This is a genomic window from Martinezella tropici (genome assembly GCF_003287875.1).
GTDB classification, from domain to species: Bacteria; Pseudomonadota; Alphaproteobacteria; order Rhizobiales; family Rhizobiaceae; genus Rhizobium; species Rhizobium tropici_C.
In genome coordinates this window covers 1-110,517 of sequence record NZ_QMKK01000019.1, presented here as the reverse complement: position 1 = coordinate 110,517, position 110,517 = coordinate 1, and the positions used below count along the sequence as shown (strand labels likewise).

The window sequence follows — 110,517 nt, the reverse complement described above, 5'->3', positions numbered from 1 at the left end:
GCAGCATGCCGGCTCGAAACATCGGGTTGCGCCCGCGTCAGGATGAACCGGGCGAAGGCGACAGTGGCGAGGAAACCGACGAGGCCCAGCGAAATGGCAATATCGATGTAAAGCGTGAAGCCGGTCTTGATGGCGATGACGGCAATGAAGCCGATGGCGATCGCCACCAGCATATCGAGCGCCAGAACCCGATCCGGCAATGTCGGACCGGCAACCACGCGATACACGGTGAACAGGAAGGCGATGCTCAGTATGCCCAGCGCCACCATTGCTGCAGCCGAAACGATAGATGCGACCATCATCGGAAAGCCTCCATGATGCGGCGCTCGAAGCCGTCGGCGATGCCGCGCCTGATGGCTTCCGGATCGGAGCAATCGAGCGCATGGACATAAAGCATCCTGCGGTCATCCGAGACGTCGACCGATAGCGTGCCCGGCGTCAGCGTGATGAGGTTGGCAAGCAGCGTGATTTCAAAATCGCGGTCGACCGTCAGGGGAAAGGCGAAAATCCCGGGCTTCACATCGATCCTGGGGCTCATGACGGCCACGGCAACAGCCCAGACGGACTTTGCGAGCTCGCATATGAACAGTACCACGAGCGCGAGGATGCGGCGAGCACGCCCGAGATAGAGTACGCCTCCGTAGGATGATCGCACGATCGCGAGCGCAATCGCCGCAAGGACGAAGCCGAAGACCAGATTGATGAAGGAAGCACTGCCGGTTACGGCAACCCAGACGATGGCAAGCAGCAGATTGAAGATGAAGAGAATCATCGAGCGCCTCCTGCCGCGGGAAAGACGGAGTGCAGATAGGCCGATGGCTGCTCGAGGCCGGCGGCCGCCGCCTGGGTCAGGTGCAGGAGCCGTTCCGGAAACAGGCCGAAGCCGATGACAAGCAGCGAAAGAGCAAGAAGCGGCAAAGCGGCCTGCCACCTGATCGGCTCCGCCGCGACGCTATCGCCCGCCGCGGGTCGCCAATAAGCGAGCAGGAACACCCGCCCGAAAACGATCGTTGTCAGGAAACCGGCCAGCAAGATTGTTGCGGCGAGCCACCAGGCGCCCGTTGCGAGCGCGGCCTTCACCAGTACGACCTTTGGCCAGAAGCCCGAAAAGGGCGGCAGACCGCTGACGGCGAAGAAGAGCACCAGCGAAAGACCGGCAAACCAGCCGCTCTGCCGATAGAGCCCGCCGAGAGCCGTGAGTGAAAAGCTGCCGCCGAGCCGAGCCGCCTGCCCTGCAAGCAGATAGAGCGCGGTCATCAGCACCATCGAATGCAGCGCATAGAAGATCGCGCCGCTGAGGCCATCGGCATTGCCGAGGGCAACGCCAGCCAGCATCGTACCGATGCCCGATATGACGATATAGCCGAGCATGCGCCTGACATCGTTTGCCCCGAGCGCACCCATAACCCCGACGAGCATGGTCGCGATGGCGATGACCGTGACCAGCGGACCGAGCCCTGCCCGCTCGACAGGCAGCAGCATAACCAAAACCCGGATGAGGGCATAGATGCCGACCTTGGTCAGCAAGCCGGCGAAGAGCGCCGAAACGGTGATGCGGGGGGTGTGATAGGAAGCCGGGAGCCAGAAATTGACCGGGAAGGCTGCCGCCTTCATGCCGAAGGCCAACAGGAACAGGCCTGCCAGGGTCGTCAGCGGCGCATTGCTCTCACCCGCCCTCGCCTTCATGGCGATATCGGCCATGTTGAGCGTACCGAAGACGGCGTAGAGATAGCCGACGGAGACGAGGAACAGCGTGGTGGCGATGAGATTGAGGACGGCGTATTTCAATGCGCCATCGATCTGCTCGCGCTCCGAGCCGAGGATCAGCAGGCCGAAAGACGAGATCAGCAGCACCTCGAACCAGACATAGAGATTGAAGACGTCGCCCGTCAGGAAGGCGCCGCTGACGCCAGCCAGCAACAGCATCAGAAAAGGGAAAAAACCATATCGCCGCCCGCTCACGGTGATTTCGCCGAGCGAGTAGAAGCTCGCCAACAGGGCGACAATGGCTGCCGTCAGGGCCATGAGCGCGCCGAAAATATCGACGCTGAAGGCGATGCCGAAAGGCGGCAGCCATCGTCCCATGACCATCGTGACGGCGCCCTCGTCGACGACCTTATAGAGCAAGGCAGCGTCGATCAGCACCAGCAGTACGAGACCGGGAATAGCGATCGCGGCATGCCATTCGGTACGGTTGCGCAACATCAGCAGAATCGCCCCGAGCCCGATGCACAAGGCGACCGGCAGGATGACAAGCCAATGGCCCACAGGCACGGGTGCGGCAACCAGCGCGGCGAAGAGATCGACGGGAATATCGGGTAGGCCGGCCATCGCGTCAGTATCCCAGGGGCGGCAACGGCCGCTCGTCCGGTTCGGCCACGAGCATCTCGCCCGTATTGTCGGTCCTTAAGTCCTGATAGGCGCGGTAGGTCAGGACAAGCAGAAAGGCAAGGAATGAAAAGGAGATGACGATCGCCGTCAGGATCAAGGCTTGCGGCAGCGGATTGGCGGCTGCGTTGTCGAGCGTGCTCGCCCCTTTCCGGATGATGGGAGGCACTTCGGGCGTGACCCGGCCGGCGGTAAAAAGCAGAAGATTGACGGCATTGCCGAGAATGGCGATGCCGAGCATGATGCGGATCGAGAATTTCGACAGCATCAGATAGATCGCGGCGGCGAAGAAGAGGCCGACGACGAGGGCAAAGACGACCTCCATCAATCCGCCTCCCGCTCTTCGAGCGCCAGCGCGATCGAAGTAATGGCTCCAACGACGACCAGATAGACACCGATATCGAAGAGCATGACGGTCGAAAGCGGCACCTCGACGCCGAAGAGATGCGGATAGATCCAAAGGCCGGTCATGAACGGCACGCCGGAAAAGACGGACACAAAACCGGCGAGGGTTGCCGCCAGCAGACCGAAACCGGCAATCGCCAGCGGATGAAAAATAATGGCTTGCCGGACCGCCGTGACGCCACAGGCAATACCATAGATCGCCAGGGCCGACGCTGCGATGAGGCCGCCGATAAAGCCGCCGCCGGGTTCGTTATGGCCGCGCAGCAGCACGAAAACGGAAAAAAGCAGCATCAGGGCGGTCAGAAACGGCGCGGCGGTGCGGAAGATCAGCGTGTTCACGAGCGCTCGGCCTCCATCCTTTCGCCGAGACCGGCCTTTTCCTCAAGATCTGGGTCGTTGGTTGCAAGCTTACGCTCGCCGCCGGCACGGATGCGGATCAGCGCCAGGATCGCAAGGCCGGTCACGGCGACGACGGCAATCTCGCCGAGCGTGTCCGTGCCGCGGAAATCGACGATGATGACATTCACCACATTATCGCCATGCGCGATCAGCTTCGAATATTGATTGAAGAAGGCCGTCAGCGTCAGGTCGAACGGTGCCTGGGTCGCCTTCAGCAGCAGAAGCGCAAAGCCGATGCCGCAGGCGATCGCCAATACGGCATGAGCGACCCTGGCGAGCGGCGGCCGGTGATCCGAAGGCGAGAGGCGCAGGCGCGTCATCACCAGGGCCAGGATCACGACCGAAAGGGTCTCGACCATGAACTGCGTGAAGGACAGATCCGGTGCCCCGAACAAGAGAAAGATGACGGCGACGGCAAATCCCTGAATGCCGAGCGAAACAATGGCCGTCAGCCGGTCCCGCGCGAAGACGACTGCGGCAACACCGATGATGGCGATCAGGAAGATCGCCGCCTCGTGCCACTGCAGGTCCGGCCAGGCAGGCACATGAGGCAATTCGCCGTGGATCACGAGGGGGATCAGCAGCATCGCCGCAAGGCAGAGGAAGGTGACGGCGACATAGATTTCCAGCCGCCCGGGCTGCAGGAAACGCGAGACGACGTGTGAGAGCCGCACCAGGCCGGAGATGAACCCGTCGAAACCGCGATCCGGGCCCGGTCCCAGCATTCGCAGGACCACAGACATGAAAAAACGGGCGCGATCGAGCTGCCAATAGACAAGGATGCCGATCAGCACGGTCACGATGGAGAGTGCCAGAGGCAGGCCGATATGCGGAGTCAGCGAAACTGCGATCTGTAAACCTTTGCCGCTGACAGCGCTTGCCATCGGTGAGGAGATGTAAACGTGCCATAAGGGTGCGAACAAGGCCGAAGCAATGCCGAGCAAGGCAAGTGTCACCGGCCCGAGCCAAAGCAAGGGCGGCGCTTCATGCGGATGGCGTGGCGTCTCGGTCAGCGGCCCCAGGAAAGGCTTCAGCGCGACGGCGAAGGCGATGGCGAACATCAGCGCGTTGCCGGCCACGGCGATGATCGTCAGGATGATCGCGGCGGGCGATGCCTGTGCCAGCGCGGCATAGATCTCTTCCTTGGCGAGGAAACCGAAAGCCGGCGGCAGCCCCCCCATCGAGACCGCTGCAACCAGAGCGGCGGCAAAGGTCAGCGGCATGGCCGAGCGCAAGCCGCCCAGCCGGGTGATGTCGCGTGTTCCCGTCTCATGATCGACGATGCCGGCGACCATGAAAAGCGCGCCCTTGAACAGCGAATGCGCCACCAGATAGAGGACAGCTGCTTCGATGGCATAATCCGTGCCGAAGCCAGTGAGCATGACCAGCAGGCCGAGCGAGGAAACCGTCGTATAGGCGAGCTTCAGCTTCAGATCGGTCTGGCGGATGGCAAGCAAGGTTCCGACGAGCAGCGTGGCGGCACCAAAAAGCGGAAGGATGGCCTGCCAGGCCGTCGTACCGCCGAGGACGGGATTGAGCCGCATCACAAGATAGACGCCCGCCTTCACCATGGTTGCCGAGTGAAGGTAGGCCGAAACGGGAGTCGGCGCTTCCATGGCATTCGGCAGCCAGAAATGGAACGGAAACTGCGCCGATTTGGTGAGGGCGCCGCCAAGCACCAGGATCAGGGCTGCAAGGTAGAGCGGACTCGCACGCACGAGATCGCCGGCTTTCAACAGGTCGGACATCGCGGCGATGCCGGTTATCTGCCAGAGCAGCAGCAGGCCTGCCAACAGCAGCAGCCCTCCGCCGCCGGTCACGACCAGCGCCTGCAGCGCCGCCCGGCGCGAGGCTTCCCGCTGATGATCAAAACCGATCAGCAGGAAGGAGGTGATCGAGGTCAGCTCCCAGAAGACGAAGAGCGTCAAGAAGCCATCCGAGACGACGAGGCCGAGCATCGAGCCCATGAAGAGGAAGATGAAGGAGAAGAAGCGGCCGAGATCGACATGCCCCTTCAGATAGCCGCCGGCATAGAGGACGATCAGCGTGCCGATGCCAGTGATGAGCAGCGCGAAGGTCAGCGACAGGCCGTCAATCAGCCAGGAAAACCGCAGATTGAGGCTTGGCACCCAATCGAAGCCGCCCAATTCAGCCTGCCCGGCCGCGATTGCAGGAAGAAAGCCGACGAAATGAATGAAGGAAAGCGCTGGAAGCAACGCCAAGAGCCAGGCCGCATTATGACCTAGCCGCCGAACAGCGATGGGCGCGATCAATGCACCGAGAAAGGGCAGGCATAGTGCCAGGAATGTCAGGCCCGCGGTGGCGGCGGCCATGTCCCCCCCTTTGTTGAATGATCATCGAATCCGTCAATGCCGGAGCTGACTTGAAGGGATAGGCGAAAGGGCACATCGCCTCAAGCCCTGGAAAGGGAAAACCGGACGTAAACCACTGAAATCGGCTTTTTAAACGGTGGCCTGCAGACGTTGCAAACGGCTGGACCCGTGACTGCTTCGTAAACTGCGGGCAGCGGGGCCAGACAAACCGCCAATTACGCATAGCTCGCAATGAAGCTGTAACGAATTTGCGCTAATTTGTGCCAGCATCTTCAATCGCTATGGAATTTCCGCCGAAAAATGCGTTATTCTTGACCGGTTTGCAGATCCCGCCTCCCAGGAACCGCAATGCTCGCCCGTCTGATCGCACTCCTGCTTCTTTCCCCCGCCTCGGCCTTTGCCGCGGATTGGCGGTCCTATGACAATGCCGGTCTCGGCTATGCGATCGAGCTGCCGCCGGAATTCCATCTCGCAACTCCTTCCGGGGATACCGATCGGCTCGCGCTGTCACCGGCGGACCGCTCGGCGACGCTGCTGGTTTTCAGCACGATGATCGCCAATGGCGATTTTGCCTCGGAAGCGAATGGGCGCATGGCACTGGCAAGGGAGGACGGCTGGAAGATTTCCTATTCCAAATCGAACTCGCGCGGCATCAGCTTCTCAGGCACCAGGCAGGGGCGCATCGTATATGTCCGCGGCGTCGCCCTTTGCAATGGGGCGGCGGCCTTCTTCCAGATGGACTATTCGAAAACGGATATGCAGCGCTACGATGCCATCGTCATGCGCCTGGTGCGCAGCCTGCGCTCGACCAGGAAGTGCACGCCGACGGCAGAGATCGTCAAAAGCTTTCCGGTGACAGGCTGAAGCAGGTCAGCACCGCCGAATAATGCACGGCGGCCGCGGCGACGACAAAGCCGTGCCAGATGGCATTCTGGAAACGCAACTTTTCCCAGACGTGAAAGATTACGCCAAGCGAATAGATCACGCCGCCGATGATGATGAGCAGCATCGAGGCGAAGGGGATATGCATGGAAACCGACTTGGCGACCAAAATACCGCTCCAGCCCATGGCCAGGTAGAGCAGGATCGCCAATCGGTCGTAGCGCCCTGGAAACAGGCATTTCAGGATGATGCCGAAGGCGGCGAAGACCCAGACGGCGATCAGCACGCCGAGCAACAGCGGGTCGCCGGTCCCCCGCTCGAGAAAGGGCGTGTAGGTGGCGGCGATCAGGACATAGATGAAGGAGTGGTCGAAACGGCGCAGAAACCATTTCGTCCTGGATACCGGCCAGAGATTATAGGTGAAGGACATTCCGAGCGTCAGCACCAGGCCGATCCCATAGATCCAGGCCGCTGCAATCTCTCCGTGAGAGCTCCAAACCGTCGCATAGAAGATCAATACGGTCGCGCCGATCAATGCAAAGACGACCCCGACACCATTGACGATGCTGTCGGCGATAATCTCATAGCGATCATAGGCCCAACGGATGCCCCTATACTCGGTCATTGAACTCCGTCCGCTTCCGTCCGAACTCGATCTTCGCACCGGGGCGAAGAGGAAGCAACTGCGCCAAACGCGCGCATCGATCAATCTTCGTAAACGAGGCCCACCCACCGCATGCGTCAATGGAAAGCGAACGCTCAATCCGCAATTTATGGGCTTCTGTGAACAATCGAAATCCGCCATATCAACTGCAAGTACGGCGGGCAGAGGATATCCAAAGAGGCAATCAATCGGCAAACTCCCCCGCCCCTGGCGGCCCATAGCCGCCGACGCCGGTTGCCTTTTTAAAGTATCGAGGCTGGAACTGATCCTATGACCGAAACTGCCCCTTCCTATGCTCTGACCCGTCCCGCCTATGTCGGCCAGTCGCACCTCGTCGTCACCGACCTTGCGCAGGTGTCGCGTTTCTATCAGGACATGCTCGGCCTGAAGGTGATCGAGAAGACAGCAAGCGGCGAGGTCTTGGGCGTTGCCGGCCATCCCTTGCTGACACTGACGACGGATCGGGCTGCGATGCGCGCGCCGAAGACCGCCGCAGGCCTCTTCCACACCGCCTTTCTGATGCCGAGCCGCGTCGAGCTGGCGCGCTGGCTTCGCCATGCCGCCCAAAACAATGTCGTACTGGAAGGCGCATCGGATCATATCGTCAGCGAAGCCATCTATCTCTCCGATCCGGAAGGTAACGGTATCGAGATCTATGCCGACCGGCCGCACGATGAGTGGACCTTCCATAACGACGGCACGGTCGAGATGGCCACGCTTCGGCTCGATCTGCAGAAGCTCTACGAAAGCGCCCCGCAGGACCGCTGGGAGGGCATGGCCGAGGGATCGGCCATCGGCCATATCCATCTGCAGGTAGGCGATGTGGCGGAAGCCAATGCCTTCTATCGCGACGTGCTCGGCATGAAGGTAATGGCCGCGCGCTATCCCGGCGCGACCTTCCTTGCGACGGGCGGCTACCACCATCATCTCGGCGCCAATACATGGAACAGCCGCGGCGCCGGTCTGCGCTCCGAACATATGACCGGTCTTTCCGACTATACGCTGCGGTTCAACGACAAGGCCGCGCTCGATAGCGCCGTCTCCGCCCTGGAGCAGCATGAGATCAAAACCGAGAAACGCGACGGCGGCGTTTCGCTGCGCGACCCCTGGGGTATCGGACTGAACCTGATCGCCTGATCTGCCCAAATCGCTATCACGTAAGCCCGTTGCGGAACCGGAACGGGCTTTTCGCGTTGGAGTAGCGAGGCGATTGTGCCTCTGGGAACGTGCAGGGCATGGAAGTCGATAAAGTCGTTACCACGCGATCGGAAACAACGGTTACATGCGAAGGCAGGACCGACGCAGAACGCAACACATCTCAAGATGAGCGCGACGACGACAATATTTTCGACATTTCCCACGGATCGATGCGTGGCAGGCTCGACATCGCCGCATCCTGGGCGACCATAGGAATCTTCCTTATCCTGGCCTTGGCCGGCGTCTACATGATGTCACTGATCCTCATCCCGGTAACGCTCGCGGTCGTCGTCGGCATGATCCTCGGGCTGGCGGCGGAAAAGCTCAGCAAGCTCGGCGTGCCCCGCGTCCTGAACGCCATGCTCCTGTCTTCGGCCGTGGCGTTGGTCATCTTCCTCGTCATCAACGCGCTTGCCGGACCGGTCGGCAAACTCGCCCAGGAAGCGCCTGACTTCTTTCAGCGCACCTCCGACCGACTGATGCCCTACCTCGATAGGTTCAGATGGCTGCATGTGTCGTCCGAAAGCCTTCAGGGCGGTCCGATGTCGATCAGCACCCTTTTGGAAAACAGCGGCAATGTCCTGCATGTCGTGTCGACCAGCCTGACACCGGCCATCGTGCAAATCCTGATTTTCTTCGCTGCATTGCTGCTGTTTCTTGCCGGCAGGGTGAGCCTGCGCAAGACGATCATTCTGGCCTTCTCCACCCACGCGTCGCGGCTGACCACGATCCGGATCCTGAATGCGGTGGAACAGGTGCTCGGCTTCTATTTTGCGACAGCCTCGCTGATCTATGCGGGAATAGGCGTTGCCATGACTGTTATCGCCTATGTCGGCGGCTTAAGCGTGCCGGTGCTATGGGGCGCCTTCGCTTTCGTTTCGAGCTTCATTCCGTTCCTCGGCATCACGACGATGACGATTGCATTGGCGATTGCCGGTATCGTCACGCATTCCGACATCATCTTCGGCCTCGCGCCCGCCATCGCGTTTTTCGCCGTGCATCTGGCGGTCGAAAACCTCGTTTTCCCCGCAATCATGGGCCGGCAATGGGAGATCAATCCCTTCGTCGTCTTTCTTGCCATCCTCTTCTGGACATGGATGTGGGGTGCCGTCGGCGCCATGCTGGCCCTGCCGCTGTCGCTGATCGTCATGACCGTCGTCGAAGAGCTATTCATCGAGGAAAAGGTCCAGCCGCAATTGCCGGGTTAAGCCCTTTAACTCCTCAATTCGTCGTCCCGTCGTCACCCTTTTCGGAGATATCCTGCAGGCGAACGAACTCCACGCCCTTCGCCTTCAGCGCAAGAATACTGGCCGCGACCCCCTCACCCGCCGCATGCGTCGGCTGGTTGATGTGGGAGATAATGACATCGCCGTCCTTGGCGGAGGCATATTGCTTCTCCACCATCTTGGCCGGCAGCAGCGAGCCGCTGTCGCCGTTCACCGAATAGCCGGCAACTCGATAGCCCATGCCGCGGATCTGCGCGATGGCGGAAGGGCTGTATTTCGCGGTCGCGCCGCGGAACCAACGCGGCTGCGGAATTCCGGCCGCGATCATCGCCTCGGCGCCGCCCTTGACTTCCTGCGCGACAGCCTGAGGCGAGCCGGCGGCGGGGATGCCATAAACCTTGGTCGGAATGTCGACGGCCGGGATATGGTTCTGCCCGTGATTTTCCAGTTCGAAGAGATCGGGGTTGGCCAGGAAGACCTTCAATGCGTCGGGGTTGGTGCGCAGCCAACGCGCGGTGACGAAGATCGTCGCCGGGATGCGCTGATCGACAAGGGTGCTGAGAATGCGTGGATCGGTCTTGCCCATGCAGGCGTCGAAGGTGAGCGCGATGCGGGGCGCGCCCTTGCCCGCCCGATCGACGTGCAGATGCGGCTCGACAAGCCTGGTGTTCGACGGCGGCGCCTTAGGCGGCAGTTGCGGCCAGCCGGCAGGCGGCTGCTCGGTCTGCGCGGCAAGGACGGCTCGCGCGGCAAGCAGAAGCATGAATGTCGGCAACAGGCGTTTCATCGAGGCGACCACCGGGTGGATCAAACAAACGAAATCGGGCGGCCGAATGATGATCATGTCAGCTGCAACGCCGCCATCATCCGGCAACACGCCGGAAATATGGCAAACCGGCGTCGCTCGGCTCATTTCACAGCACAAATGCGCCGGACATGAAAGCCTCCAAGTGCGGACTTCAACCAGGTGTCGTCTGTGCTACGATTGATATGAGGTTGCCGTAGCACTATCTGCATATTTTTCCCTGCTCCCAAAGAGAGACATGCATGAGTCGCGATCCCTATGAAGTTCTGGGCGTGAAGCGGGACGCTCCGCAAAAGGATATTCAAAGCGCCTACCGCAAGCTTGCCAAGAAGCTGCATCCCGATCTCAACCCCGGCGACAAGCAGGCCGAGGACAAGTTCAAGGAGGCCTCGGCAGCCTATGGCATTCTTGGCGACGAGGAGAAGCGTGCGCGGTTCGACCGCGGCGAGATCGACAGCAGCGGCGCCGAGCAGGCACCGCGCAACTATTACCGTGATTATGCAGCGAATGAAGGCCAGCGTGGCCGCTATCAGAATGCCGGCGGCTTTGCCGATTTCGGCGATGCCGACGACATATTTTCCAGTTTCTTCTCGCGGCGCAGCCGGGGCCAAACGAAAATGCAGGGTCAAGACCGTCACTATACGATGGAGGTCGATTTCCTTGACGCCATCAACGGCGTGAAGAAACAGATCAGCCTGCCCGACGGGCCGGCGCTCGACGTCCAGATCCCGCCCGGCACGCGCGACGGCCAGACGCTTCGCCTCAAGGGCAAGGGAGATCCCGGCTTCGGCGGCGGGGCTGCCGGCGATGCGCTGATCGCGGTGCATGTCCGGCCGCATCGCTTCTATACCCGCGATGGCGACGATATCCGGATGGAACTGCCGATCTCGCTGTCGGAAGCAGTGCTCGGCGGCAAGATCCGGGTTCCGACGCCGTCCGGCGCGGTTACCGTTACCCTCGCTCCGAACTCCAATACGGGCAAGGTGCTGCGCCTGAAGGGCAAGGGCGCACCCGTGCGCGGCAAGGAAAACGGCGACGCCTATGTCACCCTGAAGGTCGTCCTGCCGGAGACGCCGGATCCCGAACTGACACGCTTCGTTTCCGAATGGGAGGCGGGCAAGGCACAAGATCCCAGAAAGTCCATGGGAGGATAAGCGATGAACGAGAGCGAGTTTCGACTGCACCTCCAAATCGAGACCTCCGTGCTGGAAGTCTGGATCTCAGAGGGTTGGCTGGTGCCGGAAGAGACGGATCAGGGACGGAATTTTCGCGAGGCCGATATCGCGCGCGGCCGACTGATCCTCGATCTCGACAGAGCAATGGGGCTCAACGAACCCGGCGTCGATGTCGTCATGGATCTGGTGGATCAGCTTCACAGCCTGAGGGCGACGCTGCGCGACCTGACAGATGCCGTCTGCCGTCAGCCGATCGACGTGCAGGAGCATATCCTGTCGGAGCTCACCCGCGTCGAATCCCGGAGACGGCGATAGCGTTCGACGCATCGTGCCGCTGCGACATCAAGATGGAACGTCGTGGCCCCGGCAGTCTTACGGGGCCGAAACGCTCAGTCGTAGAGATAATGTTGCTGCCAGGCCTCGCGCGGCACCTTGTCGCCGATCTGGTAGCTCAGATCCCGAACATGAATATGCTGCGGGCCGGTTACGCATGTGTAGGAGAGGTGGTACCAGTCACCCTTGCTGCGGAAAACCGCGCCGGGCGCATTCATGGCATCCGGCTTCATATCGGGATCGCCGAAAGTATACGCGATCACCTTGTCCGGCTTGAAACCCGTCTTGTCCGTGCCGATACGCTTCATGGCTTCGGCATCGCATGCCTGCTCCATCCGCTCCGAGGGGTCGAGTTTCTCCAACTGCTTCTTGATGGCCGAATCGACGGCGAAGGCGCAGTTAGCGACTGACGCCAATGGAATAAGGATGGCTAAGAGTTTCAGCATGAAGACCGGTCCCTTGCATTGTTTTGGATTTTGAGTGCGCCGGTTTCATCGGGGAAGGTCTTGATCGCCTTCATGTCGACGCACTGTATGCCGACTTCGATAAAGAATGTGGTCTCATCAAGGCAGCGCGCCATTCATGCCAGGAGCCGCCTGTTCGATCGAGATTAATGACGACGGCTTGCATGAAGCTTGAGGAGCGGACTTGCCGCTTGAACCCAAGGTCGCTGCCCTCTATTTCTCTCTTCTCTTCACATTCGACTTTCACACCAGAGAAAGTGCTCTCGTGCCAGTTTTCAAAAATCTTCCCACTCCGCCCGTCGCCGAGAAAAAGCCGTTTACGGATACACGTCACGGCATTGCCCGCACCGACGATTATGCCTGGCTGCGCGCTGATAACTGGCAGGCGATGTTCAAGGATCCGTCGATCCTGGCACCGGAAATCCGGGCGCATCTGGAGGCTGAGAACGCCTACATGAACGCCGCGATGGCGGACACGAAGGAACTGCAGAAGGTTCTCTTCGCCGAGATGAAGGGACGCATCAAGGAGGATGACAGCTCGATCCCGATGAAGGACGGCCCCTACGCCTACGGCACGCTTTTCGTCACCGGAGGCGAGCAGCCCCATTTTTTCCGCGAGCCGCGCAACGGCGGCGACCGCAAGCTGCTATTGAACGGCGACAAGGAGAATGAAGGAAAGTCCTATTTCCGCCTCTCCGGCCTCGATCATTCCTCCGATCACAGCCACGGCATCTGGGGCTATGACGACAAGGGTTCGGAATATTTCACGCTGAAGATCCGCAACTTCGAGACCGGCGAGGACCTTGCCGACGTGATCGAGAATACCGGCGGCGATGCCGTCTGGGCGCCCGATGGCAAGAGCTTCTTCTACACGCTGCAGGACGAAAACCATCGCCCCTCGAAGATCTTCCATCACATCATCGGCACGCCGCAGTCGGACGACCGGCTTGTCTATGAGGAGGAGGATCCAGGTTTCTTCATGGGCGTCGGCGGCTCGCTGCTGGACGACTACATCTTCATCGACATTCACGATCACGAGACCAGCGAATATCGCATCATCCCGACCTCCGACCTGACCGCCGAGCCCAAGATCGTCGCCGAGCGCGAAACGGAGATCGAATATGAGATCACCGAAGGCGGCGACGTCTTCTACATTCTCACCAACGACGGCGACGCCAAGGATTTCAAGATCATGGAGGCGCCGGCGAAGGCGCCGGGTAAGGAGAACTGGCGCGAGATCGTGCCCCACAAGCCGGGCACGCTGATCCTCAGCCACCTCGCCTATGCCCGTCATCTCCTCTGGCTGGAGCGCAAGGATGGCCTGCCGCGCATCATCATCCGCGATCGCCGCACTGGCGAGGAACATGCAATCGCTTTCGAGGAGGAGGCCTATGCGCTCGGCCTGCAGGGTGCGGCGGAATACGACACGGATGTCATCCGGTTCTCCTATTCGTCGATGACGACGCCGAGCCAGCTTTACGACTACAATATGGTGACGCGCGAGCGCACCTTGCTGAAGACGCAGGAAGTGCCCTCTGGCCATAATCCGGCCGACTACGTGACGCGCCGCGTCTTTGCCCCTGCCTGGGATGGCGAGAGAGTGCCGGTGACGCTGCTCTATCGCAAGGATACGCCTCTCGACGGCTCAGCCCCCTGCCTTCTCTATGGCTACGGCGCCTACGGGGTTACCATCCCGGCCGGCTTCAACACCAATTGCCTGTCGCTCGCCGATCGCGGCTTCGTCTATGCCATCGCCCATATCCGCGGCGGCAAGGACAAGGGTTTTGCCTGGTACGAAGACGGCAAGATGGAAAAGAAGACCAATACCTTCAAGGACTTCATCGCCGCAGCCGACTATTTGAATCAGCAGAAGTTCACCTCTTACGCGAAGATCATCGCCGAAGGCGGATCGGCTGGCGGCATGCTGATGGGAGCCGTCGCCAACATGGCGCCGGAAAAATTCGCCGGCATCATCGCCGCCGTGCCCTTCGTCGACGTGCTCAACACCATGCTCGACGACACCTTGCCGCTGACGCCGCCGGAATGGCCGGAATGGGGCAACCCGATCGAAAGCAAGGAAGAGTACGAGCAGATCGCCGCCTACAGCCCCTATGACAATGTCGGCGAGAAGCCCTACCCGCCGATCCTCGCGCTCGGCGGCCTCACCGACCCGCGCGTCACCTATTGGGAACCGGCGAAGTGGGTCGCCAAGCTGCGCGAGAAGACGACGAGCGACGCGCCCATCCTGCTGAAGACCAACATGGATGCCGGCCATGGGGGCGCTTCCGGTCGCTTCCAGCGCCTGGAGGAAGTCGCGTTCGAATACGCCTTCGCCGTCAAGGTTGCCGAGAAGATGTAAGCCGAACTGCGGGAGGAAGCCATGGCCGTGTTCGTCGCCCTGCTGCGTGCCGTCAATGTCGGCGGCACCGGCATGCTGTCCATGGCCGATCTCAAGACGCTCTGCGAAGAGATCGGCTTCAAGGATGTGCGCACCTACATCCAGAGCGGCAATGTGGTCTTCTGCGCCGAGGAGGACGAGGCAACGGTGCAGGCTCGGCTTGAAACGGCGCTGGCGGCCAAGATGGGCAAGTCTCCGGGCGTGATCCTGCGCAACCGTGAAGCGCTGGAAAGGGCAGCGGAACATTCGCCCTTCCCGCACGCCAAGCCGAACTACCTACTGGTGACCTTCCTGCAAGATGAGGCACCGAAGGATGCACTGGACAAGCTCGTCGCGCCCGGCGGCGAAGAAGTGCGCGTCGCCGGCCGCGAAATCTATGTACATTATCCCGATGGCTCGGGCCGCTCGAAGCTGAAGCTGCCGGCGCTGAAGGCGGGAACGTCGAGAAATCTCAATACCGTGCGCAAGCTTGCGGAGATGGCGCGGGAGCTGGAGGAAGACTAGGAGCGCTCCACAAGCGTTGCGTAGTCTCTGCTTCCGAAGAAGATATGGTGATCCAGACCTGTATTTTCGGCGACGGTGTAAAGGATGACGACGCTCTTTTCGAGAACCGCCATACGAATGCCGGTACCTAGGTCGTCTCGAGCAACGCCTCCGAACGGTGCATCACCGATCTTTTCACAACGCGCATAGATACGGCCAATATATCCCTCCGCTGTTCTGATATTCTGACTTAGCTCGAACACGTTAGCTGCGATTTCAAGCAGATTTTCCATGGCCTCCGGGCGATACTCGACCGCATATCGCTCCATGATCTACCGACGCTTGTCAAAAAAAGCATCAAGGCGCTGTTTTACGTCGTGTCCGCTCAGGTTTGGCCGAGGATCATCCAAGGACGCGGCAACCTTTTGCCTGATCCCTGCGATCCGCTGCTGATATTCCTCTTCTTCCCTTAGCCAGACCCGGACTGCCGCCCGTAACACCTCGCTCGTAGAGGCATAGCTACCCGCATCGACGCGCGCCTTGATCGCAGCCACCATTTCACTGGGGAGCGAAATGCTCAGTTTCTCTTTCATCGCAGAATTCTCTTATCCGGTAGGATAAAGTAGGATGATTTCCTACCCGGAGCAGGCGCCTTGCGCTGCCTCACTGTCGCCCCTACCTTAGGGACATGAGCTCTCCTCTTCACGATGATACCGCCCTTCGGGCGCCGACGGTCGCCTTCGACAACAGCTACGCGTGCCTGCCGCCGCAGTTTTTCGCGGATCAGACGCCGACCCCGGTCGCCGCACCGCAGCTGATCAAATTCAACGAGGTGCTGGCACGGGAGCTCGGGCTGGATGTGGAGGCGCTGAAGCAAAATGCGGCGGCGATCTTTTCCGGAAACGAGCTGCTGCCGGGATCGCAGCCGATCGCCATGGCTTATGCCGGCCATCAGTTCGGCAATTTCGTGCCGCAGCTCGGCGACGGACGCGCGATCCTGCTTGGCGAGGTGAAGGATCGGAACGGCAGACGCCGCGACATCCAGCTCAAGGGGTCGGGACCGACGCCGTTTTCCCGCCGCGGCGACGGGCGCGCCGCGCTCGGCCCGGTCCTGCGCGAATATATCGTCAGCGAGGCGATGCACGCGCTCGGCATCCCGACGACGCGAGCGCTTGCCGCCGTGACGACCGGAGAACCTGTCTATCGCGAGGAAGTGCTGCCGGGTGCAGTGTTTACGCGGGTAGCGGCGAGTCATATTCGCGTCGGCACCTTCCAGTTCTTTGCGGCGCGAGGCGATACGGAGAGCGTGCGGGCCTTGGCGGATTACGTCATTGCCCGGCACTATCCCGAGATTCGAGACCGCAAGAATCCCTATCTCGTCCTGCTGGAAGCCGTGGCGGAGCGGCAAGCGTCTCTGATCGCGCGCTGGCTGCATGTCGGTTTCATCCATGGCGTGATGAACACCGACAATATGACGGTCTCGGGCGAGACGATCGATTTCGGTCCCTGCGCCTTTATGGATGCCTATGATCCGGCGACCGTTTTTTCATCCATCGACCGCAATGGCCGCTATGCCTATGCCAACCAGCCGGCGATCGGCCAATGGAATCTCGCGCGCCTCGGCGAGACGCTCATCCCGCTGATCGACCCGTCCGTCGATACGGCGATCGATCTGGCGAACACCATCATCAAGGCCTATGGCGAACGCTTCCAGGCCTATTGGCTTGCCGGCATGCGCGCCAAGATCGGCCTTGCAAGCGAGGAGGACGGCGATCTGGACCTGATCCAGTCGCTGCTGGCGACGATGCAGCAGCAAGGCGCGGATTTCACGCTCGCGTTTCGCCGGCTTGCCGCCCTCGCCGTGGATGAGGACGCCGGCGATTTTGCCGCTACCTTCAGCGATCCGCAATCGACGGCGCCGTGGCTCGAACGCTGGCGTGAGCGCCTTAGCCGCGATCCTCAAACGCCGACGACGCGCGCGGCAACGATGCGCAGGGTCAATCCGGTCTTCATTCCCCGCAATCACCGAATCGAGCAAGCGATCGAAGCCGCCGCCGAAGACGGTGATTTTTCCCTGTTCGAGGCATTGCTGAAGGTGCTTGCGACACCCTATGACGACCAGCCTGCCTTCGCACCCTATGCCGAACCTCCGCTGCCGAGCGAGCGCGTGCTGCAGACCTTCTGCGGCACGTAAGAAAGCCGGAAGCATAAGCCCCGGGCATGCTTGCAGAGTCATCGTCTCCTCAACCCATGGGGAGACATCACGATGAAAGTGCACCACAGCACCCAGAACTATTTCAGTACGCCGATCCGCAGCCAACAGAACAGCGAGAGCGACGACAGCTCGACATTCTCGCTACTGAGTGATGGCGGCGACCAACAGAAGGGTTCGCAGGGACCTTCCATCTCGTCCAGCGGCGTCCCCTCTTCCATTTCCTCCGGCTTCTGGCTCAACCAGCTCAGCCAGGCGTCGTCCTCCACAACGGACGCCGCCGACGATCGGTCGGCTGCGAGCGTTTCCGGCAGCAGCTCGGCCTCGTCGAGCAGGCAATCCGACCAGGACATTCTGGACGAGTTTGCCAAATGGGCGAATATGACGCCGGCGCAGAAGATTCGTGCGCAGTATCTCGAAGCGCACGGCCTGACGGAAGATTCCTTCAAGGCGCTTTCGGCCGATGAGCAGAAGGCGATCAACGATCAGATCGCTGCCGAGATCAAACAGAAACTTGGTGTTGGCAATGCCGACGGCGAGGGAGATGGCGACAAGGAAACGGACAGCGCCGCATCGGCATTGTCCATCGCCTGAAGACATTACGGGACTGCATGAAGGCGATACGAACCTGATTCAGGTGATGGCCGTATCGCCTTGTTTCTTTTGATATGTTTCGTTATTGCCCGACCATCCCGGTAACGATCTTGCTGACCTCGGCAAAGACCGCTTCAATATCCTTCGCCGATGCGGTCGCCTCCGCAACGAAGGTCGTCACGAGGATCGGCCCGCGTTCCGGTGGCCAGATCACCGCGATATCGGCATAGGAGCCGTTGTTACCGGTCCCGGTCTTGTCACCAACCTTCCACTCCTTCGGCAGGCCTGCGCGCAGGCGATTATTGCCCGTGGTGTTGGCGACCAGCCAGTTGACCAGCTGATCCCTCGAAGTTTCCGACAGTGTATTGCCGAGGGTCAGGAGGCCGATACTGTCCAGCATCGCATCCGGCGTCGTCGTATCGCGCGGGTCGTCCTTGACCGCCTGATTGACATCGGGCTCGTTGCGGTCGAGGCGGGTTTCGGTGTCGCCTGTCGTGCGCAACCAGGCGGTCAGGGCGGCAGGGCCGCCAAAGCTTTCAAGCAGCAGATTGCCGGCCGTATTGTCGCTCAGCGTGATCGCCGCACCGCAAAGTTCGGCGACGGTCATGCCATCGGTGCCGGCATGCTTTTCGGTCTCCGGCGAATAGGTGACCACTTTGTCCTTGCCGTAGATGACGCGCCGATCGAGCTTTTCCGTGCCCTGATCGACGCGCGCCAGCACGAAGCCGACGGCGAGCGCCTTGTAGGTGCTGCACAGCGGGAAGCGCTCCTCCTCGCGATGGCCAAGGGAGATATTGGTTTCGGTGTCCAGCACGGAGACGCCAAGGCGGCCGCCGGTCTTCTTTTCAAGATCCGCAAGCTGTTTGTCGACATCGTCGGACAATTGTGCGCCGTCCTGCGATGCTCCGCCTTCCATGCCCTGGTCGCCGGCGTCGGGCGCCGCCGAATTGTCCGTCGTCGGGAGCGTCTGTGATGAGGCGCCGCTCTCCTGGGCGAACAGCGCATCGGGGCCAAGTGTCAGGGCGGGAAGGAGCAGCGCCGAGCCCGCCATGAGGCGGCGGCGGGTAAGCAATGTGGGCATGAGAAAAGCCTCCAGCAGAATCGGGCAGATGTTGGGCTATGCGAGGAATATGGCAAGCCTCTGACCTCACCGATTGCTAGCGGATTTTATGCCGCCTTGTCGACCGTGACTTCAACGGTGACGTGCGACAATTCATGAATAGCGGCAAGCCGTGCCTTGTAGAAAGACGGGTCGCGCGACACGGACGTTGCAACCGCGACGATGGCGGCATGATGTCCGGGGCCGACCTGCCAGACATGTAGGTCGGTGATGCGGTCCTCGCCCGTCTCAATCGCCTCACGGATCTCATCAGGCAGGTCCTCACCCGGCGGAATGAAGTCGAGCAGAACCGCGCCGGAAATGCGCAGCAGGCCCCAGGCCCACTGCAGGATCACCAGGCCACCGACGATACCCATGACAGGATCGAGGAAGGTCCAGCCGAAACGACTGCCGAGCAGCAGGGCAACGATTGCCAGAACCGAGGTCATCGCGTCGGCTATGACATGGACGTAGGCGGAGCGGAGATTGTTGTCCCTACCCCCGTCATGATGATGGTGGTCGCCATCATGCTCGTGATGATGGTCATGATCATGAGCGTGATCATGGCTGTGCCCATGGCCGGAATGGCCATGATGATGGTGGCTGTGATCGTCGCGCAGAAGCCATGCGCTGACGAGATTGACGATGAACCCGACCACAGCGATGGCAATGGCCTCGCGGAAATTGATCGCCACCGGATCGAGCAATCTCAGAGTGCTCTCCCAGCCCATGATCAGCGCAATCAGCGCCAGGACGATAGCGCTGGCGAAGCCTGCGAGATCCCCGAGCTTGCCGGTCCCGAAGGTGAAGCGAGTATTATGCGCATGCCGGCGGGCGTAGAGATAGGCGAGAGCGGAAATCAGCATAGCGCTGGCATGGGTCGACATATGCCAGCCATCGGCCACCAGCGCCATCGAGCCATAGACCGTGCCAGCGCCGATCTCGATCACCATCATGACGGCGGTCAGCGCGATGACGAGCCAGATGCGGCGTTCGTTGCGCTGGTGATCGGAGCCCAGAAAGACGTGGCTGTGGCCCGTATCGGAGGAAATACTCATGACGTCAGTCTCCAGTTAAATCTGCCGCACCATTTGCGAGACACGGCCTGCTCATCGCAGATACGTCTTCAGCACGTCGGCTATCTCATCAACCGCCTGACGGCGGGCCTCCTCCGTTTCGGCATGAAGCACATGCTCATGCAGATGATCTTCCAGGACCTCTCCTGTCAGGCCCGTCAGCGCGCCCCGAATGGAAGCAAGAAGCTGCAGTATCTCCCCGCACGGCCGCTCGGCTTCGAGCGCTCGCTCCACCGCCTCCATCTGTCCTTTGAGGCGACGGATGCGGGACAGGAGCTTGGCTTGCTGACGAATAGTGTGGGACATTGTGGCCTCGATTATAATATAGGGGGGTATACTATTTTTGGCGACCGATTGGAAGCCGCGTCTTGAAGCGGCGCTGCCGGATCAGGCGGCTGTGCAAACACATCCGGACTGGCCTTCGGCACATCCTTGAAAATTCCACTGCCAATCGCATATTTATTTCTATAGAGACTAGAGGTATTGGAGGCCATGCAATGCTGTCGATCGGTGATCTATCCAAGCGTACCGGCGTGAAAGTGCCGACGATCCGCTATTACGAGCAGATGGGGCTGATATCGGAACCTGATCGCAGCGAAGGCAACCAGCGACGCTATTCCAAAACCGATCTGGAGCGCCTCGCCTTCATCCGTCACGGCCGCGACCTCGGCCTGACGATCGATGCCATCAAGGAGCTGATCTCGCTCAGCCAGCATCCGGACCGTCCCTGCGTCGGCGCCGACCGTATCGCCAAGGAGCATCTGGATGACGTTCGCACCAAGATCGCGCGGCTGAAGAAGCTGGAGCATGAGCTGGAGCGCATCGTTTCGCATTGCGACGGCCACAGCATCGAAGACTGCTATGTCATCCGTGCGCTTTCCGATCACGGCCTATGCGAACACGAGCATTGAGCCCCCCAAAACGTGCCCCCATTGACAAACGTGCTGAACCGGATCATTGATGCGGCCATGATCACGCACGCGCTCCATAACTGCTCGTATTTTTGGCTGTACCTGTAACGGGCGGCCAAGACAGATCATATTGTCAACAAGCCGCCGTCAGGCGGCTTTGTTGTATCGGCAGCGTCCTGACGGCTCATTTGAAAAACAAGGACGCCAAATGCCATGCTAGACGATAGCGACATCTCACTTCTCCGCCCGCCGGTGCTCACAATCCGCAATGCTCAGCCGCGCGACCTGCCTGAGCTCAACGACATGATCCGGCTGCTGGCCGCCCATCATGGCGACCCCTCAGGCACCACGCCCGAGCAGCTTGAGCGCGACCTCTTCGGTCCTATGCCGTGGATCACGGCGCTTGTTGCCGAAGGCGAACAGGGGCTGATCGGCTACGCCATCCTCGTGCCGCTCTACAAGGCGCAAGAGGGACAGCGCGGCATGGACCTGCATCATCTCTTCGTGCGTGACGGCCATCGCGGCCACGGCGTCGGGCAGCATCTCGTCGACCGCGCCCGCGATATCGCCCGCAAGGCCGGCTGCAGCTATCTTTCGGTCGGTGCTGCGACGGGCAATTTCCAGGCCCACCGCTTCTACGAAAACATGGATTTCAAGCCGCGTCCGGTCACCGGCATGCGCTACCTCCAGGCACTCGCCTGATGCCGGCCTTTAAGAGGATCGCCATTCGATATTGATTTTTAGAGTGTTTCTGGTTTTGCGCAATTCGGACGGAAAGCCGCTGCGCACTTTTCCTGGAAATGCTTCAGCGATCGATGGCGATCCCGCGGCCTGCAAAGAACTTCTCGAATATCTCCAGCGGCATCTCCGCGTTCTCGCGCGTCGCATCGACATGACCTGAAGGATTGTGAAAGCAGATGCTGTTTCCGTCGACAGATGTCACCAGCACGAGATGGCCGCCCTTGGCCGGCGGCTCGGTCTCCGGCCAACGGATCGAATGATGCACCGACGCGATGAAAAACTCCGACTTCATGAGGATATCGGCGATGTCAGCGACGGAAATCCCGGTTACCACCCGGGCATCCAGATCGAAGCGGTCACGAACGAATGGGACGAACGGCGCGTAGATCAAGCCTTTGATCCGGCCATCCGCCTCTTCGATATAGCCGCCATACTCCCTGCAACCCATGGCCAGATCCATGATCGGGATGGTTTTGCCGGTGCGGGCGGCGAGCACCATCTTCAGGCAGGCCATGCCGCAGAGATTGCCGGCCCAGCGCGCATAATCCTCGACGCTGCTTGCGCCGGATGACGCCCAGAGCGGATCCTTCAGCAAGGCCGATTGCGCACCCTCGGCGACGACCGCCAGTGTCATGTCAGGCGTTTCCCATTGGCTGAAATAAGGAACCTTCCGCGCCACCCTTGCGTCCACGACCACCCTCTCCTGTTGCCGAATCCTTGGCTACAAGCTTGACCGGAAATGCGCTAGAAAAATGGCTGTCGACTTCGATCTGCAACTGGAGATGCGGCTTGGAACAGCGGTTCACATTCGATGGCGTCGCCAGCCTCTACAATACTTCCCGCCCGCTCTATCCCGATGCGCTTTTTGCCGATGTGATCGATTTTGCCGGCCTGCAAGCCAAGGATCAGGTTCTCGAAATCGGCTGCGGCACCGGACAGGCGACAGAGGGCTTTGCTCGCCGCGGCCTTTCCATTCTCGCGCTTGATCCCGGCGCGGAACTGATTGCGGTCGCGCGGGAAAGATTGGCGGAATTTCCGCAGGTGCAATTCCAGCAAACCACTTTCGAAGCATGGCCGGGGCAGCTGGAGAGCTTCAGGCTGATATTCGCGGCACAATCCTTCCATTGGGTTACGCCAGAATTGCGCTGCGCCAAGACGGCAGCCCTCCTCACACCGGGAGGAATGCTCGCCGTCTTCGGCAATGTGCCGATGAAGCCGGAATCGCCATTGTCAGAAAAGTTCGCGGGGATCTACGCTCGCCATGCCCCGCAGCTTACTGGCCCGCCCGCGGAGGCCTGGTACCTGCCCGATGGCCCTTTTGTTCGGGAGCTGCAGCAGTCCGACCACTTCGAAGCTCCAGCACATCACTGCCATCCTTGGAGCCGATCGCACACGGCGCAGAGCTATACTGACCTTTTGCGCACGCTTTCAAGCTACTGGCTTTTGGCCGAAGATCAGCGGGAATCTCTGCTTTCCGAGCTTGCCGATGCCATCAACGCGCATGGCGGCATATTCGAGCTGCGTTACGAGACGCATCTCTATCTCGCCAAGCGCTCGGGCGCGGCCTGAAAAACCAGGCCTATTTCGCCGGAAGCGCCTTCAGGTAGGCCGCGATCGCCTCGCGGTCGGTTGCCGGTAGGTGGGCGATGTTTTTTTGGACCTCGGCCATCGAGCCGCCAGCAGAATCGTAGTCCGGGGTAAAGCCGGTTTCGAGGTAGTTGGCGATATCACCGGCGCTCCAGCTGCCGATGGCCTTCGAGCCGGGCGTGATATCGGGGATCTGACCCTTGCCTTCCGGATTGGGCGCGCCCGCCAGCCATTGGCCGCTCACGAAGCCGCCGAGGCTGTCGCGCGGCGTGTGGCATTCGCCGCAATGTCCCGGCCCTTCCACCAGATATTGCCCGCGCTTGATCTTGTCGTCGGCATTGGCGAGGGCGACACGCGGCTGGTCGTTGAGATAGAGGAACTTCCAGCCGCCCAGCGCCAACCGGATATTGAAGGGAAAGGGTAGCTCATGTGGCGGGGCGACATTGTCGCTTTTCGGCAGCGTCTTCAGGAAGCCCCAGAGATCGTTGATGTCCTTGTCGCTCATGCGGGTATAGGAGCCGTAGGGAAAGGACGGATAGAGATGCTCGCCGTTTTTGCCGCCTCCCCGCTTCATGGCATTGCCGAAATCGGCAAGCGTCCAGGTTCCGAGGCCCGCCTTCTCATCCGGCGAGATATTCGGCACATGGAAAGTGCCGAAGGGACTGGGGAGTGCCAGGCCGCCCGACAGCACCAGCTTGGCGTCACCCTGCGCGCCGGGAGCAGCGTGACAGCTGGTGCAGCCGCCCGCCCAGAACACGATCTCGCCGTTCTTGATGTCGGGATCACCGAGATTGGCCCAATGGCTCGCGGGCAAGGGCGACGGCGCGGTGATGACGTAAAATGTGCCGCTGCCGAGGATGATCACGCCGAAAAGGCAAAGCAACAATCGAATAAACCGCGCCATCACCCCACCCCAAGCCTTAGCTCTAAAACAAAAAGGCTCCGCACCGGCAGAACCGGTGCGGACGCCAAGATCGATTTCTAGACCTACCGCTTAATCCTTCTTGATGCGATAGGCCTGATGACAGGCGCCACAGCTGGCGCCGAGGGTCTTCAGTGTCGCGCCGACGCCAGCCTTGTCGGCAGGGAGCTGAGCGAGCGCCGTCTCGGCATCGGTGGAAAGCTTGGCGGCATGCGCCTTGAAGTCATCGAGATTGTCCCAGATCTTCGGATTGACCTCGGGATCGGTCTTGTCGCTCTGCGGGTTGAACTGATCCGGGAAAGCCTTGGCAGTTTCGGCGATCGTCGTCAGCGACGCCTTGACGATATCGGCGTCATAGGGCTTGTCGCCCTTGGCAATCGCGCCGAGAGCTCCGGTGGCGCCGCCGATCTTCTTCATCAACCCGATGCGGGAGTCATGCGTGCCGTCGGCTGCAACGACCGAACCAAAGGCGATGCCGGCCAGAGCCACTGCCGCCACAATCGCTTTCCACTTCATTTCCTTCTCCTACCTCTCCTGATGATAAAGACCGGCATGCGCGAGCTGCGCATGATTACGGCGACATGTTTGCCGGTTTCCCTTCCGGCAATGAAGTCACAAAGTGGTGAGAGTTGAGTGAAATCGGTGTCATGCGATCGAGACACTCATTCGCCGCATCAGCCTTTATATGATTTTCAAGCCCTCCCAGACCGTGAACACCGAAACAGCGACGAGAAGCAACCCGGCTGCGCGGCCTGCAAAGGCTGTCGCCCTGGGATTGGCCACTAGCAGGTCACGGCTGCGCCCTGCAGTGATGGCAAGTCCGCCATAGACGGCAAATTGCATTGCGATGGTCATGGCTCCCATGATGACGGCCTGTATCCACATCGGCCCGTAATCCGGTTTCAGGAACTGCGGATAGACGGCGAAGATGAAGAGATAGGCCTTGGGATTGATGAGGCAAGTCACGGCTCCCTGCCGGAAGGCTTTCCAGGCAGAGCGGCTGCCGGCCGGCCCCTCGCCTCCCACCGTGATGGAACTGCGCATCAGCGTGTAGCCGATGAAGGCCATATAAGCACCGCCGGCAATCAGCAGCGGGTTGAAGAGAATGGGCACGAAATGCATCAGCAGGCCGATGCCGATGGCGCCGTTCAGCGAATGCACCGCACCGCCCAGCATGATGCCACCCGTGGCGGCAAGACCGCGATTGCTGCCGCCAGTCAGCGAATTGGCGAGCACGAACAGCATGTCCATGCCTGGCACGATGATGATGCCCAAGAGAAGGATGAAGAAGAGCCAGAGATTTTCTGCGTAACCCATGTCAGTTGCCTATCGCCCTTTCCATGGAAACAGGAGAGGAAATGGTTGATTTTCAAGTGAATAGGCGGCTTTATAAATCGAGCCAACTGACGGGGTATTGTCAGTAGCCTTCATCTTGAGGGTAATGAAATGCGCAAGGCATCGCGCCTGTTCGAGATTATCCAGATCCTGCGGCTCGCCAAGCGGCCGGTGACGGGAGCCGATATCGCCGCCCGGCTGGAAGTGACGGTACGCTCCGTCTATCGCGATATCGCAGCACTTCAGGCGATGCGCGTGCCGATCGAGGGCGAGCGCGGCATCGGCTATATATTGCGGCCCGGCTTCGACCTGCCGCCGCTAATGTTCTCGATCGAGGAGATGGAGGCGATCGTGCTGTCGCTGGCCCTGTTGGAACGCACCGGTGATGCCGAGCTGAAGCAGGCGGCCAAGCGCGTCACCTCGAAGATTGCCGGCGCCGTGCCGCCGCCGCTGCGCCAGACGCTCGACGCCAATGCACTGCATGCCTGGGGCTTTGCCGCACCTTCTGCCTCGGCGATCGATCTGGCTTTGGTGCGACGCGCCATTCGTGATGAGGAAAAGCTGGACCTTGCCTACCGCGACGAGCTCGGCCGCGCCACGGAACGCATCATCCGGCCAATTGCCCTCATCTATTATTCGGAGACGGCTAACATCGTGGCCTGGTGCGAGCTGCGCCAGGCTATCCGTAACTTTCGCAGCGATCGTATCGAAGGCTGCGAGGCGACGGGATTGTGGTTCAAGGGCGAAGGTGATGGCTTGCGGCAGATCTGGGTGAATGGCTGGCAGGTAAACACCCCCGCCGCGGCCGGCTGAGGCGCTAAGGCTCTTTGAGGTTACGATCAGAGCCTGGAAAGATCATACCGCCCGAAGAGATGCAACCGAAACGGGGATGGCAGCGGAGTGAAGATGCGCCGGCTTCGCGCGGCGCTACAAAACAACCTCAGTCACCAATAGAATGAAAGCCAGCAATCCCAGGGCGGCGCGGACGGCATGCGACCATTCCCACCGGTCGCGCAGCATGGTCCAATCCGGTTTGACGGCGGTTTCCATTTGATGGCCACCGAATGGATCGTGAGAAAAGAAACCTGCGCCCATTCCTTCCAGCTTCGCATCTTTCAGCCAAAAATTGTTTACCGGTTGGGTCAGCAGCCAAAAGACGGCGTGCATGGCGACCATGGCAGCAAAGGCAGCAGCCAATAGCCAGAATGAGAGCGTATTGGCTGGCGTCAGGAACAGGAGCAGCAGAAGCAGCAGAGCACCGAGCGGCTCACTGGCACCGCCGATCGTAAAGCCCGGATAGTAAATCCGCTGAACCGTCAGGTAATCCTCTTTCGATAGCCGCATCTTGCCCGGCAGCTCCAGCACATGCGCCAGTGCCAGCGCCATGGCGACTGCAACAATCAGGATTGTCAGGATTTGCAGCGTCGGAAACATCAGCTTCGCCTCACAGGCAGCCTCCGTTTCTAAACATTCAGCGATGCGGATCGTTCCCTACAGACATCAAAAGATGCGGAAATCTCATTAAGGCATCTGAAGCGCCAGCGCTCTGCTTTCTTCGCGCCCAAATCCTTCAATATCCAACCGATCCGCGTGAACCGAAACGATCGCGTAAGCGCTGCTGTCTTCGGTATCCACCATGCCCTTGAAGTTGACGAAATAGGTTCCCTCGACAGCGCCGAAGTTGCCGGCGTGATTGTGCCCGTTAAGGTAGGCGACGACATGGTCATGTTCGGCCAGAAGCGCCAGCATGCGGTCGCTGTCCAAAGCGTTGTGGCCATTCTCCGGGAAGACGGGATAATGGTTCAGGATAAAGACCTTCTCGCCCGCCGCCTTTGCCTCCCGCAGCTTCGCGGCAAGCCAGTCATATTGCGCATCACTGATCGCCCCGTTCCAGCGTTGGCCATTCAGCGCGCCGGCTCGATCCAGCGCCTTCATCAGGTTCTTCGCCTCCTGCCGGCGTGGATCGCCTTCCGGCGGAGCGAAGAGGCTGATCTCATTGCCGTCGAGCGCGATGAAGCGGTAGCCGCAATGGCTGAAATCATAATAGGCAGCGGGCATGCCCACGCGGGCCGGGACACTGCCCAGATTCTGGGGTGCCACGGCGAAATCATGATTGCCGAGGAGGAAGTATTTTGGGTGCCGCAAGATCTCGTAGACGGGCAGGATCGCGTCGAAGCTCTTCCATTCGCGGTCGATGATGTCACCGAGCGTCACGACGAAGGCAAGGTCGTGCCGGTTGAATTCCTCTATCGCGTTGCGAAGTTTGTCGAGGCTCTTGGCCGGATAGCGATTGAGGGTCAGATTGGGCTCGAGATCCGCATATTGCGGATCGGCGATAACACCGAAGCGGAAAAGCGGTGCGGACGGCATTCGTCCTCCTTGGACGGCTTCCTTGCGCCGGTAAGGCAGCACGCGGAGGCATCGGTGAGGGCTGGCTGATAAGAAAACACCCGACGTCGAAAAGACGCCGGGTGCGAAAGCCAGCCTATTTGGCAGACCTTACTTCGTCGCAGCTTCGTAGCGCTCCAGGACATAGTCCCAGTTGATCAGGCTATCGATGAAGGCTTCGAGGTACTTCGGACGCAGGTTGCGGTAGTCGATGTAGTAGGAGTGTTCCCAAACGTCGACGCCGAGGATCGGGTTGGCGCCATGAACCAGCGGGTTTTCGCCGTTAGGGGTCTTGGAGATTTCGAGCTTGCCGTTCTTGACGGAAACCCATGCCCAGCCCGAGCCGAACTGTGTTGCGCCGGCGGCGGCGAAATCGGCCTTGAACTTGTCATAGCCGCCGAGATCGGAGGCAAAGGCAGCCTCGAGCTTGCCCGGCAGCTTGTTGCCGCCGCCGCCCTTCTTCATCCACTTCCAGAAATGGATGTGGTTGTAGTGCTGGGCTGCATTGTTGAAGAGGCCGGCATTGGTGCCGAAAGACTTCTTCACGATCTCTTCGAGCGACAGATCGGCAAGACCTGCTTCAGCAGCGAGCTTGTTGCCGTTGTCGACGTAAGCCTTGTGGTGCTTGTCGTGGTGATATTCGAGCGTCTCACGCGACATGAAGGGCGAAAGTGCATCGTAATCATAAGGAAGTTCAGGCAATTCGAAAGCCATGGTCATATCTCCTCTTGGCAAAAAATTGCGTCGGCAGGTGAACCGGAACATAGGAGCGGTCGCCTGGAAGAGCAACCGGCGACATGCCAAAAAAGTTGCGTACGGGAGCAAAAATTGCCCTATTTTTCAATCATGTATAGCATCGACTTAGAAATTTGCGTCATTGCATATGATGACGCGGCAATGCATCCAGGAAGGCGACGGTGAACTGTCGACAAAGCACATGGTCGAGGCTAGGTTCGCGGACCTTCTGCCTTCTACGAGATATCCCGTGACGATCGCCTGCCTGCACACGTCCGAAAGCAACATTGCCGTCTATGAGGCGGCGGCAAAAGCACTCGGATTGCCTGAGGGCACGCTGCGTCATCATGTCCGCGCCGACCTCCTGCTTGCCGCCGAAAAACTGGGACGCCTGACGGATGAGATTTCGGCCGAAACGGCGGCTCTCCTCTGGCATCTGGCCGAGGATGCCGATGCCGTCGTGCTCAACTGTTCGACGCTCGGCCCGGCCGTCTCGAAGGTCGCGGCGGGTGCTGGAGCGCCGATCATCAGGGCGGATGCGGCGCTGGCCGAACAGGCGGTCAAGGCCGGCGGCAAGGTCCTCGTTCTCTGCACCGTCGAAACGACCATCATCCCGACGACAGCCCTCTTCGAGGCTGCTGCAAAGGCAACAGGCGCGGAAATCGAAGTTCGGCTGGTTCCTGGCGCATGGACACATTTCCGGTCAGGCGATCTGCGGGCCTATCTCGCCTCCATCGCCGATGCGGTGAGGGAAGCCCATGGCGAAGGCGCCGTCACGGTCACTTTCGCGCAGGCGTCGATGACGGGTGCCGTCGACCTTCTCTCGGACGGCGTCGAACGACCGATAACCGGCCCGGCGGCCGCTCTCGCAGCGGCAATCGCAAAAATTGCCACGGCTGACCTGTTATAAGTTCCGTCCGAAATAGACATCGATCTCGGCGATGCGGTCGCCGGCAAAATGGATCATCTCGACATTGCGAAAGCTGCCACCGTCCATCTTCTCGGCGCGATAGCTGACGATAACGTCATCGCCATCCGCCACCAGATGTTCGATATGGATGTCGCGGAAGATATTCTCCTTCGGCCAGCAATGCTCGAAATAGCGCTTCCGGTCGATATGATCGTCGCGCGGGCTCGAAAAGGTGAAGTTCCGGGTCAGCATCGGATCGACGACATCAGGCTGTTGCGCCACATAGGCGGCAAACAGGCGTCTGACGATATCGCAACGGACATTTTCGAGAGAGTTCATAATGTGCCTCCTCCTTGCATCGGCGCAATCACGGTGCCTATGGTAATCCGATTGCAAAATGCAATCAGTTTATAACATCAGCCGGGCGAACCAACAAGGCGCTTTGCGGACTTGGCATTGTCGTCCGCGTGGTCCAAACTTCGCAGCACCCCATATCAGCAGGAAGCCATCGTCGTGTCCGAGGCTCATCATCCCATATTGGAAAAGCTGCGCCGCCTGGCGGCAAAGGACAATCGTCCGACTGTCGCGCTGAGCAGCATCGGCAGCTATTCCACGCTTTTCACCTTCGTCACGCGCGAACGCGAGCGCATTGCCGGCTCGGCCTTTTCTCAGGTTTCAATCGTCGCCATCCTCGAAGGTTCCAAGGAAATCGTCAGCATGGGACGGCAGCGGCATTTTGCAGCCGGTACGGTGCTCGTGCTGCCGGCCGGCTGGAGCGGCGATGTCGTCAACGATCCCGATCCGCAGACCGGCTTCTATCGGGCGATCTTCATCACTTTTCCCGAGGAACTGACGCGCCGCGCCGCAAAAGCCTTTCCGCCGGCCCAAACCGCATCGCAGATCGACCTGCCACTCGATCCATTGCTGGCCGCTGCCATCAGCCATGCCGGCGAAGGCATTGCCGGCGGTAACATGCCGATCCCGCTGATCGAACACAGGCTCCTGGAAATACTCATGGTGCTGGGCATGCGCGGCGCCCTGCCCGGGTCGCCGGAGACAACCGCAGAGGCGGTGCGGGCGCTGGTACGCTGGCAGCCGGATCGCCCCTGGACTGCCGACCTCATCGCCGCCGAGCTCGGCACCAGCAACGCGACGCTGCGCCGGCGCCTGACGCGCGAGGGCGCTTCCCTGCGAGAGGTACTGGCAAGCGAACGCGTGGCGCTGGCAACGACCCTTCTCGCCGAGGACGGGCTGTCGTTGCGCGAAGCAGCCCTTGCTACCGGTTATCGCTCGCCACGCCGCTTCGCCGATCGACTTCGCGGTGCATGAGCGTTTTAGGCCGCATTTTGAGCGTTTGTGTGCGCAGCCGCTCAGCACGAATTTGTTAGACCCAGCCCTCGAAGCTCACAAGAGCGAACCGCGAAAGGGCAACATCATGAAAACCATGCTCAACCTTCTGAACGCCACCGTCATCGCAGCAGTTGTCGCCACGCCGGCCCTTTCGGCCGATCTCAAGGTGACGTTCGCAAAGAGCAACGGCCGGATGATGATGCCGGAAAACGCCTCCTGCATTTCGACATCTTCAGACAAGTCGGCACCCGGTCCCAACAAGAGCCTTGCCGTTTCCTGGTCGAACGGGCCGAAGGGCACGCGATCCTATGCGCTGACGATGGTCGACCCTGACGTGCCCGCGGATTTCTCGCTGTTCAACAAGGCGGACAAAACCATTCCGAAGGATTTCAAGCGGATGGAGTTCGTTCACTGGGTGCTGGCCGATATTCCCGTATCGCGCACCAGCCTTGCCGAAGGCGCAGACGGAAACGGCCCTTCAGCCAATGGCCTGCCGCTCGAACGCACGGCCTATGGACGCCGCGGCCAGAATGGTGCGGGCGGCGGCAATTTGAAGGACGGGCCGCATGGCGGTTATATGGGCGCTTGCCCACCCTGGAATGACGCGCGTGTCCACAGCTATCACGTCACCGTCTATGCGCTCGATGTCGACCGACTGAACCTGCCGGATCTCTTCACCCGCGCCGATCTGCTTGCTGCCGCGAAGGGTCATATCCTCGCATCGGGCAGCCAGGAACTGTTTTACACATTGAATGCAAAGGCCGAGAAATGACCGAGACGAGATGGGATGCAGCCGCACCGGCCGAGCCGGAAACCGCGCATTGGATGCGGAACCTGGTTATCTGCCTCGTCGGCTCGTTCACGACGATCGTGGCAATGACGCTGCTGCTCCCCTTCCTGCCGCTCTATGTCGAGGAACTCGGCGTCAGCGACAAGGCCGCGATCGTGCAATGGTCCGGCATCGCCTATGGCGCCACCTTCTTTGCCGCAGCCTTGGTCGCGCCGCTCTGGGGGCGGCTCGGTGATATCTATGGCCGCAAGCTGATGCTGATCCGCGCCAGCCTCGGCATGACGGTCGCCATCTCGCTGATGGGCATGGCCGGCAATGTCTGGCAGCTGGTAGCGCTGCGCCTCTTCACCGGCCTTGCCGGCGGCTATGCCTCGGGATCGATGGTGCTGGTGGCGGCCCAGACGCCGAAGCATCGCTCTGCCTGGGCGTTGGGCACGCTGTCTGCCGGCATCATGGCCGGGAACCTTGTCGGACCGCTGATCGGCGGCGCGCTGCCACCGATCATCGGCATTCGCGGCACCTTCCTGCTGGCCGGCGGCGTGATCTTCTTCACTTTCCTGGCGACAACCTTCCTCATCAAGGAGGAGAAATCCACGGCGCGGAAGAAGGCTGCGAAGGCAAGTGGCAGCTGGGCGTCCATTCCTGACAAGCGCCCCGTCGTCGCCATGCTGTCGCTCGGCCTGCTGCTGATGCTGGCCAATATGTCGATCGAGCCAATCATCACAGTCTATGTCGCGCAGTTCGTCACGGACGCCAAGGTGACGATGGTCTCGGGCGTCGTCATGGCGGCGGCTGCGCTCGGCAGCATCCTGTCGTCCTCACGGCTCGGCAAGCTTGCCGATCGCATCGGCTACTGGAGCGTCATCATGGCGGCGCTTGCTGTTGCGGCGCTGCTCCTGATCCCGCAGGCTTTCGTGACCTCGGCCTGGCAATTGATCGGCTTGCGCTTCCTGATGGGCGTGGCGCTCGGCGGCCTTCTGCCCTGCATCACCGCCGTCATCCGGCACAATGTTCCCGATGCGGCGACGGGCAGCATTCTCGGGCTCTCCATCTCCTCGCAATATGTCGGCCAGGTGGCAGGCCCGGTCCTGGGCGGCTTCGTCGGCGGGCATGTCGGCATGCCTGCAGTCTTCCTCGGAACCTGCGTACTGCTGGCACTCGGAGCCATCTATTGCTGGTGGGTCAGCCCGAAGACAGAATCACACAGGGATCGATGAGTTTGCGCGAGTTTGCTGTCTGGAGATCGATCCGAGCAGCATCAAGCTGCCCCTTATAGCCGGCCGCAGATAAAATCGACGCCAGAACGCGCGATCGCCTCCAGCGTCCCGCGCGTATCGCCTGCACGCGCTCGAACGGCAAGCGAATGCATGACGGCGGATGCGAGCTTTGCGAGCGTTGCAGCATCCGTGTTATCAGGGAGTTCGCCCTGCTCAACCGCAAGCTCCATGCGTTCCTTGATCGCACCGTCGAATTCATTCAGGCTGCGGCGCAACACCTCCCGCACCCGATCATGCTGAATAGCCTCTGCCGTGGCAGTGCCGATCAGGAAGCAGCCACGCGCTGCAGTCTCGCCATGCAGGTATATTTTCAGAGCCTCGGCATAGATGCGCGTGAGATTTTCTCGCAGCGTGAGGGTCGGGTTGAGTGCCTCAGACAATATATCGAGGCTGTCCTCGCGGTAGCCTTCCAAGGTGTCAAGATAGAGATCCTCCTTGTCACCGAACGCGCCGTAGAGGCTCGGCCGGTTCAGTTTCGTCGCGGCGCTCAAATTATCCAATGAGGCGGCCGAGAACCCCCTGTCCCAGAAAACCTCCCGCGCCTGCCCGATGACTGCTTTGGCGTCAAAAGCGCGTGGACGACCCTGTTTTTTCTCGCTTTTCATATTTTATACTACTTCGCACAAAAATCTTGACCGGATGAGTTTTATGCGAAATGGTACAAATATTCAATAGGTGCCGACGCCATACCTCGCGCCTGCATCGAAAAGGAGAGAGAAACCCATGAAACTCTACATGCACGCCGCCGCTTGCTCCCTGTCGCCGCACATCGTTTGTCGGGAGTTGGGGCTGGATGTTGAACTGGTCGAAGTCGATCGGAAGACTCATCGGACGAGTTCGGGCGAGGACTACCTTGCCATCAACGGGAATGGCTACGTGCCGGCATTGATGCTTGATGATGGGAGGGTGCTGACCGAAGGTCCTGCCATCGTGCAATTCCTCGCGGAATGTTCACCGGAGGGGTCGCGCCTCCTGCCGGAGGCCGGAACCTATGCCAGAAGCCAGGTTCAATCCTATCTGAATTTCATCACCGCCGAACTTCACAAGCCAATGGCGATGCTCTTCAACGCCGCTTATGAAGGCGCCCATGCCGGCATTCATGAACTGGTATGCAAGCGACTGGACTGGCTGAACAGCCGGCTTGTCGGCCCCTATCTGACCGGTGACGACTTCACGGTGGCTGACGCCTATCTCTTCGTCTGCTTGAACTGGTCGCCGTGGATCAAGATCGACGTCGCACGCAGGCCGGCGTTACAGGAGTTCATGGCCCGCGTCAGCACAAGACCGAGCGTCCGCCGCGCGCTCCAGGCCGAAGACCTCGAGGCTTTCGAGACTGATGGCGTTTTCTTCGCGCCGCGATCCTACATCGCTTCGGCAGGTCGTGTGGGAACACCCGTGCGGCCATAAACGGCCGCACTCTTCCGCATGTCCTTCTCCTTACGAAAAGGGTTATTCCTCGCTGGCGCTGCGGCCGTGAGCCCAATCCATATAGAGTTCCAGCGCCTTGCGGGCGACCGGTCCTTCCTGGAATTCGCGGTCGTCCAAGCGGTTGACGCTGACGACCTTGGAATAGTTGCCGGTCGTGAAGATTTCGTCGGCGCCCATGAACTGTTCGACGGATAGGGTTTCCTCCCGCACATCGAAGCCCTCCTGGCGTAGCAGACCGATGACGCGGGCGCGCGTGATGCCGGCAAGGAAGGTGCGGTTGGCGACGGGCGTATAGACGATACCGTCCTTGACCATGAAGACGTTGGAGGATGCCGTCTCGACAACGTTGCCGTTGATGTCGCGCACCAGCGCATTATTGAAACCGCGACTTCTCGCCTCCAGGATCATGCGGCCGCTGTTCGGATAGAGCGAGCCGGCCTTGGCGTCGGTCATCGCCGTTTCCGGCGACGGGCGGCGGAAGGGCGAGACTGTGAGCGTGATGCCGCCATTGCCGCCAAGCGGCGCCTCGAACAGGCAGAGGGCGAAGCGCGTCGATTCCGCATCGACGGCAACGACGCTGCCCGGCGAGCCATGCTCGCCCCAATACATCGGCTTGATGTAGATGGGCGTCTTGCCGTCGAATTTTCTGATACCTTCCCAGGCGAGCGCCTCGATCTCCTGCGAGGTCTTGATCGCCTTCAGCCCCATGGCGACGGCCGAACGATTAATGCGCTGGCAATGGAGATCGAGATCGGGCGCGATGCCGTCGAACCAGCGCGCGCCATCGAACACTGTCGAACCGAGCCACATGGCATGCGAAGTCGGCCCGATCAGCGGGGGATTGCCGGAGAGCCATTCTCCCTCGACATGGGTCCAGGTGGTGGTGCGGGGCGACGTATCGACGGACATGGTGCTTCCTCTCCTCAAGCGGTCCAGCTTTTCATGGACTCTGCGAACCGCTCCATCTCTTTGTTTTCATGCAGCTCCAGCCGGAAAATCGCTACGCGCTTTTCCTGGAATTGCTCTGGGTGGCGAAAAGCAAATAACCGCGCAACCCAAGGGTCAAGCAGAAACTATGCGGCAAAATTCATTTGCAACAAAGCGCTCGATACCGCATTCATGGCGCAATTTTCATGCGTCGAAACAACAGCTTGACGAATAGGTCCATCAGGAAAAATGATGAGCCGGCCAAACCGTCAGGGAAGAGCGAGAACTCCCATGAAAGCGATGTATTACGAGACCTTCGAGGCGACGCCCGAAATCCGCGCCCTGCCGGACCCGACACCGGGTGAGGACGGCGTCGTCATCGCCGTCGGCGCGACCGGGCTCTGCCGCAGCGACTGGCATGGCTGGATGGGACATGATCCGGATATCAGGCTGCCGCATGTGCCGGGCCATGAGCTTGCCGGCAAGGTCGTGGCGACAGGGCGCGGCGTCGTCCGTTTCAAGGTCGGCGATCGCGTCACCGTTCCCTTCGTCTCCGGCTGCGGTCATTGCGCCGAATGCCATTCCGGTAACCAGCAGGTCTGCCCCAGTCAGTTCCAGCCTGGCTTCACCCATTGGGGCTCCTTCGCCGAATATGTCGCGATCGACTATGCCGACACCAATCTCGTCCACCTGCCCGAGACGGTCGACGATGCGACGGCGGCAAGCCTCGGCTGCCGTTTCGCCACCTCCTTCCGCGCCGTTGCCGACCAGGCCAAGACCCGTCCAGGCGAGTGGATCGCCGTGCATGGCTGTGGCGGCGTCGGGCTGTCGGCGATCATGATTGCGAGCGCCCTTGGCGCCAATGCCATCGCCATCGACATTTCCGACGAGAAGCTGGCCTTCGCCCGCGAGTGCGGCGCGGTGGCAACCATCAATGCGTCTGAGATCACCGATGTGGCCGAGGCGGTGCGCGAGATCACCAAGGGTGGCGCGCATGTCTCGATCGATGCGCTCGGCCATCCCACGACCTGTTTCAACTCCATCAAGAACCTGCGACGGCGCGGCCGGCATGTGCAGGTCGGCCTCATGCTCAGTGACTACGCAACGCCGCAGATCCCGATGGCGCAGGTCATCGGCCATGAACTCGAGATTTACGGCAGCCACGGCATGCAGGCCTGGCGCTACGATGCCATGCTCGACATGCTCGCCGCCGGCAAGATCGCGCCGCAGAAGCTCATCGGCCGCAGGATCAGCCTGGAAGAAGCCGTTCCGGCGCTGATGACGCTTGATAAGGCCGAGGGCAAGGGCATCAGCGTCATTACACGGTTCTGATATATCCCGGTGCTATGGGCATCGGGGAAACGGCAATCCACGAAGAGGATACGCTTATGGCATGGTCTGCCGGCCAATATGTGAAATTCGAGGATGAACGCACGCGCCCGGCACGGGACCTCTTGGCGCAAGTGCCGCTGGAGCATGTCGAACGAGCGATCGACCTCGGTTGCGGGCCTGGCAATTCGACCGAGCTGATCGTCGAGCGTTACGGCACCGCCGGTGTCTCCGGCCTCGACAGCGACGACAATATGCTGGAGGCCGCTCGCAAGCGCATGCCCGGCACGCACTTTGAAAAGGCCGATCTCGCCACGTGGCGGCCGCAAGAACCCTTGGACCTGCTTTTTGCCAATGCGGTGTTTCAGTGGTTGCCCAATCATCTCGACATCCTCGACCACCTGATGGACGGGCTGAAACCTGGCGGCGTGCTTGCCGTGCAAATGCCCGACAACCTGACCGAGCAGAGCCATCTGATGATGGAAGAGACCGCAAAGAACGGTCCCTGGAGCGATGCCTTCGCCAAGAAGAGCGTACGCCGCAATCCGCTGCCTGCACCGTCGGTCTATTACAACAGGCTGGTCGGCAAATCGGCCCGGGTCGATATCTGGCACACCAACTACAATCACGTGCTGGAGAATGCCGCCGCCATCGTCGAATGGGTGAAGGGCACGGGCCTGCGCCCTTACCTCGACCATGCCGGCGCAGAGCATCGCGATGCCTTCACCGCCGAATATCTGAAGCACATAGAAAAGGCATATCCGCCGCTCGTCGACGGCAAGGTGCTGCTGCGGTTCCCGCGGCTCTTCCTGGTTGCCGTAAAAAACTAGGAACCGATCCGTTCCGAAACAGACTGACGCCGGCGTGCCGATCCCATCGACAACCGGCGCCGGCCCGCGCTAGAACACCTTCAGCCGAGGCTAAAACAGCAATAGCTCCGAGGAGATAGTCGATGCCCCCCAGAAATCCGCTCCATGTTTGTCAGAAGGAGAAGCGCCCATGACCACCCCCGACCTGGCGCCCGCCCCGCCCCTGACCTTCGTGATTTTCGGTGCTGCCGGCGATCTCACCCGGCGCCTGCTGATCCCGACTCTGATCAACATGACCCGCAGCGGGCTCGTCGGAGAGGATTTGCACATTCTCGGTATCGGCATAGAGACCGGCGGCGTCGACATGCTGCTGGATCGCCTGGAATCATTCCTGAAGACCTCCGGCGATATGGACGATCCCGAGCGGCAAACCGCGTGGCAGAGCCTGCGCAAGCGCATCAGCTATATCTCGGGCGACTTCACGCAGAATGGCGTCTACAAGGAGATTTCGGACTATCTCTCGCATGCGGCAAGCGCCAATGCGGCCTTCTATTTTGCCGTGCCGCCACGCTTCTTCGGCGATATCGCCGAGAAACTATCCGAAAACGGGCTGATGAACGAGGCGACCGGCGCCTTCCGCCGCATCGCAATCGAAAAGCCCTTCGGCCACGATCTTGCCTCGGCACAGGCTTTGAACGCGCGGCTGCTGAACCATGTGTCCGAAAGCCAAATCTATCGCATCGACCACTTCCTCGGCAAGGAAACCGTCCAGAACATCATGACGACGCGCTTCGCCAACATGATGATCGAGGCGCTGTGGAACAACAATTATATCGATCACGTCCAGATTACGGCGGCCGAGCTGGTCGATGTGGGCATGCGCGGCAAGTTCTACGATGCGACCGGCGCGCTTCGCGACATGGTGCCGAACCACCTCTTCCAGCTGCTGGCCATGGTGGCGATGGAGCCGCCGAACAGCTTTGATGCGGAATCGATCCGCAATGAAAAGGGCAAGGTGCTGAAAGCCCTGCGTCTCTATTCGCGTGAGGAAGCGGCAAAGAATGGCGTGCGCGGCGCCTATACGGCCGGCCCGCTCGCCGGCCACGATCTGCCCGCCTATACCCAGACCGCAGACGTCGCGCCTGACAGCAATACCGAAACCTTCGTGGCGCTGAAGCTGTTCGTCGATACCTGGCGCTGGGCCGGCGTGCCCTTCTACCTGCGCACGGGCAAGGCGATGAAGGCACGCGATACGGAGGTGGTCATCACCTTCCGGCAGGTGCCTTTTGCACAATTCCCGCGCCACGAATCCCGCCCGGAACTTCCGCCGAACAGGCTCATCATCCAGGTGCAGCCCGACGAGGGGCTGGACATGGAAATCTCCATCAAATCGCCGGGGCTGGTGCTGAAAACGGCGCCGGTCTCGCTCGACTTCCGCTATGCCGACAGTTTCGACATCGGCAAGCAGACTGGCTACGAAAGCCTGTTCTACGAACTCTTCGTCGGTGACCAGACGCTCTTCCAGCGCGCCGACGGCATCGAAGCCGGCTGGGCCGCCGTGCAGCCCTTCCTCGATCTCTGGGCAGAGGGCGGCAAACCCGATCCCTATGCGCCCGGCAGCACTGGTCCTGCCTGCGCCGACGAACTCATCGAACGCGACGGCCGCAAATGGCATGAGATCGACGGAACGCCGAAGGGCAGGAAGTTCTGACCCTGGAGAAGATCAACCGATAGAGGCCGGCTGTCGCTGTCATCCGTCAACGGGGCGCAATATGACGAAGTCGGGGCTGCCTTCTGAACAACAAAAGCCGCCGGGAATTAGCCGGCGGCTCTCGTTATCAAAAGCAATAGCAGCCTCAAATGAACTGGTGCAGGCCCGGGACGGAACTGACAACCTGGTCGACTACCTCGTCGCCGGCATGCTGGCGGGCGGTTGCAATCGTCTCCTTGGCGAGCGAGGTGATTTCGCCCATGCTGAGACCGCTGCTCATCAGCTGCTGGCCGAGCGCCATCAGGCCGCCGCCACCGCCGACGGCGCTGAGCAGGCCACCCAGCAGACCACCGCCGCCCGTTTCCTCGCCGTTATATTGCGCAACGAGATCGCTGGCGCCGGGAATGGATTCGATCATCTTGGTGACAGGACCATCCGGAGCTTCGCGCTGCAGGAAGCCGAGAATCATGCCGACGGCCTTTTCCGCGAGGTCGGGAGCGATGCCGGCTTTGGTCGCGATCTGATCAATAACTTCGTTCATTGTGGCCTCTACCTTTACGACGTTAACGTCAACGTAACTGAATGAAGCGACCGGCACAAGCCGCGCTGGCGGTCCTTACGCTACCAGAAGCATAACCGCGACGCGAACAGTTGTCCGCATTCAAGTCAGTTCTTATAACAGTGTCAGGACAAATCGATGAATGGCCCTGACTGCCCGAAAGGCTGCTGTGCCGCCGCCCTAGTACCGGATGATTCTGGATCGAATCGATGCAGAATCACCCGGTACTAGGATCAAATAGGTAGAGCATGATGTCGTCGGAAAACCGGTGACACTTTTCGGCATCATGTTCTAGAGCATTTCCGCTTTTCTTCGAATCGCGAAAACGCTCTATCTTTTTGTTTTTACGCAGTTCCGGACGCAAAACCGCTTCGCACTTTTGCTGGAAGTGCTTTAAGGGAGACGACACCATGCCGCAGCAGGATGGACAGATTTTCGTCGGCGCGAGCCGCAATCCGGATGACAGCATCAACAAGGACGAGTTCCTGACGCTGAAATTCGGCAACCGCCACGGCCTCGTCACCGGCGCGACCGGCACCGGCAAGACGGTGACACTGCAGGTGCTGGCGGAAGGATTTTCCAAGGCCGGCGTGCCCGTCTTCTGTGCCGACATCAAGGGCGATCTCTCCGGCATCGCCGCCAAGGGCGAGGCCAAGGACTTCCTGCTGAAGCGTGCCGAAGAGATCGGCCTCTCGCCCTATGAATTCGATCAGTTCCCGGTGATCTTCTGGGACCTCTATGGCGAAAAAGGCCATCGCGTGCGCACGACCATCGCCGAGATGGGGCCGCTGCTGCTGGCACGCTTGATGGATGCGTCCGAGGCGCAGGAGGGCGTGCTCAACATCGCCTTCAAGATCGCCGATGAAAACGGCCTGGCACTGCTCGATCTCAAGGACCTGCAGGCGCTGCTGAACTATATGGGTGAGAATGCCAGCGAGCTTTCCAGCAAATACGGCCTGATCTCGAAGTCGTCGGTCGGCTCGATCCAGCGGGCCATGCTCGTGCTGGAACAGCAGGGCGCGGAAAACTTCTTCGGCGAGCCGGCGCTCAAAATCTCCGACATCATGCGCGTCAGTAATGACGGCTACGGCCAGGTTTCGGTGCTCGCAGCCGAGAAGCTGATGATGAACCCGCGCCTCTATGCCACCTTCCTGCTGTGGCTGCTCTCCGAGCTGTTCGAGGAACTGCCCGAAGTGGGCGATCCGGAAAAGCCGAAGCTGGTCTTCTTCTTCGATGAGGCGCACCTGCTCTTCAACGACGCGCCGAAGGTGCTGATCGAACGCGTCGAGCAAGTTGTGCGCCTTATCCGCTCCAAGGGTGTCGGCGTCTATTTCGTCACCCAGAACCCGCTCGACGTCCCGGAAACGGTGCTGGCACAGCTCGGCAACCGCGTGCAGCATGCGCTTCGCGCCTATTCGCCGCGCGAGCAGAAGGCCGTGCAGACGGCGGCCTCGACCTTCCGGCCCAATCCCGCCTTCGATTGCGCCACCGTCATCACCACGCTTGGTACCGGCGAGGCGCTCATCTCGATGCTGGAGGGCAAGGGCGCACCGTCCGTCGTCGAGCGCACGCTGATCCGCCCTCCGTCCGGCCGCATCGGCCCGGTCAGCGACGCCGAGCGGCAGGCGATCATCAATGCAAGCCCGGTCGCCGGTGTCTACGACCAGACGATCGATCGCGAGTCGGCTTATGAAATCCTGGCGGAGCGTGCGAGCAAGGCGGCAGCGCCGCAGAACGAGAGTGCCGGCGATGGCTGGACCCTGCCCGGATTCGGCGGCGACAACAGCAAGCCTGCCGGGCGTCGTTCGGGCTATCAGCGCGAAACGATCATGGAAGCGGCGTTGAAGAGCGTGGCGCGCACGGTCGCCACGCAGGTCGGACGGGCGCTGGTGCGCGGCATTCTCGGCAGCTTGAAGCGGTAAAAAATCACCCTCCTCTTGAGGGGGAGGGTCGGAGCGAAGCTCCGGGGTGGGGTGATCTGCGACGATCTTTACAGATCTGGGCGTCACCCCCACCCGCCGCTTTGCGGCGACCTCCCCCCTCAAGGGGGAGGTACTATTCCCTCAAGAGGAGGGTGAAAACTACCGCACCGGCGCAACCAGCGAAAAGAAGGCGCCCTGCGGGTCGGTGGCCTGGACGATCCAGCTGCCGCCGGGGACTTCCATCGGGCCGTTGGCAATCTTGCCGCCGCCTTCCGTGATGCGGGTGATCGCCGCATCGATCGCCGGGACGTTGATGTAGAAATTCCAGGCGGGCGTGGGCATTTCCGCCGGTTTGGTCATGATGCCGCCGAAGTCCCGATCGCCGATCTTGAAGATCTTGTATTTGCCCATCGGCCCCATGTCGAAATCGGAGCTTAATTCCCAGCCGAACATCTCGCTGTAGAAATCGAAGGCCTTCGGGCCGTCGCCGGCATAGAGCTCATGCCAGCCGAAATAGCCTGGGGTGGCGGGGGCTGGCGGCTGCCAATCCTGGCCCGGCAGCGGCGTGAAGAGGCAGAAGGCGGCGCCGTAGGGATCGGAGACGACGGCAAATCTGCCGACGCTTGGAATGTCGGTCGGCTCGCGATAGATCCTGCCACCCTTGGCGGCGATCGTCTTTGCCGTCTCGTCGACATTGGGAACGCCGATATAGCCGGTCCAGCAGGGCGGGGTGCCCATGGCCTTCGCCTCCTCCGGCAAGATCATCAAGCCTGCAACAGGGCCGGCACCAGCGCTAAACAACGTATAGTCCATGCCGACTTCCGGCATGCCGGCATCCGCCGCATCCCAGCCAACCACCTTGCGGTAAAAAGCTTCGGCCGCCGCCATGTCGGTGGTCATCAGCTCGTACCAGACAAAATATCCTTTCTCAGCCATCGCGTCTCTCCCTGTTGTGATTGTTGCGGTCATCCGTCTTGTCTTGAGCCTGATGTCGGCGCACGCGCATCATGGCCGATGAAAGTGACGGCCGAACGATGGCTCATCGATAACCCGTCGTTTCCCGGCGAGCAGGCTCCAGGTCTTAACTAGGCGCAAGGCATAATAATTCGACCCCTTGCGCCGCATGGCATGAATTTGGCAGTCCCGTCATGCCTCAATGGCAGCAGGAGCCCGCCTTCGCCGCCTCCTGATATTCGTCGTGGCGACGCACGAAATCCATGGTGTGGTCTTCATTCCGGCCCTTCGGCGCATTGTCGAGGATCATCAGCGTACCGATCATTTCCTCGCCGCCGCGGGCATAGCTGGAATAGGTGTGAAAGATATTGCCGGCTTCATCCTTGTAAAAGGCGCTGAGGCCCGGCAACTCGTCATTGCCGTTGGCGGCGTCCATATCGGTGAAGTTATAGAACACCTTTTCACCGGCAAGCTGCTCTTTGGTGAAAGAGACGTGATAGTCGAAATTGAAATCATTGGAGAAAGACGACACCCATGGGAACTTCCAGCCCATGCGTTTCTTGTAGGCCTCTATCTTTTCGATCGGCGCGCGGGCAACGGCGACCAGCGTGACATCGTGGTTGTTGAGATGCGGAAGCGTTCCATCGAAATGATCGGCGAGGAAGGAGCAACCGGTGCAGCCGGCATCCCAATCCGGGCCGAGCATGAAGTGATAGATGATCAGCTGGCTGCGGCCATCGAAGAGATCCGCGAGCGTCTTCTTGCCGGCCGGCGTGTCGAAAACATAGTCTTTCTCGACCTTCACCCAAGGCAAGGCCAGGCGTTCCGCATTGACGCGATCGCGAAGATGCGTTGCCTCCTTCTCCCTGGCGAGCAGCTGGCGGCGGGCTTCGAGCCACACTTCCCTGGAAACGACCTGGTTCATTGTCAGCGCCCTCCTCCGGCGTTTTCATTCCCAAATCTTGACAAATACATTGATATCAATATTAATGAATCATGTCAAACTCAGTTGAAATCCCCTTTGAAACCACGCTGTTAGTACGCGATACCTGCCTCTGCCTGCATGTGCAGCGTGCCGCGCGCGCTCTTGCCCGTCGTTTTGACGAAGCGCTGAGGCCGTTTGGGCTCACCAACGGCCAATTCTCCCTGATGATGTCCCTGAACCGGCCGGCGCCGGCCTCCATGGGATCGGTCACGGCATTGCTCGCAATAGATCAGACGACGCTGACGGCGGCCTTGAAGCCACTGGAGCGGCGCGGATGGATCAATATTGTCCCCAATCCCAAAGACCGAAGAGCCCGCCTTCTCAGCCTCACGCCATCCGGAAAGGCAGCGCTTGCCGCCGCGGTGCCGGTCTGGAAGACAACGCATGCGGCCCTCGAAGAGCGGCTGCCCGACGGCAATGGCGACCGTCTGCGCCGCGATCTTGCTATTCTGCTCTGAATGGTGGCTCCGACAAGCGGGGATCGCGATCGAAATCCTGCCTTTCGAAGCCGATGCGACGCCGGGGGAATTCGCAGAGCGCCTGGACACCAGCGCGAGACAGCCGGATGCGCCATGTCTGGCGCTCCACCGGCTCGCGCGCGGAGAAGGCCCTGGCCGTCAGGAGTGCGATGTTCCTGCCGCCCCGAGAATCCCGAACAGATCGGTAGAGGATCGCTTCGATGCCGCCGGCCCGCGCCGCTTCGGCAAGCGACTGGCATGCTTCGTAGTTGAGCGGATCGGCCCAGTGCTGCCGGTCGCGATCCAAGGGGGATATGGTCAGGTCGATCGCTGCCTTCGTGGCGATCGACGCGGCAAAAGCGGTGTATTCCGCTGCATTGGCCGGCAGCGGCGTGTCGGGCGAATCACGGAAAAAGAGCAGCCGATAGAAGCTCATCTCCGCCAGGGCCGTTTCCACCTGCTCGGAGGCGTAGAAAACGCCAAGCGTGCGGCCAGCGCGACGGAAACGAGAGCCGTGCGGGTAGATCGCACCATAGCGGAAGGGTGTCGCGAGCAGATAGTCGAGACCGGCGCATTCCGGCGGCAGCGCCGGCTTGCTTTCCTCCAATAGACTTTCGAGAAGCATCTGCTCCTCGAGCGTATCCACAAGCTTCAGCGTCGAGACCTGATGCTGCACTTCCACCAGTCGCCAATAACGGCCGGAAATGGCCCTCGCCTCAGATAAGAGCGCGGCGGGCGTCCAGATAGGCAAGGACATCGGTCAAACCAGAAATCGAAATGATCTTGTCGATCGGCGCGGCGCCGAAGGCGAGATTGCCGTTGCGCAGCCATTGGCGGGCCACAGCTTCGTCGCCACCCACGATGGCATCGAGCGAGCGGAAGAGCCGAACGAAAAGCACGGCCAACTCGAACGGCTTGCTGTTGCGCTCCAGCAAATGATCCTGCCGCTTCATACGCGACACCGTTGCTTCCGAGACACCGATGACGGCCGCCAATATGCGGGCGTTCAATCCCAGCCGGTCGGCGGCATTGACCACCGCCTTGGTAATGACGAGTGCTTCGCCAGGCTTTGTCTGGCCTGCTACCTGTGCCATTGCCATAGCCAATCCTTTCCTAAGAAAGAATATAGCATATTTCTTGCAAAAGAAAAGGAGCAGAGGCGAGACCTCTGCTCCCGAAGCTTTCAAGCTATGCCGCAACTCGCCTCAGACGACGGTGAACGGCACTTCGGTCGAAGTGCGCATGGCGTGGCTGTAGGGGCATACGATATGCGCCGCGGCAGCGAGCTTTTCAGCCTCGGCCTTGTCCATGCCGGGGATATGGACCGCCAGAGACACTTCGATGCCGAAGCCGCCGCCATCCGCGCGCGGGCCGATGCCGACAGTCGCAGTCACCTTCGCGTCTTCCGGAATCTTGACCTTCTGCTGGCCTGCGACAAATTTCAGGGCACCCAGGAAGCAAGCGGAATAGCCGGCTGCAAAGAGCTGCTCCGGATTGGTGCCCGTGGCACCGTCGCCGCCGAGTTCCTTCGGCACGGTCAGCGTGACATCGAGGACACCGTTTTCGGAAACTGCATGGCCGGCACGGCCACCGGTGGCGGAAGCTTTGGTGGTATAGAGAATTGGCATGTCATGTCTCCTTTTGTGTTCGGATGGCGATTATATACATCACGATTTAATCGCGCGAAATATGTATTTTTTGCAATTTGATTTTGCAAAGTGAATTTGTGACAATGCCTGCAACAAGAAAAATGGCGGAGCAGCAATGACGGACAAGGCGGATGGGCAGACCATGATACCTGACGAGGAAAAGCGGCTGGAAAGCCAGCTTTGTTTTGCCGTCTACAGCGCTGCGCATGCCTTTAACCGGGCCTACAAGCCGATTCTCGATCGCGTCGGCCTCACCTATCCGCAATATCTCGTCATGCTGGTGCTGTGGGAAAAGGGCCGTCTGTCGGTCAAGACCATCGGCGAGAAGCTGGACCTCGATTCCGGAACGCTGTCGCCATTGCTGAAGCGGCTCGAACAGGCCGGCCTGATCAGCCGGGCGCGAGACCCGAAGGACGAGCGGCAAGTGATCATTTCCCTGACGGAAAAAGGCGCAGGCATGAATTGCCAGGTCGGCACGATCATGAATGCCATCGGCCAGGCGACCGGCTGCGACATGGCCGAAATGGCCAATCTGCGCGATCAGTTGCAAAAGCTGAAGGTCAATCTGGCGGCGGAATGAAGCCTCCGGCACAGGAACCTGCCCCGCCCTCGGAAAGTCGGGAAATCAAAGGGGCGCCGAATAGGCGCCCGTTTCAATGATATTCAATCAGGCCGTCACGAGGATCGGCGCGCGCTCCGGCACACGATCGTATAGATCGATGACATCCTGGTTCAGCAAGCGGACACAGCCGGAGGATACGGCCTTGCCTATGGAGCGCCAGTCGGGATTGCCGTGCAGGCGGTAAAGCGAATCCTGCTTGTCTTCGAAAATGTAAAGCGCACGCGCGCCGAGCGGATTCTTCAGGCCCGGATCCATGCCGCCATTGGCGATGGAATACTTCACAAGCTCCGGCTGACGGGCGACCATTTCGTCCGGCGGGTTCCAGCGCGGCCACTTCTTGCGCCACTGAATGACGCCTCGGCCCTGCCAGGCAAAGCCCTCGCGGCCGACGCCGATGCCATAGCGCATTGCCGTGCCGCCCTGTTCGGTGACGTAAAGCATGCGCTCCGTCGTATTGACGACTACGCTACCCGGCGCTTCCCCGGTCGGATCCACGACGCGCTGACGATAAAATCGCCGGTCGATCTGCTCGTAGGGAACCGCGGGGATATGGAAACCGCCATCATCCATGGCCGCATAGATGACGGCCGGATCGGGCTGCTCGCCATCATAGCTGGAGAACCAGGTGCGGAACGGCCTTGGCGAGCCGGTATATTGCACCGGGCTAACGACCGGGCCGTTATCGATGGTGGAGGCGCAGCCGGCGAGCGTCGAAACGGCGCCGATGCCAGCAAGGGCGAGAAAATTACGTCGGGATAGTGATGAAGGCAGACTCATGTCGACAGCATCGTTCCTATTGAAGGGGAGCCAAGAATCCGCAGCACGCAAGCTGATTCGGCTTCCCGAGAGGTTCGCAGAGACAGGAGCAAAACTAAAGAGCGTAGCCGGAGCCCGCTATCGCACTTATGCAACATCACGAAAATTTGTGGTAAATTATCCCTACAGAACGACGATTTCCGTCTTATCGGGCACCCGGTTGTAGAGATCAATCACGTCCTGATTGAGCATGCGGACACAACCCGAGGACGCTGCCTTGCCGATCGATTGCCAATCCGGCGTGCCGTGAACGCGATAAAGCGTGTCCCGCCCATTCTGATAGATATAAAGCGCCCGCGCGCCGAGCGGGTTGGTCGGCCCGGGATTCATGCCGCCGCGCTCCGCCGCCAGCGACTTCATCTGCGGGTCGCGCGCAACCATCTCGGCCGGCGGCGTCCAGCGTGGCCACTTCTGCTTCCACTGGATCATGCCCCTGCCATGCCAGGCATATCCCGCAGCGCCGAGGCCAACACCATAGCGCATGGCCCTGCCGCCCGGCTCGACGAAATAGAGGAAGTGGTTTCGCGTATCGACGACGATGGTGCCGGGCCGTTCATTGGTCTGGTAGTCGACCTCCTGCCGCAGGAAGCGCGGATCGATGCGCTTGTAGGGCACGGCCGGCAGCATGAAATCATCTTCGTTTCGCTGGGCATACATGGCCTGATGCACCGGATTGAAGGTCGGCAGGCCGTAGGTCTGATGGAACTGGGTGCGGAAGAGATCACGCGCCTGCGGCACGGGCTGCACCGGCAGACGCTGCACCTTCTGCGGGTCGATGCCTTCGGGGCGATAGAAGATCGGCGCGGTTTCCTGTGCGAACCGGTCCGGATCTGTCGCACCGGTATCGGGAATGATGCTGCAGGCGGACAATGCCGCCAGAGCGGCAGAGGCGAGCAGGTGACGGGAGGCGGGCAGCAGATCGGCCATCATCGGAAACCAGTTGGGACATATTGGGTCGGCCGCATGATGACTGTCGCGGCTGGAGCGAAGCTGGCGTCATCGTCGAGATATTGTCCGCGGTGAGATATTGTCCGGATCGGCCAAACTTCTGTTTTCCCTTGCGCCGTCATGGGTTAGACCATTGCAGGACGGAGGATCGCATGAATATCGACAGTCTCGACCCGGCCATTTTCGATCAGACCGACCGCAAGGGTTGGCTGAAGCTGGTGGAACGGGCGCTGAAAGGCCAGGATTTCGAAGAGACGCTGGTGTCGCGGACCGATGACGGCATTGCCATCGAGCCGCTTTATCAGCGGCGGACCGATGGCATGCCGCTTTCCCGCCAGCGGGCCGACATGCCCTGGACGGTGATCCAGCGCATGGATGATCCAGGCACCGAGCGGGCGCTGGCGCAGCTTGATGACGATCTCGCCAATGGCGCAACCGGCATCTGTCTCGTCTCCAAAACATCCGCTTCCGCCTTCGGCACCGGCATCGACGTGCAAGGCCCAGGCCTTTCCCGCTCACCAGCGGCGATATGGGACAAAGCGGCTGTCCTGCGCTTCGACGGTTTCTCCTCCGGCGCACTCGACGCCCTGGTTTCAGCGACTGCAGATCCGGCTGCCAGGACATTGCATCTCGGTTTCGATGCCTTTTCCTACGATGGAGGACGGGCTACCTTTGCGAAGGATATCAAGCGCTTCGCCGAGCGCGGCCTCCGTGGCACGATCGTCAACGCCGACGGTCGCGTGGTGCACAATGCCGGCGGCACCGAAGCACAGGAGCTGGCCGTCATGGCTGCAAGCCTCGTCGGCCATTTGCGACTGCTAGAGGAGGCGGGCCTTTCGCTGGAGGCAGCGCTTGCGGCAATGAGCATCTGCCTTTCCGCCGATCAGAACCAGTTCACGACGATGGCAAAGACACGCGCGGCACGGCTGATCTTCACCCGGATCGCCAAGGCCTGTGGCGTTCCCAATCCGCAGCCGGCGCATCTCTTCGCCGAGACAAGCTATCGCATGCTCACCTATCGCGATCCCGAGACGAATATCCTGCGCAATACGATTGCGGCCTTTTCAGCCGGCGTCGGCGGTGCTGACGAAATCTCCGTCCTGCCGCACAGCCTGACGCACGGCATTCCCGATCCGCTGGCGCGGCGCCTGGCGCGCAACACGCAGACGATCCTCATGGCCGAGAGCCATCTCGATCACGTCGTCGATCCTGCCGTCGGAGCCGGCGGCATCGAGGCATTGACCGATGCACTGGCCGAGCGGGCATGGGATATTTTCACCGATATCGAAAGCAAAGGTGGATTGGCGAAGGTGATCGCCAGCGGCGAGCTTGCGGCGATGATTACCGAGGCGCAAGCCGATCGCATCGTCAAGCCGATCGTGGGAACGACGCTGTTTGCGATGAAAACGGAGCGGCCGGTGATTGTTTTGGGGGCCTTGGGGCCGGTTGCTGGCGGGATGGGGTTGATGCCGGTGCGGCTGGATGAGGGGGTGTCATGATGGCGACTGCTGAATTCACGGAGAATGCCCACCCCCCTCTGTCGCTTCGTGACATCTCCCCCACAAGGGGGGAGATCGTTTCGTGCCAGAATTTGACCCCAGCGGGAATGCCAACCTGCGCTGCCGCAGATGCGGTATCTGTTTGGGGCAGAAAGGCCCCGCAAGTTTCTAATCTCCCCCCTTGTGGGGGAGATGTCGCGAAAGCGACAGAGGGGGGTATCAGACTTTCGACGTCCACGGAGGCTTCGAACCCATGACCAGGATTCCCGACTTCGCCACCATCCCCTGGATCAAACCGCAGGCAACCGCGCCGGCAACCAACGCCCCAGCCTGGGAAACCCCTGAAGGCATCGCCGTCAAACGCGCCTACGGTGAAAGCGACCTCACCGGCCTGAACTTCCTTGAGACCTATCCCGGCGCGGCACCCTTCGTGCGCGGCCCCTACCCGACGATGTATGTCCAGCAGCCCTGGACCATCCGGCAATATGCCGGCTTCTCGACGGCCGAGGAATCCAATGCCTTCTATCGCCGCAATCTCGCCGCCGGCCAGAAGGGCCTCTCCGTCGCCTTCGATCTTGCTACTCATCGCGGCTATGACAGCGATCACCCGAGGGTATCAGGCGATGTCGGCATGGCGGGCGTCGCAATCGATTCCATCCTCGACATGCGCCAGCTCTTCGACGGCATTCCCCTCGATGAAATGAGCGTGTCGATGACCATGAACGGCGCGGTGCTGCCGATCATGGCGCTCTATATCGTCGCGGCCGAGGAACAGGGCGTCTCCGAGGACAAGCTATCAGGCACGATCCAGAACGATATCCTCAAGGAGTTCATGGTCCGCAACACCTATATCTATCCGCCTCAGCCCTCCATGCGGATCGTTTCGGACATCTTCAGCTATACCAGCCAGCGGATGCCGAAGTTCAATTCCATTTCGATCTCCGGCTACCATATGCAGGAGGCAGGCGCGACGGCGGATCTGGAGCTCGCCTACACGATCGCCGACGGCATCGAATATGCGCGAGCCGGCGTCGCAGCCGGGCTCGATATCGACAGTTTCGCCCCTCGCCTCTCCTTCTTCTGGGCCGTCGGCATGAATTTCTTCATGGAAGTCGCCAAGATGCGCGCCGGACGGCTGATCTGGGCGGCGCTGATACAGAAGAATTTTGCGCCGAAGAACCAGAAATCCCTGGCACTCAGGACCCACAGCCAGACCTCCGGCTGGTCGCTGACGGCGCAGGACCCGATGAATAATATCATCCGCACCATGGTCGAGGCGATGGCAGCAACGCAGGGGCATACGCAATCGCTCCATACCAATTCCTTCGACGAGGCGCTGGCCCTGCCGACCGACCATTCCGCCCGCATCGCCCGTAACACGCAGATCCTGCTGCAGAAGGAATCGGGCACGACAGGGATCATCGACCCCTGGGGCGGCTCGGCCTATGTCGAAAGGCTGACCCATGATCTAGCCGCGCGCGCCCTTGCCCATATCGAGGAGGTGGAGGCGCTCGGCGGCATGGCGAAGGCGATCGAGAAGGGCATTCCGAAGCTCAGGATCGAGGAAGCGGCCGCCCGCACGCAGGCACGCATCGACAGCGGTCATCAGACCGTCGTCGGCGTCAATTTTTCCAAGCCGGAGCAGGATATCGAAGTCGATGTCCTGAAGGTCGAGAATTCCGAGGTGCGGGCACGCCAGCTTTCCAAGCTGCAGCAACTGAAGGGCACCCGCGAAACGGCTGCCGTCGAAACAGCCCTGGATGCCTTAACGGATGCCGCGCGAAACGGCACTGGCAATCTGCTCGATTTTGCCGTCAAGGCGGCAAGGGCGAGAGCCACCGTCGGCGAAATCTCGCTGGCGCTTGAAAAAGCCTATGGCCGTCATGTCGCAGAGATCAGGACCATTTCCGGCGTTTACCGCAAGGAGGTCGGCTCCGAAGATCCCGTCTTCAATGCGGCCGTGACCAAAGTCGAGGTGTTCCGTAGGGCGCGGGGCGAGAAGCCGCGCATCCTGATCGCCAAGATGGGCCAGGATGGGCACGATCGCGGCCAGAAGGTCATTGCCACGGCCTTTGCCGATCTCGGCTTCGATGTCGTCGTCGGCGCGATGTTCCAGACTCCGGAGGAAGTGGCCGACGTCGCCGTGCGCGAGGGGGTCGACATCGTCGGCGCATCGTCGCTTGCCGCCGGTCATCTGACGCTGGTGCCGGAATTGAAAACTGCGCTCGCGCGCCGCCATGCGGGCAAGGTGCTGATCGCCGTCGGTGGCGTCATTCCGCCACAGGATTTCGCAGCCCTCGAAGCGGCGGGCGCAGACGCGATCTTTCCGCCCGGAACCGTGATCGCGGAGGCGGCAGCGGCGCTGATAGAGAAACTGATGGCGTCAGCAGCTATTTAGACAGCGACACTCCTGAAGAATTCGATGCTCTGCTCGATTTCGCCCGGCAAAGCCGAATTATGGCTGCCCGGCACCGTTGCCATCTCCATCTTTACGCCGGCGGCCGTCGCCCGCTTCGAAAGCAGCGCCAGACGTGAGTCGAAATGGGCTTCCTCGGTGCCATGGAACAGCTTGATCGGGCTTTTGAAGCTGTGCGCATAGCAGAGCGGCGAGCGCATCTGGAATTCGCGCGGATTCTTGGTATTGAAGCGGATATCCTGCGGATAGCGGCCGAAGAAGGCATAGGCATCCGGGTTGCCTGATATCGGCGCGACCGCGCGAAAGCGCTTTGTCGACATGGCGGTCAGCATGGCCAGCGTGCCGCCGATACTGTGTCCGGCCAGGAACAGGCGATGTGGATCGACGCCCGGCAGGTGCCGCAGCCGGTTGGAGGCCGCCAGCACATCGGCAACTTCGTCGTAAAAGCCCGAGAAATTGCCCCTCTGCCCATTCTCCCCGCGCATGGACGGGATCATGACGACATAGCCGGCATCGATGTACGGCTTCATCAGCTGCCAGTGCCCTTGGCCGATGGCGTTACCGCCATGCAGGAAAAGCACGGCCGGCTTCGGCTTTGCCGAGCGCGTGTAGCGGGAGACCCAGGCGACGAGTTCCAGCTCGTCACCAACGCCGCTGCGATAGAAAAGCCGATCGGCGGTCGATGGCGTGGCCAGCGGCTCGTAGATATCGGGAGCCGGCCCCTTGCTTAGCAGGTCGGTCCGGAACAGATGGCGCTCCTTGGCATAATCGCCGGCGAGCTGCGGCGGCGCATCGGACGCCTTTTCATCGCTCCGGGCAATCTCGCCCTTGGTCTCGGCAGGCTTGCTTCCGGTCGTGCTGTCATCGGCCGCTCTGACGATAGGGGGTGCGAAAAGGGTGGAAGCAATGCCGGCCAGAACCGCACGGCGATTGAGACGGAATAGGTGGTCGTCAGACATGGTCATAGCTCTGTCCAAATATCCCGGCGCAGCCCAAATCTGCACGGGTCGAAAGGCGAGGCCAACTCACATTGTGGTGAGGAATCGCCCTGCCCTATTCATCGACAACAGGAGCCTTGGCGTCAATCATCGCGATCAAAGTTTCCAGCCTGTCCGCCTCGTAGGGCGGCTTGTCGGGCCGTAGCCTTGCAATGCGGGGAAAACGCATGGCGACGCCCGATTTGTGCCGGCTGGAGCGGTTGATGCCTTCAAAGGCCACTTCGAGCACGAAGCCGAAATCGCGATCGGCGCGCACGGCCCGCACCGGGCCGAAACGATCGACAGTATTGTTGCGCACGAACTTATCGAGCACCTCCAGCTCGGCATCGGTGAAGCCGAAATAGGCCTTGCCGACAGGCACGAGCTGCTCGCCCTCCGGCGTCGTCGCCCAGACGCCGAAGGTGAAATCGGAGTAGTAACTGGAGCGCTTGCCATGGCCGCGCTGCGCGTACATCAAAACGGCATCGACATTATAAGGATCCCGCTTCCACTTGAACCAAGGCCCCTTGGCCCGGCCGGCGAGATAGGAACTGTCCTTGCGCTTGATCATTACGCCCTCGATCACCGGATCGGGCGGCGCGGTGCGCAATCGGTCGAGCTCCTCCCAGGAGGAGAAATCGACGAGCGGCGACAGATCGAAACGATCATGCAGTGCCGCGTCGATGATGTCAGTCAGCCGCTCGCGCCGATCGAGGAAGCCGCGGGCGCGCACATCCTCGGCGCCATCGAACAGAAGATCGTAAGCACGGATGAAGGCCGGAAACTCCTCCAGCATCTTTGCGGTGACGGTCTTGCGGTTGAGGCGCTGCTGCAAGTCGGAAAAGCTGCGTGTCGGGCTATTGGAGCGAACGGTGCCGCCGACCAGCAGCTCGCCATCCATGACGCCCTCGAAATTCATGGCGCCCACAACGTCGGGAAAGGCGCCGGATATGTCGTCGCCGGAGCGCGAATAGAGCTTGCTCGTCTCCCCGGAGCGTGAAAGCTGGACGCGGATGCCATCCCATTTCCATTCGGCGGCGAAATCCCGCGGGTCGAGCGCATCGAGATCGCCAGGTTCCACCGGGTTGGCCAGCATGACGGAATGGAAGATCGCCGGCGTCGCCAGGATCGGCTTCTCAGCCTCCCCCGCAAGCCAGCGAAACAGGCTTTCATAGGGCGGCTGCAGGCCGTGCCACAGCGTTTCGATCTCGGTGACGTCCTTGCCGCCGAGCTCGGCGAGCGCCTGCTTGGCGAGGCGTGCCGAAACGCCGATGCGCAGCGCACCGGTCGCGAGCTTCAGGAAGGCGAAACGGCCCGACGTATCCAGCCGGTCCAGCAGATCGCGGACGAAACTGCGCACCTCGGTCCGCCCCAGCGCGTTCATGCTGCGAACGACGTCGCCGAGCTTCGGCTGCTCGCCGGCAGGGCGCTCTATATCGCTCTCCCTGTCCCAGACCAGCGAGATCGTCTCGGCAAGATCGCCGACATAATCGTAGGAATAGCGAAACAGCACCTCGTCCATGCGCTCGAGAACGAGTTCGCGCAGCATTGCGGGCTTGACATTGCGCACTTCGAGCGTGCCGGCGATGGCGGCCAGACCATAGCCGCGGTCCGGATCGGGCGTGTCGCGAAAATAATCGGTCAACAGCTTCAGCTTGCCATTGCGACTCGGCGTCAGCACCAGGCGGTCGAGAAGGTCGGCAAAGGCTTTCATCAATCGCCCTCGTCTTCATAGCCGATGAGATGCAGCGGCTTGGCGGCGATGCCCTGCAGCTCGCACCAGCGCACCAGCGCCTCTTCGCGGCCGTGGGTGACCCAGACCTCGCTCGGCTTCAAGTCGGAGATCGTCTCGGTCAGTTCGGGCCAGTCGCAATGATCGGAGATCACAAGCGGCAGCTCGACGCCGAGCTGCTTGGCGCGCTGGCGCACCATCATCCAGCCGGAGGCGAATGCCGGCAGCGGGTCATGGAACCGCCTCGCCCAGCGATCCTGGAAAGCGGAGGGTGGGCCGACGACGACGGCGCCATGGAAGATCGACTGATCCCGGCTTTCTATGGTGGCCGGTTTGAGTTCGCCGAGTTCGATGCCCTGGCTGTCATAGTAGTCGCACAGCGTTTCGAGCGCACCGTGAATATAGATCGGCTTGTCATAGCCGGCATCGCGCAGCAGACGGATGACGCGCTGTGCCTTGCCGAGCGCATAGGCACCGATCAGATGCGTTCGCTCGGGGAATTGGCGAAGCGAGGCCAGAAACTTCCGCGTCTCGGCCATGGGATCGGGATGGTGGAAGACCGGCAGCCCGAACGTCGCCTCGGTGATGAAGACATCACAGGGAACCGGCACATAGGCTGCACAGGTCGGATCCGGCCGGCGCTTGTAATCCCCCGAAACGACGATGCGCAGCCCATCCTTCTCCACCGCGATCTGCGCGGAGCCGAGCACGTGGCCGGCAGGATGGAACTGCACCTTGACGCCGTTGATCGTCACCTCCTCGCCGAAGCCGATCGCCTGTTCCGAGCCGGCAAAACCGTCGCCATAGCGGATACGCATGATATCGAGCGTCTGCCGAGTGGCGAGCACATGCGCGTGGCCGGAGCGGGCGTGATCCGAATGGCCATGCGTGACGAGTGCGCGACCGACCGGCTGCACGGGATCGATATAGAAGCCGCCAATCGGACAGAACAGGCCCTCTGGCGCCGGATAAAGCAGTTGATCGGGTCTCATGACTATGAGGATAGCGCGATTTGCACGATTAGGTAGCGACGACGGCAGCTTTTTGATCGAATCCGCGTGTCGGTTGCCGATCTGGAAGGTCGAAAACCAGGACATCCTCGCAATAGGGCTTCGCCTTCGCCACGACGACACCGTTCGGATCGACGATGGCGCTGCTGCCATAGCTCACCCAGCCGTCGTCGTTACTGCCGACCACATCCGACGCCATCACCCAGCAGCCCGTATGCCTGGCACATATCTGCAGGCCCGAAATGCCCGGCTTATGCCACAGCTCGGCTTTGTGAGGTCGGAGCATGAGATTGATGGGGTTGCAGATGATCCCCGCTCCCTTTCTGGCCAGTCGCGCCGCGGTATAGGATATCTGAGATCGGCGCAGATATTGATACCAAAGCGCCAATGGTTCTCCTCCCACACGGGGAAATCTTTTCCGGGGGTGCAGCCCTTTTCAAGCGGATGCGCCTTGGCATAGACCCCGATCGTCCGGCCCGACTTGGCGACGATGGCGCTATTGTAGATCGCATCGCCTCTGCTCTCGAAAAGGCCGACAATCGCCGTCGTCCCCCCGGCAGCGAAGCGGGCGACAAGAGCGTTCAGATACGGATCATCCAGAGAAAGCGCGCGGCGTTTGGCAACGGATTTATCATAGCTATGCCCCTGCAGATAACATTCGGGAAAAAGGGCGAGATCGATGCCCTGCTCTTCCGCCCAGGCCAGATCGCGCGCCAAAACCTCGGCCGCCTGCTCGACGGCGTCGAAAAGTGCCAGGCGTTGAAAGGCCGCGATCCGCATGCCGCAGGAGTAACATGCGCGGTGAGTCGTCCCTAGCGCGAATGGATCGGACGCAGGGCATCGTCCGTGCCGGACCGATAAATAAAATAGAAAAACGACGGGGTCCTAGCCGGCCGAAAGCATTTGAAGAGCGGCCTCTGCATCAAAACGACACAGACCGGCCTGGCATGATTTCTGCTTCATCGGCATGATTCCCGGAGCTCACAATGATCCAACGCCGCGCCTTCATCGCTTCCCTCGCCGCTTCGGCAGCGGCTGGCCTGCTTGCGCCCCGCGTTGTTGCCGCGTCGCTGGCCAAGATGACGGGTGCCGAGCTGCGGGGGCCAATCGATGCCATTGCGCTGAAGACGACGCCGGGAACGAGCGACGTCAGGAGCGGCAAGCTGCAGGCGATGATCGACAATGCGGCGCGCAACAACATGCCGCTTTTCCTGCCACCGGGCACCTACAACATCTCCAACCTGACACTCCCTAATAATACGTGCATCAGAGGCGTTCCCGGCGCTTCGCGGCTGGTCTATAGCGGCGACGGCCATTTGATGAATGCGGACAAGGCCAGACGCATCGAGCTTTCCGGCCTTGTGCTCGATGGCGGCAATCGCTGGCTTGCCGATTATGCAGGCGGCCTCCTGCAATTTGCCGGTGTCGACGAGGTGCTGATCGACAATTGCGAAGTTACCGGCAGCCGCAAGCATGCGCTGCAGCTCGAACGCTGCGGCGGCCGGATCGAGCGCAGCCGCATCTCCGGAGCGGCGGAAGCCGGGATCTATTCCGTCCAGTCGGCCGGTTTGACGGTGACAGGCAATCGCGTCGAGGATTGCGGCAATGGCGGCATCCTGATCCATCGCTGGGAAAAAGCCGAGGATGGCAGCAGCGTCACCGGCAACCGCATTGCCCGCATTCGCGCCAATGGCGGCGGCACCGGCCAGAACGGCAACGGCATCAATGTTTTCCGCGCCGATGGCGTGACGGTTTCGGGTAACAATATCGCCGATTGCGCCTTCACCGCCGTCCGCGCCAACTCGGCATCGAATGTGCAGATCTCGAACAATCAGTGCCTGCGCTCAGGCGAGACGGCCATCTACTGCGAATTCGAGTTCATTGGCGCCACGATCGACAACAACCTGATCGATGGCGCCGCCAACGGTATTTCGGTCACCAATTTCGATAGGGGCGGCAGGCTCGCCTCGGTGACGGGCAATGTCATCCGCAACCTCTCGCTCACCGCACCCTACGCGCAAGATGGCGGCTTTGGCATCGGCATCTCGGCCGAAGCCGATACGCTGATTGCGGATAATGTCATTGAGAATGCACCACTCTGGGGCTTGAGGCTTGGCTGGGGTCAATATCTCCGCGACGTCGTCGCGACAGGCAATATCGTCCGACATGCCGGCATCGGCTGCGTGGTCTCGGTCGCCGACGGCGCCGGCTCCGCGGTGATTGCTGGCAATCTCTTTCAGGAGATGCAGCACGCCGCGATCATGGGCTTTCGCTGGGACAAGCCGGCATCGAGCGAGCTGATCAAGGGAAGCATGCAGTTTCCGCAGCTGACCATCGAAAACAACAAACTCGTTTAGGCCGACCGCCAGTTCGGCTGCCGCTTTTCGAAGAAGGCGGTGACGCCCTCCTTCGCCTCCTCGGTCTCCCAGGCATCGGCCAATTGCTCGACGACGTGATCGATCATGCCGTCGGTGATCGGCCTGCCGACGGAGCGAGCCAGGGCCTTGGCGCGGGCGGCCGCCTGTGGCGACGCCGCCAGGAAATGGCGGACCTCCGCTTCCACGGCTTCATCCAGCGCCTCTTCCGCCACGACGCGCGACAAGAGGCCGGCGGCATGCGCCTGCCAGGCATCGATGATCTTGCCGGAGAGGAAGAGCGGACGGGCATTCGTCTCGCCGATCCGGGCGATGACATAAGGGCTGATGGTGGCGGGAATGATGCCAAGGCGCACCTCAGTCAGGCCGAAGCGGGCGGTCGATGCCGATATCACCATGTCGCAGACGCTGAGGATGCCGATGCCGCCACCGAAGGCATTGCCATGGACACGGGCGACCAGTGGCTTGGGCAGCTCGTTCAGCGCCTTGAACAACGTGGCAAGCCGTCGCGCCTCGACCATGCGTCCGGCACGCGTTGTGTCGAATTGGTCGCGCATCCAGCCGAGGTCGCCGCCTGCGCAGAAGCTCGCACCCTCGCCGGTGAGCACGACGACCCTCACCGCCTTGTCACGGGCAAGATCGTGCGTTGCCGCCGTCAAGGCATCGATCATTTCAGCCGACAGGGCGTTGTGCTTTTCGGCGCGCGCCAACGTGAGATGGGCAACACCGCGGTCATCGGTAGTGATGCGGATCGTTTGCGATGTCATGAGGTGCTCCTGAGGCTGCGGGCAAAGGCGGCGGCGCGGGCAAGTTTTTCATCGTCGAGGCCGGTCTCGAAGCCGTGCAGCGCCAGATAGTGGTGAACCGCCACGGTATCGACATTGCCCTTCGCGCCGGGGGCGAAGGGGCAGCCGCCAAGACCGCCGGCGGCAGCGTCGAACACCCGCAGACCCCGGTCGAGAGCGACACCGATATTGTCCAATGCCCGGCCTGACGTATCGTGAAAATGGCCGGCCAGCATGGCGGCGGGGAGTTCGGCAAGAACGGCCTCCAGCATTCTGTCCACGGCCTCCGGTTCGCCTCTGCCGATCGTGTCGCCAAGGCTGATCTCATGGCAGCCGAGCGCCTGCAATTGCCGGGCAACGCTCACGACGTTTTGCGGCGGCACGGCGCCCTCATAGGGGCATTCGGCGACGCAACTGACATAGCCCCGCAACGGAATGCCGCGATCCCTGCTGGCTGCCGCGACCGGCCGGAAGCGTTCGATGCTTTCGGCGATCGAGCAATTGATATTGCGCATGGAGAAGGCTTCGGATGCTGAGGCGAAGATCGCCACCTCATCGGCACCGGCGGCAAGTGCTGCCTCAAAACCCTGCATGTTGGGTGCCAGCGCTGCGTAGCGGACACCGGAATGCCGCTTTATCCCGGCCATGACCGCGGCGGCATCGGCAAGCTGCGGCACCCATTTCGGACTGACGAAGCTGGTGACCTCGATGCGCTCGAAACCGCAATCGGAGAGCAGATCCACCAGCTCGATCTTGCGCGCGGTATCGACCGGCTTTTTCTCATTCTGCAGGCCGTCGCGCGGCGCCATTTCGACGATGGTGACCTGATTGGAAAGCTTCTCGGTCATGCCGCGTCCTCCGGTCGAAGCGAGAGAAGCACGGCGCTTTCGCTGGTCTGATCCCCCTCGCCGACATGCAGGCTTTCGACAATGCCGTCGCGCGCCGCCGAAAGCGTCAGCTCCATCTTCATGGCTTCCATGATGATCAGCGCCTGCCCCTTCGCCACCGCGTCGCCCTCGCGCACGCGGACGATCTTGACGAGACCGGGCATCGGCGCAATGACGCGATCATCGCCGCTAGCAGCCTCCTCCGCGCCGTCAAGCGGATCGAGCCGGTGGAAATGATGGGTGTGCCCGTCGAGGAACAATGTCAGGCCCGCCGATGTTGCGAAGATATCGACATGGGTCTGCCGGCCGTCGATTTCGACACGCCGGGCAACATCATCGTCTTCGAAGAGACGGACGAGAATGGAGCGATCTTCGAAGGCGACACTGAAAAACATCCGACCCTTTGCAGTCACCCGGCAATTCTTATGGCTGCCGGCAAAGTGCAGCGTAACTGGACGGCTTGCTTCGCCCCAAAGCTGCCAGGCGCCGAGCGAATGCCAGGGATCGTTGCCAGCGGTTTCAGCAAAGCCGCCCGCCTCGACAACGGCGGCGATGGCAAGGGCTGCGTCATCGGGCTGCTGCGTCGCGGTCAGCGCTTCCGCGTTTCGGTCGATCAGTCCGGTATCCGGACGGCCGGCGGCGAAATCCGACTGGCGGCTGAGCCGTATGAGAAAATCCAGATTGGTCGTGGTCCCGGCGACCTGCGCCTGCTCCAATCCGCGCGTGAGCTTCGCCAAAGCAGCGGCGCGATCCGGGGCGTGCACCGTCAGCTTTGCGATCAGCGGATCGTAGTGCGGAGTGATGCTGTCGCCCTCGCGCACGCCCGCGTCGATGCGGACATCGCCTTCGGGAAAGCGAAGGCGGGAAAGCGTGCCGGTTGCCGGCAGGAAGCCGCGCGAGGGGTCTTCGGCATAGATACGGGCTTCGACAGCCCAACCGTTTATGGTGAGCTCACCTTGCGTTTTCGGCAGCGGCTCGCCGCTCGCCACGCGCAATTGCCACTCCACCAGATCGACGCCGGCGATCGCCTCGGTGACGGGGTGTTCGACCTGCAGGCGGGTATTCATTTCCATAAAGAAGAAGCGATCCGGCGACAGACCGTCGGAAACATCGGCGATGAATTCGACGGTACCGGCGCCGCGATAATCGATGGCGCGGGCGGCGCGAACCGCCGCTTCGCCCATGGCGCTACGCATCTCCTCTGTCATGCCGGGCGCCGGCGCCTCCTCGATCACCTTCTGGTGCCGGCGCTGCAGCGAACAATCGCGCTCGAAGAGGTGCACGACATTGCCCTGGCTGTCGCCGAACACCTGGATCTCGATATGGCGCGGCTTGACGAGATATTTTTCGATGAGCACGGCATCGTCGCCGAAAGCGGATTTCGCCTCGCGCTTTGCCGCCTGCAGCGAGGCGTCGAAATCCTCCAGCCGGTCGACGCGGCGCATGCCCTTGCCGCCGCCGCCCGCCCGCGCCTTGATGAGAATGGGAAAGCGGATGTTATCAGCTTGCTCGGTAAGAAAGCCGGGATCCTGCCTATCGCCATGATAGCCGGGAACGACGGGCACGCCGGCCCGCTCCATCAGCGCCTTGGCCGCATCCTTGAGCCCCATGGCTCGGATCGAGGCCGGCGACGGACCGATGAAGACGAGACCAGCGGCCTCGACCGCCCCGGCGAAATCGGCATTTTCCGAGAGAAAGCCGTAACCAGGATGGATGGCCTCTGCGCCGGCCCGCTTTGAGGCGGCAATGATCTTCTCTTTCGAAAGATAGCTTTCGCTCGCAGCCGCCGGGCCGATATGAACGCCCTCGTCGGCCAGCGCCACGTGCAGCGCATCCCGATCGGCGTCGGAAAAGACGGCGACCGTGCGGATGCCCAGGCGCCTTGCGGTGTGGATGACCCGACAGGCGATTTCCCCGCGATTGGCGATCAGTATCTTCGAAAACATCGGCTGACCCTATTGCGCGGCAATGACTTCGACTTCAAGCAGCCAGGCCTTGTCGAAAATGCCGGCAATCACGACAGTCATCGCCGGCGCGAGCGAGCCGAGATATTCGCTGCGGATCTCGCGGTTCTCCATCGTGTGATGACGGTCGGCGAGAAAAGTCGTGACCTTGACGATGTCGTCCTTCGTCATGCCGGCCGCCTTCAATTGAGCGTCGATATTGTGCCAGACCTGGCGGGCCTGCGCCTGAAAGCCTTCCGGCAGGGTGTCGTCGACATCGGTCGGAATCTGGCCGCTGATGAAAAGCAATCGCTCGAAATTCTCCAGCTTCACGGCCTGTGCGTAGCCGCCGCGGGGCTGCGGCGCATTCTTGGCATTGATGGCATCGCGTTTCATCTCCATCTCCTCACATCCTGAACAGACCGAAGCGTGTGTCTTCGATCGGCGCGTTAAGTGCTGCTGAAAGCGAAAGAGCCAGCACATCGCGGCTCTTGCGCGGATCGATAATGCCATCGTCCCAGAGGCGGGCCGATGCATAGAGCGGGTGGCTCTGGGTCTCGAACATCCTGAGTGTCGGCGCCTTGAAGGCGGCCTCTTCCTCTTTCGTCCAGGGCTTGCCGGCACGGGCCAGCGCCTCGCCGCGTACGGTGGAGAGCACGCCCGCCGCCTGTTCCCCGCCCATGACCGATATGCGGCTGTTGGGCCAGGTCCAGAGGAAGCGCGGTGAATAGGCGCGACCGGCCATGCCGTAATTGCCAGCACCGAAGGAGCCGCCGATCAGCATGGTGATCTTCGGAACCTTGGTCGTAGCCACGGCCGTCACCAGCTTGGCGCCGTTCTTGGCGATGCCCTCGGTTTCGTATTTGCGGCCGACCATGAACCCGGTGATGTTCTGCAGGAAGACCAGCGGGATCTTGCGCTGCGAGCAAAGCTCGACGAAATGCGCGCCCTTCAGCGCCGACTCCGAGAAGAGAACGCCGTTGTTGGCTATGATGCCGACTGGGATGCCATGGATGTGAGCGAAGCCGCAGACCAGCGTCGTACCGTAGCGCGCCTTGAACTCATCGAGGCAGGAGCCGTCCACCATACGGGCGATGACCTCGCGTACGTCATATGGCGTGCGCAGGTCGGAGGGGACGATGCCGAGAATATCCTCGGGATCGTAGAGTGGTGCCTCGGGCGTCCGAAGCTCGACACTCTCGGGTTTGCGGCGGTTGAGATTGGCGACCGCCTGCCGGGCCAGCGCAAGCGCATGGGCGTCGTCACGCGCCAGATAATCGGCAACCCCGGAAAGGCGCGTATGCACATCGCCGCCACCGAGATCTTCGGCCGAGACCACTTCCCCGGTCGCCGCCTTGACCAGCGGCGGACCGGCGAGAAAGATCGTACCCTGCTTCTCGACGATGATGGCTTCATCCGACATGGCCGGTACATAGGCGCCACCCGCGGTGCAGGACCCCATGACGACGGCGATTTGCGGAATGCCCGCCGCTGACATATTGGCCTGATTGTAGAAGATGCGGCCGAAATGATCGCGATCGGGAAACACCTCGTCCTGGTTCGGCAGGTTGGCGCCGCCGGAATCGACGAGGTAGATGCAGGGCAGATTGTTCTCGGCCGCGATCTCCTGCGCACGCAGATGCTTCTTCACCGTGATCGGATAATAGGTACCACCTTTGACCGTGGCATCGTTGCAGACGATCATGCAATCGCGGCCGGAAACGCGGCCTATACCGGCGATCAGGCCGGCACCCGGCGCCTCGCCGCCATAGAGACCATGAGCGGCAGTCGTCCCGATTTCCAGAAACGGCGTGGCGGGATCGATCAGGCCGGCGACGCGATCGCGCGGCAGCATCTTGCCACGGCTGACATGGCGCTCGCGCGCCTGCGCCCCTCCGCCTTCCGCCGCCTGCGACGCCGCAGCCTCAGCGACGCCGATCGCCTCCAGCATGGCGGCGCGATTGTCGCGGAAGCGATCCGTATGCGTCGATATCTCTGACTTCAGGACGGTCATGCGGCCTCGCGGATCGAGTAAAATGGAATTCGAAATCAGGCCGTTTCGCCGAACAACTCGCGGCCGATCAGCATGCGCCGGATTTCGGATGTACCGGCGCCGATCTCATAGAGCTTGGCGTCGCGCAGCAGCCGTCCGGCGGGATAATCATTGGTATAGCCATTGCCGCCGAGCGCCTGGATGCATTCGAGCGCCAGCGCCGTCGCCTTTTCAGCGGAGTAGAGAATGCAGCCTGCGGCATCCTTGCGGGTCGTCTCGCCGCGATCGCAGGCGGCGGCCACCGCATAGACATAGGCGCGCGCGGCATTCATCGTCACATACATGTCGGCGAGCTTGCCCTGCATCAGCTGGAATTCGCCGATCGATTGGCCGAACTGCTTGCGCTCATGCATGTAGGGCAGCACCACATCCATGCAGGCGGCCATGATGCCGATGGGACCGCCCGAGAGCACGACGCGCTCGTAATCGAGACCCGACATCAGCACGCGCACGCCGCCATCCACCTGACCTAGAACATTCTCCTCCGGCACTTCACAATCGAGGAAGATCAGCTCCGAGGTGTTTGAACCGCGCATGCCGAGCTTGTCGAGCTTCTGGCCCACGGAGAATCCGGGGAAGCCTTTCTCGACGATGAAGGCGGTGATCCCTCGCGGGCCGGCATCCGGCGAGGTCTTGGCGTAGACGACGAGAACATCCGCATCCGGACCGTTGGTGATCCACATCTTGCTGCCGTTCAGCACATAGCGGCGGCCGCGCCTTTCGGCACGCAACTTCATGGAGACGACATCGGAGCCGGCGTCGGGCTCCGACATCGCCAATGCACCGATATGCTCGCCTGAAATCAGCTTCGGCAGGTAGTGCTCCTTCTGCGCCGTCGTGCCGTTGCGATGGATCTGGTTGACGCAGAGGTTGGAATGGGCGCCGTAGCTCAGGCCGACGGAGGCGGAAGCGCGGCTGATTTCCTCCATCGCCACCGTATGGGCGAGATAACCGAGGCCCGCTCCGCCAAAGGCTTCGTCGACGGTGATCCCAAGCAGGCCGAGATCACCCATCTCCCGCCACAGATGCATCGGGAAACTGTTGTTGCGGTCGATCTCATCGGCAAATGGTGCGATACGGTTGGCAGCAAAACGGCGCACCTGTTCGCGCAACGCCTCGATGTCCTCGCCAAGCGCAAAGTTCAATCCCCCTGCAAACATCCGGCTTCTCCTCCCGATCGTCCCGAACGCGCGATCCTTACGAACCTATATCTCTTCATACCCGCTTCAAGTTTCGGCCGGCGCCGTCATGCAGCATCGGCAGGCATAGGCTGTTTGCCCTGCTTCTCCTGCGGCGACTCATAGGCCTTCAGCTTGTCAGCGATTTTCACGGTGATCCTGCGGGCGGCCTCCTCCTTGACCGGTCCGAAGCCCCTTATCTCATCAAAGAGCGAGAGGATGGCAAGGGCCTCGGCCTCGTTGTCGTGGCGCAGACCGGCGAGCACCCGCTCGGCAACCCCTTCATATTCAGCAATCAGGCGACGCTCCAGCCGGCGTTCCGCCATATAGCCGAAGGGATCGAAGGGCGTGCCGCGCAGACGCTTCATCGGCGCAAGCGCCCGCAGCACCGGTAGGATCCATGCGCCGAACTCCCGCTTCTTCGGCCGGCCGTTCGGATCCTTGCCGCCAAGGATGGGCGGCGCGAGATTGAGGGCCAGCTTGAAGTCGCCTTCCATCTCCTCGCGCAGATGCGCCTCGAAAGCGGGATCCGTCAGCAGGCGGGCGACCTCGTATTCATCCTTGTAGGCCAGAACGCGTGCATAGGTGACGGCAACGGCAAAGGGCACCTTATCCGAAAGCCGCTCTTTTGCGGCCAGCGCATTGGCGCGGGCGACAAAAGCGGCATAGCGTTCGGCAAGGGCTGCATTCTGATAGGCCGTCAGGTGAGCCTTGCGATGCTTGATGAGCTCGTCGAGGCTCATCTCCGCCAGGGTCCTGCCCTTCTCCGGCTCGGCCATCATGGCATGCACGGCCTGCGGATCGTGCGCCAGAAGCCGTCCCCACTGGAAGGCGGAAAGGCTGGCCTTGACCGCGACGCCGTTCAGTTCGATCGCCTTTTCGATCGCCTCGAGCGACAGCGGCAGTAGGCCGCGCTGCCAGGCAAAGCCGGTCAGCAGGATATTGGTCGATATGGCATCGCCGGTCACCTCGGTCGCGACGTGGTTGAAATCGAGGAAGACGGACTTCTCGCTGACGGTCTTTGCGATGGTGTGCTGTATCGAGCCGGTCTTGAAATCGAAATCGCGGTTGCGGACGAAATCGGCGACCGGCATGAGCCCAGTGTTGACGATGGCTGTCGTGCGCCCCGGCGAGCAGAGCGTGATCGCATCCTTGGAGGCACCCACCACCTCGTCCGCGGCAAACAGGAGATCCGCGCCGCCATTGACGATGCGCGAGGAGGTGACATCGGCCTGATTATGGCCAATGCGCAGATGGCTCATGACCGCGCCGCCCTTCTGGGCAAGGCCGGCCATGTCGAGGATCATCGGCACCTTGCCGTCCAGATGCGCAGCCATGCCGAGGATAGCGCCGATGGTCAGGATGCCCGTGCCGCCGACGCCGGCAATCGCAATATTCCAGGGCCGATCGCCAATGACGGGAATTTCGGGCATCGGCACATCGACATCGGCATGATCAAGTGCTTTGCGCTTGCGGCGCTTGCCGCCATGAACCGTCACGAAGGACGGGCAGAAGCCTTTTACGCAGGAGAAATCCTTGTTGCAGCTCGACTGGTTGATCTGGCGCTTGCGGCCGAATTCGGTTTCCAGCGGCTCGACGGAGATGCAGTTGGACTGCACAGAGCAATCGCCGCAGCCCTCGCAGACAGCCGGATTGATGAAGACGCGCTTCGCCGGGTCTTCCATCAGCCCGCGGCTGCGGCGACGGCGCTTTTCGGCCGCGCAGGTCTGGACATAGACGATCGCCGAACACCCCTCGGTCTCGCGCAGCGTCAGCATTACCTGATCGATATGGTCGCGATGCAGCACCTTGACGCCGGGCGCGAGTTCCGAAGCGCGATAGGCGGCGGGATTGTCCGAAAGCAGATAGATCGGCTTGACGCCCTCGTCATGCAGCTGCTTCGTCACCAGCTGCGGCGTCAGATAGCCGTCGATCGGCTGGCCGCCGGTCATGGCGACGGCATCATTGTAGAGCAGCTTGTAGGTGACGTTGACCTTGGAGGCGACGGACTGGCGGATGGCGAGAATGCCGGAGTGAAAATAGGTGCCGTCGCCGAGATTGACGAACATGTGCTTTTCATCGGTGTAACGCGCAATCGCTGTCCATGGCACGCCTTCACCGCCCATCTGGGTGAAGGTCTCGGTGTTGCGGTCCATCCAGGTGACCATGTAGTGGCAGCCGATGCCGGCAATGGCGCGGCTGCCTTCAGGGACGCGGGTCGACGTATTGTGCGGACAGCCGGAGCAGAAGAAGGGTGTGCGGTTCAGCGGCGCGACATGGCTGCGGCTGATCTGGCCGCGCTCGGCAAGATAGGCAAGCTTGGCGGCGATGCGGTCATGCAGGCCCTGATCGAGATCGAGCTTGACGATGCGCCCTGCGATCGCTCGCGCCACTGCGCCCACCGTCAATGCCGCCGATAGGCTGAGATAGGGCTTGTCGTGCTCATCGAACTTGCCGACGATGCGCGGACGGACATCGGCACGCCAGTTGAAGAGTTGCTGCTTGATCTGGTTTTCGATGATCTCGCGGCGCTCCTCGACGACAAGAACCTCGTCGAGCCCTTCCGAGAAATGTCTGACAGCCTCGGGCTCCAGAGGCCAGGGCATACGCACTTTCAAGATACGCAGGCCGATCGCGGCCATTTCCTGAGGGCCGATCTCCAGCTCGCGCAGCGCCTGCAGCACATCCTCATAGGCCTTGCCGGACGAGATGATGCCGAGGCGGGCGTTCGGCACATCATGCGTGATTTCATCGACGCGATTGGCACGGGCAAAGGCGATGGCCGCATAGGCCTTATAAGTCTGCAGCCGATCGTCCTGCACCAGCGGCGGATCGGGCCAGCGTAAATTCAAACCACCGGGCGGCATTTCGAAATCGGTCGGCAGGACGAATTGCCGCCTTTCCCCCGAGAGATCGATGGCAGCCGTCGTTTCTATGGTGTCGGCGATGAACTTCATGCCGACCCAGCAGCCGGAATAACGCGACATGGCGATGCCGAGCAGGCCGTATTCGAGGAATTCGTGGATGGACGATGGATAGATGACCGGGATGACCGCAGACATGAAATCATGGTCGGTCTGGTGCGGCATGGTGGAGGATTTGGCGGAATGATCGTCGCCGGCGAAACAGAGGACGCCGCCATGCTTGGAGGTGCCAGCGGCATTGCCGTGCTTCAGCACATCACCGGAGCGGTCGACGCCGGGGCCTTTACCATACCAGATGCCGAGCACACCATCCTTGCGGGCGCCGTGCGAAAGGCCGACCTGCTGTGAGCCCCAGACGGCCGTCGCGGCAAGATCCTCGTTGATCCCGGGCTGGAAGGTGACGTCGTGGGCGTCGAGATAAGTCTTGGCTTTCAAGAGCTGCTGGTCGTAACCGCCGAGCGGCGAGCCGCGATAGCCTGAAATGAAGGCTGCCGTATTGAGGCCGGCAGCGCGGTCGCGCCGCATCTGCGTCATGGGCAGGCGTACCAGCGTCTGCAGGCCGGTCATGAAGACGCGGCCTTCCTCTGCGGTATATTTGTCGTCTAGCGATACACTGGTCGCAAGCATCTGCTCTCCTCCCGAGATCGCAGTCATCGAATGCGCATGTTTAATTTCGCCGGAAGCCTCCTACCGCTTCCGATGAAAATCATGCTGGAATTCTAGCATGCGCCGACGCTAATTTCCGAACGAAGGCGAAGCATCAACAGCATGATTTGCAAAGAATTGGGGGACTTGTCTGATATTTTCGTGCTTGTCCTATGCCAGCCATCAGCCCTCGGAGGACGAGGCGGCCCAGCTATCTATACACCATTCCATCACAAGCTTTCATCGAGATATCAGCGGCAAGGCCTTCCGCTCCTCCCAAGCGACCAATAATGTCGCGCCGACTCGAATCTGGGAGACCCATATGCTGACGATCTACGGTGTCTATCGCTCGCGCGCTTCGCGCAACTATTGGATGGCTAATGAGCTCGGCGTCGAGTTCAAATCCGTGCCTGTCATCCAGGCGAGCCGGCTGCCCAACCCGCTTGCCGCCGATGCGCCGATCAATACGATGTCGCCGGAGTTCCTGGCCGTCAATCCGATGGGCATGATCCCCTGCATCAAGGACGGCGATCTCGTCCTGCATGAATCGCTCGCCATCAACCTTTACCTCGCGCGCAAGTATGGCGGTCCGCTGGCCGGCAAAACGATCGAGGAAGAAGGGCAGATGTCGATGTGGACCATGTGGGCGGCAACCGAAGTCGAGCCCTACAGCGTCGCGCTCGTCCGCATCTATGACAATGCCCAGGAAAACAGCGAGGCCGGCAAGACGGGGATCGCAGTCGCCTGCCGCTCACTGAAGAAACCGCTCGACGTGCTGGAAAAGCACCTGCAAAACCAGGACTATCTCGTCGGCAATCGCTTCACCGCCGCCGATCTCAATCTCGCGGAAGTACTGCGCTACGCCCAGACCGAACAGGAATTGTTCGATGCGCGTCCGAAGATGAAAGCCTGGATCGAGCGTTGCCAGTCGCGCGATGCTTACAAGGCCATGCAGGCGACGCGCGCTCAGGAGCCGATCTGATAGCTTCTATCGGAAGAGACGCATGCTCTCTTCCATCTCTTCGCGAATCCAGGCCTTGAAGGCGGTCACCTTCTTAGGTTCGCGCACGCCTTCGGCGGTGACGAAATAATGGCCGAAGCCCGTCTTTACACGGATGCCGAAGGGATCGACGAGGCATTTCTGCTGAAGGGCATAGGCAGCCAGCGTCTGCCAGGCGAGCATCACCCCCTGCCCCGCTATAGCCGCATCCAGACAGAGCGACGCGTCATTGAAGATGTGCCGCTCTTCCATGCAATGGCCTGAAAGCCCGGCTTTGCGCAGCCAGACCTCCCAGCCGAACATCGCGTGTCCGTCGATCACGGCGGGGACTTTCAGGAGATCGGCCGGTTCCCGCAGCGTGGCGGCGATCTGCGGCGTAACCACCGGGAACACTTCCTGCGCCAGCAGCAGCTCGGCTTTGACATCGGGCCATTGCCCGCTGCCGACGCGAATGCCGATATCGACATCCGACGTCGCCGGATTGATGAGCCGCGTGGTGGCATCGATGCGCAGGCGGATATCCGGGTGGCGGCTGGCGAAGCGGTCGAGCCGATAAACCAACCAACGGGCTGCAAAAACCGGCGCGACCGAAATCGTGAGGATATTTTCATCCTTGTGCTGCGCAAGCGCGACTGCGGCCGCAAGCGCCTGAAAGCCCTCGCCAAGCCTCGTCAATACCGCCAGCCCCGATGCCGTGGCCGTCATGCCTTTTGGAGTTCGCTCGAATAGTGGCCGCCCGAGCTGCGCCTCCGCCTTGATGACCTGCTGACTAACCGCGCCGACCGTTACGCCAAGTTCGTCGGCGGCCGCCTGCAGCGAACCGAGCCGCCCGACCGCCTCAAGAGCGCGCAAGCCATTCAGATGAACGTTGTTGAGATTTCTCATTATAGAATATCTATATCAGCATCTCGGCATTCTCAATTGCGCAAAGCGGGAATACGCGCGATTATTGCAATATGAAATTGAAAAGTGCCGCTACCCCGCCGGCCGATGCTCCTTGGGTTGCATCGATGCGGGGATCCAAGGAGGCAATCACATGTCGATCTTGAAGCTTTTCTTCAATCATCTACAGGAAGAGGATCGCGAACAGGAAAACGATCCGCTGCAGCACCCAATGCTCGCGAGCATGTCGCTGGAAGAACTGGCCGACCTGCCGCTCATGCCGGAAAATCTCGGGCGGCCTATAGACAAACGGTGCGTTCAGCCGGAAGAATGCGCCTGACAGAGACCTGCTCTATATCCGTAAAACATGACATCGGTCATCGATATGGACGTCATCGCCCAACGATTGCAGCGGCTTATCGCGCAAGCCCGGCTGCCGGCGGTTGAACCCGGCCTGCATTACGGCCTACCGGCTTTCAAGGTCGGCGGCAAGGCATTCGTGACGGTGAAGAATAACGAGACCATCGTGCTGTCGCTGCCGCTCGACCGCAAGGAGCAGCTGATGGAAATGGCGCCGGAGATCTATTTCCAGACCGATCACTATGTCGGCTGGCCATCCCTGCCGCTGCGCATTGGTGCGATCGATGACGAGGAACTAGAGCTACGCTTGATCGAGGCGTGGCGATACCGCGCCCCGAAAAAACTTCTGGCAACGTTCGGCTGATCCACATCAGCCCTGTTCGACGGCAAGCGCCTTCTGAACGGCCGGGCGCTCGAGCATGCGCTGATAATGCGCGCTGACCTTGGGGAACTGTTTGATATCGACACCGTCTCCCGGCAGCCACTTCTCCATGGTGAAGAGATAGCCGTCTGCGACGGTATATTGCTCTCCCATTACCCAAGAGCCTTTCAGCATCTTGTCCTCGATCAAGGCGAAGCTTTCGGTCATGGTCTGCGGCACCTTGGCCTTCATTGCCTCGATGGCAGCGGGATCGTCGGTCCAGCGGTAGCCGCGTCCCTTGTGTGAATGGTTCACGTGAACGGTGGTCGCGATATAGCTGTTGAAGGATTGCATCTGCGCGAATTCGAAGGGATCGTCGAGCGGTGCCAGCTTGGCGGCCGGTGCGATCTGGGCGATATAGGCCATGATCGCGATATTCTCGGTGATGACGCCTCTGTCGGTCACCAGGGCCGGAACGCGACCTTTGGGATTGATGGCCAGATAGTCCGGCTGGCGCTGATCGCCATTGGCGAGGTTGAGGCGACGGTGCTCATATGCGAGACCAGATTCTTCCAGGGCGATGAGACTGGCGAGCGCGCAGCTTCCGGGCGCAAAATAGAATGTCAGCATGTTCCGTTCCTCGATTGAATTCCGCGAGGAAGCTAAAGCGAACCCGGCCGATACGGAAGTGGGTGATGCTGATGGGCGCCACAAAAGGTTTTGATCGATCGGCCATGCACGCCCATCCCCATGGGCTGGCTCAATGGGGATGGGCGGCTCGCGTTCAGGCGCAGCCGGGCACGTCTTCCAGCCTGTGCCAGACGGGAATGCCGCGCTCGCGGGCGATACGGACATCATTGTCGGCGCCCTTGGAGTCGCCGGGCAATCTCAGCACACCCTCGCAAAGCTGCAGCAGGCGGCCAGCTGTCGGGTGGAAGATCTCTTCATAGAGATCGTCCCCGACGCGCTTGCCGCCGGCGGCGTGCCAGACCGGCAGCGCAACCCACTCGCCGATCATGGGAAGATGGCCTGCCTTGAACAGAGCATAGGACGGCTCCTCTAGGCGCTTGAGGTTTTCTGCCATCTTTTTCGGATCATCGCCGGTGCCGGAGCGATACGGGCCTGCAATCAGGATCAACATGTCATGTCTCCATTCTGAACACCTGCTTCCTGCAGGAATTTGCACGAATATGCGCATATTTCCTTGAATGTCGAATCGATTCTGATAAATTCGTGATCATTCGTGATATATCGTGCAGAGATGGACATGCTGACCAGCCAACGCAAAGCCCTCATCCTCGACAGATTGCGCTGGGACGGCCAAGTGATCGCCAAGGTTCTGGCCGATGAACTCGATCTGTCCGAAGACACGATCCGCCGGGATCTGCGAGAGATGGCAGCGGAGAAGCTGCTGAAGCGCGTGCATGGCGGCGCACTGCCGCTGTCACCTGAGCTACCCGATTTCACCGCTCGGCAGACAGTCTCCTCCGATGCGAAGCGACGGCTCGGCACCTATGCGGCCAAGATGATCCAGCCGGGCCAGACGGTGTTTCTCGATGGCGGCACCACCAATGCCGAGATCGCTCGTCAGCTCCCGAAGGATCTTGCCGCCACCATCGTCACCCACAGCCCGACGATCGCTGGCGAACTGGAGCATCATCCCGCCGCCGAGGTGATCCTCATTGGCGGCAAGCTCTACAAGCATTCGATGGTGGCGACGGGTGCGGCCGCCATGGCGATGATCGCCTCCATAAGGGCTGACATCTTCTTTCTGGGGGTCACAGCTATCCATCCCGCCCGCGGCTTTTCGACCGGCGATTTCGAGGAGGCGGCTATCAAGCGGCATATCGCCCATTGCTCGGCCGAAACCTATGTACTGGCGACGGGCGAAAAGCTTGATGCGGCCTCCCCATACCAGATCCTGCCGATGAAGGATGTGTCAGGCCTCGTTGTGCCGTCCGATATTGCGGAAGAAAGCCTGGCACCCTATCGGGAGACCGAGCTTGCACTCTTGCTGGCCTGACGTCGGTTGCGAGTCCGCTTTACGCAATTTGCATTATCATCATCATACGGCCGAAGATTGATCCTATGCCGCTCACACATCGGCCTGCCTTGCCGTTGTTGCCGGTCAAGCCTGCATCACCATGCCCAAGAGATCGCCCGTGAACGAACGCCGCATTCATCAGCTCTTCGAAATCAGTGTTCTCCTGAAGGGCGCGCATGCCTTGATCGAATGCATCGGCGGCATCGTGCTTGCGCTCGTCAGCACCGAGTCCATCCTTCGCCTGGCAAACAGGATCACGCAGCCCGAGCTGCTCAACGATCCCAAGGACTTTATCGCGACACACTTGCTCGCGTGGGCGCAGGATTTCTCGGTCGGCACAAAGGACTTCTATGCCTATTATCTGCTCAGCCACGGGCTGGTGAAGGTGCTGCTCGTCATCGGGCTGCTCAAGGGCAAGATGTGGGCCTATCCGGCTTCACTGGTCGCCCTGGGGCTTTTCATCGTCTACCAGCTCTACCGCTTCACCGAAACGCACGGGATCGGGCTTGTCATTCTCACCGTCTTCGACCTGGTGGTGATGATCCTGATCTGGAAGGAATACAGGATCGTCCGGCAGCATGCGCCCGCCCGGCAGACGATCGGCTGAACCGAAGAACGGAGGCTAGAGCAATTCCAGGAAAAGTGCGCAGCGGTTTTCCGTCCGGAATTGCGTGAAAACAAAGAGATAGAGCGGTTCGGGGATTCCGTGAACCGCTCTAGGCAGTCAATGCAGCTGCCGGCATGATATTGCCGACATGGATGCCGTTCCAGTTCCTGAAAGACCTGTCGGCCATCGCCATGAGGCCGGCATGTACTGCGTCGTCTTTCTCGAAGAAACGGGCCAGCACCGCCGCGACCATGACCTCCGCGGCACGAGTCGTGCCATCGTCGCATTTGAGCGCGATGGCAATACCCTGCTCGGGGATCGCGGCACAAAACACGCCTTCGGCGCCGGTCTTGGCGAAAATACGGCCGGGAGCGATCTGCATGAGTTTGGTGCAGGCGCGATCGGTGCCGGCGACGTAAAACGGTTCGGCCATGCAGGCCTCCAACAGCCGGCGGGACGCCTTGGCGCGCAGCGGCTCCAGGCCGGCGCCCGTCGCCATCCTGGCAAAGCCATGTGCCAGTCCCTTTAGCGGCACCGCATAGGTCGGGATCGAGCAGCCGTCCGTGCCGCAATTGTCATGGGCAAGAACGGTGCCGGTCAGGCTCCGCATGGTGTCGCGGATCTGCTGCTGCAGCGGGTGATCGTAGCCGACATAGCCCCTGGGATCGATATCCTGATGGCAGCAGGCGCAGACGAAGCCGGCGTGTTTGCCGGAGCAATTGTTATGCAGCGCCGTCGGCTTGTCGATGGTGCGGGCCTGATGGATGAGGGTCTTCTGGTCGAAGGACCAATGGGCGCCGCATTCGAGCGTGCCGACATCGCGACCGGCTCGCGCCAGCATCGAGGCGGCGAGCGCCACATGCTCGTCCTCGCCATTGTGGGATGAGCAGGCGAGTGCCAATTCCTTGTCACCAAAGCCATAGGCATCCGCGGCACCGCTTTCGACCAACGGAAGCGCCTGCATCGCCTTGCAGGCAGAACGCGGAAAGACGCCGCTTTCGATATCGCCGAGCGAGAAGACCAGCTTTCCATCGCCATCGACGACAACGACCGAGCCACGGTGATGGCTTTCGACCTGGTTGCCACGGGTGACATCGACGCAGACGGGATTGGACATGATGGAAGCTGCCTTTAATTTGCCAGACGGGCAGTGATAGCCGCTGCACCATTGATTGCCAATCGCCGATGCCGGCGGCCAGCATCAAAAAGCGATCTCTCAGGCCGCGTCGCGGATCCTGTAGGCGCAACGCCGGGCGCCGAGCAGAATATGCTCCTCCCGTTCGACATCAGCGCCGAGCACCATGCGAAAAGTCTCCAGCTCGGATCGGCAGAAGCCGGCACAGGCAGATGCGGCCGCGCAGATGGGGCAATGGTTCTCCACCAGCACCAGCGAACCGTCCTCGTCCTGCCAGTGATCGGCCATATAGCCTTCCCGCGTGCGGATAGCTACGAGGCTTGCGACGCGCGACGGCAGATTGGCCGCCATATCGATCTCGCTGCGGTAGCGCCGAAGCGTTTCCGTTTCGCGGGCGGAGATGACGGTGTCGACGGCGCCCTGTCCCAACTGGCTGGCCATGGTCGCAAGCAACGTGGCGGTCAGATCCGCGTGGCCATCGGGAAATCGCTTGTTGCCGTCAGCCGTCAGATGCCAGAGCTGGCGCGGTCTGCCCCTGCCGGCTGCCGCCTCCGCCACCGGCTCGACCAGTCCCTCCTCCGCCATCTTCGTTAGCTGCTGACGGGCCGCCTCCGACGATATGCCGAGCGCATCGCCGATGGCGGCTGCCAGCTGCGGCCCGTCGGTTTTCAACAGGATCAGAATTCGATTGGCGGGTGACTGACGCATTTTTCCAAGTTTTCTCTTGTTTTAATCTGGCGAGGATGTAATTTCCAAATTATAACTTGGAAAATAATCAACCGCTAGGGAAATACCGAGGATCGCCCGGTGTCCAGCATCGAAACCACTGTTCCCCTCAAATCAGCCTCCATCTTCACGCTGTTCTCGCCAAGACTTCTGCCTGCGACACTGATGCTGGGCGGGGGCGTCACGCTTTATGCCGTTGAATCCTACATCACCGCCACGATCGCCCCCTCGATCGTGCGCGACATCGGCGGCCTCGAATTATTCTCATGGATGACGACGCTTTTCGTCGCCGCAGGCGTGCTTGGCTCCATCACGGTTGCGACCAGGCCGAAGGGAATAGGCTTGCGCGCCGTCTATGTTGCAGCGGCACTCGCCTTTGGCGTCGGCAGCCTCGCTTGCGCTATCGCGCCCACCATGCCCGTGCTGCTGATCGGGCGCGCCGTTCAGGGCTACGGCTCCGGCATGTTGTCCGGACTTGCCTATGCTTTCATCCGCTTCATCTATCCGGAACCCCTGTGGCGCAGGGCCTCGACGCTCTACGCCGCCATCTGGGGCGTAGCGACGGTACTTGGACCGACGCTCGGCGGCCTCTTCGCCGCGGGGAGCGCCTGGCGGGAGGCCTTTCTCATCCTCGTGCCGGTGGCTGTCCTCATGGCGCTCTCGGGGCGCTGGCTGCTGCCCGATGTCGCGGACGATCGGATCGACACCAGAACGCCGCTGATCCAGATCATACTTCTGCTTGCCGCAGTTTTATTCGTCAGCATTGCCGGCACGATCGAACATGGATCCTACAAGGCCACGCTGATTGCGGTTTCGGTCGCTCTTGTTGCAACGATGGTGCTGATCGAGCGCAAGAGCGAGGTGCGCCTCCTGCCCTATGGGGCAGTCATGCTCAGCAACCCCATCGCGCGGCTCTATCTGACGATATTCACGATGATGCTGGTGCTGACGAGCGACATCTATATCCCCTACTTCCTGCAGACGCTCCATGGCGTAACGCCGCTGGTCTCGGGCTATCTCGTGGCGCTGGTAGCGCTCGGCTGGACCATTGCGGCCTTCTTCAGCAACTCCTTCTCGGGGAGGCCAGCGGCGGTCGCCATCATTGCCGGCTGCCTTCTGGAAACCGCAGCCACGGCATCGCTGATCCCATTCCTGGCGACCACAATGCCTTTCTCCGAACTCACGGAATTCACGCCGGCCGTGATCGCCATGTTCCTGATGGGCTTCGGCGTCGGCTTGGGATGGGCGCATCTCGTGACCAGAATCATCGGCATCGCTCGCAGGACCGAACAGGACAAGGCCTCGGCGGCGATCTCGATGACGCAGTCGCTGGGCGGCGCATTCGGTGCCGCGCTCGCGGGCGTCATTGTCAATGGCGCAGGCCTGACCCATCCGGGTGGCATTGCCGGCGGCCTCTCTGCCGCAACATGGCTCTATACGCTGATGGCCATACCTGGCCTCGTCGCCATCGCCCTGTCGCTGACGATCAAGCCAGCTTCAGCATGATCTTGCCGATGTGGTCGCTGCTTTCCATCAAGCGATGCGCCTCGACCACGTCGTCGAAAGAGAAGGTCCGATAAATGACCGGGGCGACGGTGCCTTCGTCCAGCAGCGGCCAGACCTGGGAGAGAAGGTCGTCGCGGATGGCACGCTTTTCCTCGGCCGTGCGCGGACGCATGGTCGAACCGGTCACGGTCAACCGCTTGACCATGATCGGCGCAAGGTTGGCCTTCTCCGCCACCGCACCGCCAAGGAAGGCAATAATGGAAAGGCAGCCGTCACGGGCAAGCGAAGCGAGGTTCTTTTCCAGATAGGCGGCGCCGATCATGTCGAGGATGATATCGACGCCATGTTCCGTCTCGGCCCTGATGACCTCGGCGAAATCCTCTTCTCTATAATTGATCGCCAGCTTGGCGCCGAGCTTCTCGCAGGCCTCGCATTTTTCCTTAGAACCGGCCGTGGTGTAGACCGTCGCGCCGAAGGCGCGGGCAAGCTGGATTGCCGTCGTGCCGATGCCGCTGGAGCCACCATGGATCAGCACGCTTTCACCTTCCGTCAGGCCGGCCATCTGGAAGAGATTGGCCCAGACCGTGAAGAACGTCTCAGGCAAAGCCGCTGCACGCACGGCGTCATAGCCATTCGGGAAACGAAGCGCCTGGCCGGCGGGCAGGACGCAATATTCGGCATAGCCGCCGCCATTGGCGAGGCCGCAGACCTTGTTGCCGATGGCAAACTCCGTCACGCCCGGCGCGACGTCGACCACTTCGCCTGATATTTCGAGACCCAGGATGGGGCTTGCATCCTTCGGCGGCGGATAAATGCCCTGCCGTTGCGCCACATCCGGGCGGTTTACACCGGCAGCCTCGACACGGACGAGGATCTCGCCCGGTTTCAGGACCGGCAAAGGCCGGCGGCCGATGGTCATGACCTCCGGTCCGCCAAAGGATGGCAAATCCACGAAACGCATTTCAGATGGCAAGGGCATGGCGCTATCTCCTCTCCCAGCAAAGCAGTGGAGATAGTTTAGCGCAGAGCGCTTGAAAAGGAGCTGTCATGGGAGGGCGTCAATTCGTCTCGGCCAGACCGAGAAATGCGATGCCGATATCGCTTTCCTTTGCCTTCGTCTTGATGCCGGCAATGGAGGTGCTGACGCGGTTGATATTGTCGATCACCAGTCCCTCGGGCAATTGCAGGATACCGATGGAGCAACGCATCAGCGGGAATTCCGCCTTGGCGCCGCTGCGGTCATGCCCGCGAATGCGGCCGGCCGCCCGATCCTCGGCCGAGTAAAGATCGAGGACGTCGGCATGAAAATCGACAAGAAGCCGATCCAGAACCTCGCGCAGCTCCTGCATGCTCCAGCCGGTGACGCCGATGAAGAAATCGTCGCCGCCGACATGACCGAGGAAATGGCGCTCGGCAAAGAAATAGCGGCGCATCAGTGCCGCGAACAAGGAAATGGCATGGTCGCCGAGATGGAAGCCGTAGGCATCGTTGAACGGCTTGAAATTGTCGAAGTCGCAATAGCAGAAATGCCTGATCTCATCGCCATCGCGGCCGGCGCTCTGCATGAAATCGTGGATCGCCCGGTTACCCGGCAGGCCGGTCAGCGGGTTCTGATCCTGAGCGATCTTCAGCTGCTTCTCGTTGATGACCTTGATGAGCGAGGCGGCCGAGACGATACCGGCATAATGCGTGCCTTCGGTGACGATCAGGCAATCGCTGCTTTCCATGTTGGCGAAGATCGCCATCAGCGTATCGGCATCGGAATCGAGGCCGACGATCGGCGCCATTTCGACGAAATGCGAGATCGAACGCTCATAGACCTTGTTCTTCAAGAGATCGCGGCCGAAGGGCTGATAGATATATTCCTTCAGCTGATATTCATGGATGATGCCGCGCGGCTCGTCATTGGCATTCACGACCGGAAAATAGGCCCGGCGCGGATTGCGGCGAAAAAGCTCGAAGACGCTGTCGATGCTGTCGCTCTCGCGGATGGTCGGCAGCACTTCGATCTGCTTGCGGATGAGGATTTCATCGAGCGACTGACTGTTGCGGGCGACCTTACCGAGCTCCTGCAGATGCGGAAAGCTTGGCTTGAGCTCGTTGACGAGCACTGTCGGGCGGGCAATGAACCAGCCCTGGACGAGATCGACACCGAATTCGCGGCAGGTCAGGAATTCCGCCTCGGTCTCGATACCCTCGGCGATAACGCGCGTGCCGAGCACATGGGCGATATTGACGAGATGCCGGAGAATATGGCGCTTGCGGGCGCTACGGTCGATTCCGACAATGAAGTGCCGGTCGATCTTCAGATAGTCGATCGGGTAATCGGATAGGAGCTTCATTTCGCCGTGGCCGACACCGAAATCGTCGATCGCCAGCTTGAAGCCGGCATTTCGCATCCGGGCGACCAGATCGCGAAACCCGGGTACGATGGTGTTGTCGAAGCGCTCGGAGAATTCGAAGCAGACGGACGAAGGCGCGATCCCGGCCTTCCGCATGTGCTGCAGCAGGCCATCCATCAATGCTGCACCTTGCGGGATCAACCGGACATCCAGATTGAGAAAAAGGGTAGCGGCAGCGATATTGGGCAAAGTGGCGAACTTCGCCAGCGCCCGGCTGGTGACCATCTGCTCCAAACCGAGAAGCTGGCCAGTGCGCTCGGCCTCGTCGAGGATATCGACCGGGCTCGCAAAACCGATGCGTTCCTGTCCGCGCATGAGGGACTCGTAACCGAAAACGGCGCCGGTGCCCGCCTCGACGATCGGCTGAAATGCATTCTCGATAACGAGCTTGGCGAGAGTGACAATCTGGTCGCTGGCATATCGGCGCAATACGCCCGGCTCGACCGCGGCAGTCAGTGACATGCCCATCTCCACTTGCGGATTCTGTTCTAATTTATTTAAGTAAAACTTTGGATTTACCGCGTTTTCGCCCCAAGATGCGCCATAAGCGTCAACGAAACCTTTCCCGCATGTGAAAGTTTCATGAATGGTAAAGCAATGTTAACCATTCGTCAGGACGGGAGGCAGACGGTGCGCCGGCACGCGCCGCTGCTATCGCCAGCAGCTTGTGAACTAATTGTGCGTGTGCCGTTCCGCGTCGTAATCGGCAAACATATCGGCGACGCAACGGCTGCCTTTTGCCGTGTCTCCGCCATCGTTGGCCGCATGCGGCACGTCGCAAATGTCATCGCGTTTGCGGGCTGCATCCCACATGCGCAAAGCTTCCCGCACGACTTCACTGCTTGAGGCATAGGTGCCGGTATCGACCGCTGCACGGATGCCGGCAGCCTGAAGCGGGGAGATGGAAACCGTTACCATTGGCATGATATTCCTCCCTTGACGTTGTTATGCGGAAACTTGGCTGAAAGCATGTTCCGCGGCCTCGACAGTGCCTTCAGGGCATGTCCCGGACATGCGTGTTTCCAAATGAAGGTACCGCCGTCACAATAACTCAACGCCGCTCCGCCTTATTAGCGGAGGGACAAAGAGTAGCGCCGCTCACGCTCCTTGTCAAAAAGTAGCAGTTCGTTACCCCTTTTGGAAGATCGCCTACCGCCTGAGCACAAGACCGAAGGCCACCAGCGTCCAGCCTTGGAAGATCAGATCGAGGGCCAGGAAAAGGCCGAGGATCCAGAGGCTGTTGACCGGCCAGCCGACCGCGATGGCGATGCCGGCGGCGGCGGTCGCAAGGCCGCTGATGACGATCCAGACCCAGCCGCGCTCCGGCTTCAGCTTGCGGCCGACCCAGACACGAAACGTTCCGGCAATGAGCAGCGCGATGGCGAGGAACAGCGTCAAAGCTTCCGAGGCCAACAGCGGATTGGCGAAAGCAAGCACGCCGGCAATCGTATAGAGCAGGCCGCTGAGAACCCAGAACAGGATGTGCTCCCAGCCCCGCACCTGAAAGGCATGGGCCAGATGCACAATGCCGCCGATCAGCATCAGCATGCCGACATAATAGACCGAGGCGACGGTGGCCAGGAACAGATTGCCGAGCGCGATGCCGCCACAGATCAGAAGCAATATGCCGAGCCCGACAAACCAGCCCCATTTGTTACGCATTGCGGATGACGGGACTTCATCAAGAATATCGACCATGACTGCACCTCCTCCTAAGAGGAAGTATGGCACAGAAATGCTTGGCGGAAAGAGGTTGCGGATTTTTTGCCATGGAACGCTTTTCGTGTAATTTTTTTATTGATTGATCAGTCAATCAAAAATACACTCTAGTTCCCAGACTGGAGTTTGACGCATGCCGAAAGTCGGAATGGAACCCGTGCGCCGCAAGGCGCTGGTGGATGCCGCGATGCGCGTGATCGGCGATCACGGCTCGCTGACCGTCACCATGTCCGAAATCGCCAAGCAGGCCGGCGTTTCTCCTGCCCTTGCGCATCACTATTTCGGCAGCAAGGAACAGCTGCTGATCGAGACCGTCCGCGTGCATCTACAGCGGCTGCGCGACGGCGTCGTGACGGCGCTGCAAGCCGCGAAAACGCCGCGCGAAAAGCTCTCGGCCGTCATCCGCGTCAGCTTCCAGGCCGACCAGTTCGCGCCGGAAACGATCGCTGCATGGCTCGCCTTCTATGCCGAGGCGCAGCGCTCGGAAGAGACGCGGCGCTTTCTCGTCATCTACGCACGCCGCCTGCATTCGAATCTGGTCGCCAATCTCAAGGCTCTGTGCCCGGCCGGCGACGCTGGGCGGATCGCCGAGGGCGCGGCTGCCATGATCGACGGGCTCTATATCCGCCAAGGCCTTCGCTCCGCGCCGATCAGCACCGAGGCCTCGATCGCGCTGACGGAAGATTACCTGACGACCCATCTCAACGCGTTGAAAGGCTGAAGCCATGCTGACCGTTTGGGGCCGCAAATCGTCATCGAATGTGCAGGCGCTGATGTGGTGCATCGGCGAACTCGGTCTTGCCTATGAGCGCATCGATGCGGGCTTCACCTATGGCGTCAACGACACTCCTGAATTCCTGGCGATGAACCCGAACGGCACCGTTCCGGTGCTGCGCGACGGCGACGACGAGCCGCTCTGGGAAACCGGCGCCATCCTGCGCTATCTCGCCACGCAATATGGCGAGGATGCCTTTTGGCCGAAGAATGCGCGCCATCGCGCCCAGATCGACAAATGGGCCGAATGGGCCAAGATCAACATCGCCTTGAATTTCACCGGCCCGGTATTCTGGCGTGCGGTGCGGACTGCCCCTGCCCTGCGCGATGAGAAGGTGATCGCTACGGCTATAACTGCCCTCGGTGCGAAGCTTGACATCGCCGAGTCGCAGTTCGGACGGCATCGCTTCCTAGCCGGCGATAATCTGACGCTGGCCGACATACAGTTCGGCCATGCGCTCCATCGCTATTTCGACATAGACATCCAGCGCCCCGCCCATCCACGGCTGCAGCGCTATTACGAAAACCTCACCGAGCGGCCTGCTTTTCAAGAGCATGTCATGGTGTCCTACGAAGAATTGAGGGTTCTATAATGCGCGCACAACCGAAAGCCTCGCATTTCATCGACGGGGAATATGTCGAGGACACCGACGGCACTCTTATCGAAAGCATCTATCCGGCGACCGGCGAGGTGATCGCCCGTTTGCACGCGGCAACGCCTGCCATCGTCGAAAAGGCGATCGCCAGTGCCAAGCGTGCGCAGCCGGAATGGGCGGCCATGAGCCCAACGGCGCGCGGCCGCATCCTGAAGCGAGCGGCCGAGATCATGCGCGAACGTAACCGCGAGCTTTCGGAACTGGAAACGCTGGATACAGGCAAGCCGATCCAGGAAACCATCGTGGCCGACCCGACCTCCGGGGCCGACAGCTTCGAATTCTTCGGCGGCATCGCGGCGGCCGGTCTCAACGGCTCCTACATCCCGCTCGGCGGTGATTTCGCCTATACCAAGCGCGTGCCGCTCGGCGTCTGCGTCGGCATCGGCGCATGGAACTATCCGCAGCAGATCGCCTGCTGGAAGGGTGCACCGGCCCTCGTCGCCGGCAACGCCATGGTGTTTAAGCCTTCGGAAAACACGCCGCTCGGCGCGCTGAAGATCGCCGAAATCCTTATTGAGGCAGGCCTGCCGAAGGGTCTCTACAACATCATCCAGGGCGACCGCGAAACCGGGCCGCTGCTGATCAACCATCCGGATGTGGCGAAGGTATCGCTGACCGGCTCGGTGCCGACCGGCCGCAAGGTGGCGGCTTCGGCGGCCGGCACCCTCAAGCATGTCACCATGGAACTCGGTGGCAAGTCGCCGCTGATCGTCTTCGACGACGCCGATATCGATAGCGCGGTCGGCGGGGCCATGCTCGGCAATTTCTATTCGACCGGCCAGGTCTGCTCGAACGGCACGCGCGTCTTCGTCAACAGCAAGATCAAGCCCGAATTCCTGAAGCGCCTGAAGGCCCGCACAGACGCCATGCTCATCGGCGACCCGATGGACGAGGCAACGCAGATCGGCCCGATGGTCTCCTGGGCGCAGCGTGAGAAGGTGCTTTCCTACATCGAAAAGGGCAAGGCTGAGGGCGCAACGCTCGTAACTGGCGGCGGCATCCCGAACAATGTCTCCGGCGAAGGCTACTATATCCAGCCGACCGTGTTTGCCGACGTCACCGACGAGATGACGATCGCCCGCGAGGAGATTTTCGGGCCGGTCATGTGCGTTCTCGATTTCGATGACGAGGCCGAGGTGATCGCCCGCGCCAATGCCACCGAATTCGGCCTTTCCGGTGGCGTCTTCACCGCCGACCTCACCCGCGCTCACCGCGTGGTCGACCAGCTCGAAGCCGGTACGCTCTGGATCAACACCTACAATCTCTGCCCGGTCGAAATCCCCTTCGGCGGCTCCAAGCAATCCGGTTTCGGTCGCGAGAACTCGCTGGCGGCGCTGGAGCACTATTCAGAACTGAAGACCGTTTATGTCGGCATGGGGCCGGTACAGGCGCCTTATTGATCCACCTCCCCCTTGAGGGGGGAGGCCGCTGCGTAGCGGCGGGTGGGGGTGACCAGCCGCAGCGCGCGTAACAGCAATCACCCCACCCCGGCCCGCGGCCGACCCTCCCCCTCGAGGGGAGGGTGTAGACCCCTTTGATTTACGCCCGTTGCCACCAGGAGCACATCGTCATGCAAGCAGATTTCGTCATCGTCGGCTCGGGCTCGGCCGGCTCCGCCATGGCTTACCGCCTGTCGGAAGACAGCAAGCATTCGGTCATCGTTCTGGAATTTGGCGGCAGCGATTTCGGCCCATTCATCCAGATGCCGGCGGCCCTTGCCTGGCCGATGAGCATGGACCGTTACAATTGGGGCTATCTTTCCGAGCCCGAACCGCAGCTCAACAACCGACGCATCACCGCGCCGCGCGGCAAGGTGATCGGCGGCTCCTCCTCGATCAACGGCATGGTCTATGTGCGCGGCCATGCGGAAGACTTCAACCGCTGGGAGGCGCTCGGTGCGCAGGGCTGGGCCTATGCTGACGTACTGCCCTACTTCAAGCGGATGGAGCATTCGCATGGCGGTGAAGAGGGCTGGCGCGGCAAGGATGGCCCGTTGCATGTGCGCCGAGGCGATGCCCGCAACCCGCTGTTCCACGCCTTCATCGAGGCCGGCAAGCAGGCGGGCTTCGAGGCGACGGAGGATTATAACGGCAGCAAGCAGGAAGGCTTCGGCCTGATGGAGCAGACGACATGGATGGGCCGGCGCTGGTCTGCGGCGACAGCCTATCTCAAGCCTGCGCTGAAGCGGCCGAACGTAAACCTCATCCGCTGCTTCGCCCGCAAGGTCATTATCGAAAACGGCCGCGCGGCCGGTGTCGAAGTCGAGCGGGACGGCAAGATCGAGGTCATCTGGGCGAACCGTGAGGTGATCATCTCCGCCTCCTCGTTCAATTCTCCGAAGCTGCTGATGCTGTCCGGCATCGGACCTGGGCAGCATCTGCGCGACATGGGGATCGAGGTGAAGGCCGACCGGCCGGGCGTCGGCGCCAACCTGCAGGACCATATGGAGTTCTATTTCCAGCAGACGAGCCTGAAGCCTGTGTCGCTCTATTCATGGCTGCCCTGGTACATGCAGGGGATTGCCGGCGCGCAGTGGCTTCTCTTCAAGAAGGGCCTCGGCACTTCCAACCAGTTCGAAGCCTGCGCCTTCCTGCGCTCCGCACCCGGCGTCAAACAGCCCGATATCCAGTACCACTTCCTGCCCGTTGCCATCAGCTATGACGGCAAGGCGGCAGCGAAGAGCCACGGCTTCCAGGTGCATGTCGGCTATAACCTGTCGAAATCGCGCGGCAACGTCACGCTACGCTCCTCCGATCCGAAGGCCGACCCGGTGATCCGCTTCAACTATATGAGCCATCCGGAAGACTGGGAGAAGTTCCGCCACTGCGTACGCCTCACCCGTGAGATCTTCGGGCAGAAGGCCTTCGACGACTATCGCGGCGCGGAAATCCAGCCCGGACCGAACGTTCAGTCCGACGATCAGATCGACGCCTTCCTGCGCGAACATCTGGAAAGCGCCTATCATCCCTGCGGCACCTGCAAGATGGGCGCGAAGGATGATCCGATGGCGGTGGTCGATCCCGACACCCGCGTCATCGGCGTCGACGGCCTGCGTGTCGCCGACAGCTCGATCTTCCCGCATGTCACCTACGGCAACCTGAACGGTCCTTCGATCATGACAGGCGAAAAAGCGGCCGACCACATCCTTGGCAAGCCGAGGCTGGCACGCTCGAACCAGGAGCCTTGGATCAATCCGCGGTGGGAGACAAGCGATCGGTAGGATGGGCGCGCATCAGTGGTAATCCTCCTCTCGCTGATGCCTGATCGCTAGTATCGTCACCGTCTCGCTATCCTCGATTTCGAATAGAGCGACATAACCTGACGAGCCGAAAGGAATGACGAGTTCGCGGAGAAATGCGTCGTCCGCCGACGCTTTGCGGCAACTGAACGGAAAATTCTCCAGAAATTCCATTGCCTTGGCGATCGCCTGATAGGCTTTTTCCGCAAGCTCGATGTCTCTTACCAAGAGATAGTCATAGAGTCGTTCGAGATCATCGAGCGCGCCTTGGGAGTAACGCACTGCAAAGGTCATTTTCGTCCGGACGCTTTTGCAGCTTCAAGTTTGCGCTTCAGCATTCCCAGCACGTCGTCAGCGCTATGATACACGCCTGTTTTCCTCGCATCCTCCCGCGCAGCAAGGCCGCGAGCGATGAATTCGGCCCTCGTTCGGCGGTGTTCAATCTGCGCACGCAGCGAACTTTCCACAAATGCTGACAATGACTCACCCTCTCGCAGCACGCTTTCAGCAGCGGCGCGCAAGGCGGGATCAACCCTCAAGGGGGGTATGGAAGCGGATTTCATTCATCGGCTCCTTTGCATTGCAATTGCGATACATTCTATTCGATGGCTCGAAACGGTCAACACGTGGATTAAGCCTTGGCCGCAAAAGGAAATTCTGTAAGAAAGATCGATATCGCAATTCTCCCCACGAGGTGAGCGGCCCGGAAAATGCCTCCAAAGGGCATGCCGGCCAGCATAACGGTCACACGTCCCATGCCCCCTATCTACCGCAAGTCCAAGCTGCTCCGCCGTTCCCGCGTTTTCTGGGGGTCTTTCAATCTCTGGCGGCCGCGTTTGGTGTTCTGGACAGGTGCCCTGGCGATCGGCGTCATCAGCGTCGGCTTCGCCAAGCTCGCCGATCTGGCGCAACGGACTTTTACCGGCGTGACGCAATCCGGCGAGTGGATGTGGCTGCTGCCGCTCCTGCTGACGCCGCTCGGCTTCGTGCTATCCGCCTATCTCGCAGCGACGCTGTTTCCCAATTCGCAAGGAAGCGGCATCCCGCAGGCGATTGCCGCGCGACATCTGCATCATGAAGAGGATCGCACCAAGCTGTTGTCGCTGCGGCTCGCCTTCGGCAAGATCGTGCTGACCATACTGGGGCTCCTAAGCGGGGCCTCCATCGGTCGCGAGGGGCCGACAGTGCAGGTCGGCGCCTCCTTCATGCTGGCCGTTGCCCGCTTCGGCGGCATGGCGCAGGCCAAGGGGCTGATCCTCGCCGGCTCCGCCGCCGGCATCGCGGCCGCCTTCAACACGCCACTTGCGGGTATCGTCTTTGCCATCGAGGAGATGAGCCGCACCTACGAATCCCGCGCCAATGGCCTGGTACTGACGGCCGTCATCCTCTCCGGCCTTGCCGCACTCGGCCTTTCCGGCAGCTACAATTATTTCGGCACGGCCGACGCCGCGCCGACGATGCTTCGGGACTGGATCGTCATGCTGATCTGCGGCGTCGGCGGTGGCACGCTCGGCGCCACTTTCAGCGGACTGGCGCTCTACGCCGGCATCCGCATCCGCCGCTGGGCACAACCGCAACCGCTCCAGCGCATGCTGATCCTGGCCGGTCTCTGCGGTCTTGTCGTTGCCGCCGTCGGCGTGCTTTCCGGCGGCCAGACCTTTGGCACGGGTTACGAGCAGGCTCGCGGCGCAGTGGAAGGACACGCCCTGCCCCTGCTCTTCTTCGTCGAGAAGCTACTGGCAAGCTTTCTGTCGATGATCTCGGGCATTCCCGGCGGCATCTTTGCCCCATCGCTTGCTGTCGGCGCCGGTTTCGGCAGCACGGTCGGCACGCTGGTCGGCGGCAGCATCGCGCTCGCTGCGATCCTCGGCATGGCCGGTTATTTCGCCGGCGTGGTGCAGGCGCCGATGACGGCCTTCGTCATCATCCTGGAAATGACGGGCGATCATCAGGCCGTCATCCCGATCATGGCGGTATCGATGATCGGCTATGTGACGTCCCGGCTGCTCTCGCGCGAGCCGCTTTATCACGGCCTGTCGCGCGTCTTCATCGCAGCGGCCATCCGCGCCCGGCGGGCCATGGAGAAGGAAGGCAGCGAGGAGCATGCCGCCGGTTGAGGCCCAGGGCCTGCCATTCCGATTCTTGATTAGGCCATCAACCTCGTGACCTCAGCCCCATCGGGCTGAGCAATGGCATCGGCGATCGTCGTCGAGAACAACACCTTGCGGGTCGCATCCGCCACCCGGGCGAAGACATGGCGGATTTCGCAGTTTTGCTCACCGTCGCAATCGTCGCAGCGGCGATAGGCTGTCAATGACAGACAGGGCAGCGGCGCCAGAGGCCCATCGATGACCCGCAGGATTTCGCCGAAGGTGATTTCGTCTGCCGGCTTGCGCAGGAGATAACCGCCCTGCTTGCCACGACGGCTTATGACGATACCCTGATGCTTCAGGTCGAGAAGGATCTGTTCGAGGAACTTCTTCGGAATCTTCTGCTGGGCGGCGATGTCGGAAATCATCATCGGCTCGCCCGCCTCGGATTGGGCCAAGGCAGACAGCGCCCGCAGCGCATATTTTGCTTTCTGAGTAATCATTTCGAACCGCTTCACACACACATGCGATACGTCCGGTCGAGCGATTCGCCCGGTCCGCTACAGAACTCCTCAGCCCTCGTCCCCGGGGCAATTTCGAAGCACTCACACCCTTGGCGCACGGCCAGGAAACGTTAGCAACCCAGACTTGTTGTCATTCTTTGTCGCTATGCCAATAGTTTAGCGCAAAATCCACCGCAGCGCATCATTTTGGGCATCACTTCCGATTTCCATTTGACAAGCTATGTGTAACTCTACTATTTCTATAGACATTAAAGCAAGCACTTAAACATGGCTCGCCATATCAAGTGCTTCCGAAGGGCCGCTTCCCGCGGCAAATCGCCTTGGTTAACAGCCGGGGCGGTCGCTTTTCCTTATCGGTGCTGCTTCATGGAGATATTTACTCTCCAGCCGCTCCCTTTCGAAATCTATTTTTCTGTCCGCAAACGTCACGAGCTGCGATACTCCTGCCAATATCAGGACAGGATCCCCCATGACTGCCATTACATCCATTGAAGACGCCGCGACGCTCAACAGCCAACTCGCATCGCTCGATCTTGCTGGCCGTCTGTCTCTCGTGGCCGGCCTCGGAGGTCGCACCGTGTTCACGACGTCGCTCGGGATCGAGGATCAGGTGATCACGGCGGAGATCGGCAATCACCGTCTGCCGATCGAAGTGGCGACCCTGCAGACAGGTCGTCTCTTCCCGGAAACGCTCGCCCTGATCGGCGAGACCGAAAGCCAATACGATATCAACATCGTCCGTTACGAGCCGGAACAGGCCGATATCGATGCCTATGCGGAAAAATACGGTCTGAACGGTTTCTATGAGAGCGTCGAAGCCAGGCACGCCTGTTGCGGCGTGCGCAAGCTGAAGCCGCTTGCGCGGGCACTCTCGGGCGCCACCATCTGGATCACCGGCCTGCGCCGCGGCCAGTCCGCCAACCGCGCCGATACGCCCTTCGCCGAATTCGACCCCGAGCGCAACCTGATCAAGATCAACCCGCTCGCAGACTGGGACATCGATGCCATCCGCGCCTATGTCGCCGATAACAGCGTTCCGGTGAACCCGCTGCATGCCCGCGGCTATCCCTCGATCGGCTGTGAGCCCTGCACGCGGGCGATCAAGCCGGGCGAGCCCGAGCGGGCCGGCCGCTGGTGGTGGGAAAACGACGAAAAGCGCGAATGCGGTCTGCACGTTCATGAAGAGATCACAGCCGCCGCACAGTAAAATACCCGCCGGCTCCCGGCTTTCGATCCAAGGCGCGTTTCCTACGCCGCCGATATCTAGGGAGCCAAAGCATCCATTCTTTCCGGTCCATATTCCGGCCGGCACATTTGAAAGTTCTGGAGTCATCAATGCCCGATAGCCGTCCGGATACGGAAATCTCCAATCCGCAAAGCGTCAAGCCGCCCCTCGATCCGCATCTGAAGGCACTCGAAAACGAGGCGATTCATATCTTCCGCGAAGTTGCCGCCGAATTCGAGCGTCCTGTCATGCTCTATTCGATCGGCAAGGATTCGTCGGTACTGCTGCATCTGGCGCGCAAGGCCTTCTATCCCGGCCGCGTCCCCTTCCCGCTCCTGCATGTGAACACCGGCTGGAAATTTGCCGAGATGATCACCTTCCGCGACGAGATCGTGAAGAAGTATGATCTCGACCTGATCGAGCACATCAATCCACGCGGCAAGGCGGAGAATATCACGCCCTTCACCTATGGCTCGGCCCGCTATACCGACATCATGAAGACCGAAGCGCTGCGCCATGCGCTCGATGCCGGCCAGTTCGACGCCGCTTTCGGCGGCGCTCGACGCGACGAGGAAGCCTCGCGTGCCAAGGAGCGCATCTATTCCTTCCGCACGCCGGACCATCGCTGGGATCCGCGCAACCAGCGCCCGGAACTCTGGAACATCTATAACGGCCAGATCCGCAAGGGCGAAAGCGTTCGCGTCTTTCCGCTTTCCAACTGGACCGAAGTGGATATCTGGCGCTACATCCAGGCCGAGGAAATCCCGATCGTGCCGCTCTATTTCGCGGCCAAGCGCCCGGTTGTCGAGCGCGATGGCATGATGATCATGGCCGCGGACCCGCGGCTGGAATTGCTGCCGGGCGAAACCAAGCGCGAGGAAGTGATCCGCTTCCGCACCCTCGGCTGCTTCCCGTTGACCGGGGCCATCCGCTCCACCGCCACGACCCTTGAAGACATCATTGCAGAGCTGGAAATCGCCACGGTTTCCGAACGTCAGGGACGCGCTATCGACCGCGACCAGTCCGGCTCCATGGAAAAGAAGAAGCGTGAAGGATATTTCTGAGATGACCGCAAACGCCAACGTCGTCACGATGCCTGTTGTGGGGCCCGCTGTTGGGTCTGCCGCCGAACCGGCCAAGGCTCTCCGCGATTCGCGCCCGCTTCGCCTGATCACCTGCGGCAGTGTCGATGACGGCAAGTCCACGCTGATCGGCCGTCTCCTCTGGGATACCAAAGCGGTCAAGGAAGACCAAGCCGCCACGCTGCAGCGCGATTCCACCGGCAAGCAGAATGACCTCGGCCTGCCCGACTTCGCACTGCTGCTCGACGGTCTGCAGGCCGAGCGCGAACAGGGCATCACCATCGATGTCGCCTATCGCTATTTCTCGACGGACAAGCGCTCGTTCATCGTCGCCGACACGCCCGGTCACGAGCAGTACACCCGCAACATGGCAACCGGTGCCTCTACCGCCGATCTCGCCGTGTTGCTGGTCGATGCGCGCATGGGCATCCTCGAGCAGACCCGCCGCCACGCCACAATCGCGTCGCTGCTCGGCATCAAGCAGTTCGTGCTCGCAGTCAACAAGATCGACCTGACGAACTACGACCGTGCCGGCTTCGAGAAGATCTCCAACGACTTCCGCGAATTCGCCCTTTCGCTCGGCGTCAAGCAGATCACGGCCATCCCGATGTCGGCGCTGAAGGGTGAAAACGTCGTCTATTCCGGCCAGGCTGCCATGCCGTGGTATACCGGCCCGACGCTGGTCGAAACGCTGGAACTGGCGACCGTTCGCTCCGCGCAGACGGTCGGCTTCCGTCTTTCGGTGCAACGCGTCTCCCGCCCCGGCGAAAGCTTCCGCGGCTATCAGGGTACGGTTGCCGGCGGCTCGGTGAAGCCGGGGGACAGCGTCATGATCCTGCCGTCGGGCATGGTGGCCAATGTCTCGAAGATCGTCACCTTCGATCTCGTGCGCAATGCCGCGGTCGCAGGCGACGCCATCACGCTCGTCCTCGACCGCCAGGTGGACGTGTCGCGCGGCGACATGATCGTCGCCATCGACAGCCAGCCGCAGACGGGCCTTTCCTTCGATGCCCAGATCGTCGCGCTGCAGCCGGAAGGCATCGAACCCGGCAAGCGCTACTGGTTGAAGAGCGGCAGCCGCCGCCAGCGTGTTCAGGTACAGCCGATCGCGCAGCTTGAGCTGAAGACCGGCGCCTGGGCTCCGGCGCAGGCGCTGTGGATGAATGCTATCGGCAAGGTTCGCCTGACCTTCGACGAGAGTGCCATCTTCGATCCCTATGAGCAAAACCGCTCGACCGGCTCCTTCATCCTGATCGATCCGGAAAGCAACAACACGGTTGCGGGCGGCATGATCACCGGCAAGCGTTCCGATGTCGGCGGCATCCACAAGGATGGCCAGCGCGTTCTCCTGTCGCTGCCGGCCGATCTTGCCGAGCAGATCATGGCAAGCGAACTCTTCGCCAACCGCCGCGATGAAACGGATGTGCGCCGCGTCACCGCCGCACAGGCAGCGGAAATTTGGGCAAACGCGGCAAGCGACATCTGATCGCTATCGCATGTGATGACAGAAGGCGGCGGGCTTGGCTCCGCCGCCTTTTTCATTTGCCGCTTTGCGGTGACAGCACGACTGCGGTTGAGGCAGCTCCTGGTCTTTTTAAGGCCCTGAAGCAAATTCTTCCGAGACAGCCAGTGTTACTGCAATATTTCACCGAGAACCGCTACCAGCCGATCGCACTCATCATCCGTACCGATGGTAATACGCAGGAAATCGTCGATACGCTCGCCGGAAAACCGTCGTACCAGAATGTTCCTGCTCCGCAGCTCTGCCGCCAGTTCCGCGCCTGAACGGCTCGGATGCCGTGCGAACAGAAAATTCGTGGAGGACGGGAGGACGTGGAAGCCGAGTTCCTTGAGCCCGACGGCCAGGCGCTCACGGCTGGCAATGATCAAGGCGCGATGACGCTCGAACCAGTCCCGGTCTTTCCAGGCGGCTACAGCACCTGCCTGCGCAAGCTGATCGAGGGGGTAGGAATTGAAGCTGTCCTTCACCCTTTCCAAGGCCTCGATCAGCGGCCTTTGCCCGACGGCGAAGCCCACTCGCAAGCCGGCAAGCCCGCGGGACTTCGACAGGGTCTGGATCACCAAGAGGTTTGGGTATGTCCGGACAAGCGGGACGGCGCTCTCGCCGCCGAAATCGACATAGGCTTCATCGATGACGACGACCTGATCGGGATGATTCCTAAGAAGATTTTCGATATCGACTAGAGGCAGGCCAATCCCTGTCGGCGCATTGGGATTGGGCAGAATGATTGCGCCGCAGGGCTGGCGATAATCGTCAATGCGGACGCACATTTCGGCATCGACCGGAACCCGCCGGAACTCGATTCCGTAAAGGCGGCAATAGGTCGGATAGAAGCTGTAGCTGATGTCGGGGAAAAGCAGTGGCTCCTCATGATTCAGCAGTGCCTGGAACGTATGGGCCAGAACCTCGTCCGATCCGTTGCCGACGAAGACCTCGTCCTTGTCGATCCCGAAGCTTTCGGCGATCACGCTGCGCAACTCCCGCGCCGTCGGATCGGGATAGAGCCGAAGCCTGTCGGACGTCGCCTTCGAAATTGCCTCCAGCGCAAGCGGAGAAGGCCCGTAAGGGCTTTCATTGGTGTTCAGCTTGATCATGCCGCCCATCGTCGGCTGCTCGCCGGCGACATAGGGGGTCAGGGTGTGAACAATGGGGCTCCAGAAACGGCTCATCGTGATTTCCAAATTTGGCGGCCGCCAATCCTTAAATCGGCGCGGCAAATTAAAACGTAGATGTCTACCGTTGCAAAATCGAATGCCGCCGACAACCGTTTCGACGGCAATTCGGGGAAATATACCGCCTGGCCAGCATGCAGGCTTCAAACCGGCTGCCGGGCCTCTTTTTCAAACAGCAGCCGTGGCCGGCAAAACATCGCAGCTTTTCGCGAAAAGCCGCTCGCTCAGGAAATCGACGAAAACCCGAACCTTGGGCGACATATGGCGATTGGACGGCCAGAGCAGATGGAAATGGCCGGGTTCATCGATGAAATCGTCGAGAACCGTTTTGAGCTTTCCTTCCGCAAGCGTGCTGCGCACGAGGAAATCGGGCATGCAGCCGATGCCGAGGCCGGCGATCGTCGCGCCGCGCACAGCCTCCATATTGTTGCAGGAAAAGGCCGTTCGCATGCGCAACTCCGGCTCGCCTTCCGGCATGGTCAGCGGCCAATCCTGCAGCTTGCCGCTGTTGGGGAAGCGAAACCTGACGGCCAGATGCTCGTTGAGCGCGCGCGGACAATCGGGAATGCCGAAGCGTTCAAGATAGCTGGGCGCGGCACAGAGCAGCATCTGAAACGGCCGCAATGTCCGCGAGATCAGCCGCGAGTCGGGCAGCTGGCCGCTGCGGATCGCGACATCGACCCCTTCCTCGATCATGTCGACGATGCGGTCGTTGAAATCGATGTCGAGTTCTACATCCTGGTAGCGGGCGACGAATTCCGGCACAACGGGCAGCAGGAAATGATAGCTGACGATCGGCACGCTGACGCGCAGCCGTCCGCGCGGAACGGCAATAGCTTGAGCGAGCGATGCCTGCGCATCGTCGAGATCGTCGAGCACGCGCCGGCAGCGCTCATGAAAGAGACGCCCCTCCTCGGTCAGCCGGATGCTGCGGGTAGAGCGCTGCAGCAGCCGAACGCCGAGCTGGCGCTCCAGATTGCTGACCGCCTTGCCGACGGCCGATGCAGAAAGGCCGAGCACACGCCCGGCGGCCGCGAAGCTGCCGAGATCCGCCGTGCGAACGAAGGCCGTCAATCCGCTCAAGCGATCCATAGGTATATCCTCATTCGAGAGTTTTATTCCGGTATATATGGAGCTATAGCGGTATTATCATTCGATTGCAGCAAAACTATCCTCTTTGGGTCATTTCAGGTTCGTGGGCGGCCTTTCCGGCCAGCATCACTCCCAGCATAGCCCGCGGCCTTCTCCTTGCTCGAACCCAATGGTAATCCGATGATTTCATCTCAGACAAAGGTCGCAAGCGCGACCGAGAAATTCTTCGTGCTCGTCGCCGTCTGCTGCGCCGCAGCGGCAATGCCGCTCACATTCACCGGCCCGGCCGTCGCCCTCCCCGCCATCAGCCGAACGCTCGGCGGCAGCCCGATTGCGCTTAACTGGGTCACCAATGCCTTCATGCTGACCTTCGGCAGCTGCCTGATGGCATCAGGCGCGCTGGCGGACAGTTTTGGCCGGCGCCGCATCTTCCTGACCGGCGTCGCCTGCTTCGCGCTGTTCTCAGCCGGACTGGCGCTCGCCGGTAACATCGTCTGGTTCGACATATTGCGGGCATTGCAGGGCCTTGGTGCCGCCGCCGCTTTTTCCGGCGGCATGGCCTCGCTCGCCCAGGAATTCGACGGGACGGCGCGCATGCGGGCCTTCAGCATCGTCGGCTCCAGCTTTGGCGTCGGGCTGGCTTTCGGCCGATCGCCTCCGGCTTGATGATCGATGCCTTCGGCTGGTCATCGATCTTCGTTCTCGTGGTTGCCCTGGCATTGCTCGCCCTCGGACTTGGCGCCTATTTTCTGCGCGAATCACGTGATCCGGATGCGGCGGGACTGGATTGGCCCGGTGCGCTGAGCTTCACCCTTGCCTTGACGCTGTTCACCTATGGTGTCCTGCGCGCACCCGAAACCGGCTGGAGCGATCCGCTCGTCATCGGCCTGCTGATTGGTGCGGCGTTGCTTTTCCTGGCCTTCGGTATCATCGAGCGCATCGTGAAGCGGCCCATGCTGGATCTCAGCCTGTTTCGCTATCCGCGCTTCGTCGGCGTGCAGCTGCTGGCGGCGGCACCCGCCTATGCCTTCGTCGTGCTGCTGATCCTTTTGCCCGTGCGGTTCGTCGGCATCGAAGGCATGAGCGAGATCGCAGCAGGCCGGATGATGGTCGCGCTATCAGCGCCGCTGCTCATCCTGCCGATCGTCGCCGGGCTTCTGACCCGCTGGTTCAGCCCGGCAACGATCTGCGGCACCGGCCTTGTCATCTCGGCCTCAGGTCTGTTCTGGCTCAGCCATGTCACGGCGGGTTCGGCTCCTTCCGCGCTCATCGGTCCGCTGCTTGCGATCGGCGTCGGCATCAGCCTGCCTTGGGGCCTGATGGATGGACTTGCCGTCAGCGTCGTTCCCAAGGAGCGTGCCGGCATGGCAACCGGCATCTTCAGCACCACCCGCGTCGCCGGCGAAGGCGTGGCACTCGCGGTCGTCAGCGCCGTTCTGTCCGCTCTTATCCAATCGAAACTCGGGGCCTCGGCAGCAGAGCATGCTTCGGCCGCGGCGCAACAGCTCGTCACCGGCAATCTGGCGGCGGCGGCCTCGAATGTGCCGGCGATCGGGCATGACGTCCTCATTCAAGACTATGGCCACGCCTTCAGCGCACTGCTCTGGCTGCTGACGGCCATCACCCTCATCACTGCAATCGTCGTCTTTTCTTTCCTCGGCCGGACGTCATCGGCCGTCAGCACTGAAGACACGGATCAATTGCAAGAGGACGAAGAGATGCTTCGCGCATCGAAAGGGTAAGGCAGCATCAGCAACCGGCCCGGGGCTTCGGTCCCGGCGATCCGGCCGGCGATGGCGGCACAGCAAGGCGGCAAATCAAAGGCCGACAAGGATCGAACACCATGGAGCGACGCAACATTATGTTTCGTCGCCACATAAAATGTGCGCGCCGAATCGGCACTCGGACAATCGGCCGAACGGCACGAGACTGGCGTTCATATACGCTGCTGCTATATGATATCCCCATGATATCAGACCGGTTTTTGAAAACTATTGCCTGGACCTACATAGCGGCGCTCATCGGCGTAACGCTTGCGCATTTCAATTGGCAGGCCGCATTTGGCAATCCGTTCGATATCTTTCGTGCCGGCGCTCTCTGCATAGCGGGCATGCTTGCCCGCCTCGCCTACCCGCAATCCCCCTCCTTCACATGCCTTCTGATGATCGGCAGCGTGCTTGCGCTTTCCGTGTCGCATTTCGTGGCAGACGGCAACTATGGCTCGACATTCGATATCATCGTCGGGATGACCAGCGGGCTCTGGGGCATCATGATCGGCTCTGCACTCAGCAGGCTGATCGTTTCCGCCTCGAAGCGGCCTGCATCCTCCTGAAACAACCAACGGTTCTTTCGACGGAGCACTTTCTGCTGCTGGTCGAGTATAATTGCCGCGGCCAAAACGCAAAATGGCCACTAGCCGCTGCCGTCCGATCTCATCTCATAGTATCCGCAAGAAGACTGAAATCACGATGGCGGCCATTTCGTACCTCGAAATGATTATTACGCAGCCAATATTATGCGTTACTTACTATCTGCATTTGCAAATGTGGCTTTCCTGCAACTGAAATTTAAAAACCACGGAAAAGGCATTTTGAGAAAAATATATCATATAACTTTATAGGAATTCGTCTCTAATAAGGACCAGAAGCGGGTGGGGCCCGTTTCTCCCGAGTCGGGGTTTTTAAACAGGGATAGGGAAAGGCACGTCGATTTTTCGGCGCGATAGCCTATGCCCAATCTATATTGGATTGGAGTTTTTATGAACATCAAGAGCCTTCTTCTCGGCTCCGCTGCTGCTCTGGCAGCAGTTTCTGGCGCTCACGCGGCTGACGCTATCGTTGCTGCTGAGCCGGAACCGCTCGAATATGTCCGCATCTGCGACGCATATGGCGCTGGCTACTTCTTCATTCCGGGCACGGAAACCTGCCTCAAGATCGGCGGCTATGTCCGTACCGAAGGCAAGTGGTACGATGCCTACAACCCGACCAGCCGGAACGGCACGCTGTGGCACACGCGCGCTCATCTGAGCCTCGACACTGCGACCGACACCGAATACGGCCCGCTGAAGACCAACACGGTCATCCGTTGGGACTGGCAGGAAGGCGGCGCGACCACCACGAAGCTGCTGTTCGCAAACATCAGCCTCGGCGGCTTCCTCGTCGGTAAGGCTGACTCCCAGTACAACTCGTACATCGGTTACGCCGGCAACGTCATCAACGACGACGTGGTCAATGACGGTCCGTACGAACTCAACCAGTTGACCTACAACTACGACGCGGGCAACGGCTTCACGGCTGTGATCTCGGTTGAAGACACGAACTCCGGTTCGGGCGCTACGGGCGTCAACGGCGAAGACAGCTCCGACCACTATGCTCCGGACGTCGTTGCCGGTGCTGGTTACAAGGCTGGCAACTTCGGCTTCAAGATCGTCGGCGGTTATGACTCGATCGTCGAAGAAGGCGCCATCAAGGCTCGCGTCGATGCCGACTTCGGCGTCCTCAAGGCCTTCGTGATGGGCGGCTGGAACACCGACGGCGACAAGCTGAACAAGTACGCAAACGCCAACGGCGGCGGCGCTGCCAAGGGTATCGGCTGGGGCGACTGGGCTGTCTGGGGCGGCGTCACCGTTCCGATCAACGAAAAGCTGCAGGCTAACGCTCAGGTTGCCTACACCGACTCGAAGATCTTCGCGGCAACCGCAAACGTCCGCTGGAACCCGGTCAAGAACCTCCAGATCACCCCGGAAGTTTCCTACACCAACTGGGACTCCATCAATCAGGACCAGTGGGCTGGTGTCCTGCGCTTCCAGCGTAGCTTCTAATACCACTTTACTGAGATCTGATCTGACTTGACCCCTGATCGGATGGGGACCGGTCCGACTTCCAGCGAAGTCGGGCCGGTCTTCCCGAGAAGGGGTCGATTCATTTGCGGATGGCGTGCGTCGGCCGCCATGCGCGGGCGCATCGATTGCCGAGCGAATAACCGCGCTGCCAATTGCCCGGATTTCCCTATCATCAACGCATCGACATCCAGCATTTTTTGTCGTAGAGACATCCCATGTCGTTCGCCCATGCATATGCCTCGCGATTTTATTCGTACCGCTGCTCTCAGCGGAGGCGGGCCTGTGCGTAGTTAGAAAAGACACGACAGCAAAGACCCGAACAGCCGCTAGTCTACCTGGCGGCTTTTTTGTCGCTACGGTATGACCCTTAAAGGAACCGATACCGTGTTGAATTCCACTGATGACTTGCGCATTGTCGAGATCACGGCGCTGACGCCGCCCTCTCGGATCATTGACGAAATCCCCCGCGACGAGGCGGTGACGGCGACCGTCACCGGGGCGCGCAACGCCGTCCACAACATCCTGCGCGACGAAGACGACCGGCTGATCGTCGTCATCGGCCCCTGCTCCATTCATGATCCGGTCGCAGCGCTCGATTATGCCGCGCGGCTGAAGGAACAACGGGATCGCTTTGCCGATGATCTCGAAATCATCATGCGCGTCTATTTCGAGAAGCCGCGCACCACAGTGGGATGGAAGGGCCTGATCAACGACCCGCATCTCGACGGCAGCTACCGCATCGAGGAAGGGCTGCGCATCGCCCGCAAGCTGCTGTTCGACGTCAATGAGATCGGCCTGCCGGCAGGCTGCGAATATCTCGATACGATCACGCCGCAATATATTTCCGACCTGGTGAGTTGGGGTGCGATCGGCGCAAGGACGACGGAAAGCCAGGTGCACCGGCAGCTGGCATCAGGCCTCTCCTGCCCCGTCGGCTTCAAGAACGGCACGAATGGTGATGTGCGAATCGCGCTCGACGCGATCGTCGCGGCATCGCAACCGCATCACTTCCCGGCGGTGACCAAGGAAGGCCTGGCGGCGATCGCCTCGACGCGCGGCAATGAGGATTGCCACATCATCCTGCGTGGCGGCAAAGAGCCCAATTATGACGCAGCCAGCGTGCAGTCGACGGCGGAGCAATCCCTCAAGGTCGGGCTCGAGCCGCGCATCATCATCGATGCAAGCCATGCCAACAGCAGCAAGAACCCGGAAAACCAGCCGCTCGTCGTCACGTCGGTCGCGGAACAGGTCGCAGCCGGCGACCGGCGGATCAAAGGCATGATGATGGAGAGCAATCTCGTTGCCGGCCGCCAGGACCTCGTGCCGGGCAAGCCCCTGGTCTATGGCCAGAGCATCACCGATGGCTGCATCGACTGGCCGAGTTCGGTGCGCACGCTGGAAGATCTGGCAAAGGCCGTTCAGGCACGGCGACGGGTACGTTAACTCGGCTCAAACACGGCAATAGTGTGCGAGGCTCAGATAGTTTTTTCTGGGCCCGCGCACATGCCACATCTCCGCCCAGGCATCGGATGTCCGAAAGAAGAAACGGCCTCGATAAAGATCGGGACCGCAAAGATGAATGACGCGTTGTGACGCACCCTCACCGAGGCGAATGAATTCCGAAAGATTGGGAAAACGCACGACGAGATCGTCGTGCGCGTCATCGAGCCGATAGGTGCGGCTGCTTCTCAGCGTCGCGTGCTCGCTTCGCGTATCGCCATGTTCCTCGAACTGGACAGGCGTCACGAACGCCTGCCCCTCGAATGTAATCACGGAGCGATTGAAGCGGTCGATGATCCGCCGCTTCACCTCCCATGTGCCGAGATAGAGGTTCAGCCGGCCGATGCCGGCCGATCCTTCCATCAGGAGGCCGCGCGCTGCGCTGCGTCAGCCTGCCGGCGCGGCAACTTCCAGCCCGGCCGGACGAAATGGCACGTATAGCCGTTCGGATAGCGCTCCAGATAATCCTGGTGCTCCGGCTCTGCCTGCCAGAAATCGCCGGCCGGCGCGACCTCGGTGACGACCTTGCCAGGCCACAGGCCGGAAGCGTCGACATCGGCGATCGTATCGAGCGCGACCTGCTTCTGTTCTTCGCTGGTGTAGAAGATCGCCGAGCGATAGCTCAAGCCGACATCGTTGCCCTGGCGGTTGCGCGTGGACGGATCGTGGATCTGGAAGAAGAATTCCAGCAGATCGCGATAGCTGATCTTCTGCGGATCGAAGATGATCTCGATCGCCTCGGCATGGGTGCCGTGGTTGCGGTAGGTGGCATTAGGAACATCGCCGCCGCTATAGCCGACGCGCGTCGAGATGACGCCATTGTAACGGCGGATAAGATCCTGCATGCCCCAGAAGCAACCGCCGGCGAGAACTGCACGTTCCGTTGTCATCTTACATCCTCCACTTGATCGATATAGGCACCATAGCCCTCTGCCTCCATGCGGTCACGCGGCACGAAGCGGAGGGAAGCCGAATTGATGCAGTAGCGCAGGCCGCCGCGGTCGATCGGTCCATCCGGGAAAACATGACCCAGATGGCTGTCACCATTGGCCGAGCGCACTTCGACGCGCACCATGCCATGCGACATGTCGGTCAATTCGCTGACATTGGCGGGTTCGATCGGCTTGGTAAAGCTCGGCCAGCCGCAGCCGGAATCGAACTTGTCCGCAGAGGCAAAAAGCGGCTCGCCGGAGACGATATCGACATAGATACCCGGCTGCTTGTTATAGAGATATTCACCGGAGCCGGGACGTTCCGTGCCGCTCTGCTGCGTCACGCGATATTGTTCAGGGGTAAGCTTGGCGATGGCCTCTGCCGTCTTGCTGTATTTGCCCATTGTTGTTCTCCATGTCCCTCGGCACGCATTCCGAGCTGGGCCGGGTCCTCTAGGGGACGCGAGAAGGCCGGATGAAGCTCGATCAGCGCTAAGGGAGTGTTTGCAGAGCCAATATAGGCATCGCATGAGCGATTTGCCATATCGATCACGACGGCGTGACGTTCGGCCTTTCCCGGCCTCAGCCATTCCCCTTGCATGAAGCGACATAAATTGCAGCCAGCGCCTCGATGCCGGCCTGATCGTCACTGTCGAAACGGCCTGGAAGCGGGCTGTCGAGGTCGATGACGCCGAAGACTTTTCCATGGCGGAAGAGCGGCACGACCAGCTCCGATCGCGAGGCCGCATCGCAGGCGATGTGACCGGGAAAGGCGTGCACATCCTCGACGAGGATCGACTGCGCCCTTTCGAGCGCCGTCCCGCAGACGCCGCGGCCGACCGCAATGCGCACGCAAGCCGGCTTGCCCTGGAACGGCCCGAGCACCAGCTCGTCTTCCCGCTGCAGAAAATAAAATCCCGCCCAGTTGAGATCCGGCAGCATCTGGAAGATCAGCGCGGAAGTATTGGCGGCGTTGGCGATCGGATCCTGCTCGCCATCCAGCAAAGCCTTCAGCTGATCGGCAAGCTCGCGATAGAATTCGGTCTTGCTGTCGTTTCGGATCGCTTTTTCCACGAACATGAACTGGCCTTTCGAAGATGCCGTTTGGAGAAATGTCAGTCCTTCTCGTCCGGCGGGCAAGGCCAGCTGGACGGCGCCTTCAGCCATGAGGGCAATATGGTCGTATTGTTCCCGCAGGCCAGATTGATCTGCGCCTGCTGCAAGCCGCTTGCCTTCGACAGATCGAGCCCCTCAACGCGGGTGAGATACATGAAGGCTCCGCTGAAGGAGGTCGCGCCATCAATCACGGCGCCGTTCAGCGTCGCCCGGGATAGATTGGCGAAAGAGAAATTCGCGCCCGTCAGCACAGCCTTGTCGAAATCGGCGCGTCCGAGCTCGGCCTTCTGAAAATCGGCATTGTTGAGCTGCGCACCGGCAAATTCGGCTCGCTGCAATTCGGCATTGGCAAAGGAAGCGCCACTGGCGGAGGCGTTGGTGAAATCGGAGCGATAGGCTTCGATCTTCGCGAAGTTCGCGCCGTCGGCCTTGGCATTCTTCAGCCAGGCGCGCACCAGCGTCGCCTTTTCGAGATTGGCGGAAGTCAGGTTGGCATCGCTCAGATCGGTGCTGTCGAAATGGGCGCCCGCGAGATTGGCGCCATGCAGATCGCTGCTCGGCAGCATGATGTTGGTCTTGCTGCAGCCGCTCCAATCAAGGCCCGGTGCTGCGACATTCCCGCAATCGGCGGCACGCAGCGAATTGGTGCTGGGGCCGAGGAGAAACACCGCGCTCAGCGCCAATACGCCGAGGCCCGTAGCTATCCCCATTCTCCGCCCCATGGCGCCCGAGCCCACGGCACGGCGCCTTTGCTTACCTGCAAATTTCTCCCCGGCCACTCGGGCCGCCCCGTCAACAAGATCCATTCCGTCACTCCGCTTCAGCACCGCCAGCCGAACTCTTGCCCGAGTCGGATGCACGTCCCTCTTCCTTGTATATAGTGCTTCGGGCGACAAAAAGAGCCGGTTTTACAAAAGCAGGCCTGATGCGTGGATTGATGTTAGCCGCAATGCAGACGGAGGCGCATGTCCAGGCTCCAAGCCAGCCGTGCGGCGGCTGAAGATGATCTCAGGCAAGCCGATCTCCAGGCCGCATGTCGCGGAACAGAAGGAGCAAGTCTATATCAGACGATAGCCACGCGGCCTTCGGGCAAGATTTCAGATTACATTTTTGTGGGAGATTTTTTCGGGAGGAAGATCAGTGTTTTAAGCTGGTCGGAGTGGAGTGATTCGAACACTCGACCCCCACGTCCCGAACGTGGTGCGCTACCAGACTGCGCTACACTCCGTGACCAGCGGCGCTTCTATAGACCAGCCATTTTTGATGCACAAGCACCAATCTCAAAAAACCTTTTGATTTTTGACGAAAAAATTACAGCTGCGTCTGCCTAGAAAATCGGCAGGAAACGAGGCACGGAATTGCCGGCGTGCAAAAGACGCAACAGATCAAGTAAAATCCCGCTTGTACACGCGGATGGGAATTTTCTTTTGCCGGCTTTGGCGCTAAAGCCCTAAGCGGGACAGGTGGAAAATGCCGTGGGACAGCGGCCTTTCCGCAACCTTATGCGTGACAGAAGCTCAAGGACGACACGATGAATATCCGCATGATCACCGCGGCTGGACTGTTGCTGGCGCTCGCCGGTTGCAGCACCACGACGACGACAACGACGGCAGCCCTTCCGCTGCTTGCGAAGAACCCCGTTCAGGATCGCTGGCAGGGCCAATCCGCAGGCCGCTTCTTCGCGGCCTATGGCCCGCCGATCTCCGACCGCGACGAAGGCGGCAACCGCGTCTACACCTGGCGCGGCGGCTACAAGAACGTGACTATCGTCAACAAGGATGGCAAGAAGGCCGGCAAGCGCTCCCTCAGCTGCAAGGCCGATATCGTCACCAACCAGAGCTACGAGATCCGCTCGGTCAAGATTCTCGGCGACCAGCCGGGTGTCAACGGCTCGTCCTATTGCACCGAGCTTCTGGCTCCGCCGGAAAAGGCAGAAGCAGCGGAAAGCTGAGGCTGCCGCATAACTCCTTGAACCGGAATCGATTTAAGGGACAATTATGCAGCATTTCAAAGTATTACAGCGATCTCGGCGCGTCTTGAAACGCGCGGTGCTGTAAAGCTTCATCACGAGACGATGCCAGCGGGCGGCCCTGAGAGGGCCGCCCGTCTGCGTTTTGAGGCTTTATCCGTGTGCTGCGGCAAGCTCGGCGCAGCTTTTGCGCGGTGGTGCATCTGCCACCGGCGTGAAGGCCCTATCGATGGCATAGAGTTTCGCAAAGGGCGTTTCGGCGGCGAGCTTCACGCCTTGCGGCACGGCACCGCCGAAGCGATCCCTAACATCCGCATTGACGAGCAGAATGAAATCGAAATGCTGCCGCCAATCGCCGAGATAGGGCGCGATGGCGCTGACGGCCCTGACTTCATCGGGGCAATCCAGCAGGCCTATGGAGAATAGATTGCCTTCCGGTACGGCGATGCCGCTCCAGGGCGGCAAGACCGTCAACGGCTGCTTGCCTTTAGCAGTGAAGACCGTCGGCACGAAGGCATGGGCGTAGGGGACGGCAAGCGTCGGCAGATGCCGGAACGTATCCTGATTCCAGGCGAAGTAGCGATGATCCGCAAAACCGTGCCCATCCGGCTGCCGCATGACCGGCAGGACCGCCGCGCCTTCCGGCACCGACGCCAGCACAGCCCGAACGGCGGCCGCATCTGCATCCCCCTGCCACCAGTTGAAGCCGATCCAGGCGGTTCGGCCGAGCACGACCGTCGAGAGCACGAGCATGACGATCAAAGCCTGGCGGCGCGGCAGACGCGGCAAGGGGCAGATCATCACCATGGCCGCAAGCGCCGTCATGATCGGGAAGCGCCAGCTGATCCAGCCGGTGCCGAGCATGTGGCGCGGCGCGATGCAGGACAGAAGCAGCAGGCCGGCGGCGGCGATCGCCATGCCAACATGAATAGTCAGACGGCGCGTGCGCATCGCATAGGTGCAGAGGAGGATCAGCGGTATCAGGAGCAGCATGTCGGCCAGCAGCGCATAGCTCCACAGCGCGGACATCAGGTTGGCCAGGATCAGCACGAGTGAATCGTTCCAGGAGGCATCCAGGCCGCCGCCGCCATCCGGCAAGACGGGCTGGTAGAGAAACAGGCAGATCGCCGGCAGCGTGCAGGCGAGCATCGCGATCAGAAGCCTGCCCCCCAGGCGCAGGAATGTACCGGGTGATCTCAAGGCCGCCGCCGTCGGCGAGAATTCGAGACCGCAGACGAGCGCCATGTAGAAGCCCAGCGAAAAGATATGCATGACCGTCAGCAGCAGGCCGGCGAACAGGCGCCAAACGAACAGCACGGCCGGATTGCGCGATTGCAGGGCGTGGTCGGCGTTTGCGAAAAGCAGCGCCATGCCGAGTCCGATCTGGAAATTGATGAAGCCGCCGATCAGCGTCGCGCACCAGGCGAAATATAATATGCCGATCTGCCAATAATAGCCGCCGCCATGCAGGCGCCGGTGCAGGGCGATCGCGCCGAGCGGCGGCAGAACGATCGCCAGGAAAAGAAGGCTGCGCGCCAGCAGCGAAACGCCGATCAGCGGCCCCAGCCAATAGGCGGCGAGATCGATGCCGACATTGGTGAAGGTCCTGTTCCAATCGAGCGCATAGATCTGATGAAATGGCGGCGTGTCGATGCCGCCGGCGAGCAGCCACATGCGAGCATAATGATTGGGATAATCGAGGATCGGCGGGAATTTGAAAACGGTGACGAAAATCGCGACCAGAATCAGAAAGGCTGAAATCGCCAGACCCGGCCTCTGCCTGACGATGGCGGCATCCGTATCGGCTGTTTCGCGCATGGTCGCGGAAACAGCCGCATTTTCCGGTGGCTGCGGCATCAGCGGACCGCCCTCACCTGCTCCGCATTGTCAGCCATCTCGCCGGAGCCGCTCAAGGCACGGTCAAGCGCGCGCCGCTTGCCCGCTGCGTCCAGATCGGAGAAGTCGCTGGGGATTTCAAGCGAGCGGCCACCCTGCAGCAGGCTTTCGATCATGAACATTGGGCGCCGCTTGTTTTCCTGCACCAGGCGGCCGACATATTCGCCGATGATACCGATACAGATGAGCTGGATGGCGCTGAAGGCCGTGATTGCCGCCATGATGCTCGACCAGCCGACGATCGTCTCGCCGGCGAACCAGCGGATAAGCGTATAGACGAGCAGCAGGGCCGCGCAGCCGGCGCTGGCAAGGCCGAGCCAGGTGCTGATGCGCAGGGGTACGGTGGAGAAGCTGGTGATGGCGTCGAGCGCGAAATTGATCATCTTGCGCAGCGGATATTTGGTCGTGCCGGCAAAGCGCGCATCGCGCTCATAGGGCAGTGCCACCTGCTTGCCGCCGATCCAGCTTACCATGCCGCGGATGAAGCGATCCCGCTCCGGCATCGCGAGCAGAATATCGACGACGCGGCGGCGCATCAGCCTGAAATCACCGACATCGCGCGGGATCGCCACCGAGGCGAGCCGCGACAGCAGCCGATAAAAGAGCGAAGCCGAAGCGAGCTTGAACCAGCTCTCCCCCTGCCGGCGCACACGCTGGCCATAGACGACATCCGCGTCGCGATCCATGATCGGCATCATCATCAGCAACAGTTCCGGCGGATCCTGCAGATCGGCATCGATCAACAGCACCCGCTCGCCGCGCGAGGCGGCAAGACCGGCGGTCGCCGCAAGCTGATGACCGTGATTGCGCATCAGGCGCACGCCCAGCACCTGCGGCGTCTCAGCCGCGGCCGAGGCAATCACCTCCCAGGTGCCGTCGGTCGATCCGTCATCCACCAGGATGATCTCAAAGGCCTCACCGGCAATCCCCCGCGCCGTCGCCACCGCCCGTCGGCAAAATTCCCCGAGCCCCTCCTCCTCATTGTGGCAGGGGGCAACGATGGAAAGCAGCAGTTCCTGGGAAGCGTGGTTCATGATCGCCTGTATCGAGATGATGGCGAACAAGATGGAGGAAAAAGGTCAAACAATATTTAAGTGTTGGAATAACAATCGCCGCGGCAGAGTTTTCTCAGACAATACTTGGAGGAAGCCAGTCACTTAACGGCACAATGCCCGCCAGGGGAGATCGGCGGGCGTTTACATACCTCAAACAGATAAACAGTCATCATCTTCCGTGATTTTTGTCCGGATTGGGTGGTCTCTTTGCTAGATCATCAATACCTTGATCGACCTGTTCGCATGACAATTTAACAGAAGAAATCACAAAATCAACTTGATCATTGGTTTGTTGAATAGAATCTTTTATGTATTTTCTCAACGCGTCCGACTGCTTAACGTTAATATTATCTAACTTTACTGTATCTATGAAATCTTTTCGCTTATTCGCTAAATTGGGATTTTCGGTTTTCATCTGATCAAGCGCAGAGCTAATATTATAGCAATACATCCCCTTATTTTTGTTTAAGATAGGGCCAACAATTAATGCATATAGCTTTGCCTTCTCGGCATCCATGTCTGCCTTAGGGGAGTTATTTTTCTCCATATAAGATAATACCTCGGACAACGCCCAATTCTTCAACTCTGTCGTAGATTTGTCATTTGATAATATTTCGCTAGCATATCGAAAGCGTTCGAAGTCATCTTTACCTGTCTCAAGGAAGTGAGAAAAAAATATCGTCAAGAACGGGATAAGTATGAGTGATATCAGTGGAATAACTCTGTTCACGCGTTGACCCTTGTTATCTTGGCTATTTTCCATGGCATCCTTCGTTCGATTTACGCGCGTCTGCAAGCGTATCGCCGCTCACATTTTCAAAGCAAATGGTTCATGCTTTAGACTGTAATTTTGCTTCATCGAATCACCTCCATCTGCGATTTTGGATGATGGCGCGAGCAAATGGCGGCTATCAAACGACTTTTATGCGACGGGCTTGACTCGCCCGGCAACGAGAACAAAATAGGAACTTATTCTGTCCTCAGGAGTGCCCCTATACCAACGGCCCAGCGCATCGAAATAACATCCGGCCAAGAAGACTTCGTACAAGCCATTCTCGATGCTCACGGCGGGGATGCCCTGGCTGCGCTGCGCAGTGTGATCGCCGATGCCGCCTTCCTTCATGATCAGCTTGAGACAGCCTCCCTGCTCATAGGTAACGGCCTAGTGCGTGGCTGGAAACCGAAGTTCCAGCGGGAGGCATGAACATGATCTCGCCGGTGAAGATAGACGGGCTTATTGCTACAGTAGCTTCATCCGCGAATCAGGATAGACGGCGATGGCAGAAGAGATAGACCTTGCGACAGCGATAGCCATTGAAGTTGCTAAGCAAATCCCAGTTAGAGATACCTACGACGACCTAGCAAAGCCCGCCGCCCGGCAAATTGGAATGCTTGCGGAAGATATCGCGAAAACCATTCGGCTTGTCTTTGCGCCGTTTCAGATCGCGGCGGCGCTACAAGATAAGCTCCGCCCTTTCCTCGACAAGTCTGTTGGTCGCGTTGCGGAAGATAACCGGCTTCCTCCTCCCCCGCAGATCTTAGGGCCGATCCTTGAAGGCATACGGTATGAACCAGAGGACAGCCCGATATCTGAAATGTTCTCGCAGCTTTTAAGCACGAGCATGGATCAGACGCGCGCTCATGATGCGCACCCCGCCTTTTCGCAGATCATAAAGCAGCTATCGCCGGACGAAGCGGCCTTGCTCAATGCCATGTGGGCGCTTCAGAAGAGGGAGGGGCGTTCTTTCCGCCAGCAATTCACTCAAGACTACGACCGGAAATCGAACCGCTTTGGTCCCGTCGCGATGGAGATTGATGAGATACCGCGCGACGGTCTCGTCTTCCCGGAGAATATCGAGTTTTACGGGCAACACTTGTATGCACTGGGTGTCACCGCATTCTATGACGCCACAAATCAAGAGCCGATCTTTGACAAAGATGAGCACGGCAACAGCATTCAGACGGGCATTCGTATGTTTAAGGAACTGCGGTTCACTGATGTGGGGCGGAAATTCATGATGGCTGTAAGCCCGTAGCAAGTCCGATGCGAGTGCGGCAACAAGGAAAGCAACCGCGTGCTGATGGGACGCCCAGCCGCTGATCCGGAATTATGCACCGAAAAAGTGTTCCGTTTTCGAATTCTCTGATGTGCTAACCGCTTGATTTCATTGCGCAATATGTCCTTCCCGAGAGAAGGGTGACAGTTCATACCGGAGACATGGGTTACACTTTTGGCCTTTGCGAGGAGAGCGAAGGTGCCTTGGCAGGAGTGTAACCGCATGGACGAGCGTCTCAAATTCGTTGCGCGGGTTCTGGATGGCGAGAAGATCGCGGCGCTATGCCGCGAGTTCGGCATCTCCCGCAAGACCGGCCACAAGATCATCAGCCGCTATAATGCCTGCGGGCTGGAAGGACTGACGGATCGCTCGCGGCGTCCCTACCGGCACGCCAATCAGCTTCCTTTCCAAATCGAGAAGCTGATTGTGCGTGCCAAGCAGGAGAAGCCGAACTGGGGCGCACCGAAGATCAGGGAACGACTGGCGCGGCTTTATCCGGACGTGCAAACGCCGGCGATCTCGACCGTGCATGCGGTGCTCGACCGCAACGGGCTGGTCCAGCACCGCAAGCGACGGCGCAACAGGGCGGAAGGCACGCCGCTCTCCCAACCCCGCCAGGCCAACGACCTGTGGTGCGCCGATTACAAGGGCGAGTTCATGCTCGCCGACAAGCGCTACTGCTATCCCTTGACGATCACCGACTTCGCTAGCCGCTATCTCCTGGCTTGCGAAGCGCTGCACACGACGAAGGAAGTTTACGCCTTCACCGTGTTCGAGAGCGTCTTCAAGGAGTTCGGCCTGCCCGGAGCGATCAGAACCGACAATGGCGTCCCCTTCGCCAGTCCCAACGGCTTGTTCAATCTGTCGCGACTGGCGGTCTGGTGGCTCCGGCTCGGTATCGACATCGAACGCATCAAGCCAGGCAATCCGCAGCAGAACGGCCGCCACGAACGCATGCATCTCACACTCAAGCTGGAAACCACCAAGCCGGCCGGCGCCAATTTCCTGCAGCAGCAGGCCCGCTTTGACGACTTCGTCGAAGAATTTAACACCGAGCGGCCACACCAGGCCCTCAATATGGCTTGCCCGGCAGAGCGCTACCACGCTTCATCACGACCTTATCACGGCCTGCCGGAGCTCGACTATCCGTTCCACGACCAGACCGTGACCGTCACAACATGCGGCCGCATCTGTTACAAACGAAAGAAGATCAATCTCAGCCTGGTTTTTGCCGGACAGGCCGTTGGAATCAAACAGGTCGAAGACCATATCTGGCTCGCAAGCTTCATGGATTACGATCTGGGATACTTCGATGACGAGACATGCAGGCTCGAACCACTGCCGAACCCCTTCGGCCCAAAGGTGTTACCTATGTCTCAGGAATAAACCGTAACCTATGTGTCCAGAACGGACC

At 60.7% G+C, this 110,517-nt stretch carries 114 protein-coding genes, 1 tRNA gene and 1 pseudogene (1 of these 116 only partly in view); 49 read left to right on the top strand and 67 right to left on the bottom strand.

What is annotated here, in order from left to right; translation table 11 throughout:
• The 6 genes in view from DQ393_RS03150 to DQ393_RS03125 are tightly spaced (at most 4 nt apart) and all read right to left on the bottom strand, a layout consistent with a single transcriptional unit that may run on beyond the window.
• A protein-coding gene (locus tag DQ393_RS03150; RefSeq protein ID WP_112340350.1) for a cation:proton antiporter crosses the window boundary here: on the bottom strand, positions 1–302 show its 5' portion. 76 nt of this gene lie to the left of the window's left edge; only the first 302 of its 378 coding nucleotides appear in the window; it begins with the start codon at positions 300–302; its stop codon lies off the left edge, out of view.
• Entirely contained in the window at positions 299–772 is a 474-nt protein-coding gene (locus DQ393_RS03145) for a Na+/H+ antiporter subunit E (protein WP_112340349.1), read from the bottom strand. Before DQ393_RS03145 ends, DQ393_RS03150 begins: the two co-directional genes overlap by 4 nt.
• Complete coding sequence (locus DQ393_RS03140) at positions 769–2,331, bottom strand: Na+/H+ antiporter subunit D (protein WP_112340348.1); 1,563 nt, start codon at positions 2,329–2,331, stop codon at positions 769–771. Before DQ393_RS03140 ends, DQ393_RS03145 begins: the two co-directional genes overlap by 4 nt.
• Positions 2,332–2,335: 4 nt before the next feature.
• Complete coding sequence (locus tag DQ393_RS03135; RefSeq protein ID WP_112340347.1) at positions 2,336–2,713, bottom strand: Na+/H+ antiporter subunit C; 378 nt, start codon at positions 2,711–2,713, stop codon at positions 2,336–2,338.
• Entirely contained in the window at positions 2,713–3,132 is a 420-nt protein-coding gene (locus DQ393_RS03130; protein ID WP_112340346.1) for a Na+/H+ antiporter subunit B, read from the bottom strand. Before DQ393_RS03130 ends, DQ393_RS03135 begins: the two co-directional genes overlap by 1 nt.
• Complete coding sequence (locus DQ393_RS03125; RefSeq protein ID WP_112340345.1) at positions 3,129–5,525, bottom strand: putative monovalent cation/H+ antiporter subunit A; 2,397 nt, start codon at positions 5,523–5,525, stop codon at positions 3,129–3,131. The genes DQ393_RS03130 and DQ393_RS03125 overlap by 4 nt, the downstream gene beginning before the upstream one ends.
• Before the next feature lie 348 nt (positions 5,526–5,873).
• Here DQ393_RS03125 and DQ393_RS03120 point away from each other — a divergent pair, with 348 nt between their 5' ends.
• Positions 5,874–6,389, top strand: coding sequence for a hypothetical protein (locus DQ393_RS03120; protein WP_112340344.1), 516 nt, complete (start codon positions 5,874–5,876; stop codon positions 6,387–6,389).
• On the opposite strand, the gene trhA is transcribed toward DQ393_RS03120, so the two are convergent.
• Complete coding sequence (gene trhA, locus DQ393_RS03115) at positions 6,364–7,032, bottom strand: PAQR family membrane homeostasis protein TrhA (protein ID WP_112340343.1); 669 nt, start codon at positions 7,030–7,032, stop codon at positions 6,364–6,366. The two genes, DQ393_RS03120 and trhA, sit on opposite strands and share 26 nt — an antisense overlap.
• Before the next feature lie 309 nt (positions 7,033–7,341).
• Between trhA and DQ393_RS03110 the strand changes: the two genes are divergently transcribed.
• Together DQ393_RS03110 and DQ393_RS03105 are read left to right on the top strand one after the other, a co-directional pair.
• Positions 7,342–8,208: a VOC family protein gene (locus tag DQ393_RS03110; protein WP_112340342.1), complete on the top strand. Its 867-nt coding sequence runs from the start codon at positions 7,342–7,344 to the stop codon at positions 8,206–8,208.
• Positions 8,209–8,306: 98 nt separating this feature from the next.
• Positions 8,307–9,476, top strand: a complete 1,170-nt coding sequence (locus DQ393_RS03105) for an AI-2E family transporter (protein WP_112340341.1) — start codon at positions 8,307–8,309, stop codon at positions 9,474–9,476.
• Positions 9,477–9,489: 13 nt separating this feature from the next.
• On the opposite strand, the gene DQ393_RS03100 is transcribed toward DQ393_RS03105, so the two are convergent.
• On the bottom strand, positions 9,490–10,281 hold the full coding sequence (locus tag DQ393_RS03100) for a polysaccharide deacetylase family protein (RefSeq protein WP_112340360.1): 792 nt from the start codon (positions 10,279–10,281) through the stop codon (positions 9,490–9,492).
• Between the two features lie 260 nt (positions 10,282–10,541).
• Here DQ393_RS03100 and DQ393_RS03095 point away from each other — a divergent pair, with 260 nt between their 5' ends.
• Both DQ393_RS03095 and DQ393_RS03090 read left to right on the top strand, forming a co-directional pair.
• Positions 10,542–11,453, top strand: a complete 912-nt coding sequence (locus tag DQ393_RS03095; protein WP_112340340.1) for a DnaJ C-terminal domain-containing protein — start codon at positions 10,542–10,544, stop codon at positions 11,451–11,453.
• A gap of 3 nt (positions 11,454–11,456) precedes the next feature.
• Entirely contained in the window at positions 11,457–11,789 is a 333-nt protein-coding gene (locus DQ393_RS03090) for a chaperone modulator CbpM (protein ID WP_112340339.1), read from the top strand.
• A 74-nt stretch (positions 11,790–11,863) separates the two neighbouring features.
• Here the strand turns inward: DQ393_RS03090 and DQ393_RS03085 are convergent, their stop codons facing one another.
• A complete protein-coding gene (locus tag DQ393_RS03085; protein WP_112340338.1) occupies positions 11,864–12,253 on the bottom strand; it encodes a DUF930 domain-containing protein in 390 nt (129 codons plus the stop codon).
• 283 nt (positions 12,254–12,536) lie between these two features.
• Here DQ393_RS03085 and DQ393_RS03080 point away from each other — a divergent pair, with 283 nt between their 5' ends.
• On the top strand, positions 12,537–14,630 hold the full coding sequence (locus tag DQ393_RS03080; protein WP_112340359.1) for a S9 family peptidase: 2,094 nt from the start codon (positions 12,537–12,539) through the stop codon (positions 14,628–14,630).
• 21 nt (positions 14,631–14,651) lie between these two features.
• The gene (locus DQ393_RS03075; RefSeq protein WP_112340337.1) at positions 14,652–15,173 is read left to right on the top strand and encodes a DUF1697 domain-containing protein; all 522 of its coding nucleotides are present in this window, start codon (positions 14,652–14,654) and stop codon (positions 15,171–15,173) included.
• On the opposite strand, the gene DQ393_RS03070 is transcribed toward DQ393_RS03075, so the two are convergent.
• Positions 15,170–15,445 carry a type II toxin-antitoxin system RelE/ParE family toxin gene (locus DQ393_RS03070; RefSeq protein WP_245430242.1) on the bottom strand — a complete coding sequence of 92 codons (276 nt, stop codon included), beginning with the start codon at positions 15,443–15,445 and terminating at the stop codon, positions 15,170–15,172. The two genes, DQ393_RS03075 and DQ393_RS03070, sit on opposite strands and share 4 nt — an antisense overlap.
• Positions 15,446–15,484: 39 nt before the next feature.
• The gene (locus tag DQ393_RS03065) at positions 15,485–15,745 is read right to left on the bottom strand and encodes a ribbon-helix-helix domain-containing protein (RefSeq protein ID WP_112340335.1); all 261 of its coding nucleotides are present in this window, start codon (positions 15,743–15,745) and stop codon (positions 15,485–15,487) included.
• 95 nt (positions 15,746–15,840) lie between these two features.
• On the opposite strand from DQ393_RS03065, the gene DQ393_RS03060 reads away from it, so the two are divergent.
• Together DQ393_RS03060 and DQ393_RS03055 are read left to right on the top strand one after the other, a co-directional pair.
• Positions 15,841–17,346 carry a protein adenylyltransferase SelO gene (locus tag DQ393_RS03060; RefSeq protein ID WP_112340334.1) on the top strand — a complete coding sequence of 502 codons (1,506 nt, stop codon included), beginning with the start codon at positions 15,841–15,843 and terminating at the stop codon, positions 17,344–17,346.
• 72 nt (positions 17,347–17,418) lie between these two features.
• Positions 17,419–17,958: a hypothetical protein gene (locus DQ393_RS03055; protein ID WP_112340333.1), complete on the top strand. Its 540-nt coding sequence runs from the start codon at positions 17,419–17,421 to the stop codon at positions 17,956–17,958.
• An 82-nt stretch (positions 17,959–18,040) separates the two neighbouring features.
• Here DQ393_RS03055 and bla read toward each other — a convergent pair whose 3' ends face one another.
• The 3 genes from bla to dmeR all read right to left on the bottom strand — a co-directional run bounded on the left by bla (position 18,041) and on the right by dmeR (position 20,439).
• On the bottom strand, positions 18,041–19,039 hold the full coding sequence (gene bla, locus DQ393_RS03050) for a class A beta-lactamase (RefSeq protein WP_112340332.1): 999 nt from the start codon (positions 19,037–19,039) through the stop codon (positions 18,041–18,043).
• An 86-nt stretch (positions 19,040–19,125) separates the two neighbouring features.
• Positions 19,126–20,115 carry a CDF family Co(II)/Ni(II) efflux transporter DmeF gene (gene dmeF, locus DQ393_RS03045; RefSeq protein ID WP_112340331.1) on the bottom strand — a complete coding sequence of 330 codons (990 nt, stop codon included), beginning with the start codon at positions 20,113–20,115 and terminating at the stop codon, positions 19,126–19,128.
• Positions 20,116–20,166: 51 nt separating this feature from the next.
• Complete coding sequence (dmeR, locus tag DQ393_RS03040) at positions 20,167–20,439, bottom strand: Ni(II)/Co(II)-sensing transcriptional repressor DmeR (RefSeq protein ID WP_106997300.1); 273 nt, start codon at positions 20,437–20,439, stop codon at positions 20,167–20,169.
• Positions 20,440–20,630: 191 nt separating this feature from the next.
• Here dmeR and DQ393_RS03035 point away from each other — a divergent pair, with 191 nt between their 5' ends.
• Positions 20,631–21,044, top strand: a complete 414-nt coding sequence (locus tag DQ393_RS03035) for a MerR family transcriptional regulator (RefSeq protein ID WP_112340330.1) — start codon at positions 20,631–20,633, stop codon at positions 21,042–21,044.
• A 213-nt stretch (positions 21,045–21,257) separates the two neighbouring features.
• The gene (locus tag DQ393_RS03030; RefSeq protein WP_112340329.1) at positions 21,258–21,746 is read left to right on the top strand and encodes a GNAT family N-acetyltransferase; all 489 of its coding nucleotides are present in this window, start codon (positions 21,258–21,260) and stop codon (positions 21,744–21,746) included.
• A gap of 103 nt (positions 21,747–21,849) precedes the next feature.
• Here DQ393_RS03030 and DQ393_RS03025 read toward each other — a convergent pair whose 3' ends face one another.
• Positions 21,850–22,476 (bottom strand): C39 family peptidase, encoded by a 627-nt coding sequence (locus DQ393_RS03025; RefSeq protein WP_281023936.1) that lies wholly within the window; start codon positions 22,474–22,476, stop codon positions 21,850–21,852.
• Between the two features lie 98 nt (positions 22,477–22,574).
• Here DQ393_RS03025 and DQ393_RS03020 point away from each other — a divergent pair, with 98 nt between their 5' ends.
• On the top strand, positions 22,575–23,354 hold the full coding sequence (locus tag DQ393_RS03020) for a class I SAM-dependent methyltransferase (protein WP_112340327.1): 780 nt from the start codon (positions 22,575–22,577) through the stop codon (positions 23,352–23,354).
• Positions 23,355–23,364: 10 nt separating this feature from the next.
• Here DQ393_RS03020 and DQ393_RS03015 read toward each other — a convergent pair whose 3' ends face one another.
• The 3 genes from DQ393_RS03015 to DQ393_RS03005 form a co-directional block, all read right to left on the bottom strand.
• The gene (locus tag DQ393_RS03015; protein ID WP_112340326.1) at positions 23,365–24,279 is read right to left on the bottom strand and encodes a cytochrome c; all 915 of its coding nucleotides are present in this window, start codon (positions 24,277–24,279) and stop codon (positions 23,365–23,367) included.
• A gap of 87 nt (positions 24,280–24,366) precedes the next feature.
• Positions 24,367–24,810 carry a c-type cytochrome gene (locus DQ393_RS03010; protein ID WP_112340325.1) on the bottom strand — a complete coding sequence of 148 codons (444 nt, stop codon included), beginning with the start codon at positions 24,808–24,810 and terminating at the stop codon, positions 24,367–24,369.
• 165 nt (positions 24,811–24,975) lie between these two features.
• Positions 24,976–25,611 (bottom strand): LysE family translocator, encoded by a 636-nt coding sequence (locus DQ393_RS03005; protein WP_112340324.1) that lies wholly within the window; start codon positions 25,609–25,611, stop codon positions 24,976–24,978.
• A gap of 129 nt (positions 25,612–25,740) precedes the next feature.
• On the opposite strand from DQ393_RS03005, the gene DQ393_RS03000 reads away from it, so the two are divergent.
• A complete protein-coding gene (locus DQ393_RS03000; RefSeq protein ID WP_112340323.1) occupies positions 25,741–26,442 on the top strand; it encodes a helix-turn-helix transcriptional regulator in 702 nt (233 codons plus the stop codon).
• A gap of 114 nt (positions 26,443–26,556) precedes the next feature.
• Here the strand turns inward: DQ393_RS03000 and DQ393_RS02995 are convergent, their stop codons facing one another.
• The 3 genes from DQ393_RS02995 to DQ393_RS02985 form a co-directional block, all read right to left on the bottom strand.
• Positions 26,557–27,015, bottom strand: a complete 459-nt coding sequence (locus tag DQ393_RS02995; RefSeq protein ID WP_245430241.1) for an anthrone oxygenase family protein — start codon at positions 27,013–27,015, stop codon at positions 26,557–26,559.
• A 135-nt stretch (positions 27,016–27,150) separates the two neighbouring features.
• Complete coding sequence (locus DQ393_RS02990; RefSeq protein ID WP_112340321.1) at positions 27,151–27,999, bottom strand: metallophosphoesterase; 849 nt, start codon at positions 27,997–27,999, stop codon at positions 27,151–27,153.
• Positions 28,000–28,128: 129 nt separating this feature from the next.
• Complete coding sequence (locus DQ393_RS02985) at positions 28,129–28,731, bottom strand: superoxide dismutase (protein WP_112340320.1); 603 nt, start codon at positions 28,729–28,731, stop codon at positions 28,129–28,131.
• A gap of 271 nt (positions 28,732–29,002) precedes the next feature.
• Between DQ393_RS02985 and DQ393_RS02980 the strand changes: the two genes are divergently transcribed.
• On the top strand, positions 29,003–29,662 hold the full coding sequence (locus tag DQ393_RS02980) for an aspartate/glutamate racemase family protein (RefSeq protein WP_112340358.1): 660 nt from the start codon (positions 29,003–29,005) through the stop codon (positions 29,660–29,662).
• Here the strand turns inward: DQ393_RS02980 and DQ393_RS02975 are convergent.
• The gene (locus DQ393_RS02975; RefSeq protein WP_112340319.1) at positions 29,657–30,001 is read right to left on the bottom strand and encodes a nuclear transport factor 2 family protein; all 345 of its coding nucleotides are present in this window, start codon (positions 29,999–30,001) and stop codon (positions 29,657–29,659) included. The genes DQ393_RS02980 and DQ393_RS02975 overlap by 6 nt on opposite strands.
• A gap of 174 nt (positions 30,002–30,175) precedes the next feature.
• Here DQ393_RS02975 and DQ393_RS02970 point away from each other — a divergent pair, with 174 nt between their 5' ends.
• From DQ393_RS02970 to DQ393_RS02960, 3 genes are all read left to right on the top strand, one after another.
• A complete protein-coding gene (locus DQ393_RS02970) occupies positions 30,176–30,991 on the top strand; it encodes a helix-turn-helix domain-containing protein (RefSeq protein WP_112340318.1) in 816 nt (271 codons plus the stop codon).
• Between the two features lie 106 nt (positions 30,992–31,097).
• Complete coding sequence (locus DQ393_RS02965) at positions 31,098–31,784, top strand: YbhB/YbcL family Raf kinase inhibitor-like protein (RefSeq protein WP_112340317.1); 687 nt, start codon at positions 31,098–31,100, stop codon at positions 31,782–31,784.
• Positions 31,781–33,019 (top strand): MFS transporter, encoded by a 1,239-nt coding sequence (locus DQ393_RS02960; protein WP_112340316.1) that lies wholly within the window; start codon positions 31,781–31,783, stop codon positions 33,017–33,019. Before DQ393_RS02965 ends, DQ393_RS02960 begins: the two co-directional genes overlap by 4 nt.
• 53 nt (positions 33,020–33,072) lie before the next feature.
• Here the strand turns inward: DQ393_RS02960 and DQ393_RS02955 are convergent, their stop codons facing one another.
• Entirely contained in the window at positions 33,073–33,684 is a 612-nt protein-coding gene (locus tag DQ393_RS02955) for a TetR/AcrR family transcriptional regulator (protein ID WP_112340315.1), read from the bottom strand.
• Between the two features lie 118 nt (positions 33,685–33,802).
• Between DQ393_RS02955 and DQ393_RS02950 the strand changes: the two genes are divergently transcribed.
• Positions 33,803–34,486: a glutathione S-transferase N-terminal domain-containing protein gene (locus DQ393_RS02950; protein WP_112340314.1), complete on the top strand. Its 684-nt coding sequence runs from the start codon at positions 33,803–33,805 to the stop codon at positions 34,484–34,486.
• 42 nt (positions 34,487–34,528) lie between these two features.
• Here the strand turns inward: DQ393_RS02950 and DQ393_RS02945 are convergent, their stop codons facing one another.
• A complete protein-coding gene (locus DQ393_RS02945) occupies positions 34,529–35,416 on the bottom strand; it encodes a branched-chain amino acid aminotransferase (RefSeq protein WP_112340313.1) in 888 nt (295 codons plus the stop codon).
• A gap of 309 nt (positions 35,417–35,725) precedes the next feature.
• On the opposite strand from DQ393_RS02945, the gene DQ393_RS02940 reads away from it, so the two are divergent.
• The 3 genes from DQ393_RS02940 (at position 35,726) to zwf (ending at position 39,283) form a co-directional block, all read left to right on the top strand.
• A complete protein-coding gene (locus DQ393_RS02940) occupies positions 35,726–36,766 on the top strand; it encodes a zinc-dependent alcohol dehydrogenase family protein (RefSeq protein WP_112340312.1) in 1,041 nt (346 codons plus the stop codon).
• Positions 36,767–36,822: 56 nt separating this feature from the next.
• Positions 36,823–37,593, top strand: a complete 771-nt coding sequence (gene tam / locus DQ393_RS02935) for a trans-aconitate 2-methyltransferase (RefSeq protein ID WP_112340357.1) — start codon at positions 36,823–36,825, stop codon at positions 37,591–37,593.
• A 169-nt stretch (positions 37,594–37,762) separates the two neighbouring features.
• Complete coding sequence (gene zwf, locus DQ393_RS02930) at positions 37,763–39,283, top strand: glucose-6-phosphate dehydrogenase (protein ID WP_112340311.1); 1,521 nt, start codon at positions 37,763–37,765, stop codon at positions 39,281–39,283.
• 145 nt (positions 39,284–39,428) lie between these two features.
• Here zwf and DQ393_RS02925 read toward each other — a convergent pair whose 3' ends face one another.
• Entirely contained in the window at positions 39,429–39,824 is a 396-nt protein-coding gene (locus DQ393_RS02925) for a hypothetical protein (RefSeq protein ID WP_112340310.1), read from the bottom strand.
• A gap of 428 nt (positions 39,825–40,252) precedes the next feature.
• Between DQ393_RS02925 and DQ393_RS02915 the strand changes: the two genes are divergently transcribed.
• Positions 40,253–41,764, top strand: coding sequence for a helicase HerA-like C-terminal domain-containing protein (locus DQ393_RS02915; RefSeq protein WP_112340308.1), 1,512 nt, complete (start codon positions 40,253–40,255; stop codon positions 41,762–41,764).
• Positions 41,765–41,923: 159 nt separating this feature from the next.
• Here the strand turns inward: DQ393_RS02915 and DQ393_RS02910 are convergent, their stop codons facing one another.
• Together DQ393_RS02910 and DQ393_RS02905 are read right to left on the bottom strand one after the other, a co-directional pair.
• On the bottom strand, positions 41,924–42,700 hold the full coding sequence (locus DQ393_RS02910; RefSeq protein WP_112340307.1) for a VOC family protein: 777 nt from the start codon (positions 42,698–42,700) through the stop codon (positions 41,924–41,926).
• A gap of 217 nt (positions 42,701–42,917) precedes the next feature.
• A complete protein-coding gene (locus DQ393_RS02905) occupies positions 42,918–43,643 on the bottom strand; it encodes a DUF899 domain-containing protein (RefSeq protein ID WP_112340306.1) in 726 nt (241 codons plus the stop codon).
• 71 nt (positions 43,644–43,714) lie between these two features.
• On the opposite strand from DQ393_RS02905, the gene DQ393_RS02900 reads away from it, so the two are divergent.
• Positions 43,715–44,161, top strand: coding sequence for a MarR family winged helix-turn-helix transcriptional regulator (locus DQ393_RS02900; RefSeq protein WP_112340305.1), 447 nt, complete (start codon positions 43,715–43,717; stop codon positions 44,159–44,161).
• Here the strand turns inward: DQ393_RS02900 and DQ393_RS02895 are convergent.
• The 3 genes from DQ393_RS02895 to DQ393_RS02885 all read right to left on the bottom strand — a co-directional run bounded on the left by DQ393_RS02895 (position 44,148) and on the right by DQ393_RS02885 (position 45,789).
• The gene (locus DQ393_RS02895; protein WP_112340304.1) at positions 44,148–44,918 is read right to left on the bottom strand and encodes an RES family NAD+ phosphorylase; all 771 of its coding nucleotides are present in this window, start codon (positions 44,916–44,918) and stop codon (positions 44,148–44,150) included. The genes DQ393_RS02900 and DQ393_RS02895 overlap by 14 nt on opposite strands.
• Positions 44,878–45,261, bottom strand: coding sequence for an MbcA/ParS/Xre antitoxin family protein (locus DQ393_RS02890; protein WP_112340303.1), 384 nt, complete (start codon positions 45,259–45,261; stop codon positions 44,878–44,880). The genes DQ393_RS02895 and DQ393_RS02890 overlap by 41 nt, the downstream gene beginning before the upstream one ends.
• A 105-nt stretch (positions 45,262–45,366) precedes the next feature.
• Complete coding sequence (locus DQ393_RS02885; protein ID WP_112340302.1) at positions 45,367–45,789, bottom strand: organic hydroperoxide resistance protein; 423 nt, start codon at positions 45,787–45,789, stop codon at positions 45,367–45,369.
• A gap of 136 nt (positions 45,790–45,925) precedes the next feature.
• Between DQ393_RS02885 and DQ393_RS02880 the strand changes: the two genes are divergently transcribed.
• A complete protein-coding gene (locus DQ393_RS02880) occupies positions 45,926–46,390 on the top strand; it encodes a MarR family winged helix-turn-helix transcriptional regulator (protein ID WP_112340301.1) in 465 nt (154 codons plus the stop codon).
• Between the two features lie 87 nt (positions 46,391–46,477).
• On the opposite strand, the gene DQ393_RS02875 is transcribed toward DQ393_RS02880, so the two are convergent.
• Together DQ393_RS02875 and DQ393_RS02870 are read right to left on the bottom strand one after the other, a co-directional pair.
• Complete coding sequence (locus tag DQ393_RS02875) at positions 46,478–47,209, bottom strand: L,D-transpeptidase family protein (protein ID WP_112340300.1); 732 nt, start codon at positions 47,207–47,209, stop codon at positions 46,478–46,480.
• 162 nt (positions 47,210–47,371) lie between these two features.
• Positions 47,372–48,175, bottom strand: coding sequence for a L,D-transpeptidase (locus DQ393_RS02870; protein WP_169644769.1), 804 nt, complete (start codon positions 48,173–48,175; stop codon positions 47,372–47,374).
• A gap of 173 nt (positions 48,176–48,348) precedes the next feature.
• Here DQ393_RS02870 and DQ393_RS02865 point away from each other — a divergent pair, with 173 nt between their 5' ends.
• Both DQ393_RS02865 and scpA read left to right on the top strand, forming a co-directional pair.
• Positions 48,349–49,695 (top strand): methylmalonyl-CoA mutase family protein, encoded by a 1,347-nt coding sequence (locus DQ393_RS02865; protein WP_112340298.1) that lies wholly within the window; start codon positions 48,349–48,351, stop codon positions 49,693–49,695.
• A 253-nt stretch (positions 49,696–49,948) separates the two neighbouring features.
• Positions 49,949–52,093: a methylmalonyl-CoA mutase gene (scpA, locus tag DQ393_RS02860; protein WP_112340297.1), complete on the top strand. Its 2,145-nt coding sequence runs from the start codon at positions 49,949–49,951 to the stop codon at positions 52,091–52,093.
• Here the strand turns inward: scpA and DQ393_RS02855 are convergent.
• The 5 genes from DQ393_RS02855 to DQ393_RS02840 form a co-directional block, all read right to left on the bottom strand.
• Complete coding sequence (locus DQ393_RS02855) at positions 52,090–53,076, bottom strand: alpha/beta hydrolase family protein (protein ID WP_112340296.1); 987 nt, start codon at positions 53,074–53,076, stop codon at positions 52,090–52,092. The genes scpA and DQ393_RS02855 overlap by 4 nt on opposite strands.
• Before the next feature lie 88 nt (positions 53,077–53,164).
• A complete protein-coding gene (locus DQ393_RS02850; protein ID WP_112340295.1) occupies positions 53,165–54,802 on the bottom strand; it encodes a cisplatin damage response ATP-dependent DNA ligase in 1,638 nt (545 codons plus the stop codon).
• Positions 54,802–55,812: a ligase-associated DNA damage response exonuclease gene (locus DQ393_RS02845; protein WP_112340294.1), complete on the bottom strand. Its 1,011-nt coding sequence runs from the start codon at positions 55,810–55,812 to the stop codon at positions 54,802–54,804. Before DQ393_RS02845 ends, DQ393_RS02850 begins: the two co-directional genes overlap by 1 nt.
• 28 nt (positions 55,813–55,840) lie before the next feature.
• Positions 55,841–56,116 (bottom strand): nitrilase-related carbon-nitrogen hydrolase, encoded by a 276-nt coding sequence (locus tag DQ393_RS34080; RefSeq protein ID WP_281023932.1) that lies wholly within the window; start codon positions 56,114–56,116, stop codon positions 55,841–55,843.
• The gene (locus tag DQ393_RS02840) at positions 56,029–56,610 is read right to left on the bottom strand and encodes a carbon-nitrogen hydrolase family protein (RefSeq protein WP_281023931.1); all 582 of its coding nucleotides are present in this window, start codon (positions 56,608–56,610) and stop codon (positions 56,029–56,031) included. Before DQ393_RS02840 ends, DQ393_RS34080 begins: the two co-directional genes overlap by 88 nt.
• 206 nt (positions 56,611–56,816) lie before the next feature.
• Between DQ393_RS02840 and DQ393_RS02835 the strand changes: the two genes are divergently transcribed.
• Positions 56,817–58,187, top strand: a complete 1,371-nt coding sequence (locus DQ393_RS02835) for a TIGR03808 family TAT-translocated repetitive protein (protein ID WP_112340293.1) — start codon at positions 56,817–56,819, stop codon at positions 58,185–58,187.
• Here DQ393_RS02835 and DQ393_RS02830 read toward each other — a convergent pair.
• From DQ393_RS02830 to DQ393_RS02800, 7 genes are all read right to left on the bottom strand, one after another.
• Positions 58,184–58,972 (bottom strand): crotonase/enoyl-CoA hydratase family protein, encoded by a 789-nt coding sequence (locus tag DQ393_RS02830; protein ID WP_112340292.1) that lies wholly within the window; start codon positions 58,970–58,972, stop codon positions 58,184–58,186. The two genes, DQ393_RS02835 and DQ393_RS02830, sit on opposite strands and share 4 nt — an antisense overlap.
• Positions 58,969–59,838, bottom strand: coding sequence for a hydroxymethylglutaryl-CoA lyase (locus DQ393_RS02825; RefSeq protein ID WP_112340291.1), 870 nt, complete (start codon positions 59,836–59,838; stop codon positions 58,969–58,971). Before DQ393_RS02825 ends, DQ393_RS02830 begins: the two co-directional genes overlap by 4 nt.
• The gene (locus DQ393_RS02820) at positions 59,835–61,823 is read right to left on the bottom strand and encodes an acetyl/propionyl/methylcrotonyl-CoA carboxylase subunit alpha (protein ID WP_112340290.1); all 1,989 of its coding nucleotides are present in this window, start codon (positions 61,821–61,823) and stop codon (positions 59,835–59,837) included. The genes DQ393_RS02825 and DQ393_RS02820 overlap by 4 nt, the downstream gene beginning before the upstream one ends.
• A gap of 9 nt (positions 61,824–61,832) precedes the next feature.
• A complete protein-coding gene (locus DQ393_RS02815) occupies positions 61,833–62,216 on the bottom strand; it encodes a RidA family protein (protein ID WP_112340289.1) in 384 nt (127 codons plus the stop codon).
• 10 nt (positions 62,217–62,226) lie between these two features.
• Positions 62,227–63,834 carry a carboxyl transferase domain-containing protein gene (locus DQ393_RS02810; protein WP_112340288.1) on the bottom strand — a complete coding sequence of 536 codons (1,608 nt, stop codon included), beginning with the start codon at positions 63,832–63,834 and terminating at the stop codon, positions 62,227–62,229.
• Positions 63,835–63,869: 35 nt separating this feature from the next.
• Complete coding sequence (locus tag DQ393_RS02805) at positions 63,870–65,033, bottom strand: isovaleryl-CoA dehydrogenase (RefSeq protein WP_112340287.1); 1,164 nt, start codon at positions 65,031–65,033, stop codon at positions 63,870–63,872.
• An 86-nt stretch (positions 65,034–65,119) separates the two neighbouring features.
• Complete coding sequence (locus tag DQ393_RS02800) at positions 65,120–68,602, bottom strand: indolepyruvate ferredoxin oxidoreductase family protein (RefSeq protein WP_112340286.1); 3,483 nt, start codon at positions 68,600–68,602, stop codon at positions 65,120–65,122.
• 340 nt (positions 68,603–68,942) lie between these two features.
• Here DQ393_RS02800 and DQ393_RS02795 point away from each other — a divergent pair, with 340 nt between their 5' ends.
• Positions 68,943–69,602, top strand: a complete 660-nt coding sequence (locus tag DQ393_RS02795; protein WP_112340285.1) for a glutathione S-transferase family protein — start codon at positions 68,943–68,945, stop codon at positions 69,600–69,602.
• A gap of 6 nt (positions 69,603–69,608) precedes the next feature.
• Here the strand turns inward: DQ393_RS02795 and DQ393_RS02790 are convergent, their stop codons facing one another.
• Complete coding sequence (locus DQ393_RS02790; protein WP_112340284.1) at positions 69,609–70,505, bottom strand: LysR substrate-binding domain-containing protein; 897 nt, start codon at positions 70,503–70,505, stop codon at positions 69,609–69,611.
• A 151-nt stretch (positions 70,506–70,656) separates the two neighbouring features.
• On the opposite strand from DQ393_RS02790, the gene DQ393_RS02785 reads away from it, so the two are divergent.
• Complete coding sequence (locus DQ393_RS02785; RefSeq protein ID WP_112340283.1) at positions 70,657–70,842, top strand: hypothetical protein; 186 nt, start codon at positions 70,657–70,659, stop codon at positions 70,840–70,842.
• Between the two features lie 27 nt (positions 70,843–70,869).
• On the top strand, positions 70,870–71,226 hold the full coding sequence (locus DQ393_RS02780; RefSeq protein WP_112340282.1) for an MmcQ/YjbR family DNA-binding protein: 357 nt from the start codon (positions 70,870–70,872) through the stop codon (positions 71,224–71,226).
• A 6-nt stretch (positions 71,227–71,232) separates the two neighbouring features.
• On the opposite strand, the gene DQ393_RS02775 is transcribed toward DQ393_RS02780, so the two are convergent.
• Together DQ393_RS02775 and DQ393_RS02770 are read right to left on the bottom strand one after the other, a co-directional pair.
• On the bottom strand, positions 71,233–71,853 hold the full coding sequence (locus DQ393_RS02775) for a glutathione S-transferase family protein (protein ID WP_112340281.1): 621 nt from the start codon (positions 71,851–71,853) through the stop codon (positions 71,233–71,235).
• A 154-nt stretch (positions 71,854–72,007) separates the two neighbouring features.
• Positions 72,008–72,364, bottom strand: a complete 357-nt coding sequence (locus DQ393_RS02770) for a DUF4406 domain-containing protein (RefSeq protein WP_112340280.1) — start codon at positions 72,362–72,364, stop codon at positions 72,008–72,010.
• A gap of 126 nt (positions 72,365–72,490) precedes the next feature.
• Here DQ393_RS02770 and DQ393_RS02765 point away from each other — a divergent pair, with 126 nt between their 5' ends.
• Positions 72,491–73,246, top strand: coding sequence for a DeoR/GlpR family DNA-binding transcription regulator (locus DQ393_RS02765; RefSeq protein WP_112340356.1), 756 nt, complete (start codon positions 72,491–72,493; stop codon positions 73,244–73,246).
• Positions 73,247–73,385: 139 nt separating this feature from the next.
• The gene (locus tag DQ393_RS02760) at positions 73,386–73,874 is read left to right on the top strand and encodes a DUF2127 domain-containing protein (RefSeq protein WP_112340279.1); all 489 of its coding nucleotides are present in this window, start codon (positions 73,386–73,388) and stop codon (positions 73,872–73,874) included.
• 109 nt (positions 73,875–73,983) lie between these two features.
• Here DQ393_RS02760 and DQ393_RS02755 read toward each other — a convergent pair whose 3' ends face one another.
• The gene (locus tag DQ393_RS02755; RefSeq protein WP_112340278.1) at positions 73,984–74,991 is read right to left on the bottom strand and encodes an asparaginase; all 1,008 of its coding nucleotides are present in this window, start codon (positions 74,989–74,991) and stop codon (positions 73,984–73,986) included.
• Between the two features lie 99 nt (positions 74,992–75,090).
• Positions 75,091–75,717, bottom strand: a complete 627-nt coding sequence (locus DQ393_RS02750; protein ID WP_112340277.1) for a helix-turn-helix transcriptional regulator — start codon at positions 75,715–75,717, stop codon at positions 75,091–75,093.
• Positions 75,718–75,816: 99 nt separating this feature from the next.
• Between DQ393_RS02750 and DQ393_RS02745 the strand changes: the two genes are divergently transcribed.
• Positions 75,817–77,241, top strand: coding sequence for an MFS transporter (locus tag DQ393_RS02745; RefSeq protein WP_112340276.1), 1,425 nt, complete (start codon positions 75,817–75,819; stop codon positions 77,239–77,241).
• Here DQ393_RS02745 and DQ393_RS02740 read toward each other — a convergent pair.
• The 4 genes from DQ393_RS02740 to DQ393_RS02725 all read right to left on the bottom strand — a co-directional run bounded on the left by DQ393_RS02740 (position 77,222) and on the right by DQ393_RS02725 (position 81,341).
• The gene (locus tag DQ393_RS02740) at positions 77,222–78,220 is read right to left on the bottom strand and encodes an NAD(P)H-quinone oxidoreductase (RefSeq protein ID WP_112340275.1); all 999 of its coding nucleotides are present in this window, start codon (positions 78,218–78,220) and stop codon (positions 77,222–77,224) included. The two genes, DQ393_RS02745 and DQ393_RS02740, sit on opposite strands and share 20 nt — an antisense overlap.
• 79 nt (positions 78,221–78,299) lie before the next feature.
• Positions 78,300–80,105 (bottom strand): GGDEF domain-containing protein, encoded by a 1,806-nt coding sequence (locus tag DQ393_RS02735; RefSeq protein ID WP_112340274.1) that lies wholly within the window; start codon positions 80,103–80,105, stop codon positions 78,300–78,302.
• A 210-nt stretch (positions 80,106–80,315) separates the two neighbouring features.
• Positions 80,316–80,567: a ribbon-helix-helix domain-containing protein gene (locus tag DQ393_RS02730; RefSeq protein WP_112340273.1), complete on the bottom strand. Its 252-nt coding sequence runs from the start codon at positions 80,565–80,567 to the stop codon at positions 80,316–80,318.
• A 225-nt stretch (positions 80,568–80,792) separates the two neighbouring features.
• Positions 80,793–81,341, bottom strand: coding sequence for an HdeD family acid-resistance protein (locus DQ393_RS02725; RefSeq protein WP_112340272.1), 549 nt, complete (start codon positions 81,339–81,341; stop codon positions 80,793–80,795).
• A gap of 154 nt (positions 81,342–81,495) precedes the next feature.
• Here DQ393_RS02725 and betI point away from each other — a divergent pair, with 154 nt between their 5' ends.
• The 4 genes from betI (at position 81,496) to betA (ending at position 86,012) form a co-directional block, all read left to right on the top strand.
• Complete coding sequence (gene betI / locus DQ393_RS02720; RefSeq protein WP_112340271.1) at positions 81,496–82,083, top strand: transcriptional regulator BetI; 588 nt, start codon at positions 81,496–81,498, stop codon at positions 82,081–82,083.
• A gap of 4 nt (positions 82,084–82,087) precedes the next feature.
• On the top strand, positions 82,088–82,729 hold the full coding sequence (locus tag DQ393_RS02715; RefSeq protein WP_112340270.1) for a glutathione S-transferase family protein: 642 nt from the start codon (positions 82,088–82,090) through the stop codon (positions 82,727–82,729).
• Positions 82,729–84,192: a betaine-aldehyde dehydrogenase gene (betB, locus tag DQ393_RS02710; RefSeq protein WP_112340269.1), complete on the top strand. Its 1,464-nt coding sequence runs from the start codon at positions 82,729–82,731 to the stop codon at positions 84,190–84,192. Before DQ393_RS02715 ends, betB begins: the two co-directional genes overlap by 1 nt.
• Positions 84,193–84,362: 170 nt before the next feature.
• Positions 84,363–86,012 (top strand): choline dehydrogenase, encoded by a 1,650-nt coding sequence (gene betA / locus DQ393_RS02705; RefSeq protein ID WP_112340268.1) that lies wholly within the window; start codon positions 84,363–84,365, stop codon positions 86,010–86,012.
• Between the two features lie 12 nt (positions 86,013–86,024).
• Here betA and DQ393_RS02700 read toward each other — a convergent pair whose 3' ends face one another.
• Together DQ393_RS02700 and DQ393_RS02695 are read right to left on the bottom strand one after the other, a co-directional pair.
• On the bottom strand, positions 86,025–86,324 hold the full coding sequence (locus DQ393_RS02700; protein WP_112340267.1) for a type II toxin-antitoxin system RelE/ParE family toxin: 300 nt from the start codon (positions 86,322–86,324) through the stop codon (positions 86,025–86,027).
• Complete coding sequence (locus DQ393_RS02695; RefSeq protein ID WP_112340266.1) at positions 86,321–86,593, bottom strand: YlcI/YnfO family protein; 273 nt, start codon at positions 86,591–86,593, stop codon at positions 86,321–86,323. Before DQ393_RS02695 ends, DQ393_RS02700 begins: the two co-directional genes overlap by 4 nt.
• A gap of 192 nt (positions 86,594–86,785) precedes the next feature.
• Between DQ393_RS02695 and DQ393_RS02690 the strand changes: the two genes are divergently transcribed.
• The gene (locus tag DQ393_RS02690; protein ID WP_112340355.1) at positions 86,786–88,147 is read left to right on the top strand and encodes a chloride channel protein; all 1,362 of its coding nucleotides are present in this window, start codon (positions 86,786–86,788) and stop codon (positions 88,145–88,147) included.
• Between the two features lie 29 nt (positions 88,148–88,176).
• On the opposite strand, the gene DQ393_RS02685 is transcribed toward DQ393_RS02690, so the two are convergent.
• On the bottom strand, positions 88,177–88,623 hold the full coding sequence (locus DQ393_RS02685; protein ID WP_112340265.1) for an RrF2 family transcriptional regulator: 447 nt from the start codon (positions 88,621–88,623) through the stop codon (positions 88,177–88,179).
• Between the two features lie 490 nt (positions 88,624–89,113).
• Between DQ393_RS02685 and DQ393_RS02680 the strand changes: the two genes are divergently transcribed.
• From DQ393_RS02680 to cysN, 3 genes are all read left to right on the top strand, one after another.
• Positions 89,114–89,851: a phosphoadenylyl-sulfate reductase gene (locus DQ393_RS02680; RefSeq protein WP_112340264.1), complete on the top strand. Its 738-nt coding sequence runs from the start codon at positions 89,114–89,116 to the stop codon at positions 89,849–89,851.
• Between the two features lie 128 nt (positions 89,852–89,979).
• Complete coding sequence (gene cysD / locus DQ393_RS02675; RefSeq protein ID WP_112340263.1) at positions 89,980–90,933, top strand: sulfate adenylyltransferase subunit CysD; 954 nt, start codon at positions 89,980–89,982, stop codon at positions 90,931–90,933.
• A gap of 1 nt (position 90,934) precedes the next feature.
• Positions 90,935–92,437 (top strand): sulfate adenylyltransferase subunit CysN, encoded by a 1,503-nt coding sequence (gene cysN / locus DQ393_RS02670; protein WP_112340262.1) that lies wholly within the window; start codon positions 90,935–90,937, stop codon positions 92,435–92,437.
• Positions 92,438–92,583: 146 nt separating this feature from the next.
• Here the strand turns inward: cysN and hisC are convergent, their stop codons facing one another.
• Together hisC and DQ393_RS02660 are read right to left on the bottom strand one after the other, a co-directional pair.
• On the bottom strand, positions 92,584–93,642 hold the full coding sequence (hisC, locus tag DQ393_RS02665) for a histidinol-phosphate transaminase (RefSeq protein ID WP_112340261.1): 1,059 nt from the start codon (positions 93,640–93,642) through the stop codon (positions 92,584–92,586).
• 171 nt (positions 93,643–93,813) lie between these two features.
• The gene (locus DQ393_RS02660; RefSeq protein WP_112340260.1) at positions 93,814–94,737 is read right to left on the bottom strand and encodes a LysR family transcriptional regulator; all 924 of its coding nucleotides are present in this window, start codon (positions 94,735–94,737) and stop codon (positions 93,814–93,816) included.
• A gap of 180 nt (positions 94,738–94,917) precedes the next feature.
• On the opposite strand from DQ393_RS02660, the pseudogene DQ393_RS02655 reads away from it, so the two are divergent.
• From DQ393_RS02655 to DQ393_RS02640, 4 genes and pseudogenes are all read left to right on the top strand, one after another.
• A pseudogene (locus tag DQ393_RS02655) lies at positions 94,918–96,479 on the top strand (MFS transporter).
• A gap of 224 nt (positions 96,480–96,703) precedes the next feature.
• On the top strand, positions 96,704–97,069 hold the full coding sequence (locus DQ393_RS02650; RefSeq protein WP_245430240.1) for a hypothetical protein: 366 nt from the start codon (positions 96,704–96,706) through the stop codon (positions 97,067–97,069).
• 426 nt (positions 97,070–97,495) lie between these two features.
• A complete protein-coding gene (locus DQ393_RS02645) occupies positions 97,496–98,557 on the top strand; it encodes a porin (RefSeq protein ID WP_112340259.1) in 1,062 nt (353 codons plus the stop codon).
• Between the two features lie 381 nt (positions 98,558–98,938).
• On the top strand, positions 98,939–100,021 hold the full coding sequence (locus DQ393_RS02640) for a 3-deoxy-7-phosphoheptulonate synthase (protein WP_181592278.1): 1,083 nt from the start codon (positions 98,939–98,941) through the stop codon (positions 100,019–100,021).
• Between the two features lie 6 nt (positions 100,022–100,027).
• On the opposite strand, the gene DQ393_RS02635 is transcribed toward DQ393_RS02640, so the two are convergent.
• From DQ393_RS02635 to DQ393_RS02610, 6 genes are all read right to left on the bottom strand, one after another.
• Complete coding sequence (locus DQ393_RS02635) at positions 100,028–100,441, bottom strand: DUF6314 family protein (protein WP_112340257.1); 414 nt, start codon at positions 100,439–100,441, stop codon at positions 100,028–100,030.
• Entirely contained in the window at positions 100,441–100,968 is a 528-nt protein-coding gene (gene msrA, locus DQ393_RS02630) for a peptide-methionine (S)-S-oxide reductase MsrA (protein ID WP_112340256.1), read from the bottom strand. The genes DQ393_RS02635 and msrA overlap by 1 nt, the downstream gene beginning before the upstream one ends.
• A complete protein-coding gene (gene msrB / locus DQ393_RS02625) occupies positions 100,965–101,414 on the bottom strand; it encodes a peptide-methionine (R)-S-oxide reductase MsrB (RefSeq protein WP_069613810.1) in 450 nt (149 codons plus the stop codon). Before msrB ends, msrA begins: the two co-directional genes overlap by 4 nt.
• A 178-nt stretch (positions 101,415–101,592) precedes the next feature.
• Positions 101,593–102,090, bottom strand: a complete 498-nt coding sequence (locus DQ393_RS02620) for a GAF domain-containing protein (protein WP_112340255.1) — start codon at positions 102,088–102,090, stop codon at positions 101,593–101,595.
• 35 nt (positions 102,091–102,125) lie between these two features.
• Positions 102,126–102,836 (bottom strand): pentapeptide repeat-containing protein, encoded by a 711-nt coding sequence (locus DQ393_RS02615; RefSeq protein ID WP_245430239.1) that lies wholly within the window; start codon positions 102,834–102,836, stop codon positions 102,126–102,128.
• Positions 102,837–103,277: 441 nt separating this feature from the next.
• Positions 103,278–103,354 (bottom strand) — tRNA-Pro (locus DQ393_RS02610).
• Positions 103,355–103,657: 303 nt separating this feature from the next.
• On the opposite strand from DQ393_RS02610, the gene DQ393_RS02605 reads away from it, so the two are divergent.
• Positions 103,658–104,077 carry a hypothetical protein gene (locus DQ393_RS02605; RefSeq protein WP_112340253.1) on the top strand — a complete coding sequence of 140 codons (420 nt, stop codon included), beginning with the start codon at positions 103,658–103,660 and terminating at the stop codon, positions 104,075–104,077.
• A 171-nt stretch (positions 104,078–104,248) separates the two neighbouring features.
• Here the strand turns inward: DQ393_RS02605 and DQ393_RS02600 are convergent, their stop codons facing one another.
• The 3 genes from DQ393_RS02600 to DQ393_RS02590 form a co-directional block, all read right to left on the bottom strand.
• Positions 104,249–105,952: a hypothetical protein gene (locus DQ393_RS02600; RefSeq protein WP_432421977.1), complete on the bottom strand. Its 1,704-nt coding sequence runs from the start codon at positions 105,950–105,952 to the stop codon at positions 104,249–104,251.
• On the bottom strand, positions 105,952–107,025 hold the full coding sequence (locus tag DQ393_RS02595) for a glycosyltransferase (RefSeq protein WP_112340252.1): 1,074 nt from the start codon (positions 107,023–107,025) through the stop codon (positions 105,952–105,954). Before DQ393_RS02595 ends, DQ393_RS02600 begins: the two co-directional genes overlap by 1 nt.
• 190 nt (positions 107,026–107,215) lie before the next feature.
• Entirely contained in the window at positions 107,216–107,809 is a 594-nt protein-coding gene (locus DQ393_RS02590; RefSeq protein WP_112340251.1) for a hypothetical protein, read from the bottom strand.
• 138 nt (positions 107,810–107,947) lie between these two features.
• On the opposite strand from DQ393_RS02590, the gene DQ393_RS02585 reads away from it, so the two are divergent.
• The 3 genes from DQ393_RS02585 to DQ393_RS02570 all read left to right on the top strand — a co-directional run bounded on the left by DQ393_RS02585 (position 107,948) and on the right by DQ393_RS02570 (position 110,489).
• A complete protein-coding gene (locus tag DQ393_RS02585; RefSeq protein ID WP_112340250.1) occupies positions 107,948–108,250 on the top strand; it encodes a hypothetical protein in 303 nt (100 codons plus the stop codon).
• Positions 108,251–108,323: 73 nt separating this feature from the next.
• Positions 108,324–109,082: a DUF4393 domain-containing protein gene (locus DQ393_RS02580; RefSeq protein ID WP_112340249.1), complete on the top strand. Its 759-nt coding sequence runs from the start codon at positions 108,324–108,326 to the stop codon at positions 109,080–109,082.
• A 219-nt stretch (positions 109,083–109,301) separates the two neighbouring features.
• Positions 109,302–110,489, top strand: coding sequence for an integrase core domain-containing protein (locus DQ393_RS02570; RefSeq protein WP_432421976.1), 1,188 nt, complete (start codon positions 109,302–109,304; stop codon positions 110,487–110,489).
• Positions 110,490–110,517 lie beyond the last annotated feature (28 nt).

Excerpts from the sequence above, each read along its gene's own strand:
- DQ393_RS03145 (WP_112340349.1), bottom strand. The coding sequence starts at position 772 with ATGATTCTCTTCATCTTCAATCTGCTGCTTGCCATCGTCTGGGTTGCC.
- DQ393_RS03140 (WP_112340348.1), bottom strand. The coding sequence starts at position 2,331 with ATGGCCGGCCTACCCGATATTCCCGTCGATCTCTTCGCCGCGCTGGTT.
- DQ393_RS03135 (WP_112340347.1), bottom strand. The coding sequence starts at position 2,713 with ATGGAGGTCGTCTTTGCCCTCGTCGTCGGCCTCTTCTTCGCCGCCGCG.
- DQ393_RS03125 (WP_112340345.1), bottom strand. The coding sequence starts at position 5,525 with ATGGCCGCCGCCACCGCGGGCCTGACATTCCTGGCACTATGCCTGCCC.
- DQ393_RS03120 (WP_112340344.1), top strand. The coding sequence starts at position 5,874 with ATGCTCGCCCGTCTGATCGCACTCCTGCTTCTTTCCCCCGCCTCGGCC.
- trhA (WP_112340343.1), bottom strand. The coding sequence starts at position 7,032 with ATGACCGAGTATAGGGGCATCCGTTGGGCCTATGATCGCTATGAGATT.
- DQ393_RS03110 (WP_112340342.1), top strand. The coding sequence starts at position 7,342 with ATGACCGAAACTGCCCCTTCCTATGCTCTGACCCGTCCCGCCTATGTC.
- DQ393_RS03105 (WP_112340341.1), top strand. The coding sequence starts at position 8,307 with ATGGAAGTCGATAAAGTCGTTACCACGCGATCGGAAACAACGGTTACA.
- DQ393_RS03100 (WP_112340360.1), bottom strand. The coding sequence starts at position 10,281 with ATGAAACGCCTGTTGCCGACATTCATGCTTCTGCTTGCCGCGCGAGCC.
- DQ393_RS03095 (WP_112340340.1), top strand. The coding sequence starts at position 10,542 with ATGAGTCGCGATCCCTATGAAGTTCTGGGCGTGAAGCGGGACGCTCCG.
- DQ393_RS03090 (WP_112340339.1), top strand. The coding sequence starts at position 11,457 with ATGAACGAGAGCGAGTTTCGACTGCACCTCCAAATCGAGACCTCCGTG.
- DQ393_RS03085 (WP_112340338.1), bottom strand. The coding sequence starts at position 12,253 with ATGCTGAAACTCTTAGCCATCCTTATTCCATTGGCGTCAGTCGCTAAC.
- DQ393_RS03075 (WP_112340337.1), top strand. The coding sequence starts at position 14,652 with ATGGCCGTGTTCGTCGCCCTGCTGCGTGCCGTCAATGTCGGCGGCACC.
- DQ393_RS03070 (WP_245430242.1), bottom strand. The coding sequence starts at position 15,445 with ATGGAAAATCTGCTTGAAATCGCAGCTAACGTGTTCGAGCTAAGTCAG.
- DQ393_RS03065 (WP_112340335.1), bottom strand. The coding sequence starts at position 15,745 with ATGAAAGAGAAACTGAGCATTTCGCTCCCCAGTGAAATGGTGGCTGCG.
- DQ393_RS03060 (WP_112340334.1), top strand. The coding sequence starts at position 15,841 with ATGAGCTCTCCTCTTCACGATGATACCGCCCTTCGGGCGCCGACGGTC.
- DQ393_RS03055 (WP_112340333.1), top strand. The coding sequence starts at position 17,419 with ATGAAAGTGCACCACAGCACCCAGAACTATTTCAGTACGCCGATCCGC.
- bla (WP_112340332.1), bottom strand. The coding sequence starts at position 19,039 with ATGCCCACATTGCTTACCCGCCGCCGCCTCATGGCGGGCTCGGCGCTG.
- dmeF (WP_112340331.1), bottom strand. The coding sequence starts at position 20,115 with ATGAGTATTTCCTCCGATACGGGCCACAGCCACGTCTTTCTGGGCTCC.
- dmeR (WP_106997300.1), bottom strand. The coding sequence starts at position 20,439 with ATGTCCCACACTATTCGTCAGCAAGCCAAGCTCCTGTCCCGCATCCGT.
- DQ393_RS03035 (WP_112340330.1), top strand. The coding sequence starts at position 20,631 with ATGCTGTCGATCGGTGATCTATCCAAGCGTACCGGCGTGAAAGTGCCG.
- DQ393_RS03030 (WP_112340329.1), top strand. The coding sequence starts at position 21,258 with ATGCTAGACGATAGCGACATCTCACTTCTCCGCCCGCCGGTGCTCACA.
- DQ393_RS03010 (WP_112340325.1), bottom strand. The coding sequence starts at position 24,810 with ATGAAGTGGAAAGCGATTGTGGCGGCAGTGGCTCTGGCCGGCATCGCC.
- DQ393_RS03005 (WP_112340324.1), bottom strand. The coding sequence starts at position 25,611 with ATGGGTTACGCAGAAAATCTCTGGCTCTTCTTCATCCTTCTCTTGGGC.
- DQ393_RS03000 (WP_112340323.1), top strand. The coding sequence starts at position 25,741 with ATGCGCAAGGCATCGCGCCTGTTCGAGATTATCCAGATCCTGCGGCTC.
- DQ393_RS02995 (WP_245430241.1), bottom strand. The coding sequence starts at position 27,015 with ATGGCGCTGGCACTGGCGCATGTGCTGGAGCTGCCGGGCAAGATGCGG.
- DQ393_RS02990 (WP_112340321.1), bottom strand. The coding sequence starts at position 27,999 with ATGCCGTCCGCACCGCTTTTCCGCTTCGGTGTTATCGCCGATCCGCAA.
- DQ393_RS02985 (WP_112340320.1), bottom strand. The coding sequence starts at position 28,731 with ATGGCTTTCGAATTGCCTGAACTTCCTTATGATTACGATGCACTTTCG.
- DQ393_RS02975 (WP_112340319.1), bottom strand. The coding sequence starts at position 30,001 with ATGAACTCTCTCGAAAATGTCCGTTGCGATATCGTCAGACGCCTGTTT.
- DQ393_RS02965 (WP_112340317.1), top strand. The coding sequence starts at position 31,098 with ATGAAAACCATGCTCAACCTTCTGAACGCCACCGTCATCGCAGCAGTT.
- DQ393_RS02960 (WP_112340316.1), top strand. The coding sequence starts at position 31,781 with ATGACCGAGACGAGATGGGATGCAGCCGCACCGGCCGAGCCGGAAACC.
- DQ393_RS02955 (WP_112340315.1), bottom strand. The coding sequence starts at position 33,684 with ATGAAAAGCGAGAAAAAACAGGGTCGTCCACGCGCTTTTGACGCCAAA.
- DQ393_RS02950 (WP_112340314.1), top strand. The coding sequence starts at position 33,803 with ATGAAACTCTACATGCACGCCGCCGCTTGCTCCCTGTCGCCGCACATC.
- DQ393_RS02945 (WP_112340313.1), bottom strand. The coding sequence starts at position 35,416 with ATGTCCGTCGATACGTCGCCCCGCACCACCACCTGGACCCATGTCGAG.
- DQ393_RS02940 (WP_112340312.1), top strand. The coding sequence starts at position 35,726 with ATGAAAGCGATGTATTACGAGACCTTCGAGGCGACGCCCGAAATCCGC.
- tam (WP_112340357.1), top strand. The coding sequence starts at position 36,823 with ATGGCATGGTCTGCCGGCCAATATGTGAAATTCGAGGATGAACGCACG.
- zwf (WP_112340311.1), top strand. The coding sequence starts at position 37,763 with ATGACCACCCCCGACCTGGCGCCCGCCCCGCCCCTGACCTTCGTGATT.
- DQ393_RS02925 (WP_112340310.1), bottom strand. The coding sequence starts at position 39,824 with ATGAACGAAGTTATTGATCAGATCGCGACCAAAGCCGGCATCGCTCCC.
- DQ393_RS02915 (WP_112340308.1), top strand. The coding sequence starts at position 40,253 with ATGCCGCAGCAGGATGGACAGATTTTCGTCGGCGCGAGCCGCAATCCG.
- DQ393_RS02910 (WP_112340307.1), bottom strand. The coding sequence starts at position 42,700 with ATGGCTGAGAAAGGATATTTTGTCTGGTACGAGCTGATGACCACCGAC.
- DQ393_RS02905 (WP_112340306.1), bottom strand. The coding sequence starts at position 43,643 with ATGAACCAGGTCGTTTCCAGGGAAGTGTGGCTCGAAGCCCGCCGCCAG.
- DQ393_RS02900 (WP_112340305.1), top strand. The coding sequence starts at position 43,715 with ATGTCAAACTCAGTTGAAATCCCCTTTGAAACCACGCTGTTAGTACGC.
- DQ393_RS02895 (WP_112340304.1), bottom strand. The coding sequence starts at position 44,918 with ATGTCCTTGCCTATCTGGACGCCCGCCGCGCTCTTATCTGAGGCGAGG.
- DQ393_RS02890 (WP_112340303.1), bottom strand. The coding sequence starts at position 45,261 with ATGGCAATGGCACAGGTAGCAGGCCAGACAAAGCCTGGCGAAGCACTC.
- DQ393_RS02885 (WP_112340302.1), bottom strand. The coding sequence starts at position 45,789 with ATGCCAATTCTCTATACCACCAAAGCTTCCGCCACCGGTGGCCGTGCC.
- DQ393_RS02880 (WP_112340301.1), top strand. The coding sequence starts at position 45,926 with ATGACGGACAAGGCGGATGGGCAGACCATGATACCTGACGAGGAAAAG.
- DQ393_RS02875 (WP_112340300.1), bottom strand. The coding sequence starts at position 47,209 with ATGAGTCTGCCTTCATCACTATCCCGACGTAATTTTCTCGCCCTTGCT.
- DQ393_RS02870 (WP_169644769.1), bottom strand. The coding sequence starts at position 48,175 with ATGGCCGATCTGCTGCCCGCCTCCCGTCACCTGCTCGCCTCTGCCGCT.
- DQ393_RS02865 (WP_112340298.1), top strand. The coding sequence starts at position 48,349 with ATGAATATCGACAGTCTCGACCCGGCCATTTTCGATCAGACCGACCGC.
- scpA (WP_112340297.1), top strand. The coding sequence starts at position 49,949 with ATGACCAGGATTCCCGACTTCGCCACCATCCCCTGGATCAAACCGCAG.
- DQ393_RS02855 (WP_112340296.1), bottom strand. The coding sequence starts at position 53,076 with ATGACCATGTCTGACGACCACCTATTCCGTCTCAATCGCCGTGCGGTT.
- DQ393_RS02850 (WP_112340295.1), bottom strand. The coding sequence starts at position 54,802 with ATGAAAGCCTTTGCCGACCTTCTCGACCGCCTGGTGCTGACGCCGAGT.
- DQ393_RS02845 (WP_112340294.1), bottom strand. The coding sequence starts at position 55,812 with ATGAGACCCGATCAACTGCTTTATCCGGCGCCAGAGGGCCTGTTCTGT.
- DQ393_RS34080 (WP_281023932.1), bottom strand. The coding sequence starts at position 56,116 with ATGCTCCGACCTCACAAAGCCGAGCTGTGGCATAAGCCGGGCATTTCG.
- DQ393_RS02840 (WP_281023931.1), bottom strand. The coding sequence starts at position 56,610 with ATGCGGATCGCGGCCTTTCAACGCCTGGCACTTTTCGACGCCGTCGAG.
- DQ393_RS02835 (WP_112340293.1), top strand. The coding sequence starts at position 56,817 with ATGATCCAACGCCGCGCCTTCATCGCTTCCCTCGCCGCTTCGGCAGCG.
- DQ393_RS02830 (WP_112340292.1), bottom strand. The coding sequence starts at position 58,972 with ATGACATCGCAAACGATCCGCATCACTACCGATGACCGCGGTGTTGCC.
- DQ393_RS02825 (WP_112340291.1), bottom strand. The coding sequence starts at position 59,838 with ATGACCGAGAAGCTTTCCAATCAGGTCACCATCGTCGAAATGGCGCCG.
- DQ393_RS02820 (WP_112340290.1), bottom strand. The coding sequence starts at position 61,823 with ATGTTTTCGAAGATACTGATCGCCAATCGCGGGGAAATCGCCTGTCGG.
- DQ393_RS02815 (WP_112340289.1), bottom strand. The coding sequence starts at position 62,216 with ATGAAACGCGATGCCATCAATGCCAAGAATGCGCCGCAGCCCCGCGGC.
- DQ393_RS02810 (WP_112340288.1), bottom strand. The coding sequence starts at position 63,834 with ATGACCGTCCTGAAGTCAGAGATATCGACGCATACGGATCGCTTCCGC.
- DQ393_RS02805 (WP_112340287.1), bottom strand. The coding sequence starts at position 65,033 with ATGTTTGCAGGGGGATTGAACTTTGCGCTTGGCGAGGACATCGAGGCG.
- DQ393_RS02800 (WP_112340286.1), bottom strand. The coding sequence starts at position 68,602 with ATGCTTGCGACCAGTGTATCGCTAGACGACAAATATACCGCAGAGGAA.
- DQ393_RS02795 (WP_112340285.1), top strand. The coding sequence starts at position 68,943 with ATGCTGACGATCTACGGTGTCTATCGCTCGCGCGCTTCGCGCAACTAT.
- DQ393_RS02790 (WP_112340284.1), bottom strand. The coding sequence starts at position 70,505 with ATGAGAAATCTCAACAACGTTCATCTGAATGGCTTGCGCGCTCTTGAG.
- DQ393_RS02785 (WP_112340283.1), top strand. The coding sequence starts at position 70,657 with ATGTCGATCTTGAAGCTTTTCTTCAATCATCTACAGGAAGAGGATCGC.
- DQ393_RS02780 (WP_112340282.1), top strand. The coding sequence starts at position 70,870 with ATGACATCGGTCATCGATATGGACGTCATCGCCCAACGATTGCAGCGG.
- DQ393_RS02775 (WP_112340281.1), bottom strand. The coding sequence starts at position 71,853 with ATGCTGACATTCTATTTTGCGCCCGGAAGCTGCGCGCTCGCCAGTCTC.
- DQ393_RS02770 (WP_112340280.1), bottom strand. The coding sequence starts at position 72,364 with ATGTTGATCCTGATTGCAGGCCCGTATCGCTCCGGCACCGGCGATGAT.
- DQ393_RS02765 (WP_112340356.1), top strand. The coding sequence starts at position 72,491 with ATGCTGACCAGCCAACGCAAAGCCCTCATCCTCGACAGATTGCGCTGG.
- DQ393_RS02755 (WP_112340278.1), bottom strand. The coding sequence starts at position 74,991 with ATGTCCAATCCCGTCTGCGTCGATGTCACCCGTGGCAACCAGGTCGAA.
- DQ393_RS02750 (WP_112340277.1), bottom strand. The coding sequence starts at position 75,717 with ATGCGTCAGTCACCCGCCAATCGAATTCTGATCCTGTTGAAAACCGAC.
- DQ393_RS02740 (WP_112340275.1), bottom strand. The coding sequence starts at position 78,220 with ATGCCCTTGCCATCTGAAATGCGTTTCGTGGATTTGCCATCCTTTGGC.
- DQ393_RS02735 (WP_112340274.1), bottom strand. The coding sequence starts at position 80,105 with ATGTCACTGACTGCCGCGGTCGAGCCGGGCGTATTGCGCCGATATGCC.
- DQ393_RS02730 (WP_112340273.1), bottom strand. The coding sequence starts at position 80,567 with ATGCCAATGGTAACGGTTTCCATCTCCCCGCTTCAGGCTGCCGGCATC.
- DQ393_RS02725 (WP_112340272.1), bottom strand. The coding sequence starts at position 81,341 with ATGGTCGATATTCTTGATGAAGTCCCGTCATCCGCAATGCGTAACAAA.
- betI (WP_112340271.1), top strand. The coding sequence starts at position 81,496 with ATGCCGAAAGTCGGAATGGAACCCGTGCGCCGCAAGGCGCTGGTGGAT.
- DQ393_RS02715 (WP_112340270.1), top strand. The coding sequence starts at position 82,088 with ATGCTGACCGTTTGGGGCCGCAAATCGTCATCGAATGTGCAGGCGCTG.
- betB (WP_112340269.1), top strand. The coding sequence starts at position 82,729 with ATGCGCGCACAACCGAAAGCCTCGCATTTCATCGACGGGGAATATGTC.
- betA (WP_112340268.1), top strand. The coding sequence starts at position 84,363 with ATGCAAGCAGATTTCGTCATCGTCGGCTCGGGCTCGGCCGGCTCCGCC.
- DQ393_RS02700 (WP_112340267.1), bottom strand. The coding sequence starts at position 86,324 with ATGACCTTTGCAGTGCGTTACTCCCAAGGCGCGCTCGATGATCTCGAA.
- DQ393_RS02695 (WP_112340266.1), bottom strand. The coding sequence starts at position 86,593 with ATGAAATCCGCTTCCATACCCCCCTTGAGGGTTGATCCCGCCTTGCGC.
- DQ393_RS02690 (WP_112340355.1), top strand. The coding sequence starts at position 86,786 with ATGCCCCCTATCTACCGCAAGTCCAAGCTGCTCCGCCGTTCCCGCGTT.
- DQ393_RS02685 (WP_112340265.1), bottom strand. The coding sequence starts at position 88,623 with ATGATTACTCAGAAAGCAAAATATGCGCTGCGGGCGCTGTCTGCCTTG.
- DQ393_RS02680 (WP_112340264.1), top strand. The coding sequence starts at position 89,114 with ATGACTGCCATTACATCCATTGAAGACGCCGCGACGCTCAACAGCCAA.
- cysD (WP_112340263.1), top strand. The coding sequence starts at position 89,980 with ATGCCCGATAGCCGTCCGGATACGGAAATCTCCAATCCGCAAAGCGTC.
- cysN (WP_112340262.1), top strand. The coding sequence starts at position 90,935 with ATGACCGCAAACGCCAACGTCGTCACGATGCCTGTTGTGGGGCCCGCT.
- hisC (WP_112340261.1), bottom strand. The coding sequence starts at position 93,642 with ATGAGCCGTTTCTGGAGCCCCATTGTTCACACCCTGACCCCCTATGTC.
- DQ393_RS02660 (WP_112340260.1), bottom strand. The coding sequence starts at position 94,737 with ATGGATCGCTTGAGCGGATTGACGGCCTTCGTTCGCACGGCGGATCTC.
- DQ393_RS02650 (WP_245430240.1), top strand. The coding sequence starts at position 96,704 with ATGATATCAGACCGGTTTTTGAAAACTATTGCCTGGACCTACATAGCG.
- DQ393_RS02645 (WP_112340259.1), top strand. The coding sequence starts at position 97,496 with ATGAACATCAAGAGCCTTCTTCTCGGCTCCGCTGCTGCTCTGGCAGCA.
- DQ393_RS02640 (WP_181592278.1), top strand. The coding sequence starts at position 98,939 with ATGACCCTTAAAGGAACCGATACCGTGTTGAATTCCACTGATGACTTG.
- DQ393_RS02635 (WP_112340257.1), bottom strand. The coding sequence starts at position 100,441 with ATGGAAGGATCGGCCGGCATCGGCCGGCTGAACCTCTATCTCGGCACA.
- msrA (WP_112340256.1), bottom strand. The coding sequence starts at position 100,968 with ATGACAACGGAACGTGCAGTTCTCGCCGGCGGTTGCTTCTGGGGCATG.
- msrB (WP_069613810.1), bottom strand. The coding sequence starts at position 101,414 with ATGGGCAAATACAGCAAGACGGCAGAGGCCATCGCCAAGCTTACCCCT.
- DQ393_RS02620 (WP_112340255.1), bottom strand. The coding sequence starts at position 102,090 with ATGTTCGTGGAAAAAGCGATCCGAAACGACAGCAAGACCGAATTCTAT.
- DQ393_RS02615 (WP_245430239.1), bottom strand. The coding sequence starts at position 102,836 with ATGGGGATAGCTACGGGCCTCGGCGTATTGGCGCTGAGCGCGGTGTTT.
- DQ393_RS02605 (WP_112340253.1), top strand. The coding sequence starts at position 103,658 with ATGAATATCCGCATGATCACCGCGGCTGGACTGTTGCTGGCGCTCGCC.
- DQ393_RS02600 (WP_432421977.1), bottom strand. The coding sequence starts at position 105,952 with ATGCCGCAGCCACCGGAAAATGCGGCTGTTTCCGCGACCATGCGCGAA.
- DQ393_RS02595 (WP_112340252.1), bottom strand. The coding sequence starts at position 107,025 with ATGAACCACGCTTCCCAGGAACTGCTGCTTTCCATCGTTGCCCCCTGC.
- DQ393_RS02590 (WP_112340251.1), bottom strand. The coding sequence starts at position 107,809 with ATGGAAAATAGCCAAGATAACAAGGGTCAACGCGTGAACAGAGTTATT.
- DQ393_RS02585 (WP_112340250.1), top strand. The coding sequence starts at position 107,948 with ATGGCGGCTATCAAACGACTTTTATGCGACGGGCTTGACTCGCCCGGC.
- DQ393_RS02580 (WP_112340249.1), top strand. The coding sequence starts at position 108,324 with ATGGCAGAAGAGATAGACCTTGCGACAGCGATAGCCATTGAAGTTGCT.